This is a genomic window from Polluticoccus soli (genome assembly GCF_029269745.1).
Taxonomy (GTDB): Bacteria; Bacteroidota; Bacteroidia; order Chitinophagales; family Chitinophagaceae; genus Polluticoccus; species Polluticoccus soli.
On sequence record NZ_JARJHT010000001.1, the window covers coordinates 803,399 to 918,741 of the forward strand.

The 115,343-nt window shown below is 46.5% G+C and carries 101 protein-coding genes and 6 tRNA genes (2 of these 107 running past the window's edge); 45 read left to right on the forward strand and 62 right to left on the reverse strand.

Annotated elements, in window-relative coordinates:
* From P2W83_RS03665 to argH, 9 genes are all read left to right on the forward strand, one after another.
* Positions 1 to 3,736 carry the 3' portion of an eCIS core domain-containing protein gene (locus P2W83_RS03665; protein ID WP_276132338.1) on the forward strand. It extends 26 nt beyond the left edge of the window, so 3,736 of the gene's 3,762 nt are visible here — the last part of the coding sequence; its start codon lies off the left edge, out of view; it ends in the stop codon at positions 3,734 to 3,736.
* Positions 3,737 to 4,142: 406 nt separating this feature from the next.
* Complete coding sequence (locus P2W83_RS03670; RefSeq protein WP_276132339.1) at positions 4,143 to 4,805, forward strand: GNAT family N-acetyltransferase; 663 nt, start codon at positions 4,143 to 4,145, stop codon at positions 4,803 to 4,805.
* A gap of 3 nt (positions 4,806 to 4,808) precedes the next feature.
* Positions 4,809 to 6,017, forward strand: a complete 1,209-nt coding sequence (locus P2W83_RS03675) for an argininosuccinate synthase (protein WP_276132340.1) — start codon at positions 4,809 to 4,811, stop codon at positions 6,015 to 6,017.
* Positions 6,007 to 6,987, forward strand: a complete 981-nt coding sequence (argC, locus tag P2W83_RS03680) for an N-acetyl-gamma-glutamyl-phosphate reductase (protein ID WP_276132341.1) — start codon at positions 6,007 to 6,009, stop codon at positions 6,985 to 6,987. The genes P2W83_RS03675 and argC overlap by 11 nt, the downstream gene beginning before the upstream one ends.
* Before the next feature lie 11 nt (positions 6,988 to 6,998).
* A complete protein-coding gene (locus tag P2W83_RS03685; RefSeq protein WP_276132342.1) occupies positions 6,999 to 8,153 on the forward strand; it encodes an aspartate aminotransferase family protein in 1,155 nt (384 codons plus the stop codon).
* Positions 8,153 to 9,106: a Rossmann-fold NAD(P)-binding domain-containing protein gene (locus P2W83_RS03690; protein WP_276132343.1), complete on the forward strand. Its 954-nt coding sequence runs from the start codon at positions 8,153 to 8,155 to the stop codon at positions 9,104 to 9,106. The genes P2W83_RS03685 and P2W83_RS03690 overlap by 1 nt, the downstream gene beginning before the upstream one ends.
* Positions 9,107 to 9,108: 2 nt before the next feature.
* Entirely contained in the window at positions 9,109 to 9,894 is a 786-nt protein-coding gene (argB, locus tag P2W83_RS03695) for an acetylglutamate kinase (RefSeq protein ID WP_276132344.1), read from the forward strand.
* Positions 9,891 to 10,961 carry a M20 family metallo-hydrolase gene (locus P2W83_RS03700; protein WP_276132345.1) on the forward strand — a complete coding sequence of 357 codons (1,071 nt, stop codon included), beginning with the start codon at positions 9,891 to 9,893 and terminating at the stop codon, positions 10,959 to 10,961. The genes argB and P2W83_RS03700 overlap by 4 nt, the downstream gene beginning before the upstream one ends.
* Positions 10,958 to 12,253, forward strand: coding sequence for an argininosuccinate lyase (argH, locus tag P2W83_RS03705; protein WP_276132346.1), 1,296 nt, complete (start codon positions 10,958 to 10,960; stop codon positions 12,251 to 12,253). Before P2W83_RS03700 ends, argH begins: the two co-directional genes overlap by 4 nt.
* A 13-nt stretch (positions 12,254 to 12,266) precedes the next feature.
* Here argH and P2W83_RS03710 read toward each other — a convergent pair whose 3' ends face one another.
* The 6 genes from P2W83_RS03710 to P2W83_RS03735 form a co-directional block, all read right to left on the reverse strand.
* A complete protein-coding gene (locus P2W83_RS03710) occupies positions 12,267 to 12,941 on the reverse strand; it encodes a response regulator transcription factor (RefSeq protein ID WP_276132347.1) in 675 nt (224 codons plus the stop codon).
* Positions 12,931 to 13,614 (reverse strand): sensor histidine kinase, encoded by a 684-nt coding sequence (locus tag P2W83_RS03715; protein WP_276132348.1) that lies wholly within the window; start codon positions 13,612 to 13,614, stop codon positions 12,931 to 12,933. Before P2W83_RS03715 ends, P2W83_RS03710 begins: the two co-directional genes overlap by 11 nt.
* 106 nt (positions 13,615 to 13,720) lie before the next feature.
* Complete coding sequence (locus tag P2W83_RS03720) at positions 13,721 to 14,230, reverse strand: hypothetical protein (protein WP_276132349.1); 510 nt, start codon at positions 14,228 to 14,230, stop codon at positions 13,721 to 13,723.
* A gap of 153 nt (positions 14,231 to 14,383) precedes the next feature.
* Positions 14,384 to 14,926, reverse strand: a complete 543-nt coding sequence (locus P2W83_RS03725; protein ID WP_276132350.1) for a hypothetical protein — start codon at positions 14,924 to 14,926, stop codon at positions 14,384 to 14,386.
* Between the two features lie 438 nt (positions 14,927 to 15,364).
* Positions 15,365 to 16,222 (reverse strand): OmpA family protein, encoded by an 858-nt coding sequence (locus P2W83_RS03730; protein ID WP_276132351.1) that lies wholly within the window; start codon positions 16,220 to 16,222, stop codon positions 15,365 to 15,367.
* Positions 16,223 to 16,290: 68 nt separating this feature from the next.
* Positions 16,291 to 18,435, reverse strand: a complete 2,145-nt coding sequence (locus tag P2W83_RS03735; protein ID WP_276132352.1) for a tetratricopeptide repeat-containing sensor histidine kinase — start codon at positions 18,433 to 18,435, stop codon at positions 16,291 to 16,293.
* Between the two features lie 149 nt (positions 18,436 to 18,584).
* Between P2W83_RS03735 and P2W83_RS03740 the strand changes: the two genes are divergently transcribed.
* Entirely contained in the window at positions 18,585 to 19,367 is a 783-nt protein-coding gene (locus P2W83_RS03740) for a Rieske (2Fe-2S) protein (protein WP_276132353.1), read from the forward strand.
* Positions 19,368 to 19,369: 2 nt separating this feature from the next.
* Here the strand turns inward: P2W83_RS03740 and P2W83_RS03745 are convergent, their stop codons facing one another.
* On the reverse strand, positions 19,370 to 20,854 hold the full coding sequence (locus P2W83_RS03745; protein ID WP_276132354.1) for a hypothetical protein: 1,485 nt from the start codon (positions 20,852 to 20,854) through the stop codon (positions 19,370 to 19,372).
* Between the two features lie 124 nt (positions 20,855 to 20,978).
* Between P2W83_RS03745 and paaZ the strand changes: the two genes are divergently transcribed.
* Genes paaZ through P2W83_RS03760 form a run of 3 tightly spaced genes read left to right on the forward strand, consistent with a single transcriptional unit; the run spans position 20,979 to position 25,204 of the window.
* Positions 20,979 to 23,033 (forward strand): phenylacetic acid degradation bifunctional protein PaaZ, encoded by a 2,055-nt coding sequence (gene paaZ / locus P2W83_RS03750; RefSeq protein ID WP_276132355.1) that lies wholly within the window; start codon positions 20,979 to 20,981, stop codon positions 23,031 to 23,033.
* 15 nt (positions 23,034 to 23,048) lie between these two features.
* Positions 23,049 to 24,386, forward strand: coding sequence for a YCF48-related protein (locus P2W83_RS03755; protein WP_276132356.1), 1,338 nt, complete (start codon positions 23,049 to 23,051; stop codon positions 24,384 to 24,386).
* A gap of 44 nt (positions 24,387 to 24,430) precedes the next feature.
* The gene (locus P2W83_RS03760; protein WP_276132357.1) at positions 24,431 to 25,204 is read left to right on the forward strand and encodes an enoyl-CoA hydratase/isomerase family protein; all 774 of its coding nucleotides are present in this window, start codon (positions 24,431 to 24,433) and stop codon (positions 25,202 to 25,204) included.
* Between the two features lie 44 nt (positions 25,205 to 25,248).
* Here the strand turns inward: P2W83_RS03760 and P2W83_RS03765 are convergent, their stop codons facing one another.
* From P2W83_RS03765 to P2W83_RS03790, 6 genes are read right to left on the reverse strand one after another with little or no spacing between them, the layout of a single operon-like run.
* Positions 25,249 to 26,370 carry a DUF1972 domain-containing protein gene (locus tag P2W83_RS03765; RefSeq protein WP_276132358.1) on the reverse strand — a complete coding sequence of 374 codons (1,122 nt, stop codon included), beginning with the start codon at positions 26,368 to 26,370 and terminating at the stop codon, positions 25,249 to 25,251.
* A 19-nt stretch (positions 26,371 to 26,389) separates the two neighbouring features.
* Positions 26,390 to 27,472 (reverse strand): glycosyltransferase family 4 protein, encoded by a 1,083-nt coding sequence (locus P2W83_RS03770; RefSeq protein ID WP_276132359.1) that lies wholly within the window; start codon positions 27,470 to 27,472, stop codon positions 26,390 to 26,392.
* A gap of 8 nt (positions 27,473 to 27,480) precedes the next feature.
* Complete coding sequence (locus P2W83_RS03775) at positions 27,481 to 28,437, reverse strand: glycosyltransferase family 2 protein (protein ID WP_276132360.1); 957 nt, start codon at positions 28,435 to 28,437, stop codon at positions 27,481 to 27,483.
* Entirely contained in the window at positions 28,434 to 29,990 is a 1,557-nt protein-coding gene (locus tag P2W83_RS03780) for a hypothetical protein (RefSeq protein ID WP_276132361.1), read from the reverse strand. Before P2W83_RS03780 ends, P2W83_RS03775 begins: the two co-directional genes overlap by 4 nt.
* 26 nt (positions 29,991 to 30,016) lie before the next feature.
* Entirely contained in the window at positions 30,017 to 31,216 is a 1,200-nt protein-coding gene (locus tag P2W83_RS03785; protein ID WP_276132362.1) for a glycosyltransferase family 4 protein, read from the reverse strand.
* Positions 31,213 to 32,631 carry an oligosaccharide flippase family protein gene (locus P2W83_RS03790; RefSeq protein ID WP_276132363.1) on the reverse strand — a complete coding sequence of 473 codons (1,419 nt, stop codon included), beginning with the start codon at positions 32,629 to 32,631 and terminating at the stop codon, positions 31,213 to 31,215. The genes P2W83_RS03785 and P2W83_RS03790 overlap by 4 nt, the downstream gene beginning before the upstream one ends.
* Positions 32,632 to 32,963: 332 nt before the next feature.
* On the opposite strand from P2W83_RS03790, the gene P2W83_RS03795 reads away from it, so the two are divergent.
* From P2W83_RS03795 to P2W83_RS03805, 3 genes are all read left to right on the forward strand, one after another.
* Positions 32,964 to 34,025, forward strand: a complete 1,062-nt coding sequence (locus P2W83_RS03795) for an O-antigen ligase family protein (RefSeq protein WP_276132364.1) — start codon at positions 32,964 to 32,966, stop codon at positions 34,023 to 34,025.
* An 86-nt stretch (positions 34,026 to 34,111) separates the two neighbouring features.
* Positions 34,112 to 34,852: a sugar transferase gene (locus P2W83_RS03800; protein ID WP_276132365.1), complete on the forward strand. Its 741-nt coding sequence runs from the start codon at positions 34,112 to 34,114 to the stop codon at positions 34,850 to 34,852.
* Between the two features lie 69 nt (positions 34,853 to 34,921).
* Entirely contained in the window at positions 34,922 to 35,758 is an 837-nt protein-coding gene (locus P2W83_RS03805) for a universal stress protein (RefSeq protein WP_276132366.1), read from the forward strand.
* Here P2W83_RS03805 and P2W83_RS03810 read toward each other — a convergent pair.
* The 3 genes from P2W83_RS03810 to P2W83_RS03820 are packed head-to-tail and all read right to left on the reverse strand — an operon-like array spanning position 35,748 to position 36,814.
* Complete coding sequence (locus P2W83_RS03810; RefSeq protein ID WP_276132367.1) at positions 35,748 to 36,215, reverse strand: hypothetical protein; 468 nt, start codon at positions 36,213 to 36,215, stop codon at positions 35,748 to 35,750. The genes P2W83_RS03805 and P2W83_RS03810 overlap by 11 nt on opposite strands.
* Before the next feature lie 14 nt (positions 36,216 to 36,229).
* Positions 36,230 to 36,607 (reverse strand): hypothetical protein, encoded by a 378-nt coding sequence (locus P2W83_RS03815; protein ID WP_276132368.1) that lies wholly within the window; start codon positions 36,605 to 36,607, stop codon positions 36,230 to 36,232.
* Between the two features lie 9 nt (positions 36,608 to 36,616).
* The gene (locus P2W83_RS03820; protein ID WP_276132369.1) at positions 36,617 to 36,814 is read right to left on the reverse strand and encodes a YtxH domain-containing protein; all 198 of its coding nucleotides are present in this window, start codon (positions 36,812 to 36,814) and stop codon (positions 36,617 to 36,619) included.
* A gap of 147 nt (positions 36,815 to 36,961) precedes the next feature.
* On the opposite strand from P2W83_RS03820, the gene P2W83_RS03825 reads away from it, so the two are divergent.
* Positions 36,962 to 37,987 carry an AI-2E family transporter gene (locus P2W83_RS03825; protein WP_276132370.1) on the forward strand — a complete coding sequence of 342 codons (1,026 nt, stop codon included), beginning with the start codon at positions 36,962 to 36,964 and terminating at the stop codon, positions 37,985 to 37,987.
* On the opposite strand, the gene nadD is transcribed toward P2W83_RS03825, so the two are convergent.
* Both nadD and P2W83_RS03835 read right to left on the reverse strand, forming a co-directional pair.
* Entirely contained in the window at positions 37,988 to 38,557 is a 570-nt protein-coding gene (nadD, locus tag P2W83_RS03830; protein WP_276132371.1) for a nicotinate (nicotinamide) nucleotide adenylyltransferase, read from the reverse strand.
* Between the two features lie 175 nt (positions 38,558 to 38,732).
* Entirely contained in the window at positions 38,733 to 38,981 is a 249-nt protein-coding gene (locus P2W83_RS03835; protein ID WP_276132372.1) for a FeoA family protein, read from the reverse strand.
* 71 nt (positions 38,982 to 39,052) lie between these two features.
* Here P2W83_RS03835 and ybeY point away from each other — a divergent pair, with 71 nt between their 5' ends.
* On the forward strand, positions 39,053 to 39,484 hold the full coding sequence (gene ybeY / locus P2W83_RS03840) for an rRNA maturation RNase YbeY (RefSeq protein ID WP_276132373.1): 432 nt from the start codon (positions 39,053 to 39,055) through the stop codon (positions 39,482 to 39,484).
* 2 nt (positions 39,485 to 39,486) lie between these two features.
* Positions 39,487 to 40,209 carry an RluA family pseudouridine synthase gene (locus tag P2W83_RS03845; RefSeq protein ID WP_276132374.1) on the forward strand — a complete coding sequence of 241 codons (723 nt, stop codon included), beginning with the start codon at positions 39,487 to 39,489 and terminating at the stop codon, positions 40,207 to 40,209.
* Between the two features lie 22 nt (positions 40,210 to 40,231).
* Here P2W83_RS03845 and P2W83_RS03850 read toward each other — a convergent pair whose 3' ends face one another.
* Positions 40,232 to 40,354 (reverse strand): hypothetical protein, encoded by a 123-nt coding sequence (locus P2W83_RS03850; RefSeq protein ID WP_276132375.1) that lies wholly within the window; start codon positions 40,352 to 40,354, stop codon positions 40,232 to 40,234.
* A 728-nt stretch (positions 40,355 to 41,082) separates the two neighbouring features.
* Complete coding sequence (locus P2W83_RS03855; protein WP_276132376.1) at positions 41,083 to 41,721, reverse strand: peroxiredoxin; 639 nt, start codon at positions 41,719 to 41,721, stop codon at positions 41,083 to 41,085.
* Between the two features lie 75 nt (positions 41,722 to 41,796).
* Between P2W83_RS03855 and porT the strand changes: the two genes are divergently transcribed.
* The 3 genes from porT to P2W83_RS03870 all read left to right on the forward strand — a co-directional run bounded on the left by porT (position 41,797) and on the right by P2W83_RS03870 (position 44,346).
* Positions 41,797 to 42,576, forward strand: a complete 780-nt coding sequence (porT, locus tag P2W83_RS03860) for a type IX secretion/gliding motility protein PorT/SprT (RefSeq protein ID WP_276132377.1) — start codon at positions 41,797 to 41,799, stop codon at positions 42,574 to 42,576.
* A 53-nt stretch (positions 42,577 to 42,629) separates the two neighbouring features.
* On the forward strand, positions 42,630 to 43,742 hold the full coding sequence (locus P2W83_RS03865; protein ID WP_276132378.1) for an AI-2E family transporter: 1,113 nt from the start codon (positions 42,630 to 42,632) through the stop codon (positions 43,740 to 43,742).
* 292 nt (positions 43,743 to 44,034) lie between these two features.
* Positions 44,035 to 44,346, forward strand: a complete 312-nt coding sequence (locus tag P2W83_RS03870) for a KGG domain-containing protein (protein WP_276132379.1) — start codon at positions 44,035 to 44,037, stop codon at positions 44,344 to 44,346.
* Positions 44,347 to 44,401: 55 nt separating this feature from the next.
* On the opposite strand, the gene P2W83_RS03875 is transcribed toward P2W83_RS03870, so the two are convergent.
* Positions 44,402 to 44,962, reverse strand: a complete 561-nt coding sequence (locus P2W83_RS03875) for a hypothetical protein (RefSeq protein ID WP_276132380.1) — start codon at positions 44,960 to 44,962, stop codon at positions 44,402 to 44,404.
* Positions 44,963 to 45,182: 220 nt separating this feature from the next.
* Between P2W83_RS03875 and P2W83_RS03880 the strand changes: the two genes are divergently transcribed.
* From P2W83_RS03880 to P2W83_RS03900, 5 genes are read left to right on the forward strand one after another with little or no spacing between them, the layout of a single operon-like run.
* Positions 45,183 to 46,016, forward strand: coding sequence for a hypothetical protein (locus P2W83_RS03880; RefSeq protein ID WP_276132381.1), 834 nt, complete (start codon positions 45,183 to 45,185; stop codon positions 46,014 to 46,016).
* 42 nt (positions 46,017 to 46,058) lie between these two features.
* Positions 46,059 to 46,709, forward strand: a complete 651-nt coding sequence (locus tag P2W83_RS03885) for a hypothetical protein (protein WP_276132382.1) — start codon at positions 46,059 to 46,061, stop codon at positions 46,707 to 46,709.
* A gap of 60 nt (positions 46,710 to 46,769) precedes the next feature.
* A complete protein-coding gene (locus tag P2W83_RS03890; protein WP_276132383.1) occupies positions 46,770 to 47,432 on the forward strand; it encodes a hypothetical protein in 663 nt (220 codons plus the stop codon).
* Entirely contained in the window at positions 47,425 to 48,201 is a 777-nt protein-coding gene (locus P2W83_RS03895; protein ID WP_276132384.1) for a sensor histidine kinase, read from the forward strand. Before P2W83_RS03890 ends, P2W83_RS03895 begins: the two co-directional genes overlap by 8 nt.
* A gap of 3 nt (positions 48,202 to 48,204) precedes the next feature.
* Positions 48,205 to 48,879, forward strand: coding sequence for a response regulator transcription factor (locus P2W83_RS03900; protein WP_276132385.1), 675 nt, complete (start codon positions 48,205 to 48,207; stop codon positions 48,877 to 48,879).
* A 35-nt stretch (positions 48,880 to 48,914) separates the two neighbouring features.
* Here P2W83_RS03900 and P2W83_RS03905 read toward each other — a convergent pair whose 3' ends face one another.
* The 5 genes from P2W83_RS03905 to P2W83_RS03925 all read right to left on the reverse strand — a co-directional run bounded on the left by P2W83_RS03905 (position 48,915) and on the right by P2W83_RS03925 (position 52,371).
* Positions 48,915 to 49,091: a Sec-independent protein translocase subunit TatA/TatB gene (locus P2W83_RS03905; protein WP_276132386.1), complete on the reverse strand. Its 177-nt coding sequence runs from the start codon at positions 49,089 to 49,091 to the stop codon at positions 48,915 to 48,917.
* Positions 49,092 to 49,140: 49 nt separating this feature from the next.
* Positions 49,141 to 50,364 carry a hypothetical protein gene (locus P2W83_RS03910; RefSeq protein WP_276132387.1) on the reverse strand — a complete coding sequence of 408 codons (1,224 nt, stop codon included), beginning with the start codon at positions 50,362 to 50,364 and terminating at the stop codon, positions 49,141 to 49,143.
* A 1-nt stretch (position 50,365) separates the two neighbouring features.
* Entirely contained in the window at positions 50,366 to 50,806 is a 441-nt protein-coding gene (locus tag P2W83_RS03915) for a Rieske (2Fe-2S) protein (RefSeq protein WP_276132388.1), read from the reverse strand.
* The gene (locus tag P2W83_RS03920; protein WP_276132389.1) at positions 50,803 to 52,014 is read right to left on the reverse strand and encodes a di-heme oxidoredictase family protein; all 1,212 of its coding nucleotides are present in this window, start codon (positions 52,012 to 52,014) and stop codon (positions 50,803 to 50,805) included. The genes P2W83_RS03915 and P2W83_RS03920 overlap by 4 nt, the downstream gene beginning before the upstream one ends.
* 72 nt (positions 52,015 to 52,086) lie before the next feature.
* Entirely contained in the window at positions 52,087 to 52,371 is a 285-nt protein-coding gene (locus tag P2W83_RS03925) for a hypothetical protein (protein ID WP_276132390.1), read from the reverse strand.
* Positions 52,372 to 52,737: 366 nt separating this feature from the next.
* Here P2W83_RS03925 and P2W83_RS03930 point away from each other — a divergent pair, with 366 nt between their 5' ends.
* Complete coding sequence (locus P2W83_RS03930) at positions 52,738 to 56,361, forward strand: BamA/TamA family outer membrane protein (RefSeq protein ID WP_276132391.1); 3,624 nt, start codon at positions 52,738 to 52,740, stop codon at positions 56,359 to 56,361.
* Between the two features lie 2 nt (positions 56,362 to 56,363).
* Here the strand turns inward: P2W83_RS03930 and P2W83_RS03935 are convergent, their stop codons facing one another.
* Positions 56,364 to 59,726, reverse strand: a complete 3,363-nt coding sequence (locus P2W83_RS03935) for a T9SS type B sorting domain-containing protein (protein WP_276132392.1) — start codon at positions 59,724 to 59,726, stop codon at positions 56,364 to 56,366.
* Positions 59,727 to 59,867: 141 nt separating this feature from the next.
* Positions 59,868 to 61,172, reverse strand: a complete 1,305-nt coding sequence (locus P2W83_RS03940; protein ID WP_276132393.1) for an MFS transporter — start codon at positions 61,170 to 61,172, stop codon at positions 59,868 to 59,870.
* Positions 61,173 to 61,400: 228 nt separating this feature from the next.
* Here P2W83_RS03940 and P2W83_RS03945 point away from each other — a divergent pair, with 228 nt between their 5' ends.
* The gene (locus P2W83_RS03945; RefSeq protein WP_276132394.1) at positions 61,401 to 62,147 is read left to right on the forward strand and encodes a phosphatase PAP2 family protein; all 747 of its coding nucleotides are present in this window, start codon (positions 61,401 to 61,403) and stop codon (positions 62,145 to 62,147) included.
* Positions 62,148 to 62,842: 695 nt separating this feature from the next.
* On the opposite strand, the gene P2W83_RS03950 is transcribed toward P2W83_RS03945, so the two are convergent.
* Positions 62,843 to 62,917: transfer RNA gene (locus P2W83_RS03950), tRNA-Val, on the reverse strand.
* 127 nt (positions 62,918 to 63,044) lie between these two features.
* On the opposite strand from P2W83_RS03950, the gene P2W83_RS03955 reads away from it, so the two are divergent.
* From P2W83_RS03955 to P2W83_RS03970, 4 genes are all read left to right on the forward strand, one after another.
* The gene (locus tag P2W83_RS03955) at positions 63,045 to 63,863 is read left to right on the forward strand and encodes a 2,3,4,5-tetrahydropyridine-2,6-dicarboxylate N-succinyltransferase (protein ID WP_276132395.1); all 819 of its coding nucleotides are present in this window, start codon (positions 63,045 to 63,047) and stop codon (positions 63,861 to 63,863) included.
* Positions 63,864 to 63,883: 20 nt separating this feature from the next.
* Complete coding sequence (locus P2W83_RS03960; RefSeq protein WP_276132396.1) at positions 63,884 to 65,074, forward strand: mechanosensitive ion channel family protein; 1,191 nt, start codon at positions 63,884 to 63,886, stop codon at positions 65,072 to 65,074.
* 245 nt (positions 65,075 to 65,319) lie between these two features.
* Positions 65,320 to 65,862, forward strand: a complete 543-nt coding sequence (locus P2W83_RS03965) for a hypothetical protein (RefSeq protein WP_276132397.1) — start codon at positions 65,320 to 65,322, stop codon at positions 65,860 to 65,862.
* Between the two features lie 212 nt (positions 65,863 to 66,074).
* The gene (locus P2W83_RS03970) at positions 66,075 to 68,834 is read left to right on the forward strand and encodes a carboxypeptidase-like regulatory domain-containing protein (RefSeq protein ID WP_276132398.1); all 2,760 of its coding nucleotides are present in this window, start codon (positions 66,075 to 66,077) and stop codon (positions 68,832 to 68,834) included.
* A gap of 58 nt (positions 68,835 to 68,892) precedes the next feature.
* Here the strand turns inward: P2W83_RS03970 and nusG are convergent, their stop codons facing one another.
* The 10 genes from nusG to P2W83_RS04020 form a co-directional block, all read right to left on the reverse strand.
* On the reverse strand, positions 68,893 to 69,474 hold the full coding sequence (gene nusG, locus P2W83_RS03975) for a transcription termination/antitermination protein NusG (RefSeq protein WP_276132399.1): 582 nt from the start codon (positions 69,472 to 69,474) through the stop codon (positions 68,893 to 68,895).
* A gap of 11 nt (positions 69,475 to 69,485) precedes the next feature.
* A complete protein-coding gene (gene secE, locus P2W83_RS03980) occupies positions 69,486 to 69,683 on the reverse strand; it encodes a preprotein translocase subunit SecE (protein ID WP_276132400.1) in 198 nt (65 codons plus the stop codon).
* Positions 69,684 to 69,794: 111 nt separating this feature from the next.
* Positions 69,795 to 69,865, reverse strand: a tRNA-Trp gene (locus P2W83_RS03985).
* A gap of 151 nt (positions 69,866 to 70,016) precedes the next feature.
* Positions 70,017 to 71,102, reverse strand: a complete 1,086-nt coding sequence (locus P2W83_RS03990; protein ID WP_276132401.1) for an aminotransferase class V-fold PLP-dependent enzyme — start codon at positions 71,100 to 71,102, stop codon at positions 70,017 to 70,019.
* A gap of 113 nt (positions 71,103 to 71,215) precedes the next feature.
* A complete protein-coding gene (gene tuf, locus P2W83_RS03995) occupies positions 71,216 to 72,403 on the reverse strand; it encodes an elongation factor Tu (protein ID WP_276132402.1) in 1,188 nt (395 codons plus the stop codon).
* Between the two features lie 122 nt (positions 72,404 to 72,525).
* Positions 72,526 to 72,597: transfer RNA gene (locus P2W83_RS04000), tRNA-Thr, on the reverse strand.
* 82 nt (positions 72,598 to 72,679) lie between these two features.
* Positions 72,680 to 72,752 (reverse strand) — tRNA-Gly (locus P2W83_RS04005).
* A gap of 73 nt (positions 72,753 to 72,825) precedes the next feature.
* Positions 72,826 to 72,908, reverse strand: a tRNA-Tyr gene (locus P2W83_RS04010).
* Positions 72,909 to 72,980: 72 nt separating this feature from the next.
* Positions 72,981 to 73,053, reverse strand: a tRNA-Thr gene (locus P2W83_RS04015).
* A 156-nt stretch (positions 73,054 to 73,209) separates the two neighbouring features.
* A complete protein-coding gene (locus P2W83_RS04020) occupies positions 73,210 to 73,710 on the reverse strand; it encodes a calcium-binding EGF-like domain-containing protein (protein ID WP_276132403.1) in 501 nt (166 codons plus the stop codon).
* A 264-nt stretch (positions 73,711 to 73,974) separates the two neighbouring features.
* On the opposite strand from P2W83_RS04020, the gene P2W83_RS04025 reads away from it, so the two are divergent.
* Positions 73,975 to 76,794, forward strand: coding sequence for a T9SS type A sorting domain-containing protein (locus P2W83_RS04025; RefSeq protein ID WP_276132404.1), 2,820 nt, complete (start codon positions 73,975 to 73,977; stop codon positions 76,792 to 76,794).
* A 49-nt stretch (positions 76,795 to 76,843) separates the two neighbouring features.
* Positions 76,844 to 78,673, forward strand: a complete 1,830-nt coding sequence (locus P2W83_RS04030; protein ID WP_276132405.1) for a T9SS type A sorting domain-containing protein — start codon at positions 76,844 to 76,846, stop codon at positions 78,671 to 78,673.
* A 2-nt stretch (positions 78,674 to 78,675) separates the two neighbouring features.
* Here the strand turns inward: P2W83_RS04030 and P2W83_RS04035 are convergent, their stop codons facing one another.
* The 3 genes from P2W83_RS04035 to P2W83_RS04045 are packed head-to-tail and all read right to left on the reverse strand — an operon-like array spanning position 78,676 to position 81,613.
* Positions 78,676 to 80,127: an NAD(P)(+) transhydrogenase (Re/Si-specific) subunit beta gene (locus tag P2W83_RS04035; protein WP_276132406.1), complete on the reverse strand. Its 1,452-nt coding sequence runs from the start codon at positions 80,125 to 80,127 to the stop codon at positions 78,676 to 78,678.
* A 28-nt stretch (positions 80,128 to 80,155) separates the two neighbouring features.
* Positions 80,156 to 80,479, reverse strand: a complete 324-nt coding sequence (locus P2W83_RS04040; RefSeq protein WP_276132407.1) for an NAD(P) transhydrogenase subunit alpha part 2 — start codon at positions 80,477 to 80,479, stop codon at positions 80,156 to 80,158.
* A gap of 3 nt (positions 80,480 to 80,482) precedes the next feature.
* On the reverse strand, positions 80,483 to 81,613 hold the full coding sequence (locus P2W83_RS04045) for a Re/Si-specific NAD(P)(+) transhydrogenase subunit alpha (RefSeq protein ID WP_276132408.1): 1,131 nt from the start codon (positions 81,611 to 81,613) through the stop codon (positions 80,483 to 80,485).
* A gap of 121 nt (positions 81,614 to 81,734) precedes the next feature.
* Between P2W83_RS04045 and P2W83_RS04050 the strand changes: the two genes are divergently transcribed.
* Positions 81,735 to 83,636, forward strand: coding sequence for an ABC-F family ATP-binding cassette domain-containing protein (locus tag P2W83_RS04050; RefSeq protein ID WP_276132409.1), 1,902 nt, complete (start codon positions 81,735 to 81,737; stop codon positions 83,634 to 83,636).
* A 51-nt stretch (positions 83,637 to 83,687) separates the two neighbouring features.
* On the opposite strand, the gene porV is transcribed toward P2W83_RS04050, so the two are convergent.
* Positions 83,688 to 84,896, reverse strand: coding sequence for a type IX secretion system outer membrane channel protein PorV (porV, locus tag P2W83_RS04055; RefSeq protein WP_276132410.1), 1,209 nt, complete (start codon positions 84,894 to 84,896; stop codon positions 83,688 to 83,690).
* A 109-nt stretch (positions 84,897 to 85,005) separates the two neighbouring features.
* Positions 85,006 to 88,746 (reverse strand): type IX secretion system sortase PorU, encoded by a 3,741-nt coding sequence (gene porU, locus P2W83_RS04060; protein WP_276132411.1) that lies wholly within the window; start codon positions 88,744 to 88,746, stop codon positions 85,006 to 85,008.
* A gap of 258 nt (positions 88,747 to 89,004) precedes the next feature.
* Between porU and P2W83_RS04065 the strand changes: the two genes are divergently transcribed.
* A complete protein-coding gene (locus P2W83_RS04065) occupies positions 89,005 to 90,534 on the forward strand; it encodes an SUMF1/EgtB/PvdO family nonheme iron enzyme (protein ID WP_276132412.1) in 1,530 nt (509 codons plus the stop codon).
* A gap of 75 nt (positions 90,535 to 90,609) precedes the next feature.
* Positions 90,610 to 91,899, forward strand: coding sequence for a UDP-N-acetylmuramoyl-tripeptide--D-alanyl-D-alanine ligase (locus P2W83_RS04070; protein WP_276132413.1), 1,290 nt, complete (start codon positions 90,610 to 90,612; stop codon positions 91,897 to 91,899).
* On the opposite strand, the gene P2W83_RS04075 is transcribed toward P2W83_RS04070, so the two are convergent.
* From P2W83_RS04075 to P2W83_RS04095, 5 genes are all read right to left on the reverse strand, one after another.
* Positions 91,896 to 92,177, reverse strand: a complete 282-nt coding sequence (locus P2W83_RS04075; RefSeq protein ID WP_276132414.1) for a cell division protein ZapA — start codon at positions 92,175 to 92,177, stop codon at positions 91,896 to 91,898. The genes P2W83_RS04070 and P2W83_RS04075 overlap by 4 nt on opposite strands.
* A 2-nt stretch (positions 92,178 to 92,179) precedes the next feature.
* Positions 92,180 to 92,827, reverse strand: a complete 648-nt coding sequence (locus tag P2W83_RS04080; protein ID WP_276132415.1) for a lipoprotein signal peptidase — start codon at positions 92,825 to 92,827, stop codon at positions 92,180 to 92,182.
* Positions 92,828 to 92,932: 105 nt separating this feature from the next.
* On the reverse strand, positions 92,933 to 93,910 hold the full coding sequence (locus tag P2W83_RS04085; protein WP_276132416.1) for an electron transfer flavoprotein subunit alpha/FixB family protein: 978 nt from the start codon (positions 93,908 to 93,910) through the stop codon (positions 92,933 to 92,935).
* 29 nt (positions 93,911 to 93,939) lie between these two features.
* Positions 93,940 to 94,683, reverse strand: a complete 744-nt coding sequence (locus tag P2W83_RS04090) for an electron transfer flavoprotein subunit beta/FixA family protein (protein WP_276132417.1) — start codon at positions 94,681 to 94,683, stop codon at positions 93,940 to 93,942.
* A 141-nt stretch (positions 94,684 to 94,824) separates the two neighbouring features.
* Positions 94,825 to 95,094 carry a hypothetical protein gene (locus tag P2W83_RS04095; protein ID WP_276132418.1) on the reverse strand — a complete coding sequence of 90 codons (270 nt, stop codon included), beginning with the start codon at positions 95,092 to 95,094 and terminating at the stop codon, positions 94,825 to 94,827.
* A gap of 498 nt (positions 95,095 to 95,592) precedes the next feature.
* On the opposite strand from P2W83_RS04095, the gene P2W83_RS04100 reads away from it, so the two are divergent.
* Positions 95,593 to 97,155 carry a hypothetical protein gene (locus P2W83_RS04100; protein WP_276132419.1) on the forward strand — a complete coding sequence of 521 codons (1,563 nt, stop codon included), beginning with the start codon at positions 95,593 to 95,595 and terminating at the stop codon, positions 97,153 to 97,155.
* A 62-nt stretch (positions 97,156 to 97,217) separates the two neighbouring features.
* A complete protein-coding gene (locus P2W83_RS04105) occupies positions 97,218 to 98,054 on the forward strand; it encodes a tetratricopeptide repeat protein (protein WP_276132420.1) in 837 nt (278 codons plus the stop codon).
* Between the two features lie 12 nt (positions 98,055 to 98,066).
* Here P2W83_RS04105 and P2W83_RS04110 read toward each other — a convergent pair whose 3' ends face one another.
* The 6 genes from P2W83_RS04110 to P2W83_RS04135 all read right to left on the reverse strand — a co-directional run bounded on the left by P2W83_RS04110 (position 98,067) and on the right by P2W83_RS04135 (position 103,401).
* Positions 98,067 to 98,693, reverse strand: coding sequence for a dienelactone hydrolase family protein (locus tag P2W83_RS04110; RefSeq protein ID WP_276132421.1), 627 nt, complete (start codon positions 98,691 to 98,693; stop codon positions 98,067 to 98,069).
* A 1-nt stretch (position 98,694) separates the two neighbouring features.
* On the reverse strand, positions 98,695 to 99,324 hold the full coding sequence (locus P2W83_RS04115) for a phosphoribosyltransferase (protein ID WP_276132422.1): 630 nt from the start codon (positions 99,322 to 99,324) through the stop codon (positions 98,695 to 98,697).
* Between the two features lie 19 nt (positions 99,325 to 99,343).
* Positions 99,344 to 100,600 (reverse strand): erythromycin esterase family protein, encoded by a 1,257-nt coding sequence (locus P2W83_RS04120; RefSeq protein WP_276132423.1) that lies wholly within the window; start codon positions 100,598 to 100,600, stop codon positions 99,344 to 99,346.
* Between the two features lie 65 nt (positions 100,601 to 100,665).
* Complete coding sequence (locus P2W83_RS04125; RefSeq protein ID WP_276132424.1) at positions 100,666 to 101,181, reverse strand: cupin domain-containing protein; 516 nt, start codon at positions 101,179 to 101,181, stop codon at positions 100,666 to 100,668.
* 361 nt (positions 101,182 to 101,542) lie between these two features.
* Positions 101,543 to 102,301 (reverse strand): zinc ribbon domain-containing protein, encoded by a 759-nt coding sequence (locus P2W83_RS04130; protein ID WP_276132425.1) that lies wholly within the window; start codon positions 102,299 to 102,301, stop codon positions 101,543 to 101,545.
* Positions 102,301 to 103,401, reverse strand: coding sequence for a Nif3-like dinuclear metal center hexameric protein (locus tag P2W83_RS04135; protein WP_276132426.1), 1,101 nt, complete (start codon positions 103,399 to 103,401; stop codon positions 102,301 to 102,303). Before P2W83_RS04135 ends, P2W83_RS04130 begins: the two co-directional genes overlap by 1 nt.
* Positions 103,402 to 103,505: 104 nt before the next feature.
* Between P2W83_RS04135 and P2W83_RS04140 the strand changes: the two genes are divergently transcribed.
* The 3 genes from P2W83_RS04140 to P2W83_RS04150 are packed head-to-tail and all read left to right on the forward strand — an operon-like array spanning position 103,506 to position 105,843.
* Positions 103,506 to 104,393, forward strand: a complete 888-nt coding sequence (locus P2W83_RS04140) for a bifunctional 5,10-methylenetetrahydrofolate dehydrogenase/5,10-methenyltetrahydrofolate cyclohydrolase (protein ID WP_276132427.1) — start codon at positions 103,506 to 103,508, stop codon at positions 104,391 to 104,393.
* Between the two features lie 2 nt (positions 104,394 to 104,395).
* Positions 104,396 to 105,016 (forward strand): 7-carboxy-7-deazaguanine synthase QueE, encoded by a 621-nt coding sequence (locus tag P2W83_RS04145; RefSeq protein ID WP_276132428.1) that lies wholly within the window; start codon positions 104,396 to 104,398, stop codon positions 105,014 to 105,016.
* 5 nt (positions 105,017 to 105,021) lie between these two features.
* Positions 105,022 to 105,843 (forward strand): undecaprenyl-diphosphate phosphatase, encoded by an 822-nt coding sequence (locus tag P2W83_RS04150; protein ID WP_276132429.1) that lies wholly within the window; start codon positions 105,022 to 105,024, stop codon positions 105,841 to 105,843.
* Here the strand turns inward: P2W83_RS04150 and P2W83_RS04155 are convergent.
* Positions 105,840 to 106,202 (reverse strand): tellurite resistance TerB family protein, encoded by a 363-nt coding sequence (locus P2W83_RS04155; RefSeq protein ID WP_276132430.1) that lies wholly within the window; start codon positions 106,200 to 106,202, stop codon positions 105,840 to 105,842. The genes P2W83_RS04150 and P2W83_RS04155 overlap by 4 nt on opposite strands.
* 8 nt (positions 106,203 to 106,210) lie before the next feature.
* Positions 106,211 to 107,422: an alanine dehydrogenase gene (locus P2W83_RS04160; protein WP_276132431.1), complete on the reverse strand. Its 1,212-nt coding sequence runs from the start codon at positions 107,420 to 107,422 to the stop codon at positions 106,211 to 106,213.
* Positions 107,423 to 107,594: 172 nt separating this feature from the next.
* On the opposite strand from P2W83_RS04160, the gene rpoN reads away from it, so the two are divergent.
* Positions 107,595 to 109,088, forward strand: a complete 1,494-nt coding sequence (gene rpoN, locus P2W83_RS04165) for an RNA polymerase factor sigma-54 (protein WP_276132432.1) — start codon at positions 107,595 to 107,597, stop codon at positions 109,086 to 109,088.
* Positions 109,089 to 109,091: 3 nt separating this feature from the next.
* Here the strand turns inward: rpoN and P2W83_RS04170 are convergent, their stop codons facing one another.
* From P2W83_RS04170 to P2W83_RS04180, 3 genes are all read right to left on the reverse strand, one after another.
* Positions 109,092 to 109,673, reverse strand: a complete 582-nt coding sequence (locus P2W83_RS04170; RefSeq protein WP_276132433.1) for a DUF3109 family protein — start codon at positions 109,671 to 109,673, stop codon at positions 109,092 to 109,094.
* 18 nt (positions 109,674 to 109,691) lie between these two features.
* Positions 109,692 to 110,354, reverse strand: coding sequence for a CBS domain-containing protein (locus tag P2W83_RS04175; RefSeq protein ID WP_276132434.1), 663 nt, complete (start codon positions 110,352 to 110,354; stop codon positions 109,692 to 109,694).
* Positions 110,355 to 110,462: 108 nt separating this feature from the next.
* Complete coding sequence (locus P2W83_RS04180) at positions 110,463 to 111,224, reverse strand: alpha/beta fold hydrolase (protein WP_276132435.1); 762 nt, start codon at positions 111,222 to 111,224, stop codon at positions 110,463 to 110,465.
* A gap of 166 nt (positions 111,225 to 111,390) precedes the next feature.
* On the opposite strand from P2W83_RS04180, the gene ispG reads away from it, so the two are divergent.
* Positions 111,391 to 113,403, forward strand: coding sequence for a (E)-4-hydroxy-3-methylbut-2-enyl-diphosphate synthase (ispG, locus tag P2W83_RS04185; protein ID WP_276132436.1), 2,013 nt, complete (start codon positions 111,391 to 111,393; stop codon positions 113,401 to 113,403).
* On the opposite strand, the gene P2W83_RS04190 is transcribed toward ispG, so the two are convergent.
* Together P2W83_RS04190 and P2W83_RS04195 are read right to left on the reverse strand one after the other, a co-directional pair.
* Complete coding sequence (locus tag P2W83_RS04190) at positions 113,393 to 114,865, reverse strand: O-antigen ligase family protein (RefSeq protein WP_276132437.1); 1,473 nt, start codon at positions 114,863 to 114,865, stop codon at positions 113,393 to 113,395. The two genes, ispG and P2W83_RS04190, sit on opposite strands and share 11 nt — an antisense overlap.
* A protein-coding gene (locus P2W83_RS04195) for a Wzz/FepE/Etk N-terminal domain-containing protein (protein ID WP_276132438.1) crosses the window boundary here: on the reverse strand, positions 114,865 to 115,343 show its 3' end. 484 nt of this gene lie beyond the right edge of the window; 479 of the gene's 963 nt are visible here — the last part of the coding sequence; the start codon falls outside the window, past its right edge; it ends in the stop codon at positions 114,865 to 114,867. Before P2W83_RS04195 ends, P2W83_RS04190 begins: the two co-directional genes overlap by 1 nt.

Consider the following 115,343-nt stretch of genomic DNA (forward strand, 5'->3'; position numbering starts at 1 on the left):
AAAGCCTGCTTCTAAGAACACTGTGCAACGAAAAGCACAGCCGGCTGTTTCTGCACCTTCCAGGATCTCATTCTTGGGTAACAACAATTCACTCCAGCTTAAGCCGGAGTTGAGCAATACGTTCGTGAATGCGAACAATACCATCACTACACTGTCGGCGCAACCAAGCCGGCAAACCATTATACAACCTAAGGTAAATGAACACTTTGTAAGACCAATTGTTCAAACCAAAATAGAAATTGGTGCTCCAAACGATCGATACGAACAAGAAGCAGATAGTGTTGCCGAAAAAGTAGTAACTACTCCAGATTCTGCCGTAACAGTCTCCGCACCAACGTCTACTGGCATCAAACGCAAAACAGCGCATCCGGGTATCGTATATCCCATGCGCATCTCGCGCATCGCGATGAAACGCGTGCAATGCCAACGTACAAGAAAAGTAACAACAAATACTCCGGCCGCAAGGCCATTAAATATTGAAGCCAAACTCAATAGCACAGCAGGGCGCGGCAGCCCTATGGATGCTAAAACGCGAGCTTTTATGGAACCGCGCTTCGGCGCGGACTTTAGTGGTGTGCGCATACATACCGACCGCACCGCAGCGCAAATGAACAATGCTCTGGGTAGTTATGCTTTTGCGTACAACAACAATATCTACTTTAACCAGGGACAATATCAACCCGGTACAACGGGGGGTAAACGATTGCTTGCTCACGAATTGACGCACGTGGTACAGCAAGGTGCTGCAATACAGCGCAGTTCTATTCCACAGATATCACAACGTCCTCCCCCCGGCCCTGCCATACAAGGCCTGGGTATACAAGACGTTTTAGACTACTTTGCAGACAAGGCCAACAACATACCAGGCTTTGCACTGCTTACTTTCATTATTGGTGTCAATCCAATAAACTGGCGCGATGTGCCGCGCACCCCTATCAATCTCTTCCGCGGGATCATTGGTTTGATACCCGGCGGCAACTTGATTTTCGAAGCACTCCAAAACCACGGCATCCTCGATCGCGTAGGCAACTGGATGATGGGCAAATTCTCTGAGCTGGGAATGGCTGCAAGCCTATTCGGTGACGCTATCGACAGGTTTATTGATTCGCTAAGTTGGACTGACATTTTCGATCTCGGTGACGTATGGAATCGGGCCAAACGCATTTTCACCGAACCGATAGACCGCATTATCAGCTTTATTACAAGCCTTGTTCGAGACATCATCGTCTTCATCAAAGATGCAATACTGCGTCCGCTGGCTAGCCTGGCTGAAGGCACGCGCGGTTACGATCTGTTGAAGGCTGTATTAGGCCAGGACCCGATAACCGGCGACCCAGTGCCACGCACAGCCGATACACTCATAGGCGGATTCATGAAGCTGATAGGCCAGGAAGAAATATGGGAGAACATCAAGAAAGGTAACGCGATTCCACGCGCATGGGCATGGTTCCAGGGAGCTCTATCCGGTTTGCTTGGCTTCGTAAGACAAATTCCAACTCTATTTGTACGGGCGCTCACCTCGCTCGAACTGATGGATATTGTATTGGTACCAAGGGCATTTGCAAAAATAGCTGGTGTGTTTGGCAGCTTCATCATGGACTTCATGAGATGGGCGGGCAACACCGTGTGGGATCTGCTGGAAATACTATTCTCGGTAGTAGCACCGGGCGCAATGCCATACCTGCGACGCGCAGCCGGCGCATTCCGGTCCATCCTCGCCAATCCAATAGGCTTTATCGGCAACCTTGTTCGCGCAGGCATTATGGGCTTCAGGCAATTCGCGTCACGCTTCCTGTCGCATTTACGAAACAGTTTGATACAGTGGATAACGGGAGCGCTGTCTGGCGCCAATATTTACATACCGCAGTCGCTGACGGTGATGGAGATCATCAAGTTCGTACTATCAGTGCTTGGACTCACTTGGCAGAATATCAGGCAAAAACTGGTGCGTGCGGTTGGCGAACGCGTAGTAATGGCCATGGAAGCAACTTTCGATATTGTGAAGACGCTCATAACGCAGGGTCCGGCAGCGGCATGGGAAAAGATACAGGAAGCCATCAGCAACCTGCAGCAAATGGTGATGCAAGGTATTATGGAATTTGTGAGCACACGGATAGTACAAGCCGCTATTACAAGACTGCTTACAAGCCTCAACCCTGCAGGTGCCTTTATACAGGCTATCATCGCTATCTACAATACCATCATGTTCTTTATCGAAAGACTGAGACAGATAACGCAGGTAGCCGTGGCGTTCATGAACTCCATCATGGCCATCGCGTCCGGCAATCTGGCAGCAGCAGCCAACCGTGTAGAACAAACCATGGCTGGTATGCTTACGCTCGTCATCAGCTTCCTGGCACGATTGGTAGGATTAGGCAGAGTGAGTGATGCCATCACCAACGTTATTAACCGCATCAGGCAGCCAATAGATCGTGCACTTGATCGCGTCATAGATTGGATCATCAGTACCGCAAGACGTTTGGGCAGGTTTGTTGTGCAGTCTGTTGCAGGTTGGCTTGGATTGAGAAAGCAACTCCGGTCGACGGACGGTGTGCAACACACACTATACTTTGCAGGTTCACCACCAAGACTGATGATAGCCACAACACCAATGCCAGTGCGCGACTACATAACGGGCATAAAACGCGATAACAATTTGACAGACGCGCAAGTTGGACCATCCTTGCAGGTAGTCGGACAGATAGAAGCCAAGCAAGCTGAGAACCATGTGGACGAGAACAAAAAAGCACAGCAGGTCAATGAGATCAACACGTTGCTGGTAGACCTTGCAATGAAAATGGCAGTAATACCGTTGGGACCATCGACCGCTAACTCTGGTCACCTCTTTGGTGGTTTGCATGGAGAATGGGGCACATCAGCAACCGTTATATTTAAACAGAAACCTTTTGACCGAGGATCTGAGCCTGCGGTGAACTCGCCTAACTTCAGCTACATCAATGTACGGAAGGATGGCAGTGGATCTTACTATGTGAAAGGCCACCTGCTGAACGATAACCTCGGCGGACCGGGCAATACGTGGGCCAACCTGACGCCTATCAACCGTGACGCTAACAAGAACCACCAGCTGAATTTTGAAGACGCTGTGAAAACAGCTGTTAACGGCAGTCCTGCGCGCGGTGCAGCAACCAGTAGTGGTCCGAGATTTGGATACATGAAGTCATTCAGTGTAACAGTAGCGGTGGGACGCGGTGTGCCTATGAGTCTCCGGATATTGCGAGGAGAAACTGATAAGGAAGCCTCAGACATACCGGGCTGGCAGTCTGGCTGGGACATACAGGAGGTGACAGACCTGTTGACAGCAGAACAATATGTACCAAACTCACTTCGATGCAGCGCCACTGTTAAAGGAGCATCTGGCGGCGAGCAAAGTGTGTCCAGCGGCGTAACGAACGATATCGGCTACGGAGACATGACCAAATACCAGCTAGGCCTGCGTCCGAAAACACCTGTTGTACTTGCGAACCTTTTCAATGATAATGCGAACAATGACAACGAGCGGGCTGCACCATTTATGGCTCTTACAGGCATAGGCAAAGTCCGTGCACTAAATATCTTCGACGCACTGATGAACAAAGGCAGGATCACTAACGGCATCGCCGACATAGGTATATTAATGACAACGCTCAACAAACAAAACCCGGGCAAGTTGATCTCTTCTGGCGTTGTACCTGACGATAAGAGAAACAAGGCAAAGACAAAAAGAAATAACAGATAACTGAAACCTACAATCCGCTGAAATCCAAGCCAGTCAAGGGTTACTGCGCTCTCCCAAATATGAGGAAAAAAAATTTTTGGATTATATTAAGTAATTTATCCGTTACTTTGTATCGCAAAAATTTTTACAACTCTCTTTCGAACCAACGTCAAAAGATGAAAAAAACCTCCCTGATATTGTCTGAAGTGCTGCCGGCTCAAACCGGCGCCGGACACGGGTTTTTTGCTGGAACCTCTACAGTTTCAGTTTTTTGTTTCCGCCCTACTTCCTTCTGGGTGCGACGTTGATACTCACGTATTCCAACGGTAACTGACTGTTGAAGAGATCCGCTTAGGATCTTCAAAAATCGTATGCATTAGCTGTGTTTTAGCCACGGCAATGGTATCTGCTATTTAACATTTTCAAAATGAACGGAAACTTCGTCGTAATGGTGGCTGATGGCCGCCATACGGGGTATGCCAGCGCTATTTGCGAAGAAATGTCTTCTTCGGCCAAAGCGCGTGGTACCGGCATCGCCCGCCGCACCCCTGAATATATTGCCACCAAAATCCTGGAAGGCAAAGCTGTGATCGCCCTGACTACTGAAGGCCAATGGGCTGGGTTCTGCTATATCGAAACATGGAGCCATGATGAGTATGTGGCAAACTCCGGACTCATTGTGTCGCCCGTGTTCCGAAAGAGCGGACTAGCTAAACAGATCAAGCAAAAGATCTTCGAACTGAGCAGGACCAAATATCCTGATGCTAAGATATTCGGGCTTACTACCGGCCTGGCAGTAATGAAGATAAACAGCGACCTCGGTTATGAGCCTGTTACCTACTCCGAACTAACGCAGGACGATGCCTTCTGGGCTGGCTGCAAAAGCTGTGTCAACTACGACATACTGACGAGCAAGGACAGGAAGAACTGCTTGTGTACTGCTATGCTGTACGATCCGCAGGATCATTACAAACCGGAGGAAACAGCAGCGCAGTTCAGCAAAAAAAAGAAAGCTCACGAGCGCCTGCTCAGCATCAAAAGGATCAGGCTTTTAAAACCATTCCGTAAAAAACAAACACAAAAAGTATAAGCGATGAAGAAGTTAGTACTCGCCTATAGTGGCGGTCTCGATACAACATACTGCGCAGTACAACTATCGCAGGCAGGATATGAAGTGCACGCAGTAACCATCCAAACTGGTGGATTTTCTGATGAAGAATTGCAGGAGATCGAACGCCGTGCGCTTGCACTCGGCATCGCATCTTTTAAGCTGATAGATGTAACACAGCACTACTACGACAGTTGCATCAAATACCTGGTGTTTGGCAATGTGTTGAAGAATAACGTGTACCCGCTAAGCGTAAGTGCCGAGCGTATGGTGCAGGCTATGGCTATTGCTGACTATACAAAACTAATCGGCGCAGACTACGTAGCACACGGTAGCACCGGCGCCGGCAATGACCAGGTGCGCTTCGACATGGTGTTCCAGGCAGTGATACCAGGTGTGCAGATCATCACTCCGATAAGGGATCAGAAACTGAGTCGCGAAGAAGAGATCAACTTTCTGAAAGAAAACGGTGTTGCATTTAACTTCGAAAAAGCTCAATACAGCATCAACAAAGGGCTTTGGGGCACATCTGTTGGCGGTAAGGAAACGCTTGCCAGCGATCAATACCTGCCTGAAACTGCATGGCCTACGCAGGTAACACAGCATGAACCAAAGAGTATCACACTGCATTTCGACAAAGGTGAGTTATGTGGCATTGATGACGATGTAAATATTGACCCTGTTACTGCGATACAGCAACTGCAGGCAATGGCGCAACCTTATGGCATCGGTCGTGACATCCATGTCGGAGATACCATCATTGGCATTAAGGGTCGCGTAGGTTTCGAAGCAGCAGCACCGTTAATCATTATAAAAGCACACCACCTGCTGGAAAAGCACACACTTACCAAATGGCAGCTGTATTGGAAAGATCAACTGAGCAGCTGGTATGGCAACTGGTTACATGAAGGCATGATGCTGGATCCAACCATGCGTAACATCGAATGTTTTCTCAACGATACGCAGAAGAATGTGACAGGTAAGGTATTTGTCACATTGCAACCTTACCATTTCATCGTAACAGGTGTTGACACGCCTCACGATCTTATGAACAACAAGTTTGGCGCATATGGCGAAATGAACAACAGCTGGAGCGGCAACGACGTTAAAGGCTTTGCAAAAATTTTCGGTAACCAGGTGTCTATTTACCATGCGGTAAACAACAGTTTAAACGAAGTAATCAATGAGCAATAAGATAAAGGCTGGTATTATTGGCGGTGCTGGTTATACTGGAGGTGAAACACTGCGGCTGCTTTTGAATCACCCGCATGTAGAAATTGCATTCATCAATAGCAGAAGCCAGAGCGGACAACCTGTACACAGCATTCATACTGACCTGTTGGGCGAAACTGAATTGGAGTTTACTTCAGACATCACCGATGATGTCGACGTTGTATTTCTGTGTGTAGGTCATGGCGAAGCAAAAGAACAACTGCAGCAAACAAAATTCGCCACCAAGGTAAAGATCATCGACCTATCGCAGGATCACAGGCTGGCAGCAAACGCTACAATCGATCAACGACAGTTCATCTATGGCTTGCCCGAAATAAACCGTGATTATATCAGGGAAGCAAACGCTATCGCTAACCCGGGTTGCTTTGCGACTGCTATTCAACTGGCAACATTGCCACTGGCTGCCAATGGTCTGCTCAACGATGTTCACGCAACAGGCATTACCGGCTCTTCAGGCGCGGGACAGAAACTGCAACAAAGCAGCCACTTTACATGGCGGGCTAACAACATAGAGGCGTATAAAACATTATCTCACCAGCACCTTGGCGAAATAACAGAAACGCTCACAACGTTGCAGCCGAGCCTGGCATCGATCAACTTCGTGCCGTGGCGTGGCGATTTTACTCGCGGTATCTATATCTCAGCTTACACCAAAACTGACAAATCATTAGCAGAATTGGCAAACCTGTATAAGGATTACTACGTGGAGCATCCGTTTGTAACTGTTTCCGACAAAATGATCAACCTGAAGCAGGTAGTGGGCACCAACAAGTGCTTGCTGCACCTTGAAAAGGTGGGCGACAATGTTGTAATACACGCAGCGATTGACAACCTGTTGAAAGGTGCATCCGGACAAGCTGTTCAGAATATGAACCTCATGTTCGGACTCGACGAGACAATGGGACTGAAACTAAAAGCAACTTCATTCTAAAACCGAGTAAGATGAACTTATTTGACGTTTATCCGTTAAACAATATAACCATCACCCGCGCACAAGGATCTTATGTATGGGATAGTGAAGGCATACAATACCTGGATATGTACGGCGGGCATGCAGTGATCTCTATTGGTCACACGCACCCTCATTTTGTTGCCAGACTGAAAAACCAGCTGGATCAGATAGCCTTCTATTCTAACTCTATTCAGATACCATTGCAGCAGCAGCTGGCGAAAAAGCTTGGCGAAGTATCGGGAAAAGAAGACTACCAGCTATTTCTCTGTAACTCCGGTGCTGAAGCAAATGAAAACGCTATCAAGCTCGCCTCCTTTCATACAGGAAGAAAGAAAGTAGTTGCATTCTCTAGCGGTTTTCACGGTCGCACGTCGTTGGCTGTAGCAGCCACCGACAATGCATCGATAGTTGCCCCTGTAAATGCTACTGACAATGTGGTATTCCTGCCATTCAACGATGCAACTGCGCTGACTGAGTACTTCGACAAGCAGGGTCATGAAACCGCAGCTGTCATAGTAGAAGCCATTCAAGGCGTTGGCGGCATAATCGTTGCAACAGATGAATTCCTGCAAACCATTCGGAATTGCTGCGACAAATATGGAGCAGTCTGTATTGCCGATGAAGTGCAGTGTGGATATGGCCGTAGTGGTAAGTTCTATGCGTTCGATCATTCGGGTACTAATGCTGACATATACACCATGGCTAAAGGGATGGGCAATGGCTTCCCTGTTGGTGGCATAGCAATTGCGCCTCACATCAAACCCAAACACGGCATGCTGGGCACCACGTTTGGTGGCAATCATCTTGCCTGTGCAGCGGCATTAGCAGTACTCGAAGTAATAGATGACAGCAACCTGGTACAACAGGCTGCGGACAGCGGTGCATACCTAATGAATAAACTCTCCGAGATCGACACGCTTCATAATGTACGTGGCAAAGGTTTGATGATAGGATTTGATGTTCCGGGCGAGTTAGCAGCACTTCGTAAAGAACTCCTCGGCAAGCATAAAGTATTTACCGGCGAAGCGAAACCTAATGTGATCAGGCTGTTGCCTGCACTTAATATTTCTGCTTCTGACATGGATGCATTTATTGAAAAAACAAAAACAGCCATTGCTGAATTAACTCCAGTAAACGTAGCATAATGCAGCATTTTACTTCCGCGCACGATGTGCCGTCGATAGACACGCTGGTAAAGAACGCACTAGCGTATAAATCTGATCCGCTTATGGATAGCCATATCGGAACAGGAAAACGTATAGGCCTACTGTTCATGAACCCAAGCATGCGCACGCGTCTGAGCACTCAGATAGCTGCACGAAACCTGGGCATGGACGCCATTGTGTTCAATATCGACAAAGAAGGCTGGGCGCTGGAGCTGGAAGATGGGGCTGTCATGAATGGCACAACCGTTGAGCACATCAAAGATGCTGCGCCGGTGTTGGGAAGCTACTTCGACGTATTGTGTGTTCGCTCATTTCCGACACTACAAGACAAGGATGCGGATTACAGTGAGGCGATATTGAGCAGTCTCAAAAAGTATACGGGCATACCGGTTGTAAGCCTGGAAAGCGCGACACTGCACCCTTTGCAAAGTCTTGCTGATGTAATGACCATAAGCGAAACATTCACGGAAAAACGCAAACCTAAGGTGGTTTTAACATGGGCGCCACATATCAAACCTTTGCCTCAGTGTGTGGCCAATTCATTCGCTGAATGGATGAATGTATGGGATGCGGCGGACTTTGTAATCACTCATCCAGAAGGCTATGAACTTGGAACGCAATACACAAACGGTGCGACCATCGAATACGACCGGAATAAAGCGTTGCAGAATGCTGACTACGTCTATGTCAAGAATTGGAGCTCTTACAACGACTATGGCAAAATACTGAGCACTAATGCAGGCTGGATGCCGACTATGACTGACATCGACAAAACAAACAATGCTTCTGTTATGCATTGTCTACCGGTACGCAGGAATATTGAATTATCAGACGAGCTACTAGATAGTGCAAATAGCCTCGTAACGCGACAGGCAGCAAACAGGGTTTGGGCAGCACAAGCAGTATTAGCTGAACTTATAAAACAGAAATGACCATGGAACAGTTGATAGTAGTTAAAATAGGCGGTAATATCATTGACGATGAAGCGAAGCTTTCTTCGTTCTTACAGTCTTTCTCGCAAATAAAGGAGAAAAAGATTTTGGTGCATGGCGGTGGAAAGATCGCGACAACTATTGGCAACAAACTGGGTATTGAATCTAAATACCATAATGGAAGACGCATCACCGATGTGGAAACGCTGGACCTGGTGACAATGGTATATGGGGGGCTGATAAATAAAAAAATAGTTGCACGGTTGCAGGCCTTACAATGCAATGCGATTGGTCTCACTGGTACTGATGGCAATATACTAGCGGCAGACAAGCGTCTGGTCGGAGAGGTTGACTTTGGCTATGTAGGTGATGTTAAAAAGGATGGCGTTAATGGATTCATGCTTGCGCAGCTATTGAACACCGGGCTAACACCTGTATTAGCACCCTTGACGCACGACTGTGAAGGAACAATGCTGAACACCAACGCAGATACCATAGCACAGAAAATAGCCGAAGCAATGGCAGATATTATGCCCGTAAAGCTGGTTTATTGTTTTGAGAAAAAAGGACTGTTATCCGACGTGAATGATGGCGCATCTGTCATCGCCAACATAAACCAGGTTACCTATAACGATCTGAAAGCAGACGGTACCATTTCGGGCGGTATGATACCCAAAGTAGAAAATGCGCTTGCGGCAGTCAGAACAAAAGTATCGAGAGTTATTATCGGTCATGCAGATGATCTGGACGACCTGATAGCGGGCAAAACCGGCACACAAATACAATGAGTAATAACGCTAATAAAGAACTATCCCGTGATGCAGTGCAGCTCTTGAAGGAGCTGATAGCGATCCCTTCCTTTAGCAAGGAAGAACAGGGCACGGCGGCATTATTGCATACCTATTTGCAAGGCAAAGGCATCCGGGCAAGCAGGCTCATGAACAACGTGTGGGCACGAAGCCTGCATTTTGATCCAACCAAGCCGACATTATTACTTAATTCACACCACGACACAGTACGTCCGAACGCGGGGTACACGAAGGGTCCATTCGCTCCTATCGAAGAAAATGGCAAGCTATACGGACTGGGCAGTAACGACGCAGGCGCTAGCCTTGTCGCTTTGCTGTCAACATTTATGCACTTCTACGATCGCAAAAACATGGCCTACAACCTTGTATTTGCAGCATCGGCAGAAGAAGAGATATCTGGCAAGAACGGTATTGAAGCTCTACTCCCTGAACTGGGAGAGATATCAGCCGCAATAGTAGGCGAGCCCACCGAAATGCAGATGGCAGTAGCGGAAAAAGGCCTGATGGTATTGGATTGTTTAGCTCATGGCCTAGCTGGACATGCAGCGCGAAACGAAGGCGACAATGCGATATACAAAGCCATGCAGGATATTTCGTGGTTCAACAACTACCAATTCCCGCAGGTGTCGGATCTTCTAGGTCCGGTGAAAATGACTGTAACCATGATACAGGCGGGTCAACAACACAATGTCATTCCTGCCGAATGTCGTTTTACAGTAGATGTCCGCCTCAATGAGTGCTATGCGAATACCGAAGTATTGGAATCTATTCGAAGCAACGTGAGTTGCGCTGTCGAGCCGAGAAGCCTCCGATTGAAATCTACCTCCATTGGCATGCAACACCCGTTAGTAAATGCAGGTCGTTCCTTAGGACTTCAAACATTTGGCTCGTCTACGTTATCCGACAAGGCGCTCATGCCCTTCCCTGCCTTAAAAATGGGTCCGGGAGATTCGGCACGCAGCCACACCGCAGATGAATTTATTTACCTGCACGAGATCGAACAAGGCATAAACATCTACATCAACTTATTAAACCAGGTTTTATGAAGCTTTGGCAAAAAGAAAGCACCGCAGTTTCAGATAAGGTACTCGCCTTTACCGTAGGCAGAGACAGGGAGTTTGACTTGCTACTGGCAAAACACGATGCAATTGGGTCCCTTGCCCATACTGCAATGTTGAAAAAAGTTGGTTTGCTGACAGAAGGTGAGCACGCGGTTATTGAATCTGAACTGAAGAATATTCTTTCAGACATAGATAATAACGACTTTGCTATTGATAACGAATGCGAAGATATCCACTCGCAGATAGAAGCCATGCTGACAGACCGTTTGGGTGAATCTGGTAAAAAAATACATACTGGAAGAAGCCGTAACGACCAGGTTGCTGTCGATATTAAACTATACCTGCGCGATGAAATTCACCATGTAAAACAACTTTCACAAACCCTGTTTAATAAGCTGATACAACTAAGCGACGAACACAACAATGTTCTGTTGCCTGGTTATACCCACTTGCAGGTTGGCATGCCTTCATCATTTGGACTGTGGTTCGGGGCCTATGCCGAAAGCCTGGTAGATGATATGGAAATGCTGGCTGGAGCATATAACGTGATCAACAAAAATCCGCTGGGCAGCGGCGCGGGATACGGTTCATCCTTTCCATTAGACAGGACAACCACCACAACCCTACTGAATTTTGGCAACCTGAACTACAACAGTGTGTATGCACAAATGAGCCGCGGCAAGTCAGAAAAAGTTCTGGCAATGGCTTTGAGCTGTATTGCAGCTACGCTGTCGCGTTTCAGCATGGACGTATGCCTGTATATGAACCAGAACTTTGGTTTCATTTCCTTCCCTGATCATTTAACGACAGGTAGCAGCATCATGCCGCACAAGAAGAACCCGGATGTATTTGAGCTGATAAGAGCAAAATGCAACCGCATACAGTCGGTACCCAACGAATTGACGCTACTGACCAGCAATCTGCCCTCAGGCTATCATCGTGATCTTCAGTTAACCAAAGAAATTCTGTTTCCTGCTATCGAGGATCTGAAATCCTGCCTCGATGTGATAATGATCATGCTTAGCGAAATCAAAGTAAAAAGCGGCATCCTGGAAGATGAAAAGTACAAGTACCTGTTCACGGTCGAAAAGATCAATCAACTAGTGAACGATGGCATCCCATTCCGCGATGCTTATAAACAGGTAGGCAATGAAGTTGCGGAAGGAACTTTCACTTTCAATGGCGCGCTCAAACACACACATGAAGGCAGCATCGGCAATCTTTGCAACAATAAGATTGCTACAATGATGCGGGTAGCGATGGAGAAAATACAGTAGTTCTGGATATTTGCTATGTATGCATCTGTAGCAAATCATCAGACACAATACCAGTGTTAATGGCAAACATCACCAGGCCTACACGCGTGTGCAGGTTTAATTTGTCGAATAAGGTATTCCTATACCCTTCTACGGTTCGGGCACTTACCCCCATGGCTTTACCAATCTCCTTATAGTTAAGTTCGGTACAGCAGTATTTTAAAAACTGTATCTCACGCTCGTTGATCTTGAGCAAAGGGTTCTCATGTGCATTGTGTACTAGTTGAAAGAAATTGCTGGTCACGAGCTCTGAACTGTAATAGCCTTTTTCATGGATATCCCTGAGTGCATTGTGAACCTCTGCTAGCTTAGCGCCTTTCAGCAAGTAACCGTTAGCACCATTCTTCAGCATTTTTATGATGCTGAACTCATGATTGAACATTGAGAGTGTTAATACCTTCAACTCTGGCCAGCGCTTTTTCAATTCCACAAGAGTTTCATAACCGTTCATCACCGGCATCTGTATGTCCAATATGCATATTTCCGGAAATATCTCAGAACGTTGTAGACGTTCTATCAGCTGTTGCCCGTTCTCTGCTTCAACTGTGATCTTATAATCAGGGAGGGTAGATACGATATTCTTGATCGCATCGCGAAACATTTCATGGTCGTCTGCTATAGCAATATAAACTGTCTGGTTAGTTGTCATAGGGCAAATTTAGTGTCACAATCGTTCCGCCTGCCGGAGGCGAAACTACGCTCAGCTGGCCGTTCATCACTTTGGCACGTTGTTTCATATTTATCAATCCAATTCCTTTTCCATTACCGTTTCCATTACCATTCTTCTCATCGTTCTTTATGCCAACGCCATTGTCTTCAACACACATTTCAAAATGCATTGGCTTGTATTCAAGCCTTATCTGCACCGCGCTGGCTTCAGCATGTTTAATAATGTTAGCCAATGCTTCTTGTGCTATCCGAAATATCATTAGCTCTTGCTCGTTCGACAAGGAATCAGGTTCACCGTCAGCATGCAAATAAAACTGTATCTTATTATAAGCGCTAAGGTAGTCCAATTCTTTTTTCAGCGACTCTTCAAGCCCGATCCTGTTAATATTCTCGCTGTTCAATACATGGCTAACATTCCGCAGGTCGTTCAGCGCTTTGTGCAGGATGCGCCTTGAATCGTCAATAAGCTTTTGGGATTGCGCAGTATCGCTTACACCCGTCAGAAAATCGAGGTTAGCCTGGGCCACACTAAGCGATTGTCCAATGTTGTCATGTATCTCCTGCGATACCTGGTTCAGCGCCTGCTCCTGCACTTCGAGACGAGTGTGCAGCAATTCGTTCTCATAGCGTAGTTTTAATTCATTTTTTTCCATTTGGTGCCTCCGGTTTTTGCTTTTTTGAATCACCATAAAGATCGTGAGGTAAAATACCAGGAGCGTCAACATGACTGAACCCGCTATCACCGCCACTACGAGGTAATTATCGTCCAAGTTTTTTCATTTTAGGATATAGTAAAAACACAACTCCGAACCCGATATACGTAATCGCACTGATGATTGGCAAAGCAAACCCTACCAAGGCCATATATTCCACCACTTTCTTACTCAGAAGCTGATAAACCGACCAATTAAGGTATGTCACACTCCAGAAAAACAGCAAAATAAAGCTGAACCAGAAGTGAGGATTATTCAGCGTGCCAATCTCGTCGTTCTCGAGTATTTTATAGAACGCATAAAGGCACATTGAAATGATGACAAAACCTGCAAACAAAAGGAAATAGGAATTTAATTCCTTTACTGGTTGCAAAAAAATACTGCTCACCAACGCAATAGCGAAGCCCCCCAGACCAATAAACCATCCTATATGCCGCTCCTTGAAACTTTGGATGCTTTGGTTAAAATACAGCGAAACAAGGAATAAGTGGAGCGGCGCCAATACATGATAAACGACCATGTTATTGTGATACTTCACAGCCAAAAGGTCTGCCACATATTCACTTAATAGTGTGCACCCAAGTAACACCACGATCATCCTGGCCCCATTACGGAGCACATTGAATCTCCAAACCCCTATTAAAAAAGAAACAAGGATAACGCCAAGATATATTGCATACGAAATACTCGACGTCATTGCATAATTACGCTATCTAGGTGGTAATAGATCATTCGATGCAGTTCCGGTTCCCGGACAATTATTCGGACACGGAGCACTAAAATCCAGCACAGCTCCCTGGGGACTATAAATATAGTTATTGCTCGAATCAAATCCAGATATTACAATAGTTAAGGCATCACCCCGATAACCGGCATCTTTATTCTTTCCACCTTTGTTAATGTAATTCAGTTTATGTGCCATCAACAGCTTAACGTACCTGATATTCGTATTCTGGAGATAAAATCTCAGGGCATTTGCGTCCACGATAAATGATTTGATATTCTGACTCTGACCGTAGCCGGTATTCCCATTATTGCCACTATTGCCATTAATGCTATTCAGATAGCTCCCTATCATCGCATTTGCAGTGTCTACAGGAATAAAAGGAGAGTCAAGCCCCATTTCGGCATATTGGCTAAAATCCAATTCGGGTTTGAGAGGTTTGACATTTTTATCCGGCTGCGAAGTTTTCTTGCTACATGCAAAAGCCAATGTAATACCAGCCAGGATCAGCAGAACTCGGTTTTTCATAAAAATTTATTTTTTATAATAGTAAGGTTTTGACCAAAGTGAAGATAAACCGCCCTCGTAAATCTAACTAGAGCTGAAAAACAGTTTTTTGTACCGTTAATTAACGGTACTAGTCAGTACCAAAAACACAAAACACAGCCAATAAAAAAATTTAAAAAATCAGCTTTTCGACTGCGAATAAATTCCAACGAGAGGTGGAAATTTGTAGCAGGGTTAAGATAAGCGTTTCACTCCCAAGGTGAGATGCAAAAAGAAATCGGGGCGGACTGGCGAAGCTATCGTCCCGAAAGATGTAAACTGGTGAAAGAATAGATCGCATAAACCCTCTCATCTTACCTGCGGCAGTTTTCGCGCTGCCGCTTTCTTTTTATAAAGATTGGCATAAAAAAGGCCCGAATGATCCGGACCTTTCAATTGTCTTATACAAAGGAGTATTGGTTATTCCTTGCTGTCTGGCGCCTTTTCTATCAGATCCATGAACTGATCCAGCTTTGGCGTGACAATGATCTGCGTTCTGCGGTTGCGTGTCCTGCCCGCCTCAGTATCATTGCCTGCAACTGGATTGTATTCTCCTCTACCACCTGCTGTCAACCTTTTAGGGTCAACACCATAGCTATTTTGCAACGCCTGTACCACAGAAGACGCCCTGAGAGCACTCAGGTCCCAGTTGTTGCGGATGTTCGGCCTGTTAATAGGCACGTTGTCGGTATTGCCTTCCACAAGCACATCATAATCGCGATAGTCTTTTATCACTTTCGCTATCTTTCCCAGCGTATTGCCAGCAATTTCTGATATCTCATAGCTGCCGGTCTTATACAGCATGTTGTCAGAAAGAGATATATAAACAACACCTTTCAGCACTTTTACATCAACATCTTGTAGCTCATCGCGGTCCAGTGAGCGGGTAAGATTGTTGGTAAGCACCATGTTGAGCGAGTCGCTTTTGTTCTTCAGGTTTACCAGGTGCTGTATGTATTTGTTCGAGGCATTGATCTCGTCTACAAGTTTGGCAATATTCACGCCGCCTTGGGTTGATGCCGTAAGACATTTGTCGAGCGCCGCCTGCAGCGAACTAAGGTTAGCTCGCTCAGAAGTCAATTGATCTTCCAGGCTGGAAATACGTGTTTTTGAAGACGACAGATCGCTCTGACACTGCTGGTTCTGGCTGGTTAGCGCATTGTGTTGCGTTTGTAGCTGGTTGTGACGCGACTGCAGTTCGTTGTATTTTTTTTGACTGACGCAGCCAACGGCTAGTGTGCTTATTGCAAAAAGACTAACTAAGGACAATGATTTCATACTGTTCTGGTTATTGAGTGAACTAAAGGTACTGTAACGAGGTGAATTTAAAAATATTGTACCGACAGCTATGCAACCGGCAGTTCAATTACAAAAGTGGTACCCTTGCCTGGAGTGCTCGACACTTTTATATCTCCGTTATTCTTCCTGATCAAGTCATAACACAGCCTGAGGCCGATGCCTGTACCTTTTTCGCCAGCTGTACCAGGCATGCTGACCAAGCCCGTCTTAGTAAAAAGATTTGCTATAGTATCCTGAGACATTCCCACTCCGTTATCTGCAATATTGATCTGCAGCATATTGCCGTTGATAGACGATGATAAACTTACACGCCCTCCCGGAGGAGTAAATTTAATGGCGTTAGAAATGATATTGCGCATGGCTATATCAACATGGTCGCGATCAGCGAATGCCCAAACATTGTCAGGAACCATATTATCGATGTCGATGTGTTTACCGTGAGCACTATCGCCAAGTACAGAAATGGCACGTAACACCTTTCGCCTGATATTCAGTCGTTCTATTTGCGGTGCTGATTCGCCTTGCATCTGGCTTTTCGCCCAATACAGCAAATTTTCCAGCAGCATATTGACTGGCTGCAGTCTATTTTTTAATTCGTGCCGGTATGAGAGAAACTCTTCGGTGGTCATCACATCGGCATCAAGCATTTCCATTGTAGTGGTAAGTCCACTTACCGGTCCACGCAGATCGTGAGCAAGTACCGAAAAAACGACGTTTTTAAAATCGTTTAATTCCGAGAGCCTTAAAGACTGTTGTTCCAGGGCTTCGTTCTGACCGAGTATAAGAAACGTGCTATGTTTTTCATTCTTCCAATTGCGATACGACAGGTAGGCTACAACAGACAACAATAAAATACCAGCCAGCGAAGCCCACACAATGATCTTTTGGTTCTGGTTTTTGCTGGCAATGATCGATCTGTCTTTCTCCAGCAATTTTATCTGGCTCTCTTTTTTCGACAGATCGTAGTTGAACGTCATCTGCGCGGCTTCTTCGCGCGTGTGTTGCTTTTTCAGGCTGTCTTCGACAGATACCTGTAGCTTATAAAAAAACAACGCATTCTTATTATCACCCACGCGTTCATAACTCTCAGACAGTTTTTTTGCTATCGAGACTACCTGCTCTTTGATCCCCAGCTGCTTCATCTCAGCAAGTGCTTCCCTCAAATATTGATTCCCTTTGCTGGTCGCTCCGGTATTGATGAATACGTCACCCAATCCTGCTTTTGCAAAAGCCACGCCCTCTGCATCACCAAGCTTTCCTGACATATTCAGCGATTCACTGTATAGTTTTTCCGCTCGCTCATAATCACCTTTTTTCAAATAGCATTCCGCAATATTCCCCTTTAGTATATTTTCCAGATAAGGACTTTGCATTTCACTGGCAAGCTGCATAGCTTCTGACAAATAAAGCAATGAGGAATCATACTGCTTCTTGTCATTATAGATCATCGCATACGTAGTCAGAGACCCGATGATCCGCTCTTTGTTATCCGACTTGCGGTGCAATGCCATGGCCCTGTCAGTATACGACTTGGCCATGTTATAGCGACCCAACCGATAATATACATTGGCTATATTACTAAGATCAGAAGCCATGTTTTCTGGAATACCTAGTTGCTCTTGTATCTCGAGCCCATGCAGATAGTATTTTAGAGCGGTAGCATAATCGCCCATCTTATAGTATACATTAGCAATATTGCTAAGACCTTTTGCCCGCAGTATGTCATCTTTGTATTGGGTGGCGGTGTGTACAACACTGTCATAATATATCTTGGCGTCACTATACCTCCCCGTCAAAAAATATACATTCCCAATATGATTGTACTTAGAGGCATAGGATTGCACCAGCTTTGTGTCTTTAGCCGACGCTAACGATCTGGAATAGTAATGTAACGCGCTATCATAGCGGCCTTTCACCTGATGGCCAGCCCCCAGCACTTCCAATGCATTTATGGCGCCTCTCTTAAATCGGGTCCTTAACGAAACTTCATACGCCAGGTTACCGTATTTCAGCACCGAGTCGCCGTCAGACAACTCGTACTCATTGCCCAGTTGCAGATAAAGCAATGCCTTCACCGTATCAGTTTGCTTACGTGTTTTTAACACAGCACGCAAACTATCAGTTTTGGGGCTCCCCTTCCCTACCGTTACCAGCAGCAGCAATGGTATTAATACAAAAACGATGACCCTCATTGGATGGCTACTTATTATGTCTTAAAACCAGCCAATGAAACTAGGCGCTCCAAACCGGTTGATTACGACAAACTTAGGAAACTTTGAACTTTATCGACACTTCCAACTTTGCGCGGCTCAATTTTTATGCCTCACAATCAAAATACAGTATGAAAAGCAAAGCCAACTTCAAAAGTCATCCACTGCATCCCATATTAGTGGCCTTCCCAATCGCTTTTTTTGTCGGCACTTTAGTATTCGATATGCTTTTCGTAATGAACAATAATGAAGAGCACTTGTTAGTAGCAAAGTACCTAAACCTCGCCGGCATTATAGGAGCCATATTGGCGGCAATCCCTGGCATCATCGATTATTTCGCTACAGTGCCTCCTAACAGCTCAGCCAAAACACGCGCCACTAAACACGGGCTACTAAATTCTACAGTGCTTCTTATTTTTTTAGTCATCTATTTGATGCGGGATAATAACACACTTTCCCTACTGCATTTATCGCTCGAGATCGTCGCTATTGTAGTGCTAACTATTGCCGGATGGATGGGAGGCACACTCGTATACCGCAACCAGATAGGCGTTGATATCAGGTATGCAGGCGCAGGCAAATGGAATGAAGCGTCTTTCAGCGAACAGCAAAACGAGGTCCAGGTAGCTAGTATTGGCGAAATATCACTCAACCAGATGAAGTTGGTACACCTCAATGGTAAGAGGATCGTTATAGCGCAAACAGAAAAAGGATTTGTTGCTTTCGATGACAGGTGCTCTCACAAAGGCGGAACTCTTGCCGGTGGCAGCATGATATGCGGTACAGTACAATGTCCCTGGCATGGATCGCAATTCAACGTAGCAACCGGGGATGTAAACGCCGGCCCTGCAAAGTCTAAGATAAAAACCTATGATCTACGGGTCGAAGGCAATAAAATACTGTTAAAACCGTAACACTATTCCCCGCGCTGTACTGTTGCTTTCTTTTTCTTCCCAAATACGAACACCTTTATGTAGTCTTTTTCGAGACGACCAATTTCAGGTACGTATCGTCTTACTTGTTCAGCATACGCAGCCGATTGAGTATAGGTTGCATTGGTAAACAAAAGTGCGACGGGTCTGTCCGCAGGTTGTTTATTTTTTAGCTCAAAGCCAAGCAGTGGATAATAGGTATCCCAGCCAAGCCTGTTCGCTCCTATAAGATCTCTGTACCTATCTCTGTTGGGATGCATTTCTGTGTAGTAAATAAATGCTGGCACGCTGGAGTGATGCAGGTAGACATCGTGACCACGAATACCCTGTTGAACGGTATAATTCAGCCCTTCTGTCAGCTGTTCATATTTATAAGGAGTTGTAATGCTCTTAGAGATATCGCCGGCTATACAATATACTCCCAATACAACCATGGCAAGCTTCCACTCACGCACGTTAATTCTCAATGCGGCTTCAAACCCAACGCCTATCAACAACATAAACAGCGGCACCGAAAATAGCGCTACACGCGGCATCAGTGAGTATTGGTTTAGCGCGGCCGCCACAAGCAGGCCGCCTATCGGCACACACAGCAGAAATGCCTTTGCAATATTATTTCGAATTAAGCTCACCGCTCCTGTTATCACCAAAGCCATGTACACCGTTAGCATTAACGGCCACTTGCCCATCAATTTCAACAAGGCGTTAAACACCGCCCAGTTATGCATCCATTCGCCTGCATTATCCGGAGTGGCAAAGAGGAAATCATTTTGATGAAAGTTCTGTAAGTAGTCAGAATTTGCCTGCGGCTTTAATACGGCCATGTAGTAGAAACCAAATTGCACCAACCATAATATAGCTGTAACTATTACCGCAACCAGTCGCTTATATTCCTTTCTGCTAAATGATATCCACCCGTAGAAACATCCTACACCCGCCAGCACGAATACAGAAGGCATACAACTCCAGATAGCAAGCGAACCGATCAAAAACCAGGTTGTAGCAAATTTTGTCGTTGAATATTTACCGATATCCATTCTTAACGCCATCAAAAGCAGCGATAGTGAAATGAAAACATCCGGCATATACTGTTTTACCTCCGATGAGTAGCGTATCAGCATATGTGTCGACACAAACAGCAGCAATGGAAACCACAACGCCCTTGTAGGCATCAGCCGTTTGAGAAGTGCATGCATCACAAAAACTGATGCTACACCAGCCAGCAATGGATATAATCTCAATGCATATTCACCAAACCCGAAAAGCACGACATTCAGTTTCTCTATCCATAGAAATACCGGTGGTGCATACTGTTCGTAGCTAAGCGGTTTTGCTAGCCCACCGAAGCCACGTTCAAAAAGGTTGCGGGCTACGTTTGCCTCATCAAGGAGCAAATTCCTGTTCTGCAGGTAAATGATCAACCGCACTAATACTCCCCCGGCAATGGCCAGGATTGTTAAAATTTTCAAGTATCTGTCGTAACGATGGCTACTTGCAGTGGTTTCGGACATGGACGGGCAGCTAATTCCTTGTAAATATTATAAATTGCAGCCTCATCGCGAAAGATTTTAAATATTTCCACAATACTAATTTATGGCGCTTACACAACTGAAGAACTACGCCGAAGGCAAATGGATGACCGCCAAAAAAGAAGGTGATGTTTTGCACAATGCCATCACCGGCGAAGCTATCTATACAGCCAGCAGCGAGGGATTGGATTTCGGGGCTATGATGAACTATGCGCGCAAGGTTGGCGGTCCTGCCCTGCGTAAGCTCACCTTCCACCAGCGTGGCCGCATGCTGAAGGCTCTGGCCATGCACCTGATGGAGCGTAAAGAATATTTCTATAAGGTCAGTGCTTTAACAGGAGCTACACGGTCAGACTCATGGGTGGATATTGAAGGTGGTATTGGTAACCTGTTTGCCAACGCCAGCTTGCGCCGCCAGTTTCCCGACGAACGCTTTTATGTAGATGGCGAAGCCGCAAAACTGTCAAAGAATGGCACCTTTATCGGCCATCACATTATGGTGCCGCGTGAAGGTGTTGCCATACATATCAACGCCTTCAACTTCCCGGTATGGGGTATGCTGGAGAAGATCGCCGTAAACCTCCTGGCAGGCGTCCCTGCCATCGTGAAGCCTGCAACACTTACGTCGTTCCTTACTGAAGCGGTTTTTGAAGAGATCATTAAGTCAAACATCTTGCCCGAAGGCTCACTGCAACTTATCTGCGGTTCCGCACGTGGCATCCTTGATAGCATCGAAACACAGGATGTAGTTACGTTTACCGGTTCAGCATCTACAGGCCAATCGCTAAAGTCGCACCCACGCATTATTTCTGAAGGTGTTTCATTCAACCTCGAAGCCGACTCGCTCAACTGCTGCGTGCTGGGTCCTGATGTAAAAACTACCAGTCCTGAATTTGATATTTTTATAAAAGAAGTAACACGCGAGATCACTACCAAAGCGGGTCAGAAGTGTACGGCCATCCGTCGCATCATGGTCCCTGCCAATATGGTGGAAGATGTGCAAATAGCATTAGGCAAACGGCTTAAAGGCACTACTGTCGGCGACCCTTCGGTGGAAGGTGTGCGTATGGGACCGCTGGCGGGCCTTTCGCAACGCAACGAGGTTCGCGAAAAGGTGCAGCAGCTTGCCAAGTCACAGCAAATCGTGATCGGTGACCTGGAAAAGTTTGAAGTGGTAGGTGCGGACAAAGAAAAAGGCGCTTTCCTGGCACCGCTGGTGTTCTTCAACGACGATCCGTTCCATAAGCTCGACTGTCACAATATTGAGGCTTTCGGTCCGGTATCTACCTTGATGCCGTATAATACTATAGACGAGGCGATAGAACTAGCCAAGATGGGCCGTGGCTCGCTGGTATGTTCGGTTATTACTGCTGATGATGATGTAGCTAAAGAATTTGTGCTGGGCACCGCCTCTATGCATGGTCGTATACTGGTACTCAATAGCGACTGCGCTAAAGAAAGCACTGGTCACGGTTCACCTATGCCATTACTGGTACATGGTGGTCCCGGTCGAGCCGGTGGTGGCGAAGAAATGGGCGGAAAACGCGGTGTTTTGCACTACCTGCAGCGCACGGCTATCCAAGGTTCTCCTACCACTATTACGCGTATCACTAACGTTTATCAGCAGGGAGCTAAACAAAATGAAACAGAGGTTCATCCTTTCCGCAAGCACTTCGAAGATTTACAAGTTGGTGACACAGTTATTACACATAAACACACAGTAAGTGAAGCCGACATCACTAACTTTGCCAATGTGAGTGGCGATAACTTCTACGCACATATGGATGCAACTTCGTTGGAAGGCACCATATTTACCGGTCGCGTAGCGCATGGCTACTTTGTTCTTTCAAAAGCAGCCGGCCTTTTTGTAGATGCAAAGAAAGGCCCGGTGTTGCTGAACTACGGTATCGACGAAGCCCGTTTCACGAAGCCGGTATACCCCGGAATGACGATCGGCGTAAAACTAACCGTGAAAGAAAAAGTAGACCAGGAGAAACGCACCGGAGATGATATCGCCAAAGGCATTGTAAAGTGGCTGGTAGACGTGTACGACGAAACCGGTGAAACGGTAGCCATCGCCACTATCCTAACAATGGTGAAGAAAAGGAACCAGGAGTAACCAAACCTGTCCTATATGTCCGCTTGTTGTTTACAACGGCTGCTTTATACAGCAGCCTGTTTCTTGCTGCAATTGCATTCTTTCGCACAAGGTTATCACTGGGAGCCGTCGATCCTGTCTTTGGGCAACACCAACCGTTTCAGCGATACCTGGTTCTTTGACAAGGATACTGGCTTCCTCGCATCAGGCGATGGTAAGATCATTAAAACGGTCAATGCCGGTGGTCTTTGGGAGACGAAGCACCAAATGCAAAACAACCCGACGGTACGCAGCATCGAGTTTTCGGATGATCACGAGGTCGGCATTGCCGGCGCGCTGAACGGCGTCGTTGTACGTAGCACTGATAAAGGGGAAACGTGGACAAATATTTCAGCAAACATTCCCGATACAGGCGTTGCGCGGGTATGTGGCATGAGTCACTACGGCAACAACCAGTTTTATGCTGTTGGCTGGTGGGCATCAACTACCGCAAGGGTTTATAAAAGTACCGATGCAGGCGCGACCTGGCAGGTGAATTATATTGATACTACACTGGCCACGTGTCTAGTGGATATCATAAACATTGATGCGCAAACACTGTTTGCTGCCGGCGGAAAGTTTATCAACAGCAAACGGTACAGCGTCATTCTCAAATCAACAGATGCAGGCAACAGCTGGACAACTGCCTATACTGACTCCGTAATGGGTGGCAGGATATGGAAGCTGCAATTTCTTAATAATAGCCTCGGATTCGCAGCCATCGAGCCTTACTATTATCCCGATACGGTTTGCATACTCAAAACTGTAGACGGGGGCGCATCATGGTCTATGATACATATAGGAAAGGTTGCTCTCAGCTTTACTATCGGAACGCAGGCCGTGGGTTTTATTAACCCGGCTGTAGGTTGGGTCGGAGGTTGGTACCAGGGCTTGTTTGAGACTGTTGACAGCGGTAAGACGTGGACCTACCAGACACCTCCCGAGGCCTATAACATGAACAGGATTTTCAGGGTAAATGACAGCACACTATACGCCACCACCGGCTCAGGGGTGTTAAAATACGTGCCGGGGTGGGCAACTGAAGTGCCTCGCCGGGCTGTTTCCTATGATGCCGCTCATAAACTCCACCCCGTCTCCCCCAATCCCGCCCGGGGAATTGTAACGATCACATTTGAACTAGGTCATACTACTAACGCCGCACTGGAAGTGGTCGATATCAACGGACGGCACTTTCAGCGGATCATGAGTGGATACCTGGCTCCGGGTCGTTATACCTATGTTTGGGACGGCTCTGACAAGCCGCCCGGTGCCTACATGGTCTGGCTCGGTACCGACGAAATACCGTTTGTCCGGAAATTTGTCCTGCAGCACTAAAAGCATGTGGTTTGCCTTTATATTTGCATAATAAACAGTGACTAATGCAGCATTCTGAAGGCTACGTGCGTAGCGAAATAGAACACGGTATAGCGACAATTGAATTCTTTCACCCGTCCAGCAACTCATTACCATCTGCCATACTTAACGACCTGGCAAAAACCATTAACGATATAGGCATTGACGACCGCGTAAAGGTGATCATCCTCCGTAGCGCAGGCGACAGGGCATTTTGTGCAGGAGCCTCTTTCGACGAACTAGTAGCGATCTCTAGCGAAGCTGAAGGCAAGAAATTCTTCAGCGGTTTTGCGAACGTGATCAATGCGATGCGCAAATGCCACAAATTCATCATTGGCCGCATACAGGGCAAAGCTGTAGGTGGCGGTGTTGGTCTGGCATCAGCAGTTGACTATGCGATAGCAACAGAAGACGCGGCAGTAAAACTCAGCGAACTCGCAGTAGGTATTGGTCCTTTCGTAGTTGGCCCAGCCGTTGAACGCAAAGTAGGTCTGTCTTCTTTCTCTCAGCTGGCTATCGACGCTACAGAATGGCGTTCTGCTGAGTGGGCTAAGAAACACGGCTTGTATGCAGAATTGCACGGCAGCGTTGAAGAAATGGATGATTCTGTAAAAGCGTTAGCAGAGCGCCTGTCTCACAGCAGCCCAGAAGCGATGGCTTCACTCAAGAAAGTGTTCTGGCAGGGTACTGAGCATTGGGACACTTTGCTGGCGGATCGCGCCGCGGTTAGCGGCCGTCTTGTGCTGAGCGAATTCACCCGCAATGCCATCAACAAATTCAAAGCAAAAACAGTAAGATAATTGGCGACAAAAAAGAAAAGCTACCTCCACGGTAGCTTTTCTTTTTATAATTCCTTTTTGCGTCTTACCGCTTCCTGCAACACGGCTTCGTATTCATCTACTATCCGCGGCCAGTTATACCTGGTGCGTATTTTCTCTATATTATTCTTAAGCTTCGACTCATACGCTGGCTTCGAGCTAAAATTCCTGATAGTGCTTGCCAGTTCATCCTCACTAGAGAAGTAAAATGCATCTTCACCGAGGACTGCCCGATTAAAAGGATTAGCATGAGCAGCGATCAGCGCATTGCACCCCATAGCTTCCAACAATGAAGGATTGGTACCACCCACTGAGTGTCCGTGAAAGTACAGACGTGAATAGTAACGAAGGTTATTAATGATCTCGGTATCATATATAGCACCGAGAAAATGGATACCACGGGCTTTTCCATAGTTCTTTAAGAGATGGCCGCCAAATTCATTACCAGTCTTTCCCACTATTAGTAAAGGCTTGTCAGTTTCACTGGCAACATGCCCCCTGATGATCATCTCGATGTTATTCTCAGGCTCCATGCGGGCTATCAGCATATCGTAGCCAAACGGTTGCATGCCATATTTAGACAATACATCGGGTCTAAAACTATCGAAGATTTCCGCTCCGTATGCAATAAAGAAGGAGTCCTTATTGTAAGTCTCTTTTAGATATTGCAGGATACCGACGGAATCTGCCACCAACACATCACCGTTTTGAGCTGCCCATTTTTCGGCCACCTTCAAAAACTTCTGTGCCTGCTTGCTGTACTTGCTGCGCTTCCATTCCAGGCCATCCATGTTCACTACATTACTGCAGTATTTTGGCCAGCGACGGTACCATATACTGTTACTGGTATAGCCTAATTGTAGTAATACATCGTAGTTGCGCTTACGCGCATCGTTGATGCAATTGAGGTCGTATATAAATTGCCCAGCCGTACCTAACTTATGCTCAGGGTCGTAACAATGGATGATCTCCACCCCATTCCACTCTTTTTCCTGGTATTCGTGATTATGCGAATTATACACCCATACACGATGGCCTTTCTTCACCAGCCCGGCAGCCAAATACTCGGCACACTGTTCAAACCCACCATAACGGTTGGGTATGCCCCGCGTTCCTAGAATGCCGACCTTCAGACTTATTTCGCTCATGTTCGATTGCAAAGGAACATTAATCTTTTAAAACCTGCTTATATGCGGTAAAAGTTTCTTCCGCAGCACGCTCCCAGGTATATTCCTTTAATATACGCTCACGGAAAGCGGGGTTGTAAGGCGCCTGGTAGGCCGCATCTACCGCGGCTTTAATAGACCGTGTGTCGTCAGGCTCACAATACCAGGCATCTTTTCCAAAATAATCTACTGTATCCCCCTTATCGGTCACTACTATGTTACAACCCATCACTGCGGCTTCCAGAGACGAAAGACCTGTTGTTTCAAAATAGCTGGGCAGTATATGCACTTTAGCTGAATGATACATTTCATAAAGCTCCTCTTCCGTCAACCAATTGGAGAAATGAATGTTTGACGCCGCCTCCTTCTTACATTGCTCAAAATAACCGATGTTGTTGGGCGAAGGTTTGCCGTGTATCTGCACCCTGTACTGAGTATTGTTGAGTGCACGGATGAGATTCAGTTGGTTTTTCCGACCCTCAATACGGGCTACGCAAAGGATTGCATTCTCATATTTAGGATTACGCTTGCTAACCTGCTTAGCCACTTTTTCGTCTATGCCGTTGGGCACCACACGATAGGCATGCTCCAGGTTATATTTTTTTGCAAAGCGGCGGTACTCGCTTTCCGAGTTGGGAAGCAATATACCTGCATGCTTTGCTACGTACTGTATAGACTTTCGGTGCCCCCACACCAGGTATTTACTACTGCCTATCTTCTCACCATTTTTCAATCTGCGCGCGATGGCTTTTATATATTCTATCTGGTCTTCAGAGAATATCTTATTCATCCATTTCATAACACCGCCACGCGCCTTCTTTTCATATTCGCCGTAGTCTAGAAAAATGGTAGAAACCACATAAGGCTTACCTGACTTTTCAATATGCCCGAGAATATCCGCCGGACGAATGATATTAAAAAAGTGCAGGAGGTCGTATTGGGTGTAGTCTATCGGCTTATCTGTGGGAAAAATATCTACTTCTACTCCCAGCGTGCGCAGGTAATGGGCTGTGAAATCGATCTGCTTGGTGTCACCACCCGGTGTTGTGTATAATGTAGCACGTGCAATAAATGCGATCCTCATGTACAAGTCTATTTTTTCATCTGGCTATACAGCCATTCGATCAGGCCCTGGGGCAAAAAAGAAAGCAAATATAATGCGTAAGGCTCTGCTTTACGGGGCATAATAGAAATAGCTGTTCTCAGATGCTCACGGGCCAGTTCCGGACGGTGCTGATTCCATAAGTTTTTCTTACCCAGCATACTGTGATATGCCGCTTTTTTATATGCTGTAAAATTCTGGCTTTTTAATATGTCTTTCAACAGCTGATAATCAGCATCACTTACCGATCCATTTTCAATTGAACGTTGCTTCAGCTCAATAAACTCTTTACCCCTCCATTTTTCATCAATGGTTGCAGATTCAGGATTCAACCGGACTTTGATCAGGGATTGGCGCAGGTTTTCCATTTTGCCGTAAGGCACGAGGTCTCGCCAAAGCAGGTGATCCTCGAAGGTAACCGCACGTGCATCATACCCGCCGGCCTTCACCACTGCGTCTTTAATAAACATAACGGTTGAATGGATGAAAGGGCATTCTTTAAAGGCGCTGGCACGTATTGCGCTGTCCTCGTAATCCTTCAGCTTATAGGTGAATATGAAGTTCCCTTGCTCGTCCATATAATCAGCCTCGCTGGCTACCAGCACATGATCAGGATGCTGTTGCATGAAGTCTACCTGCACTTGCAACCTGTGCGGGTAACAAACATCATCGGCATCAAAACGTGCTATATGTGTACCTTGAGCAATCGACAATCCTTTATTTAGAGTCTTCACCAGTCCCATATTATCCTGATGCAGCACTTTTATACGAGGGTCGGTATATGTCGACAGTATGTTGGCAGTATCGTCCTTCGAACCGTCGTTAATGATCAATAGCTCAAAGTCAGTATAGGTCTGAGCCAGCACACTATCTACCGCCTCACGGATATACGGTCCGGCGTTGTAGGCAGGCATCAATACTGTCACCATCGGGGATCTATCTTTCATTGCTGCTGCTCTTTTAATTCCTGTTCTTTAATATCCGCTTCCATCAACAATTCAAAAAACACCATTACGCATAGCGGCTCAAACAAGTAGGTCATGTGCGCAAAAGGTATGATCATGATACACAACCAAAAGCCGTAAGTCCAATATTTGCGCCGTTTTACAAAATAATACACGTAAAAGACAAGGAACGTGATGACACCTAGCAGCCCGTACTCACTAACTAGCTGTGCAAAAAAACTATCGGGCCAGTTAGCATTCGAGAAATATTTGCTGTGGGCTTTTATACGTCCTTCTATAATAAGCATGTGGTTCTCCGCGTATTCCGGCGACCGGTAGTGCGGCAGCACATTCATAAATAAGCGGCTTGAATCAAAGCCAGCCACTTTTTGTGCTGTCAGAGACGAAAACCTGGCGGTACCTGCACCCAACATCAGTGCAGGTGGCGATGACTTTACATAATTAAATGCCTCTACCATCGCCAGCGACTTGCCTTTGAAACGTAGGATATAATCTTCCGTCAACTTCTTCTTCGCTTCAAGTTTTTTGTCCTCCGGCGCCGTCTTTGCCTGACTTTCAAGGTCTTTTAAGGTTACCTCCGTTTTGGCTATTTTTTCAGTGATCTCTGGCGCATTGGGCGCAAAAGGGTTATATACCGCTGTATCGGGTTCATCTGCCGAGATCATTGTTCGGAAATTATTCTTCTCCGTTGTTTTCAGCGCAAATACCTTATCCTGCATTTTTTTGACAGCATACCTGAAATTTTCGGGCGAAAGCGATGCATAACTGACACCTACGAACAACAACATTGCTGGAATGTAGACCTTGTAACTTCCGGGTGGCGACAGGCGTTGTAACCATCCGTACTGGCCACTTGTTACTTCATTCATGATACCGGTCAACAGCAAGGCACCTGCTGAAGCAACAAACACGATAGTACCGATATTGCCAAACACCAGCATCAGGGTAATAACCGACAATACCGAGAATAGCAAATTTCGCTTGAATATGAAATAAACGCCCAGCATCGCACTTACCATCATGTTGTAGTAAGAGTTCTGCATAAAGAAGCCAAAGATGTTGTCGCCGGTGGACATACCGTATGGGAACGGTAGGCCACTGTATGGATTAAGCTTACCAGTAATAAGAATTATCTTACCCAGTTGCCAGAAACTAAAAAGCACGTTGGCGAGGGTAAACGCTTTCAAAGTTTCATAAACGCCTTCGGGGCCATAACGTTCCAGGTGAAGTTTTAACTGGTGATATGCTAAAAAAGCAAAAAGCCATAACAAACTACCAACCGAGAACGCCGCCAGGTAGCCACTTGAAAATTCTCGCACATGCACCAGCAGATTGATCGCAGCCAGTAATATGATATATAAATAGAACTTAGGCAAACGGTCTTGCGACAAACCGAATTTGAAATTCGGTCGAAGCAGGTATATGAACACTAAGCCCGCCACCTTCAGACTTAGTACTGCCTGGTTGGTAAAGAGGAATAGGAATATAAAGAATACCCAGTCTACCCTGCCTTGTATTTTCTGCTTGTTATCCATTGATGCCCTACGAGCGATAAGGTTTTTTACACAGTCACAAAACGGTTGTAATACGCCAGGTGCTGGTTAGCAATATGAACAATGTCAAATTTTTCTTGCGCCTTTTGCCTGCCGTTTTCAGCTAATTGGGTGCAAAGTTCCTTGTTTTTCAGCAGAAGACAGAGCTTATTTGCTATATCCACGATATTAGCCGGGTCTACCAGCAAGCCGTCCTTACCATCCTCAACGACCTCTGGTCCTGAAGTACGGTTAGTAAATATTACCGCGGTACCGCAGGCCATTGCCTCGAGGGCTGCCAATCCGAAGGTTTCAGCAAACGACGGGAACACGGCTACGTTGGCTTGCGCCAGGGCTGTCATAAGATCGGACCTGCTTACATGCCCGTTAAAGCGAACACTGTTTTTGGCGTCACGCGTCAGGAATCGTTTTATCTTTTTTACAGGACCTTTACCGTATATCTCCAATACGGCACCGGGCACTTGTTTGTAAACAGTGTTCCAGGCTTGCATCAATTGATAAATTCCCTTCTTATGTGCCAGCGAACCAGTAAAAATGACTCTCCCGGGTACTTTTTCAGCGTTGATAGCGGTCCTGGTATCAATACCATTGTAGATCACATCGATATTCTTACCCACTTCCAGGTATTCAGCAGTTTTTTGCGCGGTATACCTGCTAACACTGAAAACACCACTTGCCTGTAATAGCAACTCGCGCTCCATTTGCCTCACATAGGCCGGAGGTTGTATACCTGCCTCGCGCGAGAAATAAGTGATCGACCCGTGCAGCCGCACTACCGTGGGCACTGAAAGCGCGGGGAACGGAGTATAGGTCGTGCAAAAACGCATATAATCGTGGTAGTCGGGTACCTCAGCTATGTCGATCTTATGTTTTGCAATAATATTTTCTAAAAAATGATGGTAACGTTTTAGGCTAATATTAATATCCCATTGGAACACTCCCGATGATTTCAAAAACCGGTAAGCAACACGAGTCGTCAACGCATTAGGTTTTGAGAAAAGCCCCGAGCTCAGCTTGCGCCTGAAACGGTAGACCTTAACACCATTGTCGGTAAATTCATTCAGACCTTCATATCCCCAGTCATAATAACCTGCAACCACAACGTTATGTCCCAGCTTCGCCATTTGGCGGGCCAGCAACTGCACGGCCGTGCCTATGCCCCCATGACGCCCCGGTGGGTATTCATCACAGATATAAAGAATATTCATCGCCTGGTAAACTGTTTTAGAGTCTGCATGTGTTCTTTGCTAACTAGCCTGAACAACAGAGACAAGCCAAGATACAACACTACAGAAATAAGCACCCGGGCAATTATTGAATCGGTGAGGTAGATCGAAACAGCATAACTTGCGGCAGCCACTATCAGAAACAGAAAGAACGTGTGAATAGGCGCCGCCATCAGGTTTTTGCGCACCAAGAAATAGTGGCCGGCCAGCTGAAGCACCGAAGTGGTCAGAAAAGAAATGGCCGCCCCTAGACTTCCCAGCTTTGGGATCAGCACCACACTTATTACGATGTTAGTGATGGCACTGTAAATAGTAATACTTGATATCTGCTTGTACCTCCTGCCCGAAAAACTGAGGGTCCACAAAAGGTTAATACCAAACTGCAAGGGTATACAAATAGACAATAACAAAAATTCAGTTGCGTTCACCGAACCGTACTTTCCATGAAACCACGAATCCAGCACAGGCGCCCACAAAATGTTTCCCACGAGTGGAATTAACATCGCCACAAACATTTCTAGAGTAAACAGTTGCTTTACCAACTCTTGTTTATCCTCGCTCATTCGGTTGTTGGCGAGCATACGAGCAAACTGGCTCAAAAGTATTGGGGCAATGATAGCTAGCGGCAGCCTGGCTACCTCAAACGCTCGTGATGCCACCGCATAGTCGGCGGTCATGGCCGCGGTACTCAAAAATCCCAACAGCACCCAGTCCATCCGCGATAAACTGGAATCGAAGATCACAGAAACATATTGTGGCAGCGACTCGCGGATAAGTTTTTTATACGCCAGCGTCTTGAATCGGAAACTGAAATCCGCCTTCCTCAACACATATATCAATAAAGCAATAAACTCCAACAAAGCGCACACCATCAGAACCACCACCACCGTCATCAGTGACAGTTGTTGTGATCTAAGCAGGTAAAATGCCAAGCAAATTTTCAGCACATTCGAGAATACTGCTATTACTCCGTAGGGAGCAAACTGCTGTTTGGCATTTAAGAATTGCTTAAGTGGCGCACCAATAAACGTAATAGCCTGCGCTGCAAAAAACCATGGCAAGTATACAAGCACATTTACCTGCTCACTAAACAGGCGGCTACCTAGCAGTAACAACAGGAATACTAATACAGAGCCCGCGAACGCATGAAACAGGTAGGCTGCTGCAGCCCAATCAGAGCTACGGGAGGCTGCGATCCTTCGTACCACCACCTGGTCCATACCGAAGCTGAGCAGGGTGGTAAGCATTACAGCCTTTGCGTTGGCACCGTTTATTATACCGAAATCGTCTTTTGAGAGATACTGGGCGATGACATAAAAAAACAAAACTCCTAACACCTGGACCGCCAATGCCTGCAAACCTGAGGAAAATATTAGCTTTATGAGATTGTTTTTCACAGAAAGATGTTGTGCGCCGGACCGGGCGGCAAAATTACTATTTTTATCTACTTTTGCGCATGCTCAACGTAGGATGGTTCAGGCACATACAGCTTATCTTACTCTATTGCCTCCCCTTCGTTATTCCTTTTCCTTTTATATATACGTCAGTTGGTGTCATATCGCTTTCGGTAGCCTGGTTTTTAGGCGGCGATGCGAAACTAACCTGGCATAACCTGAAAACACGCAAGGCTCTCTGGGCGTGGCTCGCTTATTTCTTTTTGTTTGCAGTTAGCTATTTTTATAGCAGTAATAAAGAACTGTCACTTTTCGACACCCAGATAAAACTCAGCATGCTGCTGCTACCTATCGTGGTCGGAGCCGGCACTACCTTAAAACGGCAATCAGTCGAAAATATTTTTCTTGCATTTGTCAGCGGCATAAGCGTCGCCGCTCTAATATGCATCACGGCCGCAACCCGGTCTTATCTGTCAACAGGCGATATTGAGGTATTGTTTTACAATAAACTGGTGAAACCCATAGACGATATCCATGCTGTATATATGGCCTGGTATGCGCTATTTTCGCTAAGTGCTTTACTATTCTTTCCATGGGGGCGCTTTTTTGTGGGTAGCTGGCGAGTCCTCAGGTTCATACTTATTGCACTACAAATTGTCTTTTTTATTCTGTTGTCTTCCAAGACACTGATTGTCTTGTTTTTTCTGATCATTACTCCGTTTTATCTGCGGAAAACACTGAAAACTCGCTTTGGTACTGCCAAGGTTGCAATCCTGGCTACCGCGGCGGTTGCTTTGTTTACAGCTCTCGTGGTTACCGAAAACCCAATTAAAGAGAGATACAACGATGTAATTCAAAAAAACGATCTCAATAAAGCATTCCTTACCGACTACCGCGAGGTGGACGAGAGCCGCCTGAGCAACCTGACCATCCGGGTATTCTCCTGGCGGATAGGTATTGAAAACATTATAGATAATAACCTATGGCTGACCGGCTGTGGTAGTGGCGACTGGCAGGAATTACAAAATCAGAGATTTGGCCGCTACCATGTCCAGAATTGGGATAAAACGTATTTCGATAATACCTCTGAACTTTACAACATAAATCTTCACAATATGTTCCTTCAATCCTTTCTGATGATAGGATTACCAGGCCTGCTTCTTTGTATGATAATTATTTTATCACCCTTTTTATATGTACGAAAAATAATATATAGTTCGCTTTTTTTTATTTTTCATTTAGTTGGTTTTGCTTTTATGATGCAGGAGTCCGCATTGCAAAGCCACGCAGGCGTTATATATTATTGTTTTTTTACACAAATATTTTGGAATATATATTATAGTGATAGTATGGGCAAAAATATGCAGATGAATATTTCAAAATCTAAAAAAGTTTAAAGAAATTTGCACCTCGGTGAAAATTTGACACGATTTTTGCTGTAAGCTAATGAATTAGAAAAACAGCTCCCGACCCAATACTTTAAATGGAACAACCTTTTGTAATAAAACTACCGGCCGCCCAGTCGTCCCGTCCGGCAGCTCCCCAGTCTGATATTGCAGAGATCAGGGAGATGTTCAGGGAAATAAACCATAGATATATGGTTTACCAGCCGCCGGCCTATTACTCTGCGCTGAAGCGCGCGATGGATGTGACCATTTCCATGACGTTTATCCTGTTGGTAATGTCGTGGGTGTACCCGATTGTTGCCCTGCTGATCAAGTTAACTTCAAGGGGTCCCGTTTTCTTTATTCAAAAACGTACTGGTTATAAGGGTGTAGAGTTCGACTGTTTCAAGTTTCGTACGATGTACGTCAACGCTGATGCAGACACCAAGCAAGCTACCTCCAACGATAAGCGTATTACTACAGTCGGTAAGTTCCTCCGTCTTACGCACCTTGATGAAACTCCGCAGTTCTTCAACGTATTGCTGGGCGATATGAGCATTGTGGGTCCTCGCCCGCACATGCTCTACCATACCCGCTACTACTCACAGATCATACCTTATTATAATCTTCGTCACGAAGCTGTACCGGGAATGACCGGCATGGCGCAGATCAAAGGCTATATAGGCGAGATTAATGCTGAGCGTGAACTGCGTAAACGCGTACAATGGGACGTTTACTACCTGAAGAACCGCAGCGTGTGGCTTGACATCACTATTGTCTTCACCACTTTTGCCCAGGTTATTGGCAAAGGTCTCTCCGGATTACTGAAAAAAGACTAATTATCTTTCTGTAAAATATTTTCGTGGTGTGTTTTTTATGCTTATTTTTTGAGCACTAAAAAACACACCATGTCTGTTATTATAGCCGCCACTGACTTCTCTGCCACAGCCAACAGCGCGGTAGACTATGCCTGCCAGATGGCCCAGGCTTACGGCGCTTCGCTGCACATCGTCCATTCTTTTGTTATACCTGTAACTTTCGGCGATACCCCCATGCCTTTAATGCCGGTAGACGACGGACGCGAAATAGCAGAAGAAAGCATGGCAGAGCTGGTGACCCAGTTACGTCAGTCCTATCCGGGTGTAACTATCGAACAAGTCATTACCTACGGTGACATAACCGACAGTCTGGAAGAATACTCTGGGCAACAAAAGCCCTGGCTGATAGTAGTAGGCAACAGCAGCACCAGTGATACACAGTTCTGGCTGGGCAGCAACCTCATCAGCGAGTTGCGCGACCTACCGCATACCGTATTAGCTGTGCCACCGGGCACTAACTTTAAACCACTAAAGAACATCTGCCTGGCCTGCGATTTCAAGCAGGTTGGCAATACTTTTCCCGCTGCAGATATCATTGCGTTGGCACAGCAAACAAAAGCCCAGCTGCACATACTCAATGTAGACCATGACAATAAACATTTTGGAACTGAGATGCCCCTCAATACCGAGGTGATACACAATTACCTGAAAACAGCAGCTCCCCAGTATCACTATATTGAAAGTAAGGATCTGGAAGAAGGCATCAGCAATTTTGTAACCGAGAAAGGTATGGACTGGTTGGTGGTAATACCACACAAACATTCATTTTTCGATAGCCTGTTTAAGAAAAGCCACACTAGCGCCATTGTAAAGATGAGCCATATACCACTGTTGGCCCTGCACGAGCATCAGCCTGCTAGTGAGTAGAATACTCTGCTTGGGGGTGAGTTTTTTTAGTCTGTTCTTTTTTGAACTCTTGGTTATTCACCTTGTACCCCTTTGGTGCCTCTTTTTTTTTAGCTTTTTCTTTCTGCATGTGCACCAGCAGGCGTACGCCTCTAACGCCCATCTGCAGAACCTTCCACTTGATGTAACCTCCGAATACTTCACCCACCACCGTCTTCAGGAAACTCTTTTCCGTTTTACGACCCACTAGTTTCAGCATGGGCAGCCCCAATGTCATCAGGGTATCGATCGTTGACCTGGATGTGAGTAGATCACCGGCAAAAGAAAGGATGTCACTTTGTTTGTCCTCCTTAGCGCTTGGCTTCGGGATCATATCCATAAAGCCTTCAGGTTTGCTATGCTTGCGGGCGTACTTCAGCACCTGCTTCTCTCGTTTCAGCTCTTCAAGGCTGTTCAGCTTTTTAGGATACAGTCTCATTGGGGGGTCGATTTTTATGCCGCTTTTGTAGCGTCTTGTTCTTCCTCGTCAGTATCATCCTCATCCACCGAAGTGAGAATGCGGATAAATACGCCGGCGAAGGTATTGATAATAGACTTGCGCAGTCCAAACATCAGCGCTACAAGCAAGATGTAGATACCCGTGGTAACCAGGTAACCCAGAGGGCGCGAGTCAAATATGCCTGAAAATAGCTCACCGATCACGATGCCCAGGAAAATAAGCACCGACAGCGAGAGGAACAGGCAGATGAAAACGAAAATAAGATAGCTCAATACGTTGGACGAGCGTTCTATTACATTCAGCTTTACCAGCTGAATACGAACGTCAACGTAATGAGCTATTTTATCTTTCCACTTATTGATAAAGTTCATTCCTCAGAATTAAGCGTTGTAGATCTCCTCTTCAAGGTCAACGTTCCTTTTGTTGAACTTGTTTTTCAGATTACTCAGGCGATCTTTGATACGCTCCATGTTTTCCTGGCGGGTGTCTTTGTCTGTGGCGAGAATGTAACCTACTGCTGCGCCTATTGCAGCACCAATCAATAACGTAGCAACAGTTTTTCCAGTGTTGTTAGCCATACTTCTTAAAATTTAAAAATCAACGGATGAATTGTCTACAACAAAATTAATAAATATCGTGCCAGAGTTTGATCAAACGGTTGGCAGGATTTTAATTGATTATTATCAGTTTAAATACAAAACATAAAGCTATTACAGGCATCGATAATGACCTTCCTGAATACCGATAACCTGAAGCAGTTTGTGCTCATTGGCCTCATCATCGTCCTGGGTTATGCCCTGGGCCGGGAGCTCTATATTTTCTTCCCGGGCGTGCTGGGTGCCATCACCCTATATATCCTGATGCGTCAGAAATTCTTTGAGCTGACGGTCATCAAAAACTGGAAGAAATGGCTCACCGCTTTATTATTCATTCTTGTTGCCATCGTCATCTTCGTATTACCCATAGCCGCCCTCGTCCAGGTGTTGCTACCTAAGTTCACTGCCTTCCTGGGCGATGAAAGCCAACTCAACACCATCCTGGAAACCCTCAGCCGAAAACTACAAAAGCTGTCTCCTCACCTGGCTATCAACGACGACCAGGTACGCGGCATGATACAGCGAGCCACCACTTCGGTGCCTACTGTCCTCAATGCCACGCTCAATATGCTCACCAATGCCATTCTCGCCTTCTTCCTCCTGTATTACATGCTGGTAGATGGCCGCAAAATGGAATACACCGTGCAGAAATACATCCCTCTAAAGGATACTAACATCGACGACATCTGGGAGGCCACCCGCATCATGGTGGTGTCAAACGCCATTGGCATTCCGGTGCTGGCAGCCAGCCAGGCTATTGTATCCATACTCGGTTACTATATGTTCGGCATTGAGGAGTATATCCTTTGGGGAGTGATCACCGGGGTCTTCTCGCTGGTACCCATCATCGGTACAGCGGTAGTATGGATTCCATTGTGCGTTTATCTCTATGCTATCGACAGGAGCGGACAAGGCACCGGCCTGCTATTCTACTCCCTGCTTATTACCGGCAGCGTCGATAATATTCTGCGCTTTACCATCCTGCGTCGGCTTGGCGACATTCACCCCATCACCACTGCGTTGGGCATCATGGTGGGCATCCCGCTATTCGGGTTTATGGGCTTCATCTTCGGCCCCATGCTCATTTCCTACTTCCTGCTGTTGATCAAGATTTTCCGTGTAGAATTTTCCCCAAGGGGCAGCGCAACAGACTAGTTATTTATAGTAGTTGCTGTTCTCGACGTACTCGCGCACCTTGTCAGGCAGCACGTAGCGTACCGACTTCTTTGTTTTTATCTGCTGGCGGATGAAGGTAGACGATATCTCCAGCAGCGGAGCGTCCACCACCTGAAGCTTTGCACCGTAAGTATCTGCCACGGGAAAACCCGGCCTGTTGTAAACGATGAAAGAATACTGGCTCACCAGCTGCTCATAGTTCTTCCAGCGATGGATGTTGGAAAAGCTATCGGATCCCATCACCACCGAAAAGGTTTCCAGCGGGAATTTTTCGGCCAGGTAGGTAAGGGTGTCGATGGTATAAGACGGCTTTGGCAGGTGAAACTCTACATTGCTGGCCCTGAACCTGGAGTTGTCTTCTATGGCCAGTTGCACCAGGTGCAGGCGGTCGTATTCATTCAGCAGGGTGTGCGAGTCCTTCAAAGGGTTGTGCGGCGATACTACAAACCAGATCTTATCTACGTCGGTATTCTCTACTACATGGTTCGCTACTATCAGGTGACCTATATGTATGGGATTAAAACTGCCGAAATACAACCCTATATGCATGGCGCAAATCTAAGCGAAAAGACCTAAGGCCCATAAGCCACCATTTAAAATCCCGGTTAATCCTTGCCGGGCGCGACATATACAAAAAAGCCCTTTCTTCAGGGGCATTGGGGGAATTAGTTATTCAATGTAAAAATCGTTCAGTTCGTAAAGCCCGCTTCAGGGGGTTTGGGGGTCAGGCAGTGGTACCCACCCATATCTTATCTGCATCCTGTTTGCGGATGCTCAGGTAGTAGCCGGCTATTTGTATGGCCATTGGGTCGCCGAGGGGGGCTATCATCTCTATCCACACCGGCTCTCCCGGTATGCAGCCCATTTCCATCAGGGTAAGCTGAAAATCGCTCTGCTCGTGGCTTTTGATCACCGCCTTTTGACCGGCGGGCAGTTGCGACAGGCGCAACAGTTTTTCCTCCAACACCTTCATTATTACAAAATTACGGCTTCCATGCCGCTATCCACAAAAATGTTTGCGAACTTCGCCGCAAACTTTTGTTAATGCCCTCACGGTTTCACGAGCTCGAAGTCCGCGCCAAACTCAAAGAAAAACGCCGTTTATCGGCTTTTTTGGACGAATTGGTGCGCAAAAACCTGAAAAAAACGCAGAAGGTGCAGCTCACCTACATCTTCTGTAGCGACGAACACTTGCTGGGCATCAACCAACAGTTCCTGAAACACAACACCTATACAGATATTATAACATTTGACCTTGGCGAGTACGACGACGAGATGATCGGTGAGATCTACGTCAGCGTGGACCGCGTGGCCGATAACGCCGAAAAGTTTGGCGTGAGCTACAACGACGAGCTGCATCGTGTCATCTTCCATGGAGCCCTGCACCTGTGCGGCTACAAAGACAAGACCGATGCCGACCGCAAAGAGATGCGCCGTAAAGAAGACCTTTGCCTGAAACAATATTTTAAAGCCTGAGCATGCAGTTAGACATACTATACGAAGACAAAGACCTGGTAATTGTGAACAAACCCGCCGGCCTGCTGGTGATACCCGACAGGTTCAACCGCGAGCTGCCCTCGCTCAACAAGTTGCTGGAGCAGCACTACGGCAAGCAGGTATTTGTCGTGCACCGTATAGACCGCGACACCAGCGGTGTCATCTGTTTTGCCAAACACGAAGAGAGCCATAAGTACCTCTCTAAACTGTTCCAGGAGCACGAGGTAGGTAAGTACTACCTTGGGCTGGTACATGGCCGCCTCATTCCTACTGAAGGACGCATCGAAAAACCTATCGTTGAGCACCCTGCCAAGAACGGTAAGATGGTAACCGCTAAAAAAGGCAAGCCCTCTATTACCGATTATAAGGTGGTAGAAGAATGGCCCCTGCACTCGCTGGTGCAGTTCCAGATACACACCGGCCGCACGCACCAGATCAGGGTACACACACAGTCTATTGGCCACTCTATTGTAGCCGACCCGCTCTATGGCGACGGCAAACCTTTCTTCCTCTCCTCCATCAAAAAGAAATACCGCTTGTCAGATAACGACGAAGCCGAACGCCCCCTGCTTAGCCGACTGGCCCTGCACGCCTCGCGCCTCGAGCTGAAAAAAGAGGATGGCACCGAGATAGTAGCCGAAGCGCCACTACCCAAAGACATTGCCGCCTGCGTAAAGCAGCTAAATAAGTGGTCTAAGGTGTAACCATTCCAGTTTGCATTTTTCTCTATGTATTGATAGCAAATGTTTCCGCTTTTGTCATGGATTTGCGGTTTTGTTGCCGTAACCATGCGGCATTTAAAGCGAGATGCAGGCGCAGAGCGGGATGGATAGGTTTGGTGTTTTTCATAGGCTATAGTTTTTGTTGCCAGGTGCTTGTTTTGTTGCCGTTTGTTGTCATTTTTCTTGTCTGAACCGGAATTCGTTGAATTAAAGAATTTTCAGAATTCCGGGTATTCATACATTCCATAAATTCCAGTTCAGACATTTGTTACACGGCCTGGAATTGTTACTCGCTGGATACTGCGCTGGTATTGGGTTTCGCTTCGAATTTGTTCGCTTTTTATACGCGTTTTACGTGTTTTGTTCGTCCTGTCATCCCGAGTCGCTGTTGCTGGTGATCGTGTTGAAGTTGCCGCGAAGGATCCCACGTTTTGCGGGTTCCCTCGCGATGAGCAATGACTTTCTGATGAGCGGCTGTTGCTCGGGATAACAGGCATTGGGTTTACAGTTTTATCTACTACAAATATACAATAAATTATTCATTTTGTATCTAATGCAATAACGTGAGAGCTCCCCTCCTTAGTTAAGGAGGGGATGTTTGCAGAGAGTCGGAACGACTCGTTGCAAACCGGGGTGGTTGAATGGCTGAAGGAAGTTCTTTCAGCTGAAGTTTAAATTCTCAGCTTTTTCAACCACCCCGACCGGCAACGGGCTGTTCGCCCTCTGCCGGTGTGCCCCTCCTCATCTGAGGAGGGGAGTTGGAAAACAATGACGTTTGGTATTAATAAAAAACTAAGTCCCGCATTGCGATGCAATGCGGGACTCTTCATTTTTCATGCTGTCGGGTGGATATCGTTATTCTAGATTTGGCTGTGGCGTATAGCGAAGATACGGTTTTACAATTTTTAATCCTTTAGGAAATTTTTGTTGTGCATCTTCTGTACTCACTGCAGGCACCACGATCACGTCCTCGCCGTGTTTCCAGTCGGCAGGGGTAGCTACGCTGTGATTTGCTGTAAGTTGCAGAGAATCAATCACTCGCAGCACTTCAACAAAGTTGCGGCCTGTAGAAGCCGGGTATGTGATGGTCAGCTTGATCTTCTTATCGGGGCCTATCACAAACAGCGAGCGCACGGTCTGCGTCAGGCTGGCCTCGGGGTGTATCATATCGTACAGGGTAGCCACGGTGCGGCCCTCATCTGCTATGATCGGGAAGTTGACAGTTGTGTTCTGTGTTTCGTTGATGTCATTCACCCAGCCCTGGTGTTTGTCCAGCGGGTCAACACTTACTGCCAGCACTTTTACGTTGCGCCTTGCAAACTCGTCTTTCAGTTGCGCAGTGCGGCCCAGCTCGGTAGTACATACCGGCGTATAGTCGGCCGGGTGAGAGAACAGGATGCCCCAGCTATTGCCCAGGTATTGATGCAGATCAATTTCGCCCTCAGTGGTCTGGGCGCGGAAATTTGGCGCTTCGTCGCCAAGTCTTAATGCCATAATTATTAGTTTATGATGGTGAATGAAAATAATAAATCTAAGATACGTATGCAAGAAGAGTATTAAATAAAATCTATGCACGATAATCATAAGCATTTGGTTAACTGGCTGTATACTGTATCTTCGTATCCTCCGTTATATAACCATATGCGCTTGCGACTCGGTATTTTATTGGTAATCTGCGTTTTGTTTGGCAACCAGGCTTCGGCCCAGCGCAAGATCATCAATATGGCCGACCACGACGATAAGGCGTATTACTTCGGTATCACCTTCGGCATGAACTACTCTACCTACAGGGTCAAGTTCACCCAATCGTTCGCCGAACACGATAGTTTCAAGGTCATCAACACCAGTTCCAAACCGGGCTTCAACCTGGGCCTGATGGGCAATGTGAAGCTGAGCAGTTTTATAGACGCTCGTTTCAACCCCTGCCTGGCCTTTGCCGAAAAGGCATTCCACCTGGAGCAGACCGATACAGGCGGAGCCGTTATAGCTTCGGACCGTACCATCGAGGCCATTTACATGCATATGCCGCTGCAGCTCAAGTTCAAAAGCGACCGCATACAGAATTTCCGTTTTTACGGCCTGCTGGGTGGCAAGTTCGATATAGACCTGGCCGCCAACGCCCGCTCGCGCCGCCGCGACGAGTTTATCAAAGTAAAGCCTTTCGATGCCGGCTATGAAATAGGTGTAGGCTTCGAGTTTTACAATCCCAACTTCATCTTTGCCCCAGAGCTGAAACTAAGCCAGGGCCTGCTGAACCAGCAGTTCAAAGACGGGAATATCCCGCTCAGCAACGCCATCGACTTCATTAGCACGCGCATGGTGGTTATTTCCATACACCTTGAGGGTTAAGCACTTACGTGCTGAAAATGGCCAGGTGGCATAGTTTTTAGCCATAAGGGTTGATGAGCAACATCAACTTAACCAAGGCCATACGCCTGCTCGCCTTCTTTTTCCTGCTGTTTGCGGGCATGTATTATTTGGAGGGGTTCCTGGTACCGGTGGTGTTTGCAGCCTTGCTGGCCATGCTCTTCACCCCCCTCAGCGAAAAACTTGAAAGAAAGAATATAGCCCGTGGCTGGGCGGTACTGATCTGCGTGCTGATACTGGTGGCGGTGTTCGCTGGTATAGTATCGCTGGTAGCCTGGCAGATCAACGACCTGCTCAGCAATGCCGATCAGCTGCAAGAGCAGTTCGCGCAAATGGTAGCGAAGATCAAAGTACTGATCAGCACCAAGCTGGGCGTCTCGCATGAGCAACAACAACAAATGCTGGAACACCAACGATCAGCCTCGGCCGGCAAAGCCTCTCAAACCATCACAAGGCTGGTAGCAGGGTTGGGTGGTATCCTTACCAGCTGCGTATTGGTGATGGTATACATGTACTTATTCATGTACTTCCGCACGCGCCTGCGCAATTTTGTGCTGAAGCTGACCCCCACAGACAGTAAGCACCAGGCTGAAAAAATAATGGATACCACGTCAGGGGTCATCCAAAAGTATTTATCCGGGCTGGCTATGATGATCGTTTGCCTGTGGATCATGTATGGCATAGGCTTCAGTATCATCGGCGTAAAACATGCATTGTTCTTCGCGGTGCTCTGCGGCCTGCTGGAGATCGTGCCGTTTGTGGGTAACATAACCGGTACTACGCTCACAGTATTATTTACCCTGGCACAGGGAGGCGATATGAATGACGTGATAGGCATCGTCTGTGTATATGGCACCGTGCAATTCTTACAAAGCTATATCCTGGAGCCATTGGTGGTGGGACGGGCGGTGAGCATCAATCCTTTGTTCACCATACTCATTATCGTGTTCGGCGAATTTCTCTGGGGGATACCCGGCATGATACTGGCGCTACCGTTGCTGGCTATCACCAAGATCATCTTCGACAATATATCGGCATTGAAACCATACGGCTACCTGGTGGGCGAAGACGAGAAAAACCACACTGGCGACTACGCCGTTGTCAAATGGCTCAAAGGTCTTTTCACCGGCAAGAAGTACGCCGACTAATGGGTCGCAGAAGATATCCTGTGTAGCGATTTCTACAATTATGCATGGTGGATCTAATAGGCGGCCTGCGTAACAAGAACCACCCTTGTTAAATCGCAAAACATATAGCCAGATACCCATCGCTGTACATCTTATGTATAACCAGCAATTTGCCGCGCACAAATAACGGATCGCAGACCGTGAGTGTTATTACTTCCGTCCTGAAAGCCGCGTCCACAGTGCATCGCGCCGCATGTTGGCACATTCCTTTTGCTTATTGAGCAAAACTTTTTTAACACAAAATCTCAAACCTATGGCAGAAAACAGTAAGGGCCGCGGAGGCAATTCGAATAGTGGCCGAGGCAGCAGCGGTAGCGGCAATTCCGGCGGACGTAGTGGTAGCAGTTCTTCTGGCAACAAAGGGGGAAGCCGCAGCAATACCAGCAGTGGCGCCAGCAAATCAAAACGCGGATTTGCGTCTTTGGACGAGGAGAAACAACGTGAGATAGCCCGCAAAGGTGGCCAGTCCTCACATGGTGGCGGACGTCGCAGCAGCAGTAGCAGTGGCAGCCCTAGCAGCAAAAGCCGCCGCAGCAGCCGCGACATGGACGATGAAGAAATGTAGTCTAGACAGGTAGTTTAAGTTAGATAAACGGGCTGCGAGGTTTCGCAGCCTGTTCTTATTGTCGTACAGGCAGGTAGGCAGCGCGCCTTTTAGCTACCCCGGCAAACTGCTGCAGAAAAGGCAATTCTGAAACAGCTTCGTCAGCAAGTGCTTCGTAAATAATATTATCAGCAGCAATATAGCGCTCAGCCAGCTGTGCGATCCAGTAGGGAGCTGTATTCACATTGTTGCTATCGTCGCTATCCCCGTGTCCAAAGGTAAACTGCGGGAAGTACGCATTTACTGCATGAACACACTGGTGCATCAACGCGCTACCCAAAATAGCCAGCGAGCAATTGATGTTCCATTTATTTACCCTGATAACATTGGGCGATTCTGCATTGTCGGTCACCAGCGTATTACCGAAAGGGTAGAGTGAATAATACAGGTCGACAGAAAGCTGGATATCTGCTATACGCATAAGGTCGGCCAGTTGTGCAGGGCTCACATCGCACATGTCGAAAGCATTATGCTTTTGTATGCCCATATAGAAGTACTCCTGTTGCAGCAGGTTGTTCACATTGTTTACCGCGAGGCGAAGGTTCTTATTGAAGCCGTTATAGGTGATGCGCACCATAGTGTTTCTGTTAAATAATGTTTAATAAAAGCGATAGAGTTTACAGTCAGGTAATAAGGTTAAGGGGGCTGCATGCAGTGAAATCATTGCCCTGATTGCATTACAAAGTTGCGGCAACTACAAAACGGCTACAAGGTGAATACGTGCAACTGCAGGGGGGTATTTTACACGGTGGCGGATTATGTACGGGTTATGTATTTTGGAAAAAAATTTTTCAACTATGCCGGTACGTATTTTAAAAGACGAAAGCTCAGATCCGGCTTCCCTCGCTATTACGAAGGAGAAGCTGGAACAGGGTATTCGCAATTTCAAAAAACATTATTCCCTCTACCCAAGCGGTAGCCAGGAATTCTCGTCAGATTTCAGTATTCCATGGAATTACCTCGAACAAGCCGTTAACGATTACCAGGGCCAGTTTCCCTCAGTTCCTGTTTCTGAGATAGCCATTCGTTTTGTTCACTGCTACAACACTGCAACAGCGTCGTTATATCTGCGCATGCAGATCTGTCAAATGCAGGCAACTACAATTACCGACTACGACAATCCGGTGTACCAGTTGCTGGCCAATGGTTGCGAGTCATGGTATGACGTAGCAGAAAACAGCATTGCTGCAACACCATCCGCCGCTTGCTCTTTTAGCGACCCGGTTTATCTCGATTCTTTTGAGTACACACTTGAAGAAGGCTCAACTCCGCAGGAGCTAAGCGCCGATGGCGGGTTTACCTATGTTCGCACCCTCACTTTCCCGTGGGAAGCCGAGATCTACCAGATGTATCAAGACAATGGCGCCCCAACCGATCCACCAGATAACGTGCGTTTACACTTCTGTGCTGCTTCTTATACCGAATCAGAGCCCGGTGCTGATGCCGTATTATGGCCACATGGCCTGGTTCTATACCTTGAAGTGAACGATGAAAAGCTTCTGGACAATGATAGTACCGTATCTATGTTCAGCTATAAAGGTTGCGATATGGCTACGTTGTGCCCACCTCGCTGCAACGGATATTTTGCACCTGTAGGTGTGGCAGTGTCATCAATGGCAACTACAGCGTAATAATTCCAAATATTGCATACGCTTTTTACCTTCGCACTGTAATTGCGTATGCAATATTTATTATTTGCCGTCGGCGGCAACTTATTAGCCGTCATATTTGGTTTTTACTGGGTAAAGCATCTGCCTTTGCCTTATCGGTTGATGTTGGCGCTGGTATGTGTTACGCTTCTTTGCGAGATACTTGGGCACTTTAGTTCTGCGCATCACCGGGGGAACGCGTGGGTTTTCAATTCATTTTATCTCATGCCAGAATTATGGCTAACGGGATTGACCGGTGCAATGTTGACAATACAACGACTGGTAAAAATAGCTATTCCGCTTGCCCTGTTAGCTGGTTCTGCACTTTGGATTTTTGATATTACCCAATACGGCGTCAATGTTCTGTCTTCAGCTTCGTTACTATATGTTGGTATTTGCCTTACCTTAATATTTTTGATAGTTCTTGTCTCCACGTTGTATCAGCAAAACCTTTTCAAGTCCGCAGCATTCTGGCTCTCGGTTTCTGTCATTCTATATTTCAGTTGTAATATTCCTTTGTTTGGAATGTACAACCTGATTTCATCCCGATCTCACGAGCTACTTGATAAACTATATTACATAAACAATATCCTCGTGGCTATCCGTTACCCATTAGTAGCGTTCAGCTTTTATCTCGCCGGCAGACAACAACTGGCCGAACAGCGCGCCACGTAACTTGTTAACGTTCAGTTATCACGGTACAAGTACGCTCCAGTTTTTTATATTTTGTGAGCGATGCCCCTGACGTATCTACTCACAACTATCGCTACCAAAATACTGGCACTCTTCATAGGCCTGGCATTTTTCCGGCGTATGGCGCTGCCCTACCGGCTGGCATTGCTACAGGTGTTTTTGGGTATGATGGCAGAAGTGGGCGGCTGGTATATCGCAGCAGTTTATCGCGAGCATAATCTCTGGTTGTTCAATTGGTATTGGCTCACAGAGCTATGGGTCATGGGTACCACAGGGATCTTGCTGCTAAAAAACCGGGTACTCCAAAAAGGTTTTCTCGGGTTGTTACTAATACCAACAGCATTGTGGGTCTATTTCATTTCGATCAATGGTATCGATATGCATCCCGCACCAGCGCTTACTGCCATAGGCACCACGCTTATTGTGATCTTTATTGCTGTCCTCTTCCACGCGTCATTCACCCGACAAGCACTATCTTCACAACCGGTTTTCTGGCTGTCGCTATCAGTATTGATATTTTTCGGCGGCATTGTACCGTACTATAGCATGTTCAACTACCTATACACCACCAATCCCGTTCTACTCGAAAAGCTATTCATCATTACAGAAGTGTTGAACCACCTGCGGTATCCTATGGTAGCCATTGGTCTTTTCCTGGCAGGACGCCAACATCTCGCAACTGTAAAACTTCGCAATCATGTTTGATTCTGATATAGGTTTTACCATTGTTGTTACTACACTTCTTATCCTATTATTGATAGCTGGTGTGATCATCACGATCTTTTTGGCCAACCGTAGACATGTGCAGCAGGAAGTAAAGATGGCGCTGATGCAAACCAATTACGAAAAAGAGTTGCGCGCTGTAGAGAATGAAGTACAAGAGCAAACGCTCAATAACATCTCGCGCGAACTGCACGATAATATCGGCCATCTGCTCACGCTGATGCGCATACAAATAGAACAGGAAAAGCTGGACAGACCAGAGGTGGTCACTACGCTGGCGCCCATCGATTCGACACTAACAGATACCATACAACAAGTCCGCTTGCTAAGCCATAGCCTGAACAGCGATGTGCTGGAGCAGAAGGGTCTTCTGCAAATGGTAGAACAGGAAGCCAACAGGCTGCGCCAGTTCAAAAAGATATCGATACACCTGCAGCACGATGAAACGGAACCTGTATTGAACAAAGACCAGCGTATCATGGCCTTCCGCATTTACCAGGAACTGTTGAACAATATGCTGAAACACGCGCGTGCAAAAAACATACATGTGCAGTTGAAGGCAAAAGATAAATTTACGCTGCTGTTGAGCGATGATGGACAAGGTTTTGACCTTGCTGAAACAATGCGTTCCGGCGGTGGTGCGGGATTGAAGAACATGACCAAACGTGCAGCACTGGCCAACCTGCATTTCCATATCGACACTGCCGTTGGCAAAGGCAGTACCTTTACACTTTCTGAAACAAACATCTGATCCATGACTAAGAATGTTTCCATATACCTGGTAGACGACCACCCGATAGTACGCAACGGCCTGAAAGCGCTCATTGAAAAAATGGGCAGCTACAGCATTATACAACAGTTTGACAACGGGCAGGAACTTTTAGACACCCTTCCATTTACGGACAATCCCGATCTCATTATCATGGACCTGACCATGCCGGTGATGGATGGCGCTGAAACAGTGAAAGAACTGAAAGCACGTGGTGTAAAAACACCGGTGATGATATTGACACTGGAAACCACCGAGAAAACGATCATCGAATTATTCCGATTTGGCATTCGTGGATATTTACCTAAGAGCTGCACTGCCGATGTGCTGAAGAAAGCGATAGACGATGTACTGAAAACGGGTTACTACCACGATGAAATGCTGATGAAAGCGCTCACGACCGAACACCACCAGCTGAAAGATGAGAAAACACAGGTACACGAACAGATAACCGACCGCGAAAAACAATTCCTTCGCCTGGTGTGCAACGAGCAGGAACTTACCTATGAACAGATAGCCGACCAAATGGGTGTAAGCCGTCGCACCGTGGATGGCTACCGCGAAGCGATCTTTGAGAAATTCAACATCAAATCGAAAACGGGACTGGTACTATTTGCAATAAAATACGGGCTAATAGATGTAGCCCGTGTAGAAAATTAAAAGGGCTGCAATTGCAGCCCTTTCTATTGAAGTCCTTATTTGTCCGTATCGGTATCCTTACCCTCTTTGGCATCTTTAAATTCTTTGATGCCTTTGCCGATCCCCCCCATCAGGCCGGGTATTTTCTTTGCACCGAAAAGCACGATGATTATCAGTGCTATCCAAATCATTTCGCCACCTCCGGGCATCGATAAAAGTAGTAGAGTATTCATTGGCACTATTTGCCCGCAAAGTTAGGCTATTTTCCTAATACCAATCAGGTTAAAAATAAGTGGAAAATCCTATCTGTATGCCGGCAGTGCGGCTTTCCGGGTTGCCCAAAATATCCTTTTCCCACTGGTACCTGTAATTGGCCCTGATAACAGTTTGCTGCGAGGGCCTGAAGCTAACAGCAGGAGTGATGGCATAAGTATGGTCAAACAATCTCCCACCTGTTTCGGTAAACTGTCCCACATTATAATCGGCATGCTCTACCCTTAGGGCCACATTCAGCGTGCTGTTATCCCAGCCAAACATCCTTCGTTTTACAATAGGTTGCACGATATCGATAAATCCTCCTTGTTGTTTGTCGCCAAACTGTTGACTGAAACTGCCGGGAACATCGATAAATGCCCAAACCCATTCGCCGGTAATGTAGGTCCCTGTAGTCTGTATGGTAGTATTAGCATCTATAGCGAACAGGTCTACCCTTCTCTTCTTATCCAACTCAATACCATCCTCACGAAATTTGTTGTACGCGCCGCCCATCCACGACAGTCCAATCTCAGCCACTTTGCGGTGCTTAATAGCAGTCTTGGCTGTCACCAACGGCACGCCATTGAAGCTTTCTTCAAAACGTTCTCCATTTTCTTTGCTGGCTGGCAACCAGGTGCGGTTCATGTCGTTGTTGATAATGCGATCGTCGAAACCGTTGGTAGCATAAGCCTCATATGCCCATACCCAATTGTTGCTGGCGTATTTGCCATACATGCCGAAACCAACATTGCTCCAGGTGGCCGGGATGATAGTAGTAGAAGCAATCGGCCTGCTCACAAACTCCCATTTCGGACCATCATGGTTCTGGTTGAATGCGCCGATGGGATTCATGATAATACCTCCACGCAGGTTGGCCAGCGGGTGCAAGGTTATATCCATTGATGCGAATTCGATATTGATCTCTTTGCCACCTTCTTCAAATTCAATCTCTGAAAGGAACTTGATGCGTTTTTTGATGGTGGACGAAATGAATACCGTCATTCTCGGCAGCTGGAAAGACAAGCCCTCCGTAATACCATTGGTTACGAAATAGCTGCTGTTGGCCTCCAGGTAGCCACCTATAGACACCGGTATTTTACCTGCCTGCAAAAACGGGCGGTTATACACAGCATCCATATTCATTTGCGACTTCGATGTATCAACCGGGATGCGTTTGATAAACGGAGAGTCGGTTTGTGCGGTCGCACTTAAACTCGTCAGCAATAATACCAGTACAAATACTTGCTTCATCTTATACCAGGTTTACGTAAATAAATTGTTCGTCGCTGGTTACAGCGAATGTTTTTAAAGGTTCGTCGGCAGGGCCGTTCAGCACCTCGCCCCTGTTGCTAAATTCGCTATCATGCGCAGGACAGCTCACTGTATCACCATTTATGTTCAACTCGGCTCCGCGATGTGTGCATTGTAGCAATAGTGCAGCATAGTCATTTTCATCAAACCGGTAAACGACTATCGGAAAATCCAGCCCTTCAGGAGAAATTTTTATGTACGTGCGATAGGTCACTTCGTCGTCTTTCTTCTTCTCAAACTTGCTTTTCTCTATCGCTATTTTGTTCTCCTCGTCTTGCAACGGCTGCTTTATAGCAGCTTTAGCCACTCCACCTAAGGCAGTCATTGCAACAACAGCAAGGCAGCCGCCACCACACAGTTTTAAGAACTCCTGCCGCGTCATAAGCTCTCCAAAAATTTGGTGAGTTTATTCTTATCGGCTTCGCTCAGCTGCAGGTATTTGTTCTTGATCTGCTCTGCTTCGCCACCGTGTAGCGATATGGCATCGTGTATGGTGTGGGCGCGTCCATCGTGCATCAGGTAGTATTGTCCACCTTGTGAATTCATAGAAAGACCAAGTCCCCATAAGGCCGGTGTCTTCCATTCGCTGGTCTTGGCAATACCTTCAGTGTAGCCGTCATCCAGGCCCGGCCCCATGTCGTGCATCAACAGGTCTGTGTAAGGATAGAAGGTTTTGTTGCTCAAGGATGCTACGTCACTCACTTGCGTTGTCCACTGCGGCGTATGGCATTTGCCACAACCTGTTTCTATAAACAGGTTTTTACCGGCTATTACATCCACATCGTTGGCATTGCGCTGTACAGGTACTTTCAATGTTCGTAGATAAAACACCACATTATTAAGAGTAGCCGTTGATACTTCAGGATCGGGAACGTTATCCGGTTGTTCATTCGTACTGTTGTAAATGGCCGGTTCATCTTTCGAATACTCGCTGGTAATACCCATATCCTGGTTGTAGGCATTTACTGTTTGTTGCAGCAGATCGATCGCCGCGGCTTTCTTTCCAAAGCGTCCTATATACTTACCGTTCTTCGCTACATGAAACCATTTAGGTTCAAAGTAAGCTGGAGGTGTGATATAGTTAGGCACGCCGGAGATACCGTCACCATCGCTATCCGCACGGTCGGCATTGGCCAATATCTGTTCATCGGTAAGTGCAGCCAGGAAACCCAACCCGGTATTGGCAGGAGGCGTAAACCGCGAGAACGGTGCACCAGCCGGAACTTGCTCAGGTGTATGACCGGGCAGTGCCCTGTTTTGCAATTGCGGTCCGCCGTGCAACAACCAGGTGTTGCCGTTCGAGTCAAGCTGACCAAAGCGGGTAAGCGTGGTAAATGGGTGCCCTTTTCCATCGCCCGCATGGCACGAGCCACAGGATGTTGCTACGAAGTATGGACCTAAACCGGTTTCAGCGGTAAACACTTCATCGTTGAAGGCTACATCGCCCGCCAGGAATTGTGATTTCTGTTCGGTGGTCAAACCCTCGAGCGGCCCGTCAAGGATGTCTTCGTCAGCAGGAGCTGAAGGAAATATTTTTTTACACGAAATCGCCAGTAAACAACAAAGGCTGATAATTGCCAGCTTTCTCATATCACAGAAAGTTTAGGCAAATATCAACCTAAATTTTATTCAGTCAAAATATTTTTTTAGACTAACCTAAAACTAGCCGATAACCAACACTATAAAGCCATAGACTGCCAGCAGCATGCAGAGGAACAGATAAAACCAGGAGTTGATCTTATTGCTCGACTTATAATAGCTTTGCATTTGCTTATGAAAAGTATTTCTGATGTATTGTTCGCTATACAATCCGAATGATTCGACGAAAAGGCTTCCGGAATCGGGTAAGCGGGTGATCTTTACTGTAACCAGTTTGATAAAGGCAAAAATTCCAATAGTAAAGAATATTGCAAGCGGAAGATACTCGGTTAAGTAGTTATACAGCATAATCCCTTATACTTAATGGTTCACAAAACTCGTCATTAACATCTGAATAACAAAAACTATGCAAATAATTTTTATTTTAAGAAGTGAACTCTGCAATAAATCCTAACTGCTCATCAACACTCTGCAATAAAAAACCAAAACCCTGCAATAAATCCTAAGTAATGAGCGCACTTGGTTCCTATCAAAGAGGCATCCAAAATTGTGCCCAAAACAATCAATAATTAAACAGCATATCTAAATCGCTGTTCTACATAAAATATTTTTTACGGCATAGTTTCCCCTTATCTACAAAATATTGTTGCTTATTGATCAGCCCTGTTGGAGCGATTTTTTTCAGTCTGTTAGGATAAAATATTCCTAACGATCATGAAAGGGATCATTTTCCTCTCCGTTCTGCTATTTCCTATTTTCGGTTTTGCACAGTCTGATACTATTCAACAACGAATATTCCTGGTTGGTGATGCAGGCCAACTATACAACAATACTCAACCGGTTATAGACTGGCTGAAGAAGAATGTAGACTGGAACGATACCCAAAACCGGGTCCTCTACCTTGGTGACAATATATATGATATGGGTTTGCCCATGGAAGGGGCACCTACCTACGCGGCAGCCAAGGCCGTTATTGATTACCAGATAGGTTTGGTAAGAGGTAAAAAAGCAAAGGCTTACTTTATTCCGGGCAACCACGACTGGATGAACGGTAAAATAGGTGGCGACCAGGCTGCTATCAACCAGGTGAACTATATAAATGGTCTTGGGCTGCCCAATGTGCAGGCATGGCCATTGGATGGTTGCCCAGGCCCTGTGCTGAACGAAGTAGACGATAAAGTCGTGATCGTATTTGGTGATAGCCAATGGTTTCTGCATGTGCACGATAAACCGGGACCTGGCTCATCGTGTGCTGCCAAAACAATAGACGAATTCACCACTGAGCTCAATGAGATTGTTCAAACCCACCCTAATCAACTACTTATCTTCGCTGTGCACCACCCGTTCTATACATCTGGACCACATGGTGGTGGCTACACCTGGCAAGACCATATATTTCCATTCAGGGCGATCTCCAGCAGTTTATATATTCCTTTACCGATCCTGGGTTCGGCCTATCCTATCGCCCGTGGTTACTTCGGCAACCTGCAGGATATCTACCACCCACTGTATCGTAACATGATCAACGATATTGAGGCGACTCTTAAGAAACACCCGAATCCTGTACACGTATCAGGACACGAGCACGCGCTGCAACTCAACATTAAAGACAGCATTCCTTATATAGTAAGCGGCTCAGGTTCTAAACTCAATATCATCAAGCCCGGCAAACACAATGATTTCCTGCACCTCAACTATGGCTGCAGTCTTCTGGAAGTATACAAGAATGGTAAGGTACTGGTGAAGTTTTATGATGTGGACAGTAAGGATCTTTCAACTCCACTATATACCAAGCAATTAAAAACGATAGTTCCGGTCACACCACCGCCGGCTTTGGATACAAACTACCAAACCCTGCCGGATTCTGTTACTGTAGCAGCTAACGCACAGTTGAAAGGCAGTGGCGTGAAACGTGCACTATTTGGCAAAAACTATCGCGAAGAGTGGACCGAGCCCATTACAATACCAGTGTTTGACATTACAAAAGAATCGGGCGGTCTGCGACCAGTAAGACAAACGGCTGGACAGTCACGAACACTTACACTCGAAGAAAAGAAAGGCAAACAATGGCAGCTACGTTCAATTGAACGCTTTCCACAAAATGTTATTCCTTCAGACCTGCGTGTGAGGATAGACCTTAATAGAAAGGACGATGCGATGTCGGCTACCTATCCTTTTGCAGCAGTCATTGTAAGCGATTTGCAGCACTCAGCCAAAATTCCATCCCCGCGCCGCAAGCTGGTGTATATACCTGACGATCCGCGCCTGAACCGTTTCAGAAATGACTTTAAGAATACGGTGGGCATATTGGAAGAGCGTGAACCGCAAGGCGTGATGAAAACCATCAGCACAGAAGAGCTGATACTACGCATGCAGCGCAGCAATAACAATACAGTAGACCAAAAGAAAGTATTGCGTGCACGCCTGATGGACAATTTTGTTATGGATTTCAATCGCAACGATGCGCAGTTTACCTGGGCTACCTACGATACAGGACGCAACCAGGTATATTATCCCATACCGCAAAACCCCAGCCAGGCATTTTTTGTCAACCAGGGTGTTATCCCCTACCTGTCGCAAAAAATACTAGCCATACCAGAGATACAGGGATTTAGCGATCGCAACTGGTATCCTACAGCCTTCAATAAACAAGCCTATAACTTCGATCACTTTTTCCTGAATGCATTAACGCAGGAAGACTGGGAAAATGAAATAGATGCGTTCCTGAATACTATGACCGATGCCAATATCGATGCTGCGGTCAACAAACAGCCTTATGCTATTGCACAGCACCACGCCGATCATATATCCAGCGTACTTCGTAACCGTCGCAAAAGCTTCAAGGACGAAATGCTGAAGTACTATAGATACATCTCGCACACCTCTACTATTACAGGCTCAAAGCAGCGAGAGATATTCACGGTCACTAAAAATGACGATGGCTCAATACATCTTCTTGTACAGGAACTGGATGTAAAAGGATCGCTGGCGGCAAAAATGTACGACCGCGTTTTTGACCCGGCCGTTACTAATGAAGTGCAATTATATGGACTGGAAGGTAATGACAGCTTTGTGGTTACGGGTGGCGGCTCACCTATCCGTGTCCGTATGATAGGTGGTCCCGGCGAAGATAAATTTCTGAATACCGGCAATGGTGGAGAACTCCTGGCCTACGACGTAAACTTTGAGAACAATATGATAGTCGGTAACCCGGGGATAGTATCGAAGATAGACGCCGATCCGCGAACCAATTTGTACAGCCGGCAGCAGTTCAAGCATAGCTATGCGCTGCCCGGAGTTAACCTCGCATACAATACCGATAATGGCTTTATTCTTGGTGGCGAGATCGAGTTCTTTAAACACAAGTTCCGCAAAGACCCATACTGGACCCGTCATTTGATCGGGGCACAGTATGCATTCGGTACACAGTCATATCGCTTCAAATACGAGTTTGACTACACCGATATTTGGTACGACAAAGACCTTATAGCACGCCTGGACATACGCGCTCCACGATATGTCACCAACTTCTTCGGCCTTGGCAACAACACTGAATTTGATAAGAATAAACCCGGCGAGATAGAATACTATCGCACCCAGTATGATATAGGTGATCTGTTTGTGGGCATCCGCAAAAACCTTCAGTCATGGCTCAACGTTGATATCGGACCCTCTTTGCAATACTACCAGGTAAGAGAAAACCAGAACGAAGGCAAATACCTGACTGATACACTAACCAAGCCCGCTACTCCAGATCTGTACCAGCCAAAATATTTTGCCGGTGTTGAAGCACGCATGCTGGTAAACTCAAAGAATAACCAGGTAATGCCTACACGTGGTGCTACAATGGAGTTGAACTTGCGGCAACTGATAGGTTTAAATGCCGATCACCATACACCGTTCCGGGCAGATCTCGATCTTGCATTCTTCATGAGCATAAGCCAGGCGCAGTATTTTGTGCTTGCTACCCGATTCGGTGGAGGATATATTTTGGGCAACTTTGATTTTCCACAGGCACTATATCTGAGCGGCCCTGCCAATCTCAGGGGATTTCGCAGGGATCGTTTTGCAGGACGGGGAATGGTGTACAACAACACAGAGATCAGACTTCGCCTTCACCAGTTCAAAACTTATTTGTTCCCGGGTTCGTGGGGCATCATGGCATTTAATGACATAGGTCGGGTATGGATCGACGATGAAGCTTCCGCACGCTGGCACGACGGGTTTGGCGGCGGCTTCTGGGTATCGCCTGTTCACCGCTTTGTATTCACAGGTTGTGTTGCTCACTCAAAAGAGGAGAACATCATGCCGATCATTGGATTTGGATTCCAGTTCTAGAACTAGCGCACAAGGATGATATCCCCCTTCAGGCTGACAGCATGCTCATTTCCAGCGCCGCAGCTTGCTACTACGTGATAGAAATATGTACCGACTTCGGCAGGACTGCCACTGAAATTACCGTCCCAACCTTCGTTTATGTCGGTTGTATAAAACACGCGCTGTCCAAAACGGTTGAACACAGCAAATGCTTTCAGCTGCATTTGTCCTTGTGACACCACGCGGAAAACATCGTTCTTGCCGTCGCCATTTGGAGTAAAGGCATTAGCCATCATTGGCGTGCAGCAATCTGTATATTCCACCATAATGAGTGCAGAATCACGGCAACCATTAGAGTCAACAACGCGCACATAATAGTTGCCTTTGCCGAGTCCTGTTAAGCGGGTGGTGGTGTCGCTGGCCCCGTTGCTCCAGGTATATTTATATGGCTTCGTTCCGCCTAGGGCTTCTGCTTTAATAGAGCCGGTACCACCTGCGCTGTAGCAACTGCTGTGCGTTACAAAAGTATCCAGAGCCAGTGTTGCAGGCTGGGTGATGGTGACAAGCTTATTCAACATACACCCGACAGTATCTTTTATGGTAACGGTGTAGTTTCCGGCATTCAACTGTGAATAATGTAATTTCCTGGTGAGCTCATTATCGTTCAGCGATGACCGATATGGCGGAAAACCTGAGCTTGGACTAAGTGATATCTCACCATTACCCAAGCCGTAACAAGTAACAGACTTCGCCGAAATGCCACCATCTATCACCACAGAATCTTCCAGCGTCATAGGCACGCTCAGTATGCACTCATTATCATCTTTCACGTACAGGGTGTGCGGTCCTGATACCATACTACTATACTTTGTCCTGTAAGTAGTGTACCCTGATTCATCTATTGCATACATGTATGGCGGAGTGCCACCTTTACCCACCAGGTCAATTATACCTGTTGCAAGCGGCCAGCACAAAGCTTTTGAAGAGATGAAATCCAAACCCACAGGCGGTGGATCTGTCAACGTTACTGTTGAATCTTTGATGCATCCCATCACGTCTTTGATATGCACGACATAGCTACCTTGAGGCAGCCCCGTCAGGTGATGGAATATTTGATACGGCCTCGTATTGGCTGCATAAGTGAAAGGTGGTGTACCGCCTGAAATATTGATCATCACCACACCATTAGTATCTCCTGTGCAGCGGGGATTAATAAGACCAATAGAGTTAACATACAACGCAGGCGGCTCTGTAAGTGTTACAGTATCTTTTTGAATGCAGCCGTTGGCATCTTTTACTGAAAGGAAATAAGTTCCTTTTACCAGACTGTTGAAACTACCCGAAGCCGTATAAGGCGCACTATTAATGCTGTAACTGTGCGGTGCCACGCCACCGGCAGAGCTGATGTTAATAGAACCCGAAGCATTTCCGTAGCAATCTATATTTACCGGGGTCGTTGATGTGGTGAGCAGCGGCGGTTGGGTCACGGTTATAGCAGTATCAAAAAAACAACCAGCTACGTCTTCAATATGCAGCGCATAGCTGGCTGCCAACAAATTGATAAAGTTGCCCGCCGATACGGGGGCCGCAGCATTAAGCGAGTATTTATAGTTGCCGTGACCACCAGCTGCAACGGAAACAATACTACCGGTTGGGTCTCCATTACAAAGCACATCGGTTACAGTAGTGGTTGCAGACACCTTTAGAGAGTCTGTCAATATGATCGACGTGTCCTTGATACACCCTGGCCCATCCTTTACGAATAGTGCATAGGTACCCGACGAAATATTTGTAAACACTCCGGTGGTTGAAAAAGGGCCACCGTTCAATGAATACGAGTATGGCCCCGTACTATTATAAGCAGTAATGATAAGCGTACCATCGTTGAATTTATTACAGGTTGGCCGATCGATAGAAAGATTGAGCTTTGTTGTGGTCGGATTAATAATTGTAATGACTGTATCCTTAGCGCACCCGCCACTGTTGGCCACCCGGAAAGTGTATGTACCGGGCATCAAGCTGTCGTTGATATTTGGCAACACGCTTACAGCGCTATCTATTAAAGTTGTACCCTGGTAAATTTTCAACTTCCATGCACCAAGTACGGTGTGCGTTACCATAAAAGCCGCTTTGCTCGTGCAAGTGGCTGCAGCCAGCAAAGTGTAGGTAAAGGTCGGCGCAGGTTGCACGATCACAGTATACGCAATCGTTTGCTTGTTGGCCAGCGGACAACCATCGTCGGTGTATGTTACAAAGAATGTATAGCTACCAGCGGGTACCCCCGTGGTATTCCATGAAAAAGTAGCCTGCGGACTTGCTGTATTGTTGCCGGTAACGTTAAAGCTTGCACCCGGTGGAAGGCCCGACCATTGTATATTAATGTTATCTCCATCTGCATCTGTAGGATTAATATTAAACCCTAAAGCTGCACCCTGGCAGACTTGCACGGTTGTACTGTTGAGCGCACTTCCTCCGTTTACAGAACTGACATTGCCACCCGGTGGGTTATTACCATTAGGCAGCACTACAAAGGTCATCTCGCGCATGCTGGTTCCCCTCAACACGCCATTACGATACTCAGACACCTTATAAACCACCAGGGCTTTCTGCGAAATATTGGGTGTAAAACTCAGCTGGCCTGTTGTGGTGTTAAAAGAAAACGTACCTGAAGCAACTGACAATGGCTGTGTAGCCGTATAAGGGAATGTATACTGAACGTTCACCATTGCACTGCCATTATTGTTCAATCCTGGGACCAGTGCATATACAAGACTATCGCCCGGATCAACGGTACCTGAATTATAATTCGCAGCCTTGTTTACCGGGAAGAATGGCGTAGGTATGGTAGTATAAGTAGGCGACGAATTGAAGGCGCCGATATTGTTTAGCGTTGCTTCCAGCACCATCAGCGTGCCCGAACCAATATTAGTAATAGAATTGCTGCGCCCTGCGCTTGCGGTGGCCGCTAGGCTGCCATTAAAAACGAACCGCCAACTGACGCTTTGTCCATTTAGGGTAACAAGTTCCGAATACACAAACTTTTTTACACCATTTATAACCGGGTTAGTAGGATTGTTGCAGCTGGTATTGCTTATTTGCCCCGGACAAACAGGCGTCACCTCGACACCGTTAACCGGAGCCTGCGGACTAAGTGTCAACTGGGTGTATGGATTCAGGCCATTGTAAACCTCCACTACCGGAGTGGCGTTCACAAGGGTTGGAAAATTTTGGCCGCTACAATCGCCATACAACCAAAGGGTAACATTGTAAGTATTACCGCTAACATGCGTGTAAAAAAAATCGGCGCCAAAAATATGCGTGGCTGACGCCTTGAACGTTGTTAAGAGCACCAGGACCAGCACTGGCAAAATTCTGCGCGATCTCATTCCGGGTTTGTTTTGCTTTATGCAAAGACTAAATGCAAATTACGATTTAATGATATCCATCGGCCGAAAGCCTTGTTATTAAAGGGTGAACACAATAATGGTTACAGTTTTATGACACTATTGAAATTGTCTTTCAATGGCTTATTGCCTTTCGGTTAAAATAACAGGCTCAACTATTACGTCCGATCCGTTTTCAACCTCGACAGTTTTTTCTTGTCTTTTTTGCACCATTGCATTTACCCTGTACATCATAAAAACGCAAACGGCGATAATTACCACTATGATGTAACCCAAAGTATTATAATGCTGCAGCGGACTGAACTGATCCTTTTGCACAACGATCATCCCCGCAAATGCAGCAGCAACGCCTCCCGATACCTGTTGTAAAGATGAGCTGACGCTCATGAATGCTCCGCGGTCTTTCATTTCCGGTATGGCAGTAGTCAATGCACCCGCAGGGATAAATCGCCCCATAATACCGATGGTCATCAGGATATTAAGTGCGATAATGATGGGCAAAGGCAGCACGGGAATATTAGTATAGATCGCTACCATTACAGCCATCCACAACGAAGCAATAGTAAACAGCTTGAACTTATCCATCTTGTCGCTCAACTTGCCAACAGCGGGCATTATGAACAAGGTGCCGATACCGGAGATCATAAATATCAGCGGCAGCTGCTGCTGTGTAACCTGCAGGTTATTAATAGCATAGGCACTACCAAAAGGCATCATCATAAATCCACCTACGGACAGAAGCGTTGTGGCGGTGAACGCCATCCGGTATTCCTTTTTGGTCAGTGTGTTTACCAGGTGGTTAACCGCGTTGTGCTCTTTTTGAAGTGCCAGATGTTCTGTTACAGGCTGCATCCTGACCATGATCAGCAATGCGACTACCAGTGACAATGCCGCAATGGCCATAAATGGTGCCTGCCATCCCCATGCATTGGCAAAATACAGGCTAATTGGAATACCTAATACCTGGCTCACGCCAAGACCCATTTGCACAAAACCCATTACCCTACCCCGTTGTTGCAGGCTAAAAATGTCGGTGACGATAGCCATGGAAATGGAACCGATAACCCCACCAAATAAACCAGTGATAATCCGTGCCGCCATCAACGTTGCAAACGAGTTAGCCAGTCCACAAAACACGGTACCTACTATAAAGCCTATGTAGAAGAACAACAGTAGTTTTTTCCTATCGAATTTATCCGCAAAGCCTGCGGTCAACAGGCCAGAGCAACCCGCGCTAAACGCGTAGGCAGATACAGCGAAACCAAATTGCGACGGCGTGAGTCGAAGTGATTTGATCAACATATCACCCAGCGGCGACATAACCATAAAATCCAGTATCACAGTAAATTGGGTGATGGCCAGAATGAATATTGCAAACTTCTGGTAGCCGCTGAAAGCTACACCTTCAGCAGTGTTTTTATTTTTCATAAATATTTAGTATTTTTGCTATAGTCGACACCGGTCAGGTATCTAACAGTTCTTTGAGCGCAACTCTATAGCGGAAGTGTAAAATTACATTTTTTACTGTTACGTGTAAAAACTGAAAATCATGAAAAAGTACACAATTGTACACAACCGGTGACTATAAAACACTGTAACCCAAGTATCCTCGTCAAAAACCGTTAACAAGATCAACGCTTTAAAAAACCGTCAACAATGTTAACAAATGTAAACATGGGCAATGATGACCGGAATCACCGACAACAAACGACAACAAAAAGCAACAAAGTGGGCAACCGGAGAAATATCCTGATCGCAATTGCTGTATTCCTTGTCTCGATAACTGCCTTTGGCTACCTGGCACATGAAGTAGTACAGGAAAAAGAAGACATGTTCGATTCGGCTACATTTCTTTTGCTGGCCCCTTACACCAATAAATTCACACTGATCATAATGCGGGGATTCTCTTTCTTTGGATCCCACTTATTCTTACTACCAGCTTACGCCCTGATCGTACTGACACTTTGTATTAAAAGACACTGGCGCGATGCCGTAATAATATCGGCAATGGCCATATCCAGCTATGCATTGATGCTGATACTCAAAGACTATTTTCACCGCAGCAGGCCTAATTTGCGATTGGCACAGATCGTCAACAACTATAGTTTTCCAAGCGGTCACGCTTTCTCATCATTCGTGTTTGCCACGATGCTGATCCACCTGGTCTGGCAAAGCCGGTGGAACAACAAGGAGAAATATGTGCTCAGCGCCCTGCTGGTGTTATTCTCCGCTATAATCGGCATTAGCAGGATCGTTCTTAAAGTGCACTATGCCAGCGACGTAATAGCGGGATTCTGCATAGGCATGGCTTGGATAGCTTTTATAGTGTGCCTGAACGCATTGTCGCCCAAACCCAATAACGAAAAGGCGTTACCCAAAACGACAACAAATGACAACAAATGAAGGAATACTCTGGGGCAGGTGTTAGTGGGAAGCAAACAGCTATAAAATGAGAAAAGGTTTCAAACTAAAGCTTGAAACCTTTTACCTGGTGAATTATAACAATTTTAGCTAGTTTGGCTGTTGGTAGACACAGCATCATTCTTTGGTCAACTAATTAATAATAACTATTAATAAGAATAATTGATGATAATTCTGCGATGGATCCAAACAACTAGGGCGGGGATAATACTTATATTAATATCAAGTATTTCATTGTTTGTTTGGACTGGTTCAAACATAATAAAAGATTCAATGCCGTCTGAATTCTGGCGTCTAGACAACCTTTTTGTATTTACAATGTCAATAATCAGCTTAATGAACACAGTCCCCAGGGCTAAAAGTTGTTTTTAAACAAAATAGACAGTAAACATTCTACTGAGTTATTACATCAAAGTCGAAAATCCCTATGCTGTGAGCGTGGGGACTTTTGATGGATATTAGTTGAGCCTCTTTCTATCAATCGGCGGCACACAAACTTGTGAAGCTCATGCTTGAGATAATTTACTCGAGACTTACTTGGACGGAAAACATGTACAAGTTATGTACAAGTAAACGGTGTTTTTTAAACGATTTCAGGTCGCGAAGTACAAATCAGCTTGAAAAGCAGAAAACCTCTCAAACGCTTGTCAGTAAAGCACTTAAGAGGTTTTATTCTGTGGAAGCACACGGATTCGAACCGCGGACCCTCTGCTTGTAAGGCAGATGCTCTGAACCAGCTGAGCTATGCTTCCGTTCCCGTTTGGGATTGCAAAGATACGCGGCGTTTTCATTTTGCCAAATCCTTTTTCAAAAAAAATCATTTGCAATATGTTATAGCCCCTCGTTTCTTATTTTCGCGCCACAAAAACAAAGCACTTTATGCAACAGCAATGGCAACAAATGATAGAGGATGCCTACAAGAACAGGGAATTGTTGAAAGACAGCACTTACCAGGACGCGGTTAGAGCCGTGATCGAGGAAGTAGATAAAGGCAGGCTTCGTGTTGCACAACCCGGCGCTAATGGCTGGGAAGTTAACCAGTGGGTAAAACAGGCAATACTTTTATACTTCGGCATACAGCCTATGCAAACATGGACCATCGAACCATTCGAGTTTCATGATAAAATGCTGTTGAAGAAGGATTATGCATCATTGGGCGTAAGGGCAGTTCCCCATGCCGTAGCTCGTTACGGCGCTTACGTAGCACCTAACGTGATCCTAATGCCGTCTTATGTAAACATCGGCGCTTTTGTTGACGAAGGCACCATGGTAGATACCTGGGCTACAGTAGGCTCTTGCGCGCAAATAGGTAAAGGCGTGCACCTGAGTGGTGGTGTAGGTATCGGTGGCGTGCTGGAACCTCTGCAGGCGTCTCCTGTAGTGATCGAAGACGGTTGCTTTATAGGTTCTCGTTGCATTGTTGTAGAGGGCGTAATTGTAGAAAAAGAGGCGGTACTGGGCGCTAACGTAGTGTTGACACAATCTACCAAGATCATCGATGTAAGCGGTACCGAGCCGATAGAATACAAAGGACGCGTACCGGCACGCAGCGTGGTAATTCCAGGTAGCTATACCAAGAAATTCCCTGCCGGCGAGTACCAGGTGAGCTGTGCGCTCATCATTGGTCAGCGCAAGGCTTCAACCGACCTGAAGACGAGCCTCAACGACGCGCTGCGCGACTTTAACGTATCGGTATAATATTTTAAGACGTTTGGCAAATGATTGGAATACTGCTGCAGATAAGCTGGAAAGAACTGGAAACACCATTGGCTGGAGAAAAGCTGCATAACCTTGCGTGGTGCCTCGGCATCATCATTGTTACGCTGCTTATCAAAAAACCACTGGCGAATGTTCTTACCCGGCTTATCTCCGGCCTTGCCAATCGCTTTACAGACAGAAACCATAGCGAGAAATTTCGCAGCCTGGTTCAATCCCCTATCGAATCGCTTTTGCAAACAATTCTGTTCTATATAGCATTCAACCAACTGGAAGTTTTACTTGACCAGTTCCTGCTACATAGATATAAAGGGGCAAAAGGTGGTCTTGCCATTCGTCTTGGAGATGTGATCGATCATGTCTTTATGTTGCTGGCCATCATATTTACAACGCTTATCCTTTCACGTATCGCCGATTTCATTTACCAGGTACAGCATGAAAAGGCGATTGCTGACGAGAACAATGAACGTGAGCAATTGTTGCCACTGCTGAAAGAAATAGTGAAGCTGGTATTATGGTCGCTGGGTATATTCTGGTTGCTTGGCTCTGTGTTCCATGTAAATGTGCCCGCGCTCATTACCGGTTTGGGTATTGGCGGTGTGGCTATAGCGCTGGCGGCCAAAGAAAGCATTGAGAATCTCTTTGCTGCATTTACCATTCTCACTGATAAGCCTTTTCAAACAGGCGATACCATCAGGCTGGGCAGCCTTGAAGGCAGTGTAGAACGCATAGGCTTTCGCAGCACCGGCCTTCGCAATGCCGATGGATCGCTATATATAATACCGAACAAAAAGCTGGTAAACGAGAACGTAGAGAACCTGAGCAACAGGACCAGCAGGCGTGTGCGCATCATAGTAAATATCAAATACGGCATTGCGCATACTGCATTCAGGCAAATGGTGTCGGAGTTAAAAGATATGGTGCAGGGATCGTTGCATGTAGTACATCCTATTGAGATCAGCATTGATAACTTCGGCGAGAATGTAATGCAGCTAACGCTTAGCTATCATTTGCCAGACCCTATGCGCGACGGTGTTTCTATCTCTTCTGTAAAGCAGGAAATAAACCTGCGTACCTACGAGATCATCTCAAAATATACCGACTCATCTAACGTTAGTATAGACACTTCGGGCGCTGAAAACAAACTTGCTGACGAAAACAGCGAAAAGAGCGATGATGACGACATCGTCTGATACAACGGTTACATCACCTACCCGTTAACAAAACACCAACCCTATGAAACCCGCTACTGTCAAGCTTTCCAGCTCACTTCACGATAATTCTCATTTCTTAATTGCTCGTTAACCCGCTGTAAATCAGCAGTTAACCAGTTGCAAAGCTGCGGTTAAACTCATCCAAATATTTTGCTGAGGCTGTTTGGCGTCTAATCTTTGCATCATCAAACAAACAAACACGTACGACCAAAAACAAAACAATTATGAAAAAGATAGTTATACTCGCCGCCAGCCTTTTCACTTTTGTTGCCGCAAAAGCTCAAGTTAACAGCTCAGCAAGCCAGACAGTTAACCTGAACCTGTCAAACGCTATCGAGATCACCTTTACGGGTTCTGGTACTGCAACAGGCGATCCTACTACAATGGCTTTTACAACAGTAGCTCACTACGCTGATGGCGTTGAGTCCGGCGAACAGCAACTGAAAGTTCGTTCTAACAAGAACTTCAAAGTGGCTGTAAAATCGAACGCAACCAACTTTACTTATACAGGTAGCACTACACCAGCTCCTACCATGGTAGTAGCAGACGTACTGAATGTAATGGTAAGCGCCAACAACACAGGTGGTACTATCGCTAACAGCTTCTCTGGCTACCAGGACGTACCTACTTCAAACATCGACATGCTGAGCAACTGCAGCAAAGGCGGCAACCAAACTTTCTCAGTAAAATACAAAGCTGAGCCTGGTTTCGACTTCCCTGCCGGTAACTACGCAGTAGATGTAGTGTACACTGCTACACAGCTTTAATCAGCTCTCTCTTATCCAGTAATAGCAATGAAGAGCCCGTAAAAAGGCTCTTCATTCATTTAAAAAAAGCGCAAACGCTAACCTGGATCACCATAAAAAAGCCCTGGAAACAGGATATTTGCAAACCATTTTTTATCCCTTAAAAGCTGTTTAGAAGAGACATAGCCTGTAGTTCCAGGCTATAACATGCAAGAAAAAGATAAAAAACTGATATGAGCCGCCAATCCACATATCGTTTTTGCCTAAGCTTCCTGCTGATAACACTGGTTACAGTGTGTAGCATGCAAGCTGTAGCCCAACCTGGGAACAGGTTATACAGCTCTCATGTTCTCTACGATACACTCACTGCCAATAGCAACAAAGAGTTTCTTTTCAATAGCATCAACATCACCAACCTCACCAGCGAAAAGATCAGCATCACTGTAAATGTCGATGCACCTAAAGGTTGGAGCAGCACGCAAAAAGTCATTACGCTCAGCCTGAATGGCAATGAGAATACCATAGTCCCTATTCGCCTTTCTGCTCAAAACACAGCAACCGTAGGCTGGCAAACGGTAAAGTTGGAATATCACGTTAATAATAATGCTGTCCCTGATGCAGACACCTTCCGGGTGCGTCTGAAGGAGTTCAGCAAATTCAAGGCTACGCTCCTCAACTCAAACGTTGTATTACCAGCCTTCCAGAAGAATAATTCCTTTCCCGTATCTGTTAAAAACCTCGGTAACACTCCCGATGTTTTTACCATTGCGTTCAGTAACGACCAGCTACAACTACAGGATAAGATATCTTTTCCTCTTGCCGCCGGTAAGGATAGCACTTATACCTTGAACATCAGGTTGACCGAAGGTCAGTTCTCAGTATTGCGAAAGGAAGAGATCAAAATACTAGTGAGCAACCAGGTAGGCGAAACTGTAAACCTGTCGCAAAACCTGTCGAAGATCGGCTACATGCTGCGCGAAAATTCTACCGCTTATCTGGACATGCCACTGCGCCTGGAGGCTGGAGGCATGTATTCGGGCAATGGCAACCTGCAGTATTATGGCGGCATTGCGGGCTATGTAGACTTAACAGATAACGATCGTGTATCAGTTGACTTCCGTAGCAATACTTATGCTCCGGGCCAAGTGATAGATAACCGGATAATACGCGGAGAATACAGAGGCGAACACGTGGTTGCTATGGCAGGTAACCTGCTGGAGGTAACCGATTTCTTTGTAGACGGCTATGGCGGCAAGGTTGGTTACAAATGGGACGACCGCAACAAGGCGCAAGTCTTCGGTATGCTGAAGAGCCGTATTGGTAATAGCCAGCTTTATGGAGGCAATTTTTCATATGGCCTCTCTAAAAACGTTACGAGCTTCAGCACTCTTACAGCCAACTTTGAGAATGTAAAACAGCTGCATAGCTACCTCGCCAAGCAAGGTCTGGATATCAGGTTCGGTGCTAATGGCAAACTGATCGCCACTGGTGGTGTTGGTCTTGACGAAACAAAAGGAAGACTGGCCGGCACTTCTGATTCAAGACTACTTGGCAGCCATTTTGGATATGATCTGCAGTGGAGTAATAAAAGACTGGGTGTTGTATCGAATGTTTCGAATTACAGCAATTCGTTTCCCGGCATTTATAAGGGACAACGGTTGCAAATACACGATGTGAGAGTGTTTCACAACTCATCTTTTATGGGAGGCTATTACGAGTACACGTTCAGGAAGCAAAACTATTTCCTGGATGACAGCCTTTACTCAGATGTATTCAATTTAAGAACGAAGAACTATGGTGTTCGCGTTGGTCATAACATGAAGAAAGCAAACTTCATTTTGTCTGCAGGCCGCCAGGAACAAGAGCAACCAACCGACGAACCCAATAACCCGGTGTTCCAGTTTACTTATTTAAACCTAAATGTTTCTACGTCGCCGATAGAAGGCTTGTTCTTTAGTACCAACTCGTACATTGGTCACGGCAGCCTGGCTAACACTAGCGGCAACAAAGTGCTTATCAACAGTAACCAGGCCAGCGCTCAATATAAAAATGCAGGACTTACATTACGCTATGATGTTGGGCCTTACTATTATCACGAGTATATCGCGTATCTGAAAAATCCCGAAAAATTCCAGCGTGTTATTTTGAGCCCGTATGTAGATGCGAACTTTTTTAATCGTGCACTGAGCATGCGTGCCCAGTTCAACTATGCTAAGACGGTTCCAAACTTCAACGAGGTTTCGAATATTTTGACAAGCGTTCAATATTCCAACTACCTGCGCGGAGTAGACTTTAGCGTATCAGGCATCATACCGGTGCAGCAGCGCAACACACAGCCATTTATCAACGCGTCGGTGCGCTTCAGGCTTCACGCTCCGTTTATTGCTGTGCGTAAATACTATGACGCCAGGATCATCCTGTTTAAGGACGAGAATGGCAATGGCAGACAAGATTCAGGAGAAGATGCTATCGCCGGCCAGATGCTTTCGGTTAACAACAACCTGTTCGTAACAAACCTGGACGGCCATGCCATTTTTAAAAATATCAGCGCGGGGACCTATAAACTTGATCTGGGCTACGCCAGTAAGGTGAAAGGCTGGATACCTGTTGGAGGCACTATTCAGCAGTTTGACATCCAGGGCAACAAGAACATTTACGTTCCCTACAAAGCAGGTAAAACAATTGAGGGTAAGCTGACACTGACGGTCGATTCTAATTCGGCACTAAGCTATAGCCTTGCAAATATCAGGGTAACAGCTACAACGGGCGAAGATGGTTCTCAAACCTACTCTACCATCACCGATGCTAATGGCGAGTTCCATTTCAGCCTGCCAGACGGCAACTACCTTGTAAAATTAAACGAGGGCGCGTTTGATGATAATTTCCGTCCAACCCAACTGGCACAACGCGTTGATCTCATCAACAACCAGGATAAGACGCTCTACTTCGAGATCAAGCAAAAGAAAAGAGGCATCAACATCCGCAAAAAATAAGCACAAACAAAAAACGCCCGGATAAACCGGGCGCTCTCTTTAATATTCTTGATGCTTACTAAGCAATCTTTTCTACCTGCATGTAGTTCAGCTCTACCGGCGTAGCACGACCGAAGATCTTCACTACCACTTTCAGTTTTTTCTTCTCTTCGTTTACTTCTTCTACAGTACCGTTAAAGTCGTTGAACGGCCCGTCGATGATCTTAACTGTTTCACCAACGATGTATGGTTCAGCGTAGCCAATGCCTTGTTCGCTTACCTCATCCATCTTACCAAACATCTTGTTCACCTCAGACTTGCGAAGTGCCGTTGGTTGGTCTTTACCCAGGAAGTGAATAACACCTGTAACGTTCTTGATCGTTTGGATCATATCGTCAGTCAGCTTGCCTTCCAAAGCTTCGAGCATCAGGTAACCAGGGAAAAGGATCTTTTCACGCAGTACTTTTTTACCGCCCTGAACTTTGAATACTTTTTCAACGGGACACAGTATTTGAAAGATAGCATTGCTCCAGCCGCTTATCTTCACTTCTTTATCCAGGTATTCCTTTACTTTCTTTTCCTTACCACTAATGACACGCAGCACGTACCATTTGGTTTCCTGCTGGGTACCAGTTTCCTGGTTAGTTTTAGTTTCCGTCATTTAAGAATGCTTTACTTGCCTAAAATGCTGTACAGAAGCGATGTTACTTCTTTAGACACGAAGTCCATACCAAAGATCACCATGGTGATGATAACGAGCGCTACCAGTACGATAATGGTAGTCTGTTGCAGCTCTTCCCACGATGGCCAGGTCACTTTATGTAAAAGTTCATCGTATGCTTCCGTTATGTATGTACCGAATTTAGCCATAATACCAGAAACCCCTGTTAGGGGCTTAATTTTTTTGCGTTAATAAATATGAATTCGCCGTTTCCGGTTCATTCCTCTAGCCGTCTTTAGGGGATGGATAGAGTTTTTTTGCACGGGCACGCGGATTCGAACCACGATCAAAGGTTTTGGAGACCTCTATTCTACCGTTGAACTATGCCCGTATTTCAATTTCAGAGCTTTGACCCTCTGAGCTTTTTCTCAAACTAAAAAGCCAAAAGTTGCCTTTTGACTTCCAAGCTGGGAAGCAAAATTAAGGAAAATAATTTTGATTTTTTATCTCTCTAACCTCGTGAAGTTATAAATTCTTAATTATCATGTATTGCCTTGGCTATAAAACCGCTGCAGGCATGCAATAAGGCGCTGTACTTCGGCTTCTGTGTTGTAAAAATGCATGCTGACCCTCAAATTACCAGCCCGGTGCGTCACAATGATACTGTCGTCTGCAAGGTATTTACCCAGACCATTTTCATCTTTAATTATCACTATCGAGCTCCGGTCAATTGTATCTGCAGGCCCCAGCAACTTCACAGGCATTGTAACCATAGCCTCTAATAGCTGATTGGTCAGCTTTCGATTATGCATTTCAATCTTATCAAGTCCCTTCTCCAGCTTTTCCTTCATAGCGCCGTTCAACAATAGCAATCCAGCCATGTTCAAATGCCCAGGCTCAAAGCTACGTACCGACGGCTCATAAAACATCTTATCGCCTTGCATAGTATAGCTGCCCATACCTCCTATTTTAGGTGTAAACCGCTCGAGGAACCTATCCCCCAGGTACATTACACCACTTCCAAAGCCGGCATTCATCCATTTATAGTTGCTGGCAATGATCGCATCTGCATCCAATTCCCTGGCAGACAACCGTACCGATCCCAGACTCTGGGTAGCGTCTACAATGAATACGATGTTATGCTGCCGGCAGAATGCTGCCATGTCGTTAATATCCAGCTTAAAACCAGACAGCCACTGAACATGACTTATCACTAACAGGTCTATCTTCTTCGAAAGCAGAGTATCCTTCAACTTATCGGAGGAGATATGGAAGCCGTCCTCATTATCTATCCATGTAATGTTGAAGTTATTCAGGCGAAAGGCATCCAGCACAGAAGGGTAATCATTATTATAAAGCAGTACCCGCTCCTTTCCTGTCATGGAGTGAACTAATGCAGTGAGCGCATAAGAGAAATTGGGAACGAATGCCACATTACTTACCGGCGCATCCATGAATGCCGCCAGTGTTTCCCTGATCTGCGGCCACTCTTTAAACCGCCATTCTTCCGAGCGAGCACTAGCATTTACCTGCAACGCATCGTAAAAGGAATGAGTGGCTGCAAGCGACGACTTGCTGAGCAATCCCGCCGCTGCGGTGTTGAGGTAAGTAAGTTCTGGCTGGCTCATAATGATCGTGATATTAGCAAATATATTGAATGAGCAGCAGCCAAAAAGAAATAGCCACCGGCGAACCGATGGCTATTAGCTTTATTTCCGGCCCCGCATCACGGGACGTTGGATTATTTTACGATCTCAGTAACCTGACCGGCACCTACTGTACGGCCACCTTCGCGGATCGCGAATTTCAGACCTTTTTCCATCGCAATTGGAGCGATCAGAACTACATTCAGATTCACGTTATCGCCAGGCATTACCATTTCCACACCTTCAGGCAGCGTGCACTCACCTGTTACGTCGGTAGTACGGAAATAGAACTGAGGACGGTATTTGTTGAAGAATGGAGTGTGACGACCACCTTCTTCTTTGCTCAGCACGTAAACTTCACCTTTGAATTGTGTGTGCGGAGTGATGCTCTTAGGAGCACAGATAACCATACCACGACGGATATCTTTCTTCTCAATACCGCGGAGCAGGATACCAGCGTTGTCACCAGCCTGACCTTGGTCCAGAAGTTTTTTGAACATCTCAACACCAGTACAAGTAGAAGACAGAGGAGAATCATTGAAACCAACGATCTCAACGTTTTCACCAACTTTGATGATACCACGCTCGATACGACCAGTAGCAACTGTACCACGACCAGTGATAGTGAATACGTCTTCAACTGACATCAGGAATGGTTGATCGATCGGACGAGGAGGCAGTGGAATGTAAGTATCAACAGCTTCCATCAGATCTTCTACAGCTTTAACCCACTGAGCTTCACCAGCCAGTGCGCCTGTAGCAGAACCTTTGATGATCGGAGTGTTGTCACCATCGTATTCGTATTTGCTCAGCAGTTCGCGAATTTCCATTTCAACCAGGTCCAGGATCTCAGCGTCATCAACCAGGTCAACTTTATTCATGAACACAACGATACGAGGAACGCCTACCTGGCGAGCCAGCAGGATGTGTTCTTTAGTTTGTGGCATAGGACCATCTGTAGCAGCAACCACCAGGATAGCACCGTCCATCTGGGCAGCACCAGTGATCATGTTTTTCACATAGTCAGCGTGACCTGGACAGTCAACGTGAGCGTAGTGACGGTTAGCCGTCTGGTACTCAACGTGAGCTGTGTTGATGGTGATACCACGTTCTTTTTCTTCTGGAGCCGCATCGATCTCATCATAGCCTTTCTTCTCAGCCAATCCTTTGTTTGCCAGGATAGTTGTGATAGCTGCAGTCAAAGTGGTTTTACCATGGTCAACGTGGCCGATGGTACCAATGTTTACGTGGGGTTTTTCCCGCTTAAAGGTCTCTTTTGCCATTGTTATTTTTTTTAAGAGAGTTGTTTAATTGTTTGTTTCTACTTTATGTTCAAGGCCATCTTACCTGCCCTAAATTTCCACTACCCGATGCTGTCACAGCCACACTCTTGACCTCACCTCAGAGCTGTTGAGCAGGATTGAACTGCCGACCTCTTCCTTACCAAGGAAGTGCTCTACCACTGAGCTACAACAGCTTAAAGAACTGCCATTCAACACTTTTAGTTTTCACCCGGCACACTTTGTTTGCCTGGAGAAAACTTTTCTCTGTTCGTTCTGAGCGGGAGACGAGGCTCGAACCCGCGACCTACAGCTTGGAAGGCTGTCGCTCTACCAACTGAGCTACTCCCGCTTTCAGAGTTAAAAGTTTGCAGCTGACAGTATGCACTGTGTGCAAACTGTTGACTGCAAACTGTCAACTTTAGTGGGCAGAGAAGGATTCGAACCTCCGAAGTCGTAAGACAGCAGATTTACAGTCTGCCCTCGTTGGCCACTTGAGTATCTGCCCAGGCCAAAAAATGAAAAATGGAACAAAAAAATACGAATGTATATTTTTAGAAATTCACACTTCACTTTTCTGAGCCGCTTGCCGGAATCGAACCAGCGACCTACTGATTACAAATCAGTTGCTCTACCATCTGAGCTAAAGCGGCTTATTTTTTCTTAAGAACTACCCCCGCGTTCAAAACGGGATTGCAAAAGTAGGCAACAAAATGATTTTTGCAAATTTTTTTGAGCAGGTTGAAAAAAATGTAATCAAGGCTTTCGTTTCACACTTAGCGTATGGCAGAAATATCTCAATCGAAAATCTACCTCTTCCATTTGAAATTGACACTCAGAGTTGTGTCTTTATACTTGAAGGAATAGACGCCTGTTACCAGGTCGTTTTTCATTTTTCCCTCCCCACCGCGAATGATGATGGAACTATCTGCGCGCATCACCTGGTTGGCTTTTATTGAAAACTCGTAGCGCGATTGCCTTTTACAAACGACTCCATTAAGCGAATCGTGCAACCCTGTGATAGTAAAACTATCTGCAGCACCAACTATCTTGAGATCATAACCAAAATGCGCATCACCCGTATCGCGCACATAGGTTTCATCAACCTGCCAGGTACCCTTAAATTTTTCAAACCAGGCAGTATCACAGTACAAACCTTCAAACCCTGATGGACATGCACACTGGCCATCTACACACACACCCTTGTTGTAGCAAATAACCTTGCCGCATTTGTCCTTAATACAAGAACCTAGCACCAGGATAACGAACAGGAAAGCAAGCCGATACACAATGGGAGATAACTGTCTCATTTCATGGCAATGTTATGAAATGTTCCAAAAACTTACGCCTGAATTAGTTACAAACAATATTGTTGTCATTTGTTGTCGTTTTTGCAGATGGCAAAATCCGCCTACCTCTGATTTGTTGACTCGCAATAGCAAAAGTTCAAACACTGTACCATTTTTTAGAGCTTCCAGCCAAAAACATTATTTTATTATTTAATGGGATTAATAGGTTTTAATTCTCCTTATGTAACATTTTTGTTAATTTTAAAGACCTAATTTTTGCCATAAATGTCTAGACATTTACGCCTTTACCTATTGTTACCTGTCGTGATGTTGTTTGTCCCATTGTTAATGCGTGGACAAATGTATCATCACATACCTTACACAACGTCGTCGGTTACTGTTGGCGGTAATACTGTCACTGTAACACCGTACAATGCAACTACGCAGGCATCTATCTGCAATCTTTCCAATGCCTACGCGCTGCAAACAGGCATAGGTGGTACTGGCTCCAGCTTTATGTTTAGTTTTTCTGCTCCTGCCAGCCATATCCGTATCAGGTTACTGGATATGAATGTTGGCGATTTTGTTGGTGTAAAGATCAACTCGCTACAGCACACTCTGCAGTATAGTGAAGTGAGCCCAATCGACCCGGCGCTCAACCTGACTTGTAATAACCAAACTGCAGATTCAATTGAAAACGGTTTGTTGACAACATACTCGCCCACCTCTTCGCAAGGACGTTCAGCACAGATAGATCTGAATCCAGGCACACAGATCAACGACTTTGAATTCTTTTATGAGCAAAACCCCGCGGGCAGCGGTGCCGCGCTTTTTGAAATATACTTTGTGAACGACACTTGTGGCGCTAATACGCTAACAGCTACTGCTAACACGCCATGCGAAGGCCAATCGTTAAACCTTGGAGCTGTAAATGTACCGCCAGGCGTTACCGACTATTCATGGAGCACCATTCCACCCCTTGCCTTTAGCAGCGCTATTGCTAATCCAACGATCACCAACATCACAAAAGCAGATGCAGGTTATTACTATTTAACTGCTACGCGCGGAAATTGTGTGTACACCGACGATATAGAAGTAAAAGTAAAAACAAGACCAGTTGTCACTACAATATCTTCGTCTCCTGCTGCGCCATGTCCGGGACAAAACTTTAACTTGAGTGCAGACGCCGATTCATTAGGGTCAACCTTTAGTTGGACTGGCCCCAATAGCTATACCTCAGCTCAGCAAAATCCCACGGTAACCAACACCAGTTTCCTCAGCCAGGGTACATATAGTGTTGTTGCTACTTACAATGGCTGTCCATCTGTACCTAAAACAACTAACGTAACACTGTTTTCATCGGCCGTTACGCCAACGGCAGCACCAGTTGCACCGCTTTGTCCGGGAAAGACGCTGAATTTGTCTGCCAGTACTGTTCCTGATCCAAATGCGACATACCTGTGGATAGGCCCTAATAACTTCTCGAGCACATCGCTGACGCCGTCGATATCCAACATTACATTTGCCGATTCTGGAAAATACTACGTCGTTTCAGTGACCAACGGCTGTCAGTCATTGCCCGATAGCGTTTCGGTAAAGGTTGACATATTGACCCCTACACCCGACGCAGATAGTGCGATCGTCGTGTGTCCAGGAGCCACGATGAAATTGAATGTCGCCAATATGCCGGGAGCAACATTTAAATGGACTGGCCCCGCTTTCCCAACACCATCGCCAGTGCAAAACCCTTCGGTACCCAATGCCACAGCAGGCTTTGCTGGAAAATACTTTGTAACGGCAACTATTAATGGGTGTGTTTCACGTCCCGACAGTACGGTGGTCACTTTGGACATTACCACCCCTACACCGGAAACTGACAGCCTTACCATTGTTTGTCCTAATACCACATTAAAACTTTTTGTAGACACAGTAGCCGGCGCCACTTACTACTGGGCGGGACCAGCCGGTTTTTCGACAACCGGTCAATACCCTACAATACCCAACGCGACCAGCATCATTGCGGGTAAATACTATGTGCGTGTAAATGTAAACGGATGCATGTCGCTGGCCGACACTACAGTGGTAGTACTACAGATCACCACGCCTACGCCAGAAGCAGGTAGCAACGGCCCTATTTGCGAAGGAACCAATCTGCAGCTAACTGCTTTGCAAATACCTAATGCCAGCTACAAGTGGAAAGGACCGGGAGGTTTCAGTTCAAATGCGCAAAATCCGGCATTGCCTAACGCTGCTCCTGAAACTGCAGGCCAATACATCGTTGAGGCAAATGTCGATGGTTGCATCTCGCTACCCGACACTGTTACTGTCGATGTGAAACGCTCACCTACAGTTACTCTTGAAGGAGATACACTGATATGCGAAAACGACACACTGAACCTTGCTGCTATTAGTCCGCAGGATGGCATTTCTTACCAATGGACACTGCCTAGTGGAAGTAACTTCACAGAGAAGTACCTCGCAATTGCTAATGCTGACGGTAAGGCAGCAGGCAGGTACAGCGTATATGTAAATCACGAAGGTTGCCAGTCGAAAGCTCCGGGCATAATTGATGTAAGAGTAAAACCTTTGCCCGCTATACCAGTAGCAAGCAACAACAGTTCTACTACAGACAGCGCACGTAAAGTTGGACAGGAGATAAAGCTGTATAGTGAAAACGCTACGCCCGGTATCACTTATTCATGGACTGGCCCGGATGGCTTCACATCAACACAACAAAACCCTGTGCTCAAAGATATTAGTAAGCGCAACGAAGGCATATATACCATTAGAACAATACTCGATGGCTGCCAGACACTTGCCGAAACCGAAGTGTTTGTGTCAAACCGCAACTATGTAGTCCTATATCCCAATCCAAACGATGGAAAATTCACTCTGAAAGCCAGCTTGGGTAAAGACCAGGCAGCCGACCTGTTTATCGTTAACGCCGTTGGACAGGTAGTGTATAAAGACAAAGTGGACGTGAAAGGCAAGCTGTTGCTTAAGGAGTTCTCGCTAGGAGCCAACCTGAGTAATGGAGTATACCTGCTGCACATACCGCTTGAAGGTGATGATGATATTGACCTTCGCTTTGTCATCACGCGTTAGCCGATATTTTTTTAACTTAACGCAGCAGGGTTAATCTGCGCCCCAGTAGATGAAAGAACTTTTACGTATTGCCATTTTTTTGCTGCTCCCTGTTATTTCTACAGGGCAGACGTACTACAATTTAACTCACGACTATGGCACACAGATAGTAGGCACAAATCCTGTTACGGTATCTGATACCGGCAGTGCAGAAGCACCTGGATTAGTATGTTTCAACGTTGGTCCATACAGCCTTGGGAAAAATGGCAAATTGCAGCTTTTCAGGTACGAGTTTGGGTACCCGGTTAAAGGCATCCGAATCCAGGTAGCTTATGTGGGCGATAAAGACACTCTTGCCCTATATATTAACGACAATTTTTACCCGCTTACCTCATCGAACATATCTCCCAATGTATCCACCTTCTGCCAGGGATACACTACGCTTTGCCAGGTTTACAATGGTTTACTTGGCCCTGACCCCGGTACTGGTGGAGGTGCCTATCCGTATAGCAAGGCTCAACTGGACATTAATCCAACGACCCTGATCAACAATGTGATGCTCTCCTACCGGGGTAATGGGAACGGATTCAATTATAGCATCTGGTATGCCATTGACCCACATGTTTATTTGAAAGAACCATTCTACGACACCATCGCATGTGCAGGCGATACCATACAGGTTGGAATGAAAGTGAGCGATAACTTCAATGCAGGAAATACTTTCAAGGTTCAATTATCGGACGCGAACGGAAATTTTGCAAACGGCACGATCATCGGCTCAAGACAATCAGATACCGCAGGAACTATTCTGTGTGGAATACCCGACATGCTTCCAGAGGGCACAAACTATCATTTCCGTATAATATCGACCCTGCCGGCGGATACATCTACCGGCAACACCTATCCGATCAGGGTAGCACATTATCCAACACTTGCCGTGAGTTCAAATAGCCCAATTTGTGCGGGCGATGTACTTAGGCTTAACGCTGTAACTGACAATACCAACCTGAAGTGGACAGGGCCGGGAGGATTTTCTGCAACCGTAGCTAATCCGTCCTTTATATCGGAAATGAAATATATCGGGGAGTATGAAGTGACTACAGACAATTACGGATGTATCACTACCGTGAGCACGAACGTGACGATCAAACCGCTTCCTGTTATAACTTCCATCAACAACACCAGCCCGAAATGTGAGAACGAAGAAATCGTGCTACAAGTGAAAGCAAGCGATACTGCCACCAAATTTTCCTGGACGGGACCAGGTGGATTTACTTCTAATGTGCCTTCTCCAAAGCTATCCGATGTTCGCATCAGCTCAAACGGCCTGTATTCGGTGATTGCCAATTTGAATGGATGTATTTCTACCGCTGACAGCACTAGCGTTACCATTTATCCACGACCGGAGAAACCAGTGATATCAGTAAATAACCCGGTAAAACCAGGCGACAGCCTCGTATTCAGAGCCGCAGGAGTACCCGGAGCCAGCTATCAGTGGACAGGTCCGGGTGGGTTTAGCAGCACAGAACAAAACCCCATAAAGACACTCGTGGACGTAACCGATGAAGGTGAGTACAAAGTAACATCCACCATGGGCAGCTGCTCATCTTCCACCTCTGTAGTTATCGATGTGTTGCAAGCTGCATTGAGTTATTACCTGACGCCCAATCCGGGCAACGGCGATATACGCATCTACGGCAACTACCTTGTAAGCAAAACGATCCCGTTTGAAGTTGTGACCAGCACGGGACAAACATTATACAGAGGACAGGTTACTACCAACAAGAAATTCCTTGATATCAAGTTAGATATGCACGGACAACTAAGTAACGGCGTGTACTTTATCCGCCTTCAGTTGAAAGATGAAATGCTGAAGATACCGTTTGTGATCGGGCAATAAGCTTAGAGCTGCTTCAACTCTGACACCAGGTCCTGCAATACTTTTTTGGCGTCTCCAAAAAGCATGGATGTCTTTGGTTTAAAGAAAAGGTCATTCTCGATACCGGCATAGCCTGGTTTCATACTGCGCTTGTTCACGATCACGTGGTCAGCTTTTTCAACTTCCAGTATTGGCATTCCGTATATGGGGCTTGATGGGTCTTCTTTAGCCGCGGGGTTCACCACATCATTGGCGCCGATGATCATTACAACGTTGGTTGTACTCATCTGCTCGTTGGCATCTTCCATTTCCATTAACTTATCATATGGCACATCAGCTTCTGCCAGCAGCACGTTCATGTGGCCGGGCATACGACCTGCTACAGGGTGTATGCCATAGTATACCTCTACCCCTTTTTCAATGAGTAATTTCTCCAACTCGTGACATGCGTGCTGGGCTTGTGCAACTGCAAGACCATAGCCCGGTATTATCATTACCTTTTGTGCATATGCCATCAATACAGCAGTGTCATTAAGAGATATTTCTTTATAGTGCCCCTGATCTTTAGCTTCGCCACCTCCTGCGCTAGCGTGGCCTCCGCCAAAACTACCTATTAATACATTCTTCAGCGACCTGTTCATCGCTTTACACATCAAGATAGTAAGAATAGTACCTGCTGATCCCACAAGAATACCACCTGTGAGCATTACCGGGTTGTTGTACAGGAATCCGCCAAAAGCAGCAGCCACACCTGTAAAAGAGTTAAGCAGCGATATCACCACAGGCATATCGGCGCCACCTATCGGTAACACAAACATAATTCCGTAAATAAGTGATAGCGCGAGGATCAAATAAAAGTAAGTGATCGTCATACCCGGACGCGCAACGAGTATCAGTAGAATAAGGCCCGCAATGATAGCCAGCAAACCAAGATTAACTACATGCTGGCCTTTGAACGAACGATCTTTGATCTTGCCGTTCAATTTACCCCACGCTATGATACTACCGGCAAAAGACACGCTACCAATGACCATGCCTATGAGTATGGTAGCTAACATGCCACCGGGTATAGAACTAAAAAAAGTGTAACCTGAATCTTCATACAGCTCCCAGGTAAAATCAGAAGTGAGGTGATGAAACTCGATAATAGAAATAAGCATGGCACACGCACCACCCATACCGTTGAACATACTTACCATCTCAGGCATGGCGGTCATCTGCACTTTTTTCGCCGCCGCCGTACCAACTACCGTACCAATCACCAAACCTGCAAATATCCATCCGTAGTTATGCAGCGGGCTACCCAGTTCATCCTGGTACAGGAAAATCGTTGCCAGAATGGCTACGGCCATGCCTGCGGCAGCTACCAGGTTGCCCCGGCGGGCGCTATCAGGGTGCGACAGCATTTTGAGACCAACGATAAAAGTGATTGACCCGATCAGGTAACTTAATGCTAAAATGGCTTGCATGTTCATAGAGAAGTCCGTTTATTCTATCGCTTTGCTATTTTTTCTTTTTCTTTTTATCAAACATTTCCAGCATCCTGTCCGTTACCACAAAACCACCTACTACGTTGAGCGTTCCTAATACCACGGCAAGAAAACCGAGCGTCAATGCCAGGTAGTCGTGCGAGGGTGCTTTACCCATAACGATGATGGCTCCGATGATCACGACACCATGTATAGCGTTGGCACCACTCATAAGCGGCGTGTGCAATACAGATGGCACGCGAGAGATCACCTCGATACCAAGAAAAATGGACAATATGACTATCGTAAGTAGCCTGTATGTGGCTTCGTCGGTAAACAGGTTAAGTAATTGTTCCATGATCTATGCGTTTGATGATTGCGGCAAAAGCGCCGTTACTCGTTCGTTAGTTATTGTTCCGTTATGAGCTATACAAGTACCTTTTACCAGGTCATCATTGAAGTCGAGGTTGATATTGCCTTCCTTGCCGATGATCAGTTTTAAAAAGTTCAGTACGTTTTTGCTGTACAGCTTGCTGGCGTCTGCCGGCATGGTGGCTGCAAGCGCAGAATTGCCTATAATAGCAACCCCGTTGTGCATCACTGTCTGCCCATTTTTTGTAAGGTCAGTATTACCTCCTGTAGAAGCTGCCAGGTCAACGATCACAGACCCAGCCCGCATATCATTGATCATGGACTCGGTTATCAATATCGGCGCCTTTTTCCCGGGTATTTGCGCCGTAGTAATGATTATATCTGCTTTATACGCATGCTCATGTATTTTCTCCTTTTGCCTGCGTTGGAAATCCTCACTTTGCTCAACGGCATAGCCGCCGGCTTTTGAAGCATCAGCTGCGCCTTCTACTTCTACGAATTTTGCACCAAGGCTCATTACTTCCTCCTTCACCGCAGGGCGCGTATCAAATACTTCAACAACAGCGCCCAGCCGGCGGGCTGTTGCAATGGCCTGTAAGCCGGCAACACCGGCGCCTAGTATCAGCACTTTTGCAGGAGCAATGCTACCCGCAGCGGTCATGAACATTGGGAAGTAACGGCCGTATTGGAATGCGCCCAACAATACTGCTTTATAGCCAGCAATATTGGCCTGCGAGCTTAGTACGTCCATCGACTGGGCACGGGTAGTGCGCGGTATAGTATCCAGACTAAAGACAGTATAGCCATCAGAAGCCCACTGCTTCATTTTCTGGTAATGAAAAAGCGGCTGGTAAATGCCCATCAGGATGGCGCCTTTTTTTGCATCACCTATGTTCTCGTGATGAATACCGAGTATAATATCAGCACCTGAAAGGATCGCGTTCCTGTCCTTTAATTCAGCGCCAGCCTCGCGAAAAGCGCTGTCGCTATAAAATGCGTGCTCTCCTGCCGCTTGCTCTATCCATACCGTTACATTCATCTTCTTCAATGCGCTCACTACCTCTGGCACCAGCGAAACCCTAGTTTCCGGCGCCTGCTCTTTCAATACACCTATAACCATAAGTAGTTCCTATTCATTTGACAGATATGAAAATATACGTTTTAATCTGAAAGTCCAAAATATGCGATAGCGATTTCACTTACTCTAATGCCATACCCGCTGCCGTAGTATCTTTGCGCCTATGCATTATGTTTCGGCTGAAGGTATTAGCAAGTCGTTTGGAATTAAACCGCTGTTCCAGGATATATCATTTCATATCAGCGAGGGCGACAAGATCTCGCTAGTCGCGAAAAATGGCAGCGGGAAATCGACGTTATTGAAGATCCTTGCGGGTAAAGACCAGCCAGACAGCGGCAATGTATGGATACACAAAGATGTGACGGTTGCGTTGTTTGAACAGGAACCTGTTTTCAACGAAGACCTGTCTGTTGTCGACAACATCTTTCATTATAAGCACCCGGTTGCTGAAGCCCTTAGAGATTATGAGCGCATACTTGATGCTGAAGAAAAAGACCCGGTGAAGTTGTCGGAGGCTTTAGGACGTATAGATGAATTGGGTGCCTGGGAGTTTGAAGCCAAGGTGAAACAGATACTGGGCAAGCTGAATATCCATCATCTGGATCAGCCTGTAAAAACATTGTCGGGTGGTCAGCGCAAACGTGTTGCCCTGGCGCAGACGCTAATCGACATAGGATTCGAGCATAAACATGTGCTGCTGATCATGGACGAACCCACCAACCATCTTGATGTGGAAATGGTGGAATGGCTCGAACACTACCTGAACCAGGAGAACGTGACGCTGCTAATGGTAACCCACGATCGCTATTTCCTGGATGCCGTTTGCGACGAGATCTGGGAACTGGATGGCAGTGAGTTGTACGAATATAAAGGCGACTACGAGAACTACCTGGAAAAGAAAGCAGCTCGCATCGAAAGCCAACAGGCAAGTATCGACAAAGCACGCAACGAATACCGCAAGGAGCTGGAATGGATGCGCAAGCAGCCGAAAGCACGTACAACCAAAGCCCGGAGCAGGATAGATGCTTTTTACGATGTAGAGGCGCGCGCCAAGCAACGCATTGAAGACAACAAAGTGCAGCTTCAAATGAAGATGAACCGCCTGGGAGGTAAGATCGCAGAACTGAAGAAAGTATACAAGAGCTATGGCGATAAGGTCATCATGCGCGGCTTTGATTACACCTTCAAAAAGGGCGACCGTATTGGGATAGTGGGTAAGAACGGTGCGGGTAAATCTACTTTCTTGCAAATACTCCAGGGCCATGAAGCAGCCGATAGCGGTAAGATAAATATTGGAGACACGGTAATATTCGGCAACTTCTCGCAGCAGGGCCTCGTTATTAAGGAGGACATGCGGATCATCGAGTATGTAAAAAACATAGCTGAGAGCTTCCCATTAGCCGGAGGTGGATCGCTAAGCGCTGCACAATTCCTGCAGTTGTTCCTGTTCACACCCGAACAGCAATATACCTACCTGTCGAAATTAAGTGGTGGCGAAAAAAAGCGTTTACAAATGCTTACAGTCCTTTTCCGCAACCCCAACTTCCTGATACTTGACGAACCGACAAATGATCTCGACCTGCCCACATTGTCCGTACTCGAGAATTTCCTGAATGACTACCAGGGCTGCCTCGTTATCGTATCGCACGACAGGTATTTCATGGATAGACTCGTAGACCACCTTTTTGTGTTTGAAGGCAATGGCGAGATACGCGACTTTCCTGGCAACTATTCTGACTATCGCATCTGGCAAAAGACGGAAGAAAAGAAACCAGCTATCAGCTTCCAGCAGGCAGACGACAGCGCAAGCACAGTCGAAACTATTGTTCCTGCAAAGCCTGCGAAAGAGAAGAAAAAACTCTCGTTCAACGAGAAACGCGAATTTGAACAACTGGAGAAGGATATGCCTGCCCTTGAAAAAGAAAAGGCTGAGATATCCGAAAAAATGAGCCAGCCCGGCCTTGCCTATGATGAATTGCAAAAGCTAAGCGCACGGATAACTGAGGTAACAAATTTGCTGGAGGAAAAGGAACTCCGATGGTTAGAGCTAAGCGAATACATGTAAAAAGAAAAAAGCGGGCAATGCCCGCTTTTTTCTTTTTTATAAACTTCACCATTATGGTGTTGTGCTTGCGTCTTTATTTTTCCTATCGAATTCGAACAGCAGCGAGAAACGCAGTGTGTTAGAAAGTGGATTACGGTTAGTTCCGCTACCTGAAGGTATCAGGTAAGAAAAGTTCAGGTTGAACACCTGGTAACGTACACCCAGACCTACCGTCAGGTATTTGCGATCACCTTTGTCTTTGTTCTCGTAGAAATACCCGGCACGAACAGCAAATTGGTTCTGATACCAGTATTCTGCACCAACTGACACCTGGAATTCTTTCAGCTCTTCGCTGAAACCACCCGGCGCATCGCCAAATGAACCAAGCATGCCAGACACAACGCCCTTATCATTACGAGGATCAAACTGAGGCTGATCAACTGGGTCGTTGTCGGTGTTAGTATCAATTGGAGTAGGTACCAATAGTTTGTTCAGGTCAAGTGCAAAAGTCACTTTGTTGTATTCATCTGCCTGGTAAGTGTACGCACCACCTAAGCCAAGGTTGATAGGAATGAAATCCCTCCTGGTAGAAGTGTACGATATCTTAGAACCAACGTTGCTCAGGATTGCACCCAGGCTTAGGTTCCTGTTACGATATTCGTCGATCTCGGTTGTTTTAGTATAGTATACACCCAGATCAGCGCCTACTGCATTACCGGGGCTATACTGTGCAGACTGCAGGCCTGCAGACAGACCAGATGCAATAGCCGAATGGATATACCTGAAGCCCAGACCTGCCGACAGGTTTTCAGACAGGCGGCGTGAATAACCGAGATCCAGCGCAAGTTCGTTAGGCTTGCCGGTGCCGAGCGATTGGCCCTGAGCATCGGTATAGTTGATCTCCCCAAGAGAGAAATATCTGAATGACGCACTGATAGCCTGGTTGTCGTTTTGTCCAAACTTCGAGTAGCCTGAAAGATATGCAAGAAATATATCCGGCACCAGGTCTTTAAGCCATGGCGTATAGGTCATCGATATACCGTAAGGTTTTGCGGCAAACGGAAGTTTCGACAAGTTCCAGTACTGAGCGTTAGCATCAGGGCTAATAGCAATACCTACATCCCCCATAGCGCCTGAACGGGCATCTGGCGATATTCTTAGAAAGGGTACAGCGGTGGTGATGGTGTTTGTGGTACCATTGATGTTAGTTTGGCCGAAAGAGCTGGTTGCCAGTAAACCCGCTGCGATCGTTAATCCAATAAAAGCAAAACGTTTTGCCATTCTATTAAAATTAATTTTAAAGTTAGACAAAGGTAATTTTATTTGCTGTACGCAAGCAATATCCCCTTTAGTCTTCGAAAGATATGCAATAATAGTCAAAGACAATCAATTAACGAACAATAACCAGTTTTTGGTATGCGGTAGTTTCAACACTTTGCGCGGTGGATATTTTCATACGATATATGTACACTCCGGACGGCAACATTACGCCGCTATCTGAATGACCATCCCAGGTTATTTCGTTGGCATGACTACCTGTTGGAGTAAAGTTTTGCCTAAGCGTTTTAACCAAAGTACCATCACTTGTATAAATAGTTAATTCCGCATTCAACATTTCATCGGGGTGGTTATGCTCAAACCTGAAATGCGTCACATCCCTGAACGGATTAGGATAATTGATAAGATTTTGAACTTTCACGATCTTGCCATCCGCTACTTCAAAATCAACATACCCTTCTCCAGAATTATTGTTCACGTCCCAGGCTTTTACTGTAATGCGATGCAAGCCGTCGCTCAATCCACTTAGCGGAAAATTGACATAACCACGTTTGTAAGTATTAGGTGCGGTCTCATAATAATCGTTCATCACCATAGGATTTGCGATATCGCCATCCAGCACTGCTGTAAGGTCGTGACCTACACTGTTGCCTGATACGTTAATACCAGTCTCGTCCTCGAGGATTACATACAGCAGCGTATTCGGCCCTGTCAATCCGCCATTCCGGAATAAGCTATCGCCTATGTACGGCTTTACGATTGGTGCATTGAATTCAATTACAGGATTGTCTGAAAATCCACCAACTGTGAAGCTTGTGTCTGATCCCGCACCATCAGTTTTGCCATTTTCTGCATAAAAGCTCATTTTACCCCTGCCATATTCATAGTTAATGTCCTTCGGAGCAATAAATGCGATGGAAAAACGTCCGTTAGTTACAGTTGCCTTTCCCTTGTAGATAATATTGTTTCGAACATGAAACTTTTTTTCTCCATACTGTGTGGTCACCGACACTGTTCTTGGCTTATCGAAGAAAGTAAGCGACAGGCGGCCATTAAAGCCTTCAAGAACACTGCCGTTCACGTCTGCAACGTTCCCTTTGATAACATAAGACCCAAGCGCTCCTATAGAGTCCACCGGCTGCATGGTTACTCCATCCAATACTGATTCTGTATTGATAAAGTATTGAGGGAAGTTAGGCTCAAGCGCAGGGTCTCCTAACAACGCAAATTTTCGAAAGTTGATGGTGATGTCACTGGTAGTAGCGCTATTGCCATAGACAACGTTCTTACCTATGCGAAACGCATCGCCAAATGTATTCCACCGGCCGTTGATATGCTGGAACTGGGCATCCAGGAACTCTCTATTGATGATCAGGTTGGCATAAGCATACACCAGCTGAGTTGTTACCACCATGGCAATAACGCCACCGTCGTTTTTCAACACCAAACGTTCGCCTGCTGACACATAATCCGGATGGTCGAATCGTCCGAAATCGCACGTTGCGGTCACCATGAACGGAAGTTTATCAATGTTCTTCCATTTATTGTAGTCGTCTTGCGTTAATATCCGTTCGTGGGACAGAACCTGGGTATTACCATGACCACTATAGTTCAGTAATAGTGTCCCCTTAAATACCTGGTCGTTGATAGCTTTATTCGCATTAGGTGCCCTTTTCCCACCTGGAGTGGAGATCATAGGTATGGCATTCTGGTACACCTTAGTATGATTGTAAATGTCACTATTGCTAACAATAATGGTATCCATGATCTCCTCATGGGTCATATGCGCACCTGCGTTATCCTCATCATCTGCAATAAGCGTGGTTGATAGTCGCCAGGGACCTAATGAAGCTGCGCTTTTATAATTGACGATCTTATTAACGACAGTATTTGCTTCCTCAGGCGTTTTCACTGGCAGCCTGCCTACACCGACATCCAGGGTATTGGCAATACTTGTATTCTCAATGTTTTCGTTATCATCAAGCATCGCAAAAAAGTCATCATTCAAAAAACTATTGATAAAGTTCAACGATTGTTCCGACTCAAATGTTGGAACAAAATTGGTATTGCCGTTTATTCGATTCTTATAATCGAACGATGCGTCGCCCATCAGCAGTAAATAACGAGGCATCTGGCTGGAATCACTTCCAGCGCGATCATAAAAATAACGTGCAAAATCACGGATACCAGAAATATCCTGGCCACCAGATGAGAATTCATTATACACCTGTTGTGTACTAGCCACCAGCACTTTCATGCCGCTACGCTGGCGGTGAAAATCTGCCAGTTGATTTGCAGCACCAACAAAATCAGGATACGCTACGATAATATAATCCACAGCGTCATTGCCCACCAGGTTTTGATTAGGTACGCTGCCAACGTATTCAGGCTGCGGCAAATTGCTGCTCTTCATTGCCGCAAATTCGTGGAGCACATTGGCGGTTTGATTAAATGCAAAAGTGCTGCCAGTCAATGTTCCATTCATCCGAACTGGATTATGTGGGTCTGTTACGTCCCACACTTGAGTACCTGCGACAGCATTACTGATCTGGTACCCGACAACATTGCCGGCTTTTACGGAATTCCAGTCGCGGAAGCTGAATTCTTCTTTATCAAAATAAAGTGCACGCTTGGTGTTCACCTCAACATAGTCAAGATAACCGGTACAGTTGCTGGCGCCTGGTTGGTAGGTGAATTTTAATTTGGGCTTACTATTTGAATATGGGCCCACCCAGTTTACATCCACTACATCCACAGGCCTGTCATCATCAGTACGGAAAGAGGCACCTAACTGCGCCTGGGGCAGTGGTTGATTGTCAAGAAATATATTGAAAATATTGAGAGAGGCCGGACAGCGTGATGCCACCTGTATATTGAATGAGGCCTCAACTACCGGACCGATCTCCATTTCAATTTCCCGGGTGCTTTGCTTTCCTCCGTCGGTACCGAAGTCTTCGCCATACCACGACTTGCCGAATTTACCAGGATTGAACAGATCATTTTCATACAACGCATATCCGTTGGCGGTGCTCGTTGTAACATTAGCCTGCAGCGACTCCTGCTGACCTGAAACCCGTTTTCCGGGTCCAATATCAAAATTGATAAAATAGTAGCCCTTATCCTCGTATAGGTTTTTTACATGACGGAAACTGCCTTTCGAGCTGTCTATATCCCAACCCGTAGGTCCCATTGCATAAAATACAAAGTAATCTCCAGGTCCGAAACTACCATCACCACCGTCGTTTACCCAGATAGCAGCCTCCTCTATTGTCGTTTTACGCTGCACTGCATTGTTTTCCGACAACATTCTTCCTCCATTTCCAAACACCCTGATATTTGCGGGATTGATCGACGAGGCGCTGACCCCAAGTTTTTGTGTTACGAACTCATAATCGATCTTGAAAAGCCCTGTGTTGCTCACCGCAACTTTATACCAACTACCACTCGCCAATACCGAAGGCAATGCAGTTGTCTTAGCAGCAACCGGAGGCGGCTCGGTCGCCTTGTTTTCCGATACCTCGACTGTTACCGCACTTAGCTGTTTAACAACCCCGTTTTCGTAGGCAAAAGCAGGTATGCGAACGAGGGCAAAAGGACGCTTACGATCCTTACCAAGTATAATATCGAAATTATCGGCATTGCCGGGCAACGCTTCCTCGGGCAAGGGAACGCCCGTTTTGTAGGAGACTCCGGTCAGCCGCACTTTAGGCACCGCGTAGTTTTGCAGCCAAACCTTCTTTACAACATATCCATTCGTAATATCTTTATGCGAAACTTGATAGGTATTGTTAAAATCGGCGAAAACCGGAAGGTTTGCCAGTAGAAGCGATAAGCCAATAGTAAGTTTCTTCATTTTTCTGATTATATTGCAGTACACTGCACGTTTTCAAAGTTAAGTTAATCGGCTGATTCTATTGCCGGGCCCGGTAAGTGAATCATCATTAGAACGTAAAACTTAGCATATTATTACGATAATGGCCTGCGGCATAGGAAACTGATATTTTTTTTTGCTGCAAGTTTGAAAGCTTGACATTTTGAAAAGAATGCTCTATCATTGTAATCACTTTATCAATTGTTCAAACCAATTTGTAGAAAATATTTTTCTCTGATTATGAAAAGATCTCTCATCGGCGTTAGCATGCTTTGCATCGGGGCGGCCACTTTTCTCTCGGCCTGCTCCTCGAAAAAATCTGTCGGTGTATCGCAAACGACCGGCTGGGATTACAACGATCCGCGCCTGGGTGGTTTCGATGTAGCCAATTACCCTGGACAGCAAACTGGTCCGGGCCTGACATTCGTAGAAGGCGGCCGCTTTACTATGGGGCAAACCGAAGAAGACCTGGTAATGGAGCGCAACAACGAGCCCCATACTGTTTCAGTTTCGTCTTTCTACATGGATGAGACAGAGGTTGCTAACGTTCATTACCGCGAATATCTTTTCTGGCTGGGCCGTACTTACGGATCTGACTATCCGGAAATAATGGTTAAAGCGTTGCCTGATACAACAACATGGCGCAAGGCGCTTTCGTACAACGAACCGCTGGTTCAGTACTACCTGCGTCACGCTGCATACGACTACTATCCGGTGGTTGGTGTAAGCTGGAACCAGGCTAACGAATTTGCTAAATGGCGCACTGATCGCGTGAACGAATATATCCTGATCAAAAATGGTTTCCTGAAGCGCAATGCTAACCAGGTGAACGAGGACGTATTCAATACCGAAACTTATGTTTACGGTCAATACGAAGGCACTCCGGGCAGAAGCCGCAAGCGCGATTTAGATCCGCAAAGCTCTGGTCGTCGTAACCTTACCTATTCTGATGGCTACCTGTTGCCTTCTTACCGTCTCCCAACGGAAGCTGAGTGGGAATATGCTGCTTATGGCAACATTGGCAACAACCCAGAGCCTGAAACTAAACGCCGTCGTGGTGAAGAGGTTATTACTGACCGCAACGTATATCCTTGGGGTGACGCGTATACTACACGCTATGGCTTGCGTAACTCTTACCAAGGTGAATTCTTCGGAAACTTCAAACGCGGTAAAGGTGATGCGATGGGTCTGGCAGGTGGTCTGAACGACAACGCTGATATTCCTGGTCCAGTATATTCTTATATGCCTAACTCTTATGGTCTGTACAACATGGCAGGCAACGTGAGTGAGTGGGTAATGGATACTTACCGCCCAGCCGCAGAAAATCTGAACGATTTCCGTCCTTTCCGTGGTAACGTTTACGAGGCTCACAAACGCATTGCTGAAGACTACACATTGGAAGAGAAAGATAGCCTGGGTCATCTGCCTACACGTGTGATGACAGCTGAAGAGATGGCTGCAAAAGAACAGTTTGATGGTAACACTACTGATCTGCGCGACTACCAGGATGGTGACAGCTCTTCTCAGTTCTCTTACAACTACGGTACTAACACACTGGTGAGCAACAACGCAAAAGTATACAAAGGTGCATCTTGGAATGATCGCGCTTACTGGATGTCTCCTGGTACCCGCCGCTACATGCAGGCTAACCAATCTAGCTCTTCTGTTGGTTTCCGTCTGGTAATGGACCGCCTGGGTTCTCCTAACGGCCGCAACGATGAGAAAGCTGGCAACTACTTCGGTAGGAGCGGAAGAAGGCCAAACAAATAATTGAAGATCTTCTCATAAAAAGAACCCCTTTCAATCGAAAGGGGTTCTTTATTTTTATACCCTAAACTAGGCAAGTTGATTATACAGGAGCTATACAATATCTATCTGGCACATTTATCAGTACAGACAGACACACGCAAGCTTAGGCAAGGCGATATCTTCTTTGCACTGAAAGGACCAAATTTTAATGGAAATACATACGCCAAGCAAGCTTTGGAACAAGGTGCAGCCTATGCTGTAATCGACGATAGCGCTTATGCGGAGAGTGACAAGTACATTGTTGTAGACGATGTACTCACGGCCTTGCAGCGACTGGCTAAGCATCATCGTCAGCAATTTGACATACCCTTCATTGCTATAACCGGCTCTAACGGCAAAACAACTACCAAAGAACTGGTAACCACGGTGCTGAAGCAGAAGTTCGTAACATATGCCACGGAGGGCAATCTCAATAATCATATCGGTGTACCACTCACACTTCTGAAGATCGGCAAGGACGCGCAGATGGCCGTGATAGAGATGGGCGCTAACCACCAAAAGGAAATAGCCAGCTACTGCCAGATAGCTCTGCCTACTCATGGTATCATTACCAACTGTGGGAAAGCGCATATCGAGGGTTTTGGCGGTATTGAGGGCGTGCGTAAAGGCAAGGGCGAACTTTACGACTTTCTGCGCGAGAATGGCGGCTCTATTTTCCGTAATACCGACCTGGACTACCTGAAAGATATGGCTAATGGCATTGCCGACCAGGTAACCTATGGCAGCGCTAATGCCCAGTACATAGGCAAGCCCATAATGGACGATGTATTCCTTAAGGTAGCTGTACTGTCAACAGGAGCAGAGACAACCCTTAACACCCAACTGGTAGGTGACTATAACTTCCCGAACGTAATGGTAGCAACCGCGGTAGGTCTACACTTTGGTATCGGCATCGACAGCATCAAAGAAGCAATCGCCAACTACTCACCCGACAACAGTCGTTCTCAGTGGCTGCAAAAAGGCTCTAATAAGGTCATCCTTGACGCCTATAACGCAAACCCTACCAGCATGCGCGCAGCTATCCAGAATTTTGCTGCTGCACACCTCACAGATAAAATGCTGTGGCTGGGTGGCATGAAAGAGATGGGCCCTGATGAACAAAAAGAGCATAAGGAGCTCGTAGACTTCATCAACCAATACCAATGGAAAAACGTGCTACTGGTAGGTAAGGAATTCAATGGGCTCAATGGCGACTACCAGAGGTTCGATACATCAGCCGAGGCCGCTGAGTTCGTTAAGGCTAATCAACCAAACGATGCCGCCATCCTCATCAAAGGCTCACGGGGAAGTAAGATGGAAGTGTTGCTGGAAGCGCTGCCGGCCTAGTAGAGGGCTGCGTCTATCTTTTTGATCAAATTATTTATTTCAGACTGCGCAACCGGGTTGTGGTGCGACTCTATGGCACTATCTGCAGCGTACATGAGCAGGCACATAGCAATGAAATCCTGGTCGTCTTTACCGGCGTAATGCGTACGCATCTCTATGATCTTATCATCGGCAACCTTCACAGCCTTACGCACCGCCTCTTCTTCATGCGGCTTGATGCGTATCCGGTAACTACGCCCGGCCAGCCATACGTTGATCGAAATGAGTTGGTCTGACATGGCTAGTTGGTTACCGTTTCAGGCTTTTTTGTTTTAGGGGTCGAAATGCGTGTGTGCACAAATCGCTTCTGGAAGAACAGCAGCACCAGTACCCCCGTAGAGATAGCAGCATCGGCAAGGTTGAATACAGGCTCAAAGAACACCAGTTCCCTACCGCCTATCATAGGCATCCATTTAGGCCATGTAGTGTCTATAAGCGGGAAATAAAGCATGTCTACTACCCTGCCGTGGAATAACTTACCATATCCCTGGCCAAATGCCACAAGCTGCGCCCTGTGGAAAGTGCTCTCCGTGAATATCTGGCCGTAGAAGATACTGTCGATCAGGTTGCCGAGCGCACCTGCAAGGATCAACGCACCGCAAACGATAGCGCCGCGGGTATAGCGCCTGTCAACAATACGCTTGAGCAGGTAGAAACCGAACGCCACTGCACAAAGCCTGAATAGCGTAAGTACCAGCTTACCCAGATCGGCATTACCCAGCTTCATACCGAAAGCCATACCCTCATTCTCTATAAAATGCAGCCTGAACCAATGGCCCAGTATGTTCACCTCCTGGCCATAATAGAAATTGGTCTTGATATAGAACTTAAGCAGCTGGTCGGCAACTATTATCAGGAAAACGATCAGTAAGGCGCTACGATATTTCACTTCGTATATTTTTCCGGTACCCGCCAAAGATACATTGTTACGGCTTTGGTAGGTGTGTATAAAATTGGATGGGGCGGCAGTGCCACCCCATCGTTTATCTCTTAATTAGTTCTGGCTTTCTTTGAACTTCTTAACTGCTGCTGTCAGCTTTGGAACCACTTCCAGCGCATCGCCAATGATGCCATAATCTGCGGCTTTGAAGAATGGCGCTTCAGGGTCTTTGTTGATGACAACGATCGTTTTAGAAGAGTTTACACCGGCCAGGTGCTGGATGGCACCAGAGATACCCACAGCGATATACAGGTTAGGACGGATGGTACCACCTGTCTGACCTACGTGCTCGTGGTGAGGACGCCAGTGTGAATCTGCCACAGGACGAGAGCAAGCCAGCGCTGCACCCAGGCTGCCTGCCAGGTCTTCCAGCACACCCCAGTTCTCAGGACCTTTCATACCGCGGCCGCCTGATACTACCAGTTCAGCTTCTGCCAGTGGTACTGCGCCTGTTACTTTGTTCACTTCTTTTACTGTTACGCCGAAGTCTTTGTCATCAAAGCTTACGCTCAGCGCTTCAACAGCAGCAGTGCCTTCGCCTTTCTTTACAGGGAAAGTGTTCGGCATCAGTGTAACCACTTTTACATCACTAGTGATGTTCAGGTAAGCGATGCCTTTACCTGCAAATACGTTCTTCTTGATCACGAAGCCTTTAGAAGTATCAGGGTGTGATACCGCGCCTGCGATAAGACCAGCTTTCAAACGAGCTGCTACGCGGGGAGCTACTGCCCTGCCGGTAACATCGTGAGTAGCGATGATCACTTTTGCGCCTTCTTTTTCAGCGGCAGCGATCAAAGCTTTTGTATAAGCACGTGAGTTGAGGTTGTCCAGGCGAGCATCTGATACGTGCAACACTTTTTGAGCGCCATAAGCACCCAGTTGTTGCAGGGCAGCTTCGCTGGCTGTACCCAGTACTACAGCAGTAACTGAAGTACCCAGGGTTTGAGCGATGCCTGACGCGTATTGTATCGCTTCGAAAGCTTTCTTTTTAAAGCTTCCCTGTGCGTGTTCTGCTAAAACGATAACTGACATAAAATATCTTGAGTTGAAACTTTAAATGATTAAATAACTTTTGCGTCGGTGTGCAGGGCGCTTACCAGTGCATCCATGTCTTCTGCCGTGAACATCTTCACGCCGGTCTTAGCCGGTGGCAGATCGTAAGAAACGATCGTGCTCAGTGGAGCTACGTTAGCTGAAGCAACCACTTTCAAAGGCTTGGTACGGGCAGCCATGATACCGCGCATGTTAGGGATGCGGGCTTCGGCTACACCTTTCTGGCAAGAGATAACCAGCGGCAGCGCGCTGCTATCTACTTCTTCACCACCTTCGATCTCGCGGGTTACTGTAGCAACACCACCAGCTACGTCAACTTTTGTTGCAAAGCCAATGAAGTTCATATCCAGCAGCTCAGCCAGCATTGGGCCTACGGCGCCATTGTTATAGTCGATGGTTTCTTTACCGCAAAGTACCAGGTCGTAGTTCTCGCTCTTGGCGTATGCAGCTATCTCAGAAGCAATCACATAAGGGTCGTTGCTGTCTGCATCGATGCGGATAGCTTCGTCGCCGCCCAGGGCCAGTGCTTTACGTATAACCGGTTCTACGTCGGCCTTGCCTACCGTTACCAGGTTAACAGCTGTAGCCACACCAGCTTCTTTCAGCTCGAGGGCGCGCACCAGCGAATACCATTCATCGTATGGATTGATAATGAAGGTTACGCCTTGTGTATTGAAAACTGTGTTATTATCGCTGAACGCGATCTTTGTAGTAGTGTCAGGTACCTGACTGATACAAACTAATATCTTCATCAGAAGTCAGATTTATTAATATAAAAGGCTCAAGGCCCCGGAAAATCGTTGCAAACCTAAGGCAAAATGCGCCGTTTTCCAATTGGGAACCAACTGGCCGTTGACGGTTTTCGTGTCCACGCTTCGTCGCTTTGGCTTTTCTTATATGTATTGATAACTTTTGTTGCCGTTTTTGTCATGATTTTCGCTTTTCTGTTCTCGCATTTCGGCGGTCGTGGGCTTGAGTGATTGAGCAGCAATTGGTTGCGGTTGAAGGGTTACCATCATATCCATGGCTTTTGTTGCCTTTGTTGCTATTTGGAGTCTCGGAATACAAACAGTAGGGAACAACTTGCTGTTAGTTTGTAACAATGAAGCACCTGAACCATGCAAACATTCCGAGGGTGAGTTTAAAACAGTATTACGCTTCATGTTATAGTGTTGATAAGGGTTTCAGGTCGAAAGTGTTAGTTTTTTTGCGTCGTTTCAGGTGTTTTTGGTTTTGTTACAAATGACCGCAGGCTGGTTTCGTAGAATTGCGCCAGGATTGCGTTTGACCGCCAATTTGTGTCAATTTGTTGCCATACCGGCACCCCCTGTGGCTTTTGCTATCATTTCGGGTTATTGAAGTCGATCTGAAAGAAAAAGTTGCTGCGATGGATCCGATGTTATGTGGATTCCCTCGCGATATACTAAGCTTTTAATGTAGCTGTGGATGCTCGGGATGACAGTGTGTGGATCTACAGTTTTAATTATTACAAATATACAATAATTTACCCATTTTATAAAGACACAAAGTAGCGTCCTTTAAACAATGGCCTTCAGTTCCATGATTCCGCCGGGGCACTATGCAGGAAACCCGGCGGGGAATGAGAAGACAGACCTATAAACTGCCAATAATTTGTAACTTTAAAGAAACCAAGCAGTTTGATGATCGCACGGACAATATGGCTGCCGATCTTTCTTCTTTCTTTTGTCACCGCATCGGCTCAAAAGGTTGAGAAACAACTGGTAATGGTATTACCTGATACCAGCGCCGAGCGCTTGCTAAACGCACAGATGAGCTTCGGATCAGGCAATGAATACTGTTACTATGATCGTGACTCAGAGTTTTTATTGACAAAAGCAGGAAAATATGGTCCTCCTTTGATCTACGAGAGGAGAACATCTAATGTTTATAGGAACGGAACCACCGGAGAAAGATTAGTTCAGCACGCCAATACTTCTGCTGTATATGGCCCATATTTGGGCACTGTTCACCAGAATTTGACTGAAGGCGGGTGCGCGTATGCTGTATCAGTCGGCGATAGCTTTCGCTATTATATTAACGGCATCAATATAGCCACAGTACACAAGTCGGATTATCTTGAACGCACTCTTGGAGCTACACGTTGGTGCACTTTTAGTGAAAATGGAATCGCGCTGTATACTGTAAAGAAAGGCAAGTGGAATTACCTGCATATAGACGGTAAGCTAATTGATAGCTCACATCATTATTATGGCATGTTGGATATTGATGACATGGGTAATTATGTTTATGGTCTTGGTTATTTTGTTGGCGAACGATCTCATTTTAATGCCCTTCGCCATGAACCTCATAAAATACTGTGCCCTTCGAATCCATGGGGCCTCAACTATTTTCGATACGACGACCAGGACACCGTAGGCTATTATGGCAATTTTAAGCATAAAAATTTATTAAGCTTGCCCGTCTTCGACAAACCAACTGAGGGCAATACGGTAGCGGTATTAATAAAAGGCAACACCGTTTTTGGATACCGGCTTAGCCCGAGGCAGGCGCGTGCGTGGCCGCAATCCCGGGCATTGCCTCCTACAAGAATATGTTTTAATGGTGTGGGAAAAGACATGCCCTACGAAGAAATAAGCCTGCCGACCATTGATTCATCCGGGCAGTACGCTTTCTTCGGGCTGCGAGACTACTACCTCTACAAAAACATAAATGGAAAGGAGATCGTAACGCCGTTGTCAAAACACGGTGTACGTGCCAAACCTATAAACATCGACATCAACGGGAACACGTTTTGCTATTACGAGACAGATGATTCGGTATATGTTTATGAGAATGACAGGTTACTTGGCCGCTGTCATGTTTCACGGTTTGCATTTATGGAAAACAGCCAGGTCTGGATAAGTGAAAGAAACAGAGCATACCTTCCCATTCTTTCGATAGACAGCGTGTCGTATGTCGTCTATAATAACACACTCTCACCACCGCTAGCCAGGATTGAGAACTGGAACGGGAACGTAATTCATGCAAAAGTTAATGACCATGGCTATTGGATATTGCAGCAAACCGGTGAAGAGAAATATGAGCTTACGATAAACCATCGAAAAAGAGCCTGGCCAAGAAGCATACCCTTTGAAGGTCCGCTACGCTACAAGCTCTCCCCAAATTTTCAACTTGGTGCCGATCAATTCATTCTTTACGCAAGGGATGGAAGTAATATTTATCGTTATAAACTGAGTTTATGATACGACTAGTTCTCCTGGTTATATTTTGCATTGCAGCTACCGCTAACGCGCGGGGTCAAAAAATGGCTGAAGACTACTACTACGAGACGATACACGTTTCCGATACATCTATATCCGATTCCATAGTACTGACAAATTTTAGCTACCTGGTCGAACACTTTCCCAGGAGCAGATTTTGTACGGACGCATACTACTTCCTCGGTCAAGTGCATGAAAAAAAAGGCGATGACCGGTTGGCAATCAGCGCGTACAGACGTTCGATCTTGGGCCAGGATGAACAATTGCCACCCAGAGACACGGTGCTTAGTGACTTTGGCACTGCAGTTCATTCATTAAAGCAGTTAATTGACCTTTACGAAAAAACCGGCAACTATGATTCTGCACTATACTTTCTCTACGCTGAAGATACTGCGCTGAGTATATTTCACGGCTGTGGAACTGGAGAGGATTTAGCCCGGGAAGGCTCTGCGATCAGACGCGCAAACCTGCATTTGAAATTAAACCAGGTCCGCGATGCCGAAAGACTATTACTAACATATGTACCGTTTACAAAGCGCGGTTATGAAGGTGAGTATGGAGCCTCTGCATCGGAAAGGCTTAGCGAAATTTTTAGCAAATACGACAATGCTAATACGCTGAATCAACAAATCGAAAAGGCTATCGAAAACTATTCTCTCGATACTGTATATGATCGAACAGATACAAGACAAGACACAATGGTATATTGTTTCTTCAATTTCCTTGGAGTAAAGATCGGTTATTTCTACCGGGGCTTACCGGGCCCATATGAAGACGAGGTCTACAAATACAGTTTAGAACTTCCCTCGGTCTCAGAAAAAGAGCGAATAGTCGCTGTCCTGAAAAAATCGGAACTCTATCGTATGGTCCGGCAACTATAAGCTATTGTCTGATCAATACCTCAAATAAGCCTCAAACCACTCAGCAGATAATTTCATCACTTCCTCCATTGTACCGGGTTCTTCAAATAGATGCGTTGCACCTTCCACTATTTCCAGCTTTTTACGGGTGAGCTTTTCATATGCCTGCCGGTTCAGTTCCAGAACATCGGTGTCAAGGCTGCCAACAATAAGCAGCACAGGTGCGTTAACGCGGTCTAATACCGGCATTGCCAGGTCGGGCCTGCCCCCGCGGGACACGACAGCTTTGATACCGGGCAAGCGCGCTGCCGCGATCAGTGCTGCGGCAGCTCCGGTACTCGCACCGAAATAGCCTATAGTTTTCCCTGCAGTGCTTTCGTTGTCTCCCAACCAGTTTGTAACGCCTACCAGTCTATCAGCGAGCAGTGGTATATCGAAACGATTGGCATAATCCCTGTCTTCTTCTTCCGTCAAGAGATCGAACAACAGCGTACCGAAACCCACGCCTTGCAGAAAACGCGCCACTGCAATATTTCTGGAGCTTAAACGGCTGCTGCCACTGCCGTGTGCAAACACAATGATGCTGTCGAAGTTTTGCGGCAGGTCGAGGTTGCCTTTCAGGTTGACGTTGCTTAAGGGTATCTCTATTTCGTTACTCATATCAGGCTGCTTGATCGTTCGACAATTTTGATAAATAATCAACTACTTCTTCATCTGTAGTTTGCGAAAAATCCAGGTAAAACCCACCAACACCAAAAAACCGGTCAGGCACCAGCGGACAGATGATCTCATCTACCATTGGTGCCAGAAGCTCCAGTGAGCCCCTTGCAGCAACAGGCACAGCGATCACGATCTTCGCGGGGTTATTTTTTTTGATGAAGTTGATTCCACTCAATAACGTTCGCCCCGTAGCGATGCCATCATCCACGATGATCACTATTCGTCCCGTTAGGTTTTCCGGCTGTCGGTTACCCCTGAATTTTTGATACATCTCTTTCAGCCGTTCACGAATTTCCCTGGTTGCTTCTTCAATGTAAGATGGGTCAACATATTCATCGCGTGCAACCACAACATCCGACAGGCTTACTGCACCAATTGCATATTCCGGCTGGGTAGGATGCCCGAGTTTTTTGATCAGCAATAGGTCTACAGGAAAACCCAATTGCCTGGCGATGGGATACGCCACCGGCACACCGCCCCGCGGTATGGTCAGGATAACAGCGTCTTGGTTCCGGTATTTTTCCAGCTGCTCTGCAAGTACAAATCCCGCCTCGATTCTGTCCTCGTACATAAGATGGTTGTTTGTTCTACTATAAATTGAACGGGTAGGTTGCCGGTAATTTGTGCCGGTCTGGATGAAGGTGGAGCGGATGAAGCGCCATGGTTTTGTCGAGATACATAAATGCATCGTAGCGCCGGGAAAGCACAGACGGAACATAATTGCCAGATCGTTCCATTGCCGGATTGTAGACGACCCCGATTGCACGGTGATTTATTTCTGTTTGGTAGCTATGGTTTTTTTCTTCGCTGAATAACAGGTAGTGATCACCCTCCTCCTTTCGGTGCAGGTCTGCTTCAATGCTTCCGGCTTTAGCGTCTGGCATTTGCATGATTTTCATCGGTGCTCCCCATTCGTTTCCTGCTATTACAGTTCCACCATAGGATGCAAAACCGACGAGGTAAACGTCTTCTTCACCATATTCTTCCCTCGCCAGCTGGCCAATATTCACCATGCCTGCCCGACTCATGTCCGTGGCCCGGGCATCGCCTATATGTGTGTTATGCTCCCAAACGATGGCTTTCGCATTTTTACCATGAAACTTCATCAACCGGTCAAGGGTTTCCATCATATGCCTGTCCCTGATGTTCCAGCTTTCGTTGTCAAAGCTCATCATGCTTCGGTAATATCGTTCGGCATTGACAGCGATCAGTGCGTTTTGCTCTGCATTAAACCCGGCCTCCCTGTCGCCATCCAGGAACTGAGCTTTCGTTCTTATCTCTTTTAGCATGGCCAGTAACTCTTTGCTGCAGCCGAGGTTGTTCAGCGTAAAACGGGCGTATGATTGCTCGCTTTCATTGAAGGGCTCGAAACAATTGATAGCTTTTTTGACCGCACGGGCTGCTATAGGATCTTCCTTTTCCAGGTAGTTCATCATGACGGTCATCGACTCCCATAAGCTATACACATCCAAACCGTAGAAACCAACCATCTTATCCATAGTAAACGAACGGTTGTGCTGCCTCAACCAATCGGCCAAAGCGGCGATCTCCCAATTGCCCCACATCCACGTAGGCCACCGGTCAAAAGTTTTTAAGACCTCTTCAATATCGTGCGGCGTATCGCCATAAGATTTTACGTGCCGGTTGATCTTATAGCAATCGGGCCAATCGCCTTCTACTGCAATGAAGTTGAATCCTTTTTCTTTTATCAGCCTTTGAGAAATGGCTGTCCTCCACGCATAATATTCATGAGTACCATGAGAGGCCTCGCCAAGCATCACTATACGCCTGTCGCCCATATCTTCGAGCAACGAGGTTAGATCGTTGGATGTACGAAGAGCGTGCATACCTTGTTTTTATCCGGTACACACAATTAACAAGCCATCAGAGAGAGTAATGCCGGTTCAGGATATTACTCAGCATTTGTTCGCCTCGTCATCTGCCTGATGATGTCCTCATGCTGCGGAAATTCTTTTTGCAGTGCTTCTTTATCTGCCAATTCAAAATCGGCAAAATCAAATCCAGGTGCTACTGTACAGCCACATAGGGTAAAGCCACCGGGCTCTTCGCACCTGCTGCCAAACCAACTGCCAGCTTTGATGATTACTACCGGTTGCTGGCCGTTTTCTATGTCTTTGCCGAGTAAGTGTTTTTCTAATGTGCCGTCTGTAGTTATCTCATAAACGCAAAGTGGAGATCCATCGTAAAAATGCCAGATCTCGTCGGAGGCAATTTTGTGAAAAGCGGAGAAGTCACCATGCTGTAGCAGGAAGTAAATACTGGTCATCGCACTCCTGTCGCCGTGGTGGTGTGCTGTCAACGCCAATTGTGAAAGCACCAGCTCTGAGCGGTAGATCTCTTTGAAGGAGCCGCCTTCTATGTGGGATTCAAGGTTTAATTTGTCGATCCAGTATTGTGCTGTGTTCATTTTATGGATGCTTCTCGTTCAAGCTATGAAATTACGCAATGTGACTAACCCCTCGTTACCTCCTTCTTTTCTTTGGCTTGAACCAAAGAAAAGAAGCAAAAAGAAAGTTCAAGGCTTAGCGACTCAAGCTAAAAAATTTCTGCACTCCGCTGCATTGAAATAGCTTACTATCACTTGTTTGGGTAAGTGCCGGGCAATGTTGATCTGGTCTTTCAATCGCTACTGTACCTTTCAATGCGGCCGCTCCGTTCCGACATTTTTCTTAACGCTTTCGTCGCTTAGGCCGGTTTAGGAGAGAAAAAGATATAACAGAAACGCCCCGACAAGCGGGGCGTTCAATATTGAGTGTGGACTAACTGTTTTATTTTCCTACGTTGATCGCGTCGTTCAGGTCGTTGTCAACCAGGATACGGCCGCAATGTTCGCACACGATGATCTTTTTGTGCTGGCGGATCTCAGACTGGCGCTGAGGAGGGATCACGTTGAAGCAACCGCCGCAAGAATCGCGCAGGATGGGCACTACTGCCAGTCCGTTGCGGTAGCTGCTGCGGATACGCTCGTAAGCAGACAGCAGGCGTGGATCAACTTTCTCTTTCGCTTCGTCGCTTTTCGCGCTCAGTGCTTTCTCTTCTTTCTCGGTTTCGCCGATGATCTTTTCCAGTTCAGCTTTCTTTGCTTTCAGCGCATCTTCCAGGTCAGTGATCTTGTCCTGTGTGCGGTTGCGCTGTACTTCACGCTCTTTCTGCTCGATAGCCGCATCTTTGATGTGCTTGTCGTTCAGCTTCACCTCCAGTTCCTGGAGCTCCATTTCTTTATTAATAGCTTCGAACTCGCGGTTGTTCTTTACGTTGTCCTGCTGTTTTTCGTATTTCTTGATCAGCGCCTGCGCCTCTTTCTTGGCGTTGCTTTTCTGCTCAACAAAGTTATTGATGCTATTGATCTCAGCATCAATGTTCTGGATACGGGTTTGCAGGCCTTCGATCTCATCTTCGAGGTCTTTTACTTCCATAGGCAGTTCACCTTTCAACGTCTTGATCTCGTCGATCTTAGAGTCGATCTTTTGCAGGGTAAGAACCGCGGTCAGTTTTTCCTCAACTGAAAAGTCTTTAACAGTAGCCATCAGCAAAAATATTTTACAGGATTCGTTTTGTAATTCGATAAAAGAACAGCAAAATTAGGAAATTTTTCCTTAAGTAGCTCCTCAAATATTTCTACGGTAAACTGCTCGCTCTCAAAATGGCCTATGTCGGCTATCACTATCCGGCCGTCGGCATCAAAGAATTGGTGGTATTTAAAATCCCCTGTTATGAAGACATCCGCCCCCGCCCCGATGGCCTCTTTCAGTAAAAAGCTGCCCGAACCGCCACACAGGGCTACTTTTTCTATCTGTTTGTTTAGCAATGCAGTATGACGGATACAATCGGTCTTCATGCGCTCTTTTACATAGGCCAGGAAGGCGTTACCTTCCATCGGGTTGGCTAGGGTGCCTACCATGCCTGCCCCCAGCTCCCGGTTGGCGTTTTGCAAGGCTACAAACTCATAGGCCACCTCCTCGTAGGGATGCGCCGCCCTGAGTGCCCGTAATATTCCCGACTGTATATGGGTGGGAACCAACACCTCCAGTTTCACCTCATCCACCACCTCCCGGGGGCCGCCGGTGACACCGATGACAGGGTTGGCGGCCGAACCGGGCCTGAAAGTGCCTGTGCCAGGGGTATTGAAACTGCACTCGCCGTATTGGCCAATATTGCCCGCGCCGGCGGCAAACAGGGCATCCCGCACCTGGTCGGCATCTTTTACAGGAACATAAGTATATAGCTTGCTCAGGGTCTCCATTTTAGGTTGCAGGATGGCAGTATTCTGCAGTCCCAGCTTTTGGGCGATACGGGCGTTCACGCCGTTGCGCACGTTATCCAGGTTGGTATGCGCGGCATATATATTAATATCGTTCTTTATAGCTTTCTGCACGATTCGCTCGATATAATTGCGACCCGACAGGCGTTTAAGGCCTGAAAAGATGAGCGGGTGGTGCGCCACGATCATATTACAGCCCCGCTGCATAGCTTCGTCCAGTATCTGCTCAGTCACATCAAGGGAAAGGAGGATGCCTTTTGCCTCGTCGCTGGGGTTGCCTACTTGCAGCCCGCTGTTGTCGTAACTCTCCTGGTAGGCCAGCGGGGCATAGGCTTCTATCACCTGCATTATATCTTTTACCTGCATACTATCCGGTTATTGAAGCGGAAAATTAGTGCTTTCGGGCAGGATACTCAACAATAACAAAACGCTGTCATTTTTCTGTTGCGGGTTCATGCTATCTTTGCGCCATGCAAATTCTGGACGGAACAGCAGTAGCTGCCCATATCAAAGCAAGTTTGAAACAGGAAGTAGCCGATCTGAAAGCCAAAGGCGGCAAAACCCCGCACCTGGCCGCCATTTTGGTTGGTAACGACCCTGCCAGCGAAGCCTATGTCGGATCAAAAGTGAAGACCTGCGAGGAACTGGGTTTCGACTCTACCCTGCTCAGGTTTGACGCCAACATTACGGAGAAATTCCTGCTGGACCAGGTAAACAAACTGAACGACGACAACAAAGTAGATGGCATACTGGTGCAACTGCCCCTGCCCAAACACATCTCTCCCGACCTGGTGATCAACAACATCAACCCGGGTAAAGACGTGGATGGTTTCCACCCTATATCGCAGGGTAAGATGCTACTGGGACAACCAACGTTTTTGCCTGCTACTCCATACGGCATCCTGCTGATGCTGGAGCATTACAATATTGCCACCGCAGGTAAACACTGCGTGGTGATAGGCCGCAGCAACATAGTAGGTACGCCTATGACGGTACTGATGAGCCGCAATGCCAACCCCGGCAATTGCACGGTGACCATGTGCCACTCTAAAACAAAGAACCTGAAAGAAATGGTGCTTCAGGCCGATATCATCGTAGCCGCTATTGGCCGTCCACGTTTTGTGACTGCTGATATGGTGAAAGAAGGTGCTATTGTAATTGACGTAGGCATCAACCGCGTAGAAGACAGCACGCGCAAAAGCGGTTCACGTTTGGTAGGTGACGTAGACTTTGACAACGTAGCACCTAAGTCCAGCTATATTACACCGGTACCTAAGGGCGTTGGCCCGATGACCATTTGCGGGCTGATGAAAAACACCCTGCTCGCCGCCAGGCAACCAAAGACCATTTACAACTAAGATTGGAAGCAATACAGCAACATACCATTGCTTACCCGGTAATGGAGCATTTTTACACCCTGCAGGGTGAAGGCTTCTACCAGGGGCAGGCAGCTTACTTCATCCGCCTCGGCGGGTGCGACGTGGGCTGCGTATGGTGCGACGTTAAAGATAGCTGGGATGCCAGCCGCCACCCGCAGATGCCGGTGAGCGAGATCGTTGCTGCAGCTGCAACTCACCCGGGCCGCATAGCAGTAGTTACCGGCGGAGAACCGTTGATGCACGACCTTACAGCTTTGAGCGACGCACTGCATAAAGCAGGTTTTCGTGTACATATAGAAACATCAGGCTCTAGCCCAATGAGTGGCAGCCTGGATTGGGTCACGCTATCGCCGAAGAAGTTTAAGGCGCCGCTTGAGGAAAACCTACGGCACGCAAGTGAGCTGAAGATCGTCGTGTTCAACAAGTCGGACTTTAAATGGGCGGAAGAATACGCGCAGCACATGTCACCGGAATGCAAACTATACCTGCAACCAGAGTGGAGCAAGCGCGACCAGATGACACCGCTGATCATTGATTATATACAACAACACCCGCAGTGGCAGCTCTCGCTGCAAACACATAAATACATCAACATTCCTTAGCACAAATGACCACGTTAGAAGCTATCATACTCGGAATAGTAGAAGGGATAACTGAATACCTACCTGTATCCTCAACAGGGCACATGATCCTGGCCAGCCATTTTATGGGTATTGCCACCGATCCGTTCACTAAGATGTTTGAAGTGTGCATACAGCTGGGCGCGATACTATCCGTAGTGGTGCTTTACTGGAGAAAGTTCGTTGACTTTAAATCGTGGCAGTTTTATTTGAAACTGTTTGTGGCGGTGATACCTGCGCTGGTGTTGGGTTTCCTATTTAATGATGCCATTGAAGACTTATTAGAACGCCCTGAAACGGTTGCAATAACCCTAGTTTTAGGTGGTATTGTGCTGTTGTTTATTGACAAAGCATTTAAGAATCCGCAGATACATACTGAAGAGCAAGTAACGCTAAAGAACAGCCTGTGGATAGGGCTCTGGCAATGTATCTCTATGATACCGGGAGTAAGCCGTAGTGCAGCCACCATTATAGGCGGGATGCAGCAAAAGCTGACACGTGGCATTGCCGCTGAATTCTCTTTCTTCCTGGCCGTGCCTACTATGGCGGCAGCCACAGGTTATACACTTATCCTGAAAGACTGGAAAGTAGATGGCAGCGAAATAAAAGGTTACGAGATGCTCACACAATCGCCTGAGAACTTAAAGGTCTTTGGCATTGGCGCGCTCGTGTCTTTCGTAGTAGCGATGATCGCTATCAAAAGCTTTATCGCTTTCCTGCAAAAGAATGGCTTTAAAGTGTTCGGCATCTACCGTATCATCGCCGGTATCATTATGCTGCTGGTACTTGGCTGGAACTGGAAAGGCTAAGCTTCTTCAGGCTTCCAGTGCTCGAACAGTAAGTTCAGGTATTTGTTTTCTTCGTTGGTGATGACGCTGTCCGCTTTCGTCAACTCGATGGCAAATTGTATCAGGTTATAACGTTCTTCCTCCGTAGCATCATCGTAGAAATCATCCATCATCTTCAGGAAGTGGCGTTCCCATTCATCAGGGCGCAGGCTGCTGATTATTTCCATTTCACGATCAAGATTAACCCGGAAAGGAAATTCTTCAACAATATACTCGCGTATCACCTCGTCTTCAGCCGCACTTACACGAAAGTCGACAGCTGAGAGGATCATCAGCAAGTGATAGCCTGCTATGGTTTTATTGGTGCGGTTATTCGGCATAAATGGTGTTAACTCTGCGCGGCTAGCAGCAGGTCGAGGTCTGTATATTTAAGGTTAAAACGTTTGGCGATAGGCGCGTTGGTCACGCAGCCTTTATAGAGGTACACACCGTTGCGAATGCCGCTCTTGGCCTGTATCACGCCTTCTACCCCGCCCATATCGGCGCATTGCTGCACAATAGGCATCAATACATTGCTGATGGCGCGCGAGGCTGTACGTGATACGCCCGAAGCTATGTTCGGCACGCAGTAGTGTATCACATCGTATTTCTTGAAGACAGGATTTTCGTGTGTAGTGAGTTTCGAGGTTTCGAAGCAACCGCCACGGTCGATGCTCACGTCGATGATCACTGAGCCGGCTTTCATGTTGCTCACCATCTCATCGGTCACGACAACAGGTGTGATACCATTGATGGGCTTTAATGCACCAACTGCGACGTCTGCATTAGTGAGTGCCTCTGACAGCGTAACAGGATCGAGCACCGATGTAAAACACCTTTGTCCGATGTTGTGCTGCAGGCGCATAAGGCGGTAGATGGAGTTGTCGAATATTTTCACCGATGCGCCAAGACCAAGTGCAGTACGTGCGGCAAACTCACCCACGATACCAGCGCCTATTATCAGCACTTCGGCAGGCGGTACACCAGAGATACCCCCAAGCAGTATGCCTTTGCCTTTGTGCACATTGCTCAGGTACTTGGCGGCGGTCAATATTGCGGAGCTACCTGCTATCTCACTCATAGAGCGTACGATAGGATAGCTGCCCGCATCATCTTTTATAGATTCAAATGCAATAGCGATGATCTTCTTTTGTATCAACACCTCGAGCATTTCGGTTTTCAGGAAAGGCAGGTGTATGGGAGAGATCACCACCTGGTTGGGTTGCAACAGTTCGGCTTCCTCTTCATCTATTGGCGCCGATTTGATGATAGTAGTAGCCTTATACAGCTCCACTTTATCATACACGATGCGCGCGCCGGCCTCGCTATAGTCGCTATCGAAATAGAATGACCCTTCACCTGCGGCATGTTCTACCACCACGTCATGGCCATTGTTCACAATAACGGACACTGCTTCAGGCGTCAGCGCTATACGATTTTCCTGGAAAGATGATTCTTTGGGGATACCAATGAATAGCTTCTTTTTCTTCGGCAATATCTCCAACGCCTCCTCTAAAGGAACATAGGAAAACGAAGGTGAAATGTACGGTCTTTTGCTCATGCCCTGTCGCTTAATGTCACGAGGCAGAAAAATACAAAATCCTTTCGATTTACGCACTATTTTAACATGTCAGAACTTTGTTAAGCTTTACTGAAAGCCCTATAAATAGTGCCTTATATCCATTGTTTTGTACAGTTAAATTCCCATTTTTGTCTCAGGGAAAAACCCTTGTATGCTTAGACAATCGCAGCAGCAGAGATTATTACAAAAACTATCACCCCAGCAGATTCAGCTCATGAAACTGCTGCAGATCCCTACTGCCAACCTGGAAGAACGAATTAAGGAAGAAATGGAGGAAAACCCCGCCCTGGAATATACCGATGAAGGCGAGGAACCTACGGACGATTATAACCTGAATGAGAGCGAGGATAGTGATTTTGAAGGAGATAGCGAAGATGTAGAATTGAGCAACGATACCGCCGATAAAGTAGACCTGGACGATTTTCTGCGCCGCGAGGACGATGAAGGCGGAGGCTACGACTCGGGTGACGACTACTATGGCGGAGGCGGAGAAGAAAGAACAGGCTCGCCGGTAAGGGTGGAGAATAACTTTCACGACCACCTGTTGGACCAGCTGGGCATGCTGGAGCTGGACGAGCGTACCCATAAGATTGCAGAACAAGTTATTGGCAGCATAGACGAAGATGGCTACCTGCGCCGGGAGATCACCGCGCTGGTAGATGATCTTGCATTCGGTCAGAATATCTATACCTCGGTAGAAGAAGTGACCGATATACTGACGCAGATACAAAACCAGTTTGACCCACCGGGTGTAGGTGCATGGACCCTGCAGGAATGCCTGCTACTACAGCTGAAACGCCAGCCCCAAACCAAGCCGGTAAAGAACGCGGTAGCGGTAATCGATAAATACTTCAACGAGTTCATCAAGAAGCACTACGATAAGATACAGCGCCACCTGGGACTGAATAATGACCAGTTCAAGGAGGTCATCAATATCATTATCAAGCTGAACCCCAAGCCGGGCTCTGCCTTTGCCATCGTAAACAAGGCAGAGAGCTATATCATACCTGACTTTTTCGTTTTCAACAATAATGGCGTCCTAGAGCTTTCTTTGAATGCCAAGAACGCGCCCGAGTTGCGTGTGTCAGAAGGATATAAGGAAATGATGCGCGCTTATGACCGTGGTGATAAAAAGGATAAACGCCAGAAGGAAGCATTGCTATTCATCAAGCAAAAACTGGACGCAGCCAAGTGGTTCATCGACGCGATCAAACAAAGGCAACATACGCTGCTCCAAACTATGCAGGCTATTATCGAATTCCAGAGGGAGTTCTTCCTGACGGGCGACGAGACCACGTTGAGGCCGATGATCCTGAAAGACATTGCGCAACGCACGCAGCTAGATGTGTCGACCGTATCCCGCGTGGCGAACAGCAAGTTTGTGCAGACCGAATTCGGTACGTACAAACTCAAATATTTCTTCTCAGAAGCACTGCAGACGGAAAGCGGTGAAGAAGTATCTACCCGCGAAGTGAAGACGATCCTAAACGAGATCATCGGTGGTGAGAACAAACGCAAGCCATACTCTGATGAGAAACTCACCGATATGCTGCAGGAAAAAGGTTATAACATTGCTCGCCGTACAGTAGCCAAATACCGTGAGCAATTGAATATACCTGTGGCCAGGCTAAGAAAAGAATTGTAGGAACTAACCGCGGTCTTCTTCCATCTTCTTCGCTACAGCATCCAGAGTATCATAAAATTCTTCGCCGTATTTGCGGATGATGGAACCTTTCAGGAACTGGTAAACCGGTACTTTGAGTTGTTTGCCAAGTTTGCAAGCAGGACGGCAAAGCTTTTTGCGCGGCTCGTAGTTCACTGCTTCGTACTCGCCCATATCCTTGATGCGGATCGGGTATAAATGGCAGGAGATCGGTTTCTGGAAATCTATCTTACCTTCTTTCCAGGCTTTTTCGATAGCACATTTTACAATGCCTACTTCGTCAGTATAAGCGTAGGTACAGATGCCACCATTTACTGTTGGTGTCACATAGCCGTACTCATCGTCTATGGTGTGCGTGCCTTGTTTTTCTATCTCGGCGATGTACTCGGCAGCCAGGTAAGGTTTTACTATGGGATATACTTCTGCTATCTTCTTTGTTTCTTCTTCGGTAAGCGGCGCACCACAGTCACCATCTACACAGCAGCCACCTTTACAGGCGTTCAGGTCGCACACGAATTGTGCTTCCACTACATCATCACTCAGCAGTACGTTGTCTATTGCTATCATCTTCAGTTGCGTTCTTCACTACATGTTAATGTAGTTCATCAATGATTTATAACGATCCATGATATCGTCCTTATGTGCGTGCTCGCCAAATACCTCTTTTACGGTGTATTTGTAACGCTCGAATGAGGCGGCTATCGCATCCAGGTTCGATTGATTGGTCTTTATGGTTATCTCCAGCTTTTGCGTAGCCCTGTTGGTATGCAGCTGCGTGCTGGTGATGAATACATCTTCATTCTCGCAGATGCGGGCTATTTCGGTAAGACTATAATTGCGTGGATCTATTTCCAGCACTATGATACCGCCAGGGCTGTCCAGTCCGGCATTCTCAGTAATGTACCTCAGGAGCTCATCACGAGTAATGGCACCGAGGTATTTATTCTCATTGTCAACCACCGGAACAATGCTGAGATTTTGGGAGTGGGCCAGGCGGAGCGCTTCGTAAGGGTGGCCACTGGCGAATACTGCCGGGCGGAAATTGTGAAACTCTGCTTTACCAAGGGGTTTCTCAGGGTCATCCCAGTCCAGCACATCATTTTCATTAACGAGGGTCACATACTGGTCTTCTGAGATAAGCGGGAGCTGGCTGAGGTTGTTCTCCTCCATCAGGAACAAGGCGCGGTTGCCCGTATCCGTCGGGAGCAGGGTAGGAACTATAGGCGATATTAGTTGTTCTATGACCATTTGTCTTTCACGTTTTCAGCCGCTCTATACATATAGACAATACAAAACTTGAACCAGTTTAATCCCGGAACACATTTCAACAGAAAAATGACAAAATTTCGAGAAATTTTATCCTTTGTGCTTATCCAGAAATTGGTCGAGGATCTTATTGAATTCATCGGGCACTTCCATCATAGCTGCGTGTCCGCATTTGTCGATCCAGTGCAATTCTGAATTCGGGATCAGCGATTTGAATTCCTCAGCTACCATCGGAGGGGTGACCGTGTCATTTTTTCCCCATATGAGGCAGGTAGGAACTTTGATCTGCTTCAGTTCATCGCCGAGATTGTGACGAATAGCTGATTTAGCCAAAGCTATGACTTTTATCGCTTTCAGCCTATTATTTACGATTGAATAGACCTCATCCACCAGCTCTTTATTGGCCGTCTTCGGATCGTAAAAGGTGAGCTCTGTCTTCTTCTTGATGAACTCGTAATCGCCGCGTTTAGGATATGTTTCGCCCATACCGTTCTCGTACAGACCCGAGCTGCCGGTAAGGATGATGGATTTTACTTTATGTTGCTCCTTCAAGGTATACACCAGGCCTATGTGCCCACCCAGCGAGTTGCCCAATAGGTGCACATGGTTCAGGTCCATAGCCTCAATAAACTTCTGCACATATTTGGCAAGGCCGTTCACCGAAGTGTCGAGCACCGAAAGGTCGTACAGGGGCAACATGGGGATGATAACCCTGTGTGTAGCCTTAAAATGATCTACCAGCGGGGTGAAATTGCTAAGTGCGCCAAACAAGCCATGCAACAGGACGAGTGGCTCTCCCTCACCCTCCTCTACAAACTTAAATTTGCCTAAGTGTTTGATCTCGTATTGCATCAGGCGATAATATCAATGGGCCAAAAATAGTAACGTTTCAGGTAAAATCATAGATTTTTTGACACATAACAATTTGTTTTCACGGGGACGAAGCCGCCTCAACGGCGATTTTTCACATTTTTACATGGCAGTATTAGCCTAAATTTGCCCTGCATTCCAAAGCATTATGCTGCAGCAATATTGCCCCTCTCTTACTGACTACCGCCGGCTTCAGACCCGCGAAGTGAAAATTGGCGACCTGTTACTTGGCAACGGTAACCCCATCCGCATACAGACCATGACCACCACCGACACGATGGACACGGAAGCCACGGTGGCCCAGTGTGTGCGCTGTATAGAGGCGGGAGCAGAGCTCGTCCGTATTACAGCACCTAGCAAAAAAGAGGCGGAAAACCTGCTGCACATTAAAAACCAGTTGCGGGCAATGGGCTATACCACCCCACTGGTGGCTGATATCCACTTTACACCCAACGCTGCAGAGATAGCCGCACGCATTATTGAAAAAGTGCGCGTGAATCCGGGTAATTACGTTGACAAGAAGAAATTTGACCTGATAGATTATACCGATTCGGAATACAATGCTGAGATCGAGCGCATCCACGAACGATTTACCCCGCTGGTGCGCATCTGTAAGGAATACGGTACGGCAATGCGAATTGGTACCAACCACGGTTCGCTGAGCGACCGCATCATGAGCCGTTATGGCGACACTCCGATCGGCATGGTGGAAAGCGCTATGGAATTCCTTCGCATAGCACGAGGCGAAAGCTACCACCAGATCATACTTAGTATGAAATCGAGTAACCCACAGGTGATGGTGCAAGCTTATCGACTGCTTATCCAAAAAATGGATGAAGAGTTTGGCGAATGTTACCCGTTGCACCTTGGCGTAACAGAGGCAGGCGATGGTGAAGATGGTCGTATCAAGAGCGCGATAGGCATTGGCACTTTGCTGGAAGACGGCATTGGCGATACCATCAGGGTATCGTTAACTGAGGATCCTGAATTCGAGATACCTGTATGCCGCGACATCGTAAGTCGTTATGCTGACCGAGCGCAACATCAACCGGTAGCTGAGTTGACTGAGCAAGAAAAAATACAACTGCCTTATAGCCCATTCAGCTACAAGCGCCGTGAAACAGTAGCAGTTGATAAAATAGGCGGACATAATGTGCCTATTGTTGTAGCCGATTATAAAGAGGAAGAAACGATTACGGCAACGTCGCTGGAAGCTATCGGTTACCGTTATGATATAGCCAGCGATAAATGGAACATCGGTGATGCCGCGGCGGATTATGTATACACAGGCAATCGATTGCTGGATTTTGCACTACCCGGTACGTTGCAAGTGTTGTGCGACGCTCAAGCATGGCAAGGTGCGGAAGACAAAACAAAATACCATCCGGTCTTCCAACTCGAAGAATACCTGAATACCACGGATGTTAAAGGACTGCATTTTGTAGTTATAGATGCGCACCAACACTGGAAAGACATAGATGCATTAGTCGCTAAAACGCAACAAAACAACAACCTTGTTTTGTGCGTAGAAAGCACCAATACACACACTATGCCTTCTATTCGCAGGTTTATGATAGAGCTTATGCAACGCGGTGTGAAATGCCCTGTTGTATTTTGCGTAGAGAACCGCAATAAGACGCTTGATGAACAGCTGATAGATTTCGCTACCAACTCTGGCGGATTATTGCTGGATGGCTTTGGTGATGGCGGTTGGTTATGGAATCATACACAGCACGTGAGCAATGAAAAGATCACCGGCCGCACTTACCTCGAAGTAAAGAACAACCACCAGTTCCTGAATAATACTGCATTCTCTATTCTGCAGGCAACCCGTACGCGCATCAGCAAGACAGAATACATCAGCTGTCCTAGTTGTGGACGTACGCTATTCGACTTGCAGGAAACTACTTCAAAAATTCGCAACGCTACCAACCACCTGAAAGGTGTGAAGATCGCGATCATGGGTTGCATCGTGAATGGTCCCGGCGAAATGGCTGACGCTGACTTTGGTTATGTCGGCAGCGGACCTGGTAAGATCACGTTATACAAAGGCAAGGAAGTGGTGAAACGTAACGTGCCCAGCGAGATAGCTGTGAACGAACTGATAGAATTGCTGAAAGAGAACGACGCGTGGGTAGAACCACCTGCTGTTATGGCTTAATTACAGCCTGCTCTTCATCGATGCCCTGTTCAAGTTGTCGGCTCTTGTGGTCGAGAATCACAAGCAGGGCGATTCCTAGATAGAAGACAGTGCCCACCTTGTGGCTTTCCAGCAGCTCTGAGAAAAAGTTGTTGATGAAGCCTGCTGCAAACATCATGATAAGGCCCAGCGTTACCTTTTTATAGAACCGGTCTTTGAAGCGGTGATACGTTCGCTGTCCTACCGCAAACACCACCACCACAAAAATGGCGTAGAGTATCATACCCGGATACCCCTGTTCCACCAACATGTACAGATAGTAGTTGTGCGTGGTAGAATGTTCGTCGTTACGGCTCACATAAGTTTTGAATGAAGAAACCGCGTAAGGCTTGTAGTAATAATAGAATGCGTTAGGTCCGTAACCTGTCACCGGTTCTTCCTTACTCATACGCACCGCAGCTATCCAGCGATACACACGTTCCATTGAAGACATATCGCGGCCCTGGATGGTGGCGATGATGTGGTCTTCAAATTTGTTGTGCATGAAGGTCTTCTGGAAGTTGGGACGGAAATTGAGGAAGTGATTATCGCGCACCACAAATACCATCAATACTGCCAGGCAGCCATAAAACAACGGCATAACAATATTCACCAGGCGCAGCCTCACCATAATACTAATACCTATAGCGAACACAACCGCCACCATAGCCGCGCGGGCAAAGGTCAGGTAGAGTACGGGCAGGAAGAAAATGATCAGGAATAGTACCGTAAGGCGCATCAGCCAGGTGGTACCGCGTGTCAGCGGGAAGGCGATCCACAATAAGCAGAACACCATTGACAGTATCGTTGAGTAGTCAACGTGGTTGGTATATATCTCAGAGATTGCTTTCTCGATCTTACGGAAGGAGAAACCCAGCATAGCATGCCTGATAAGGATGATGACCATTGTAATGAACAGTGGTACCAGCAATACTATAAAAGCTTTCTTGAAGTCTTTTTTCTCTTTGAAAATAAATACCGGCAGTACGAAGAACGAAACAAGGAACCATGTTTTGGCGGCCATGAATTTCACCGAAAGCATGGTCTCTTTTGAGTAGATCACACAGACGATCATCCAGAGATATTGCAGCACTACGATCATTACGATCGGATTCTTCCACCACCAGGCAGGCAGTATATTAGGCTGCTTTGCCCAGAGTATCATGAACACTAACAGCAAGAGCCACATGATCGGCTCATCGGGCACAGAAGTAGAAAGAGTATCACCCAGAAAGTTAAGCTCGATAGAACCCGGTATACTGAACAAAAGGAACCAGAAAGCCAGCTTCCAGTTGAGTCCTGTCATCAATACGAACAGGAACACAAATGGCGTAACCAGCAACAGTGGTTCACTCAAAAAGCTGGCAAGAGCTACCAGCATCAGCAGTATGCCGATGCCGATACCCTTTTCCCATTTATTCAGTTGAATACCTTGTGGCTGCATTAGCGCTGTACAGAAATTAATATCCTGTAATAGGTCATCAGCAATATGTACAGAGTGGCAAAGAAGAAGCCAAGCAATGCACAACCAATAACCGTCAATATCAGGCCGAGTCCCTCAGGATCGGTAGGTGGAGTGGCTGCGTTGGTTACCTGTATAAATTTGATCTCGCCATCTTTGGTACCGGTAGAGAACTCGTTCAGCAGGCTCACGTATTTAGCACGGTCTATTACCAGTTGATCTTTGATAGAAGAGATATTTTGCACCTGCTCTACACCAAAGCCGTTTGACGCGCCACCTACGCTGCCGCCAACAGTGGCACGCGTTGGGCTAACAATATCATAGATGTGGTACTTGTCTCTCAGGCCACCGAGAGTATCAGTCAAAGCAGAAATGGAACTGTCCATTTCGTTGATCTTATCCTGGATAGAATTGTAAGCGTAACCCTTGATGGTGTTATAATACTGGCGGTACGTTTCTT

What these genes read in the sequence shown, in the direction of transcription:
- P2W83_RS03670 (WP_276132339.1), top strand. Translation starts at nt 4,143, where the DNA reads ATGAACGGAAACTTCGTCGTAATGGTGGCTGATGGCCGCCATACGGGG.
- P2W83_RS03675 (WP_276132340.1), top strand. Translation starts at nt 4,809, where the DNA reads ATGAAGAAGTTAGTACTCGCCTATAGTGGCGGTCTCGATACAACATAC.
- argC (WP_276132341.1), top strand. Translation starts at nt 6,007, where the DNA reads ATGAGCAATAAGATAAAGGCTGGTATTATTGGCGGTGCTGGTTATACT.
- P2W83_RS03685 (WP_276132342.1), top strand. Translation starts at nt 6,999, where the DNA reads ATGAACTTATTTGACGTTTATCCGTTAAACAATATAACCATCACCCGC.
- P2W83_RS03690 (WP_276132343.1), top strand. Translation starts at nt 8,153, where the DNA reads ATGCAGCATTTTACTTCCGCGCACGATGTGCCGTCGATAGACACGCTG.
- argB (WP_276132344.1), top strand. Translation starts at nt 9,109, where the DNA reads ATGGAACAGTTGATAGTAGTTAAAATAGGCGGTAATATCATTGACGAT.
- P2W83_RS03700 (WP_276132345.1), top strand. Translation starts at nt 9,891, where the DNA reads ATGAGTAATAACGCTAATAAAGAACTATCCCGTGATGCAGTGCAGCTC.
- argH (WP_276132346.1), top strand. Translation starts at nt 10,958, where the DNA reads ATGAAGCTTTGGCAAAAAGAAAGCACCGCAGTTTCAGATAAGGTACTC.
- P2W83_RS03710 (WP_276132347.1), bottom strand. Translation starts at nt 12,941, where the DNA reads ATGACAACTAACCAGACAGTTTATATTGCTATAGCAGACGACCATGAA.
- P2W83_RS03715 (WP_276132348.1), bottom strand. Translation starts at nt 13,614, where the DNA reads ATGGAAAAAAATGAATTAAAACTACGCTATGAGAACGAATTGCTGCAC.
- P2W83_RS03725 (WP_276132350.1), bottom strand. Translation starts at nt 14,926, where the DNA reads ATGAAAAACCGAGTTCTGCTGATCCTGGCTGGTATTACATTGGCTTTT.
- P2W83_RS03730 (WP_276132351.1), bottom strand. Translation starts at nt 16,222, where the DNA reads ATGAAATCATTGTCCTTAGTTAGTCTTTTTGCAATAAGCACACTAGCC.
- P2W83_RS03735 (WP_276132352.1), bottom strand. Translation starts at nt 18,435, where the DNA reads ATGAGGGTCATCGTTTTTGTATTAATACCATTGCTGCTGCTGGTAACG.
- P2W83_RS03740 (WP_276132353.1), top strand. Translation starts at nt 18,585, where the DNA reads ATGAAAAGCAAAGCCAACTTCAAAAGTCATCCACTGCATCCCATATTA.
- paaZ (WP_276132355.1), top strand. Translation starts at nt 20,979, where the DNA reads ATGGCGCTTACACAACTGAAGAACTACGCCGAAGGCAAATGGATGACC.
- P2W83_RS03755 (WP_276132356.1), top strand. Translation starts at nt 23,049, where the DNA reads ATGTCCGCTTGTTGTTTACAACGGCTGCTTTATACAGCAGCCTGTTTC.
- P2W83_RS03760 (WP_276132357.1), top strand. Translation starts at nt 24,431, where the DNA reads ATGCAGCATTCTGAAGGCTACGTGCGTAGCGAAATAGAACACGGTATA.
- P2W83_RS03765 (WP_276132358.1), bottom strand. Translation starts at nt 26,370, where the DNA reads ATGAGCGAAATAAGTCTGAAGGTCGGCATTCTAGGAACGCGGGGCATA.
- P2W83_RS03770 (WP_276132359.1), bottom strand. Translation starts at nt 27,472, where the DNA reads ATGAGGATCGCATTTATTGCACGTGCTACATTATACACAACACCGGGT.
- P2W83_RS03775 (WP_276132360.1), bottom strand. Translation starts at nt 28,437, where the DNA reads ATGAAAGATAGATCCCCGATGGTGACAGTATTGATGCCTGCCTACAAC.
- P2W83_RS03780 (WP_276132361.1), bottom strand. Translation starts at nt 29,990, where the DNA reads ATGGATAACAAGCAGAAAATACAAGGCAGGGTAGACTGGGTATTCTTT.
- P2W83_RS03785 (WP_276132362.1), bottom strand. Translation starts at nt 31,216, where the DNA reads ATGAATATTCTTTATATCTGTGATGAATACCCACCGGGGCGTCATGGG.
- P2W83_RS03795 (WP_276132364.1), top strand. Translation starts at nt 32,964, where the DNA reads ATGCTGCTGCTACCTATCGTGGTCGGAGCCGGCACTACCTTAAAACGG.
- P2W83_RS03800 (WP_276132365.1), top strand. Translation starts at nt 34,112, where the DNA reads ATGGAACAACCTTTTGTAATAAAACTACCGGCCGCCCAGTCGTCCCGT.
- P2W83_RS03805 (WP_276132366.1), top strand. Translation starts at nt 34,922, where the DNA reads ATGTCTGTTATTATAGCCGCCACTGACTTCTCTGCCACAGCCAACAGC.
- P2W83_RS03810 (WP_276132367.1), bottom strand. Translation starts at nt 36,215, where the DNA reads ATGAGACTGTATCCTAAAAAGCTGAACAGCCTTGAAGAGCTGAAACGA.
- P2W83_RS03815 (WP_276132368.1), bottom strand. Translation starts at nt 36,607, where the DNA reads ATGAACTTTATCAATAAGTGGAAAGATAAAATAGCTCATTACGTTGAC.
- P2W83_RS03820 (WP_276132369.1), bottom strand. Translation starts at nt 36,814, where the DNA reads ATGGCTAACAACACTGGAAAAACTGTTGCTACGTTATTGATTGGTGCT.
- P2W83_RS03825 (WP_276132370.1), top strand. Translation starts at nt 36,962, where the DNA reads ATGACCTTCCTGAATACCGATAACCTGAAGCAGTTTGTGCTCATTGGC.
- nadD (WP_276132371.1), bottom strand. Translation starts at nt 38,557, where the DNA reads ATGCATATAGGGTTGTATTTCGGCAGTTTTAATCCCATACATATAGGT.
- P2W83_RS03835 (WP_276132372.1), bottom strand. Translation starts at nt 38,981, where the DNA reads ATGAAGGTGTTGGAGGAAAAACTGTTGCGCCTGTCGCAACTGCCCGCC.
- ybeY (WP_276132373.1), top strand. Translation starts at nt 39,053, where the DNA reads ATGCCCTCACGGTTTCACGAGCTCGAAGTCCGCGCCAAACTCAAAGAA.
- P2W83_RS03845 (WP_276132374.1), top strand. Translation starts at nt 39,487, where the DNA reads ATGCAGTTAGACATACTATACGAAGACAAAGACCTGGTAATTGTGAAC.
- P2W83_RS03850 (WP_276132375.1), bottom strand. Translation starts at nt 40,354, where the DNA reads ATGAAAAACACCAAACCTATCCATCCCGCTCTGCGCCTGCATCTCGCT.
- P2W83_RS03855 (WP_276132376.1), bottom strand. Translation starts at nt 41,721, where the DNA reads ATGGCATTAAGACTTGGCGACGAAGCGCCAAATTTCCGCGCCCAGACC.
- porT (WP_276132377.1), top strand. Translation starts at nt 41,797, where the DNA reads ATGCACGATAATCATAAGCATTTGGTTAACTGGCTGTATACTGTATCT.
- P2W83_RS03865 (WP_276132378.1), top strand. Translation starts at nt 42,630, where the DNA reads ATGAGCAACATCAACTTAACCAAGGCCATACGCCTGCTCGCCTTCTTT.
- P2W83_RS03870 (WP_276132379.1), top strand. Translation starts at nt 44,035, where the DNA reads ATGGCAGAAAACAGTAAGGGCCGCGGAGGCAATTCGAATAGTGGCCGA.
- P2W83_RS03875 (WP_276132380.1), bottom strand. Translation starts at nt 44,962, where the DNA reads ATGGTGCGCATCACCTATAACGGCTTCAATAAGAACCTTCGCCTCGCG.
- P2W83_RS03880 (WP_276132381.1), top strand. Translation starts at nt 45,183, where the DNA reads ATGCCGGTACGTATTTTAAAAGACGAAAGCTCAGATCCGGCTTCCCTC.
- P2W83_RS03890 (WP_276132383.1), top strand. Translation starts at nt 46,770, where the DNA reads ATGCCCCTGACGTATCTACTCACAACTATCGCTACCAAAATACTGGCA.
- P2W83_RS03895 (WP_276132384.1), top strand. Translation starts at nt 47,425, where the DNA reads ATGTTTGATTCTGATATAGGTTTTACCATTGTTGTTACTACACTTCTT.
- P2W83_RS03900 (WP_276132385.1), top strand. Translation starts at nt 48,205, where the DNA reads ATGACTAAGAATGTTTCCATATACCTGGTAGACGACCACCCGATAGTA.
- P2W83_RS03905 (WP_276132386.1), bottom strand. Translation starts at nt 49,091, where the DNA reads ATGAATACTCTACTACTTTTATCGATGCCCGGAGGTGGCGAAATGATT.
- P2W83_RS03910 (WP_276132387.1), bottom strand. Translation starts at nt 50,364, where the DNA reads ATGAAGCAAGTATTTGTACTGGTATTATTGCTGACGAGTTTAAGTGCG.
- P2W83_RS03915 (WP_276132388.1), bottom strand. Translation starts at nt 50,806, where the DNA reads ATGACGCGGCAGGAGTTCTTAAAACTGTGTGGTGGCGGCTGCCTTGCT.
- P2W83_RS03920 (WP_276132389.1), bottom strand. Translation starts at nt 52,014, where the DNA reads ATGAGAAAGCTGGCAATTATCAGCCTTTGTTGTTTACTGGCGATTTCG.
- P2W83_RS03925 (WP_276132390.1), bottom strand. Translation starts at nt 52,371, where the DNA reads ATGCTGTATAACTACTTAACCGAGTATCTTCCGCTTGCAATATTCTTT.
- P2W83_RS03930 (WP_276132391.1), top strand. Translation starts at nt 52,738, where the DNA reads ATGAAAGGGATCATTTTCCTCTCCGTTCTGCTATTTCCTATTTTCGGT.
- P2W83_RS03935 (WP_276132392.1), bottom strand. Translation starts at nt 59,726, where the DNA reads ATGAGATCGCGCAGAATTTTGCCAGTGCTGGTCCTGGTGCTCTTAACA.
- P2W83_RS03940 (WP_276132393.1), bottom strand. Translation starts at nt 61,172, where the DNA reads ATGAAAAATAAAAACACTGCTGAAGGTGTAGCTTTCAGCGGCTACCAG.
- P2W83_RS03945 (WP_276132394.1), top strand. Translation starts at nt 61,401, where the DNA reads ATGTTAACAAATGTAAACATGGGCAATGATGACCGGAATCACCGACAA.
- P2W83_RS03955 (WP_276132395.1), top strand. Translation starts at nt 63,045, where the DNA reads ATGCAACAGCAATGGCAACAAATGATAGAGGATGCCTACAAGAACAGG.
- P2W83_RS03960 (WP_276132396.1), top strand. Translation starts at nt 63,884, where the DNA reads ATGATTGGAATACTGCTGCAGATAAGCTGGAAAGAACTGGAAACACCA.
- P2W83_RS03965 (WP_276132397.1), top strand. Translation starts at nt 65,320, where the DNA reads ATGAAAAAGATAGTTATACTCGCCGCCAGCCTTTTCACTTTTGTTGCC.
- P2W83_RS03970 (WP_276132398.1), top strand. Translation starts at nt 66,075, where the DNA reads ATGAGCCGCCAATCCACATATCGTTTTTGCCTAAGCTTCCTGCTGATA.
- nusG (WP_276132399.1), bottom strand. Translation starts at nt 69,474, where the DNA reads ATGACGGAAACTAAAACTAACCAGGAAACTGGTACCCAGCAGGAAACC.
- secE (WP_276132400.1), bottom strand. Translation starts at nt 69,683, where the DNA reads ATGGCTAAATTCGGTACATACATAACGGAAGCATACGATGAACTTTTA.
- P2W83_RS03990 (WP_276132401.1), bottom strand. Translation starts at nt 71,102, where the DNA reads ATGAGCCAGCCAGAACTTACTTACCTCAACACCGCAGCGGCGGGATTG.
- tuf (WP_276132402.1), bottom strand. Translation starts at nt 72,403, where the DNA reads ATGGCAAAAGAGACCTTTAAGCGGGAAAAACCCCACGTAAACATTGGT.
- P2W83_RS04020 (WP_276132403.1), bottom strand. Translation starts at nt 73,710, where the DNA reads ATGAGACAGTTATCTCCCATTGTGTATCGGCTTGCTTTCCTGTTCGTT.
- P2W83_RS04025 (WP_276132404.1), top strand. Translation starts at nt 73,975, where the DNA reads ATGTCTAGACATTTACGCCTTTACCTATTGTTACCTGTCGTGATGTTG.
- P2W83_RS04030 (WP_276132405.1), top strand. Translation starts at nt 76,844, where the DNA reads ATGAAAGAACTTTTACGTATTGCCATTTTTTTGCTGCTCCCTGTTATT.
- P2W83_RS04035 (WP_276132406.1), bottom strand. Translation starts at nt 80,127, where the DNA reads ATGAACATGCAAGCCATTTTAGCATTAAGTTACCTGATCGGGTCAATC.
- P2W83_RS04040 (WP_276132407.1), bottom strand. Translation starts at nt 80,479, where the DNA reads ATGGAACAATTACTTAACCTGTTTACCGACGAAGCCACATACAGGCTA.
- P2W83_RS04045 (WP_276132408.1), bottom strand. Translation starts at nt 81,613, where the DNA reads ATGGTTATAGGTGTATTGAAAGAGCAGGCGCCGGAAACTAGGGTTTCG.
- P2W83_RS04050 (WP_276132409.1), top strand. Translation starts at nt 81,735, where the DNA reads ATGCATTATGTTTCGGCTGAAGGTATTAGCAAGTCGTTTGGAATTAAA.
- porV (WP_276132410.1), bottom strand. Translation starts at nt 84,896, where the DNA reads ATGGCAAAACGTTTTGCTTTTATTGGATTAACGATCGCAGCGGGTTTA.
- porU (WP_276132411.1), bottom strand. Translation starts at nt 88,746, where the DNA reads ATGAAGAAACTTACTATTGGCTTATCGCTTCTACTGGCAAACCTTCCG.
- P2W83_RS04065 (WP_276132412.1), top strand. Translation starts at nt 89,005, where the DNA reads ATGAAAAGATCTCTCATCGGCGTTAGCATGCTTTGCATCGGGGCGGCC.
- P2W83_RS04075 (WP_276132414.1), bottom strand. Translation starts at nt 92,177, where the DNA reads ATGTCAGACCAACTCATTTCGATCAACGTATGGCTGGCCGGGCGTAGT.
- P2W83_RS04085 (WP_276132416.1), bottom strand. Translation starts at nt 93,910, where the DNA reads ATGTCAGTTATCGTTTTAGCAGAACACGCACAGGGAAGCTTTAAAAAG.
- P2W83_RS04090 (WP_276132417.1), bottom strand. Translation starts at nt 94,683, where the DNA reads ATGAAGATATTAGTTTGTATCAGTCAGGTACCTGACACTACTACAAAG.
- P2W83_RS04095 (WP_276132418.1), bottom strand. Translation starts at nt 95,094, where the DNA reads ATGAAGCGTAATACTGTTTTAAACTCACCCTCGGAATGTTTGCATGGT.
- P2W83_RS04100 (WP_276132419.1), top strand. Translation starts at nt 95,593, where the DNA reads ATGATCGCACGGACAATATGGCTGCCGATCTTTCTTCTTTCTTTTGTC.
- P2W83_RS04105 (WP_276132420.1), top strand. Translation starts at nt 97,218, where the DNA reads ATGGCTGAAGACTACTACTACGAGACGATACACGTTTCCGATACATCT.
- P2W83_RS04110 (WP_276132421.1), bottom strand. Translation starts at nt 98,693, where the DNA reads ATGAGTAACGAAATAGAGATACCCTTAAGCAACGTCAACCTGAAAGGC.
- P2W83_RS04115 (WP_276132422.1), bottom strand. Translation starts at nt 99,324, where the DNA reads ATGTACGAGGACAGAATCGAGGCGGGATTTGTACTTGCAGAGCAGCTG.
- P2W83_RS04120 (WP_276132423.1), bottom strand. Translation starts at nt 100,600, where the DNA reads ATGCACGCTCTTCGTACATCCAACGATCTAACCTCGTTGCTCGAAGAT.
- P2W83_RS04125 (WP_276132424.1), bottom strand. Translation starts at nt 101,181, where the DNA reads ATGAACACAGCACAATACTGGATCGACAAATTAAACCTTGAATCCCAC.
- P2W83_RS04130 (WP_276132425.1), bottom strand. Translation starts at nt 102,301, where the DNA reads ATGGCTACTGTTAAAGACTTTTCAGTTGAGGAAAAACTGACCGCGGTT.
- P2W83_RS04135 (WP_276132426.1), bottom strand. Translation starts at nt 103,401, where the DNA reads ATGCAGGTAAAAGATATAATGCAGGTGATAGAAGCCTATGCCCCGCTG.
- P2W83_RS04140 (WP_276132427.1), top strand. Translation starts at nt 103,506, where the DNA reads ATGCAAATTCTGGACGGAACAGCAGTAGCTGCCCATATCAAAGCAAGT.
- P2W83_RS04150 (WP_276132429.1), top strand. Translation starts at nt 105,022, where the DNA reads ATGACCACGTTAGAAGCTATCATACTCGGAATAGTAGAAGGGATAACT.
- P2W83_RS04155 (WP_276132430.1), bottom strand. Translation starts at nt 106,202, where the DNA reads ATGCCGAATAACCGCACCAATAAAACCATAGCAGGCTATCACTTGCTG.
- P2W83_RS04160 (WP_276132431.1), bottom strand. Translation starts at nt 107,422, where the DNA reads ATGAGCAAAAGACCGTACATTTCACCTTCGTTTTCCTATGTTCCTTTA.
- rpoN (WP_276132432.1), top strand. Translation starts at nt 107,595, where the DNA reads ATGCTTAGACAATCGCAGCAGCAGAGATTATTACAAAAACTATCACCC.
- P2W83_RS04170 (WP_276132433.1), bottom strand. Translation starts at nt 109,673, where the DNA reads ATGATAGCAATAGACAACGTACTGCTGAGTGATGATGTAGTGGAAGCA.
- P2W83_RS04175 (WP_276132434.1), bottom strand. Translation starts at nt 110,354, where the DNA reads ATGGTCATAGAACAACTAATATCGCCTATAGTTCCTACCCTGCTCCCG.
- P2W83_RS04180 (WP_276132435.1), bottom strand. Translation starts at nt 111,224, where the DNA reads ATGCAATACGAGATCAAACACTTAGGCAAATTTAAGTTTGTAGAGGAG.
- ispG (WP_276132436.1), top strand. Translation starts at nt 111,391, where the DNA reads ATGCTGCAGCAATATTGCCCCTCTCTTACTGACTACCGCCGGCTTCAG.
- P2W83_RS04190 (WP_276132437.1), bottom strand. Translation starts at nt 114,865, where the DNA reads ATGCAGCCACAAGGTATTCAACTGAATAAATGGGAAAAGGGTATCGGC.